This is a genomic window from Gemmata algarum (assembly GCF_034097035.1).
GTDB classification, from domain to species: domain Bacteria; phylum Planctomycetota; class Planctomycetia; order Gemmatales; family Gemmataceae; genus Gemmata; species Gemmata algarum.
On sequence record NZ_JAXBLV010000013.1, the window covers coordinates 57672 to 166605 of the forward strand.

Below are 108934 nucleotides of genomic sequence, written 5' to 3' on the forward strand. Positions count from 1 at the left end.
GGCCGCTCGGGCCGCCCAAGCAGACCGCGTTCGGTACCGGGGCGATTCCCCCGGGCAGCGTCAAGAAGTTCTTTTTCGAGATCGATGCGAAGCTGATTGTGTTCGGCCGCACAGACCCGTCGGCCCACTTGACGCTCAACAACGACCCGATCAAGCTGAACCCGGACGGCACCTTCCGGATGACCTTCAACCTGCCGGACAGCCGGCAGATCATCCCCGCCGTCGCCGCCAGTGCCGACGGCGTTGAGGAACGTACCATTGTGCTCGCGGTCGAACGAAACACCAAGCACCTTGATCCGATGATTCACGACCAGATGAATGAGGTTTGATCGCCGCAAAGCAGAAGAGGCCGAAGGGGAATGGCCGCAGCGCCGCACGAAAGTCACAAACGAGAACCGAGGGCAAGAGCTTGAATCGCTTTCGGCTCTGTCTCGGTTCTCGTTTGTGACTTTCGTGCGGCGCTGCGGTCGATCTGCTGAGTTCTTATGTTCGTTGACTTTTTCCTCCCCGACCAATCCGAGGTCCCGAGCGAGTTCGCTCTGGTGCGGGTGTCGCGGCGCGCGATGGCGACGCGGTTTGAGGTCGCAATTCCCGCCGGGTCGCACCACGACCCCGTTGCAGCGGCCGAAGGCGCGCTCGACCTTATCGATGAACTCGAAACCCAACTCACCGTTTACCGCGACGATTCCGAAGTGGCGCAACTGAACCAGGCTGCTGCCAACGGGTTCGTTGAGATCGAGCCGCGCCTGTTTGATTTGCTGTCGCGTTGTGCCGGCTGGACGAAGGAAACCGGTGGGGCGTTCGATATTGCGACCGGCGCGTTGACCAAAGCGTGGGGGTTTTTCCGTCGCGAGCCCGGTGTGCCAACTCATCATGCGCGCAACGAGGCCATGCGCGCGAGTGGTACGCGGCACGTTCTGCTCGACCCGGTTCGCTGCGCGGCGAAATTTCGTGTGCGCGGGCTGGAACTGAATTTGGGTGCGGTTGGTAAAGGCTACGCGCTCGACCGCGCCGCCGAGCTGCTTCGGGTGAAATGTGGGGTGCGGTCGGCGCTGTTGCACGCCGGCGGCAGCAGCGCCTACGCGATCGGGTTCCCTCCAGGAGACGCCCGCGGCTGGCCGATTGACATCCGGCACCCGAAAGAAGCGAGCGGTTCGCTCGGTACGCTCTACCTTCGCGACGCCGGGCTGGGCACCTCGGCGGCCACCTTCCAGTTTTTTGAGTACAAAGGACAACAACTGGGGCACCTGCTCGACCCGCGCCGCGGGTGGCCCGCTTCGGGCATCGCCAGTGCCAGCGTTGTGGCGCCCACGGCTACCGAGGCCGACGCCATGTCGACCGCCGCGTTCGTGCTCGGGGCTGCGGGTGCGGAGGCGCTAACGCGGCTGCGGCCCGCCCTCGGGGCACTGGTGCTGCCCGACAAGGCGCCTCCGCTTCTTCACGGGAAGCGGGAAAAAGAGCCCTGCCCGCTGCGGCTGCGGTCCGACGATCAGGGCGCTTCCTGTACGTTTGCTCCTTTGCCTGCGGAGGGAGGGGCCGGGGTGGCCGGGATTTTCGCCTTCAACCTTGCCCCGGGCACCTACTCTCCGCCGGATCACGCGGACGACCTTTTATGAGTCACCTGCCGATTCCCCTGGGCGTGATCTACGCCGGCCTCGCTGGGACGCTGCTCGCGCTCTTGGTCGCAGCGGCCACCAACCGGTGGTCGCCGCGGGTATTCTTCCTGCTGGCGCTGCGGTTGGCGATCGGCTGGCACTTCATGTTCGAAGGCTTCCACAAGATCCACTCGCACACAGTCGGTCAGTCTGAGACCAACCGGCCGTTCAGCAGCGAGCCTTACTTCAAAGTTGCTCCCGGTCCGCTAGGCGAGGAGATGCGGAAGGCGTTCTCCGACCCGGCCGCCGAGATCGCTACGAAGGTCAAGGCTCCTAAGGACATTTCCCCCGCCGACTTCGCGAAACTGTCCGGCGACGCCCAAGCCGCCGAGTGCCCGGAAGCCGTTGCGAAGCAACTGGACGCGGTCGAGCAACTCGCGCGCGAGTCCGTAAAAGCCGAAGCGGCAAAGGAACTTAAAAGCGCCAACGACTCGGAAGCCAAGGCGATCAAGGACGCCGGGGACGCTGAGGCCAAAGCGGTCAAGGAAGCGAAAACCGACGCCGCGAAGGCCGCGGCAAAGGCCAAGGCCGACGCAGTGCGGGAGAAGGCCAAGACCGATGCGGACAAAGCGCGTGCGGCTGCACAGAAGAAGGCCGATTCGTTCGAGGCGGTCGGTAAAGAGTTGGTCACTGCTGCCAAGGCCGCTTACGCGCGATGGGTTTATGGCGTAGACACGCGGCCGGCGCAGGTGAAATCCATTAGCGGTGACGTAGTGCTTTCTGCCCCTCAACGGCTCGAACACCTCGAATGGGTGCGTCGAGAAGCTCGAGCGGCTGAGGAGCGGCAGTCGGACGGGCTGGGCATCGGGAGCGGCACGGACTCCAAACGGGTCGCCGAATACCGCACCGCGGCGATCGCGGCGGCCGCGGACCTCGCGCGTGACGCCAACGCCTTCGTCGCGGAACTCAAGAAGGACCTCAATGGCGGCAAAGCCGTTGAGGAAACACCGGAGCGGAGCCTCGGGCAGCGGCTCGACAAGGTTACAATGTGGTTCTTGGTGGTTGTTGGGGCGTGTGTCATGTTCGGCCTGTTCACCCGCGTCGCGTGCCTGTTCGCCGCTGGCTTCCTGGTGATGACGTACCTGTCGCATCCAGCGTTCCCGTGGTACCCGCTGCCGCCGAATACCGAAGGCAACCCGGTCTTCGTGAACAAGAACATTATTGAGGCACTCGCGCTGCTCGCTCTCGCCTGCTACCCAACTGGCCGCTGGCTCGGGCTCGATGCAATCGTTCTCCGGCCGTTTGTGAAGTACAACCCGCCGCGCCACGAGGCGTAGCGCCGCCTCGTTATCGCCCTGGCGCCCCACCCCGCCACATTCACCCCGGCCGTGCGGTCGGGCCTCGTACACGCGAATCGCACCCTATCGGAGCTCCCGAAATGGCTCTCGACCTGACCCCCGAGCAGAAGGCCGCCGGCAAGGCGAACTTCGAGCAAGCGGCCGGCGACTTGGCCCGCGCCGGCAAGATGAACTCGATGGCGACCGGCGGCTCCACGAGCCCGGACCGCCGCGACGTGCTCAAGGCCGGCCTCGCCGCCGGCGCCGTGGTGCCCGTGTCGGCCGCGGTGTACTACGGGTACAACTCGTGGGTGGGCGGCAACCCCGTCCGCACCGCCCTCATCGGTTGCGGCGACGAGGGCGGCGTGCTCGTGGGAGACCACAACCCGGAGTACAACAAGATCGTCGCCGTATGCGACATCCGCCCGACCAACCTAGACCGCATCTTCGACGGCGACACCGGCCCGCGCAAGGGGCTGAAGAAGGTGTATGGCGAGGCCGACGCCGCGAAGATTGAGCGGTTCAGCAGCCTTGACGATCTGCTCGCCGCGAAGGACCGACTCAAACTCGAAGCGGTCATCATCGCGACGCCGTTGAACACGCACGACGCCGTCGCGAAGGCGTGCATGGACAAGGGGCTGCACGTCCTGTGCGAGAAGCTCATGGCCCGCACCGTCGCCCGGTGCAAGGACATGATCCGGTACGCCAAGGACAAGGGGCTGCTGCTCGCCGTCGGTCACCAGCGGCACTACAGCACGCTGTACGCGCAAGCCCTAGAGATGATCGAAGCCGGTATCCTCGGGGACATTAAACACATTCGGGCGCTGTGGCACCGGAACAACTCCTGGCCATACGACCCAAAGGCGTTCAACCACGAGAAGTACGACGCCCAGTACGGGATCCCGGCGTACGTTGACTCTTGGTGGAAGGAAGTGCCGAAAAAGGACGCGGAAAAGCTCCCTCCGGAGCGGCTGAAGGAACTCGCGTTCGGTGACCCGGAGAAGCACGGGTTCAAGGACGTGGCCGAACTCGTTCGGTGGCGGTGCTCCGAAAAGACCGGCGGCGGGCTGATGGCCGAACTCGGTAGCCACCAGCTCGACGCGTCGTCCATCATTCTCGGCCACGTTCACCCTCTGGCTGTGATGGGCGTGGGCGGCAAGTTCTTCTACGGCCCCGGGCGCAACGACCGTGAGAGCGACGACGGCGTGTTCGTGACCTTCGAGTTCCCCGGCCCGAAGCACCCGAAGGCCCACAAGGGCGGGACCGACGAGAACGACGTGGTGGTCGTCACCTTTACGTCCTTTAATACCAACGAGTTCGAAGGGTACGGCGAGTGGGTGATGGGCAGCAAGGGCACGATGTTCCTCGACAAAGAGGGCGAAGTGTACCTGTGGCGCGAGAAGGACAAGACGCGGAAGGGTGACACCGGCGGCCGCGACACGAAGGTGACGGTGAGCGGTGCGGGCGGCGGCAAGCCTGTGATGGAAGCGACGAGCACCTGGGGGGGCGGCGGGGCCAGCGGGGCGCCGACCAAAACGGCCGGCGGCGGGCCGGTATGGGATAGCGCCGTCCGCGGGTATCGCACCGAACTCGAGCACTTCGCGTTCTGCCTCCGGGCCTGGCAGAAGCGCGGCGGGAAGGTGGACTACACAAAGAACGAGAAGGGCGAGTTCGTCCACAAGGACATCATCCCGCGGTGCCACGGCGAAGTCGCAATGGCCGACGCGATCCTCGCGCTCACCGCGAACATGGCGATGGCCAAGCGGGACCGAATCGTATTCGAAGACGCGTGGTTCAACGTGGACAAGGATGACGTGCCCGAAACCAAGCACGCGAAGAAGGCTTGATCGGAAGTCACTCGTAAGTCGTAAGGCCCGAATGTGGTCAAGTCGAAGACACCCGGTATGGATGTCTTCGACTTGACGACTTTCGGGCCTTACGAGTGACTACGGCAGCGGAGCGATGCGAATGTTACGGAACAGGATATCCGTGGTCGGGTCGTGGCCCTGGATCGACAGCGGCCCCTTGGCGGCCCGGAAGCCCTGACGGGGGTTGTCGCTCTCCTTACGATCGTCGAGCCAATCGACCGTTTGGTAACCGTTCACCCACGTCGAGATGCGCCGGCCGTTGGCGGCGACGGTCATCGTGAACCACTCGTTGTCGTTGCTGACCACCTTCCGGGCCGGGACGCGGCGGTAAATGGCCCCGGTGCCGAAGTCGGCCGGCTTGGTCCGGTCGCCGTCCTTGTAGGCGTTCTGAACCTGGGCCTCGTACCCGTTCTGGTACTGACCCGGGATGCAGCGGAAAAAGATACCACTGTTCAGCGCCTTGCCGAGCGTCTTGCACTCGAACTGAAGCACGAAGTTGTCGAACTCCTTTTCGGTGACGAGATCACCGGGGCCATTCTTTACCGACAACTCGCCGTCCTTTGTCACCTCCCACTTCGACGCGGCCCGCTTCGGGTCGGCCGTGTTCACCTTCCAGCCGTCGAGACCTTTGCCGGTAAAGAGAGGGACGGAGTTGCCCGACTTCCGCTTCATTGACTTGACCGTAAGCGTGCCGCCGGCCGGAACGACGAGACGCAACTCGGCCGGCACATTGGTGGTGGCCTTGATGGTCGTTTGGGTGCCCTCCGGGCGGGTCGAGGTTTCGCTCTGAATCGTGGTGCCTGATACACCGCGCGGGCCGGTCACGACGACCTTGAGCGTAACGAGAGACATCTGCTTGTGAAGCTCAACATTGCATCGAGTGGTGGCAGCACCTAGCACGATCGAGCCGGTGCCGCCCGCCTCCATCCGCGCCTCGTAATCGCCGAACGTGCTCGTGAGTGTTGCCGTGGTCGTCTTGTCGCCGCCGAGCACAAGCGCGCCGTTCTTGACCTCGGCGGGGCCGTCGATCTTCCACCCGAAGGTGGTTTCGCCGTCGAACAGCAGGACCCAGCCGTCCGCGATCTCCTTCGCGGTGAGCGTGTTCGGCTTCGGTGGATCGGCGTCGGCTGCGAACGCGGGCGCTGCGCTCACTGCGAGAGCAAGCGCGGCGAGTAAGCGGTACATAAGCTCTCCAAGAAGGTGGCGACTCACTGGGACCGCGGCGTCCCGCCCGCGGTGGAACGCCCCATTGTGCTGGGCGAAGTGTTGTCTCGTGACATCACCCCCGCGTCGCAGCGGGCGGGACGCCGCGGTCCCAGGGGGAGCAAAGGGCTACATCGTCGTTTCTGCAACAGCCGCGGTCAACCCGTCGCGATAGCTGGCGTATTTGGGAGCCCAGCCCAGGTCGCGGAATTTCGAGGCGTTGATGCGGCGGTTCGGGGCGCCCGGTTCCGGTTTGTGCTCGAACTTCGCGGTCGGTGCGTTCAGCAACTCTGCGAGCTGCGTGTAGAAGTCCCGTCGCGTGACCGGGGTGCCGTCCGCGACGTTGTACGTTTCGCCCGGCGGTGCGCCACTATCCGCGAGCAGCACCGCGTCGGCCGCGTCCGACACGTGGACGAGGTTCAGCCACTTGTCGGCGTCGCCGACCAGCGGTTCGCCCTTCAAAATTGGCTGCTGGCGCAGCAGCCGGTGCGGGCCATACAAGCCCGCGCTACGCAGGATGATCGCGTCCGGCCGCTCCGATCGCAGGAGTTGCTCCGCTTCGAGTACGATTTTGCCGGAATCCTCGGTCGGCCGGGTCGTGCTCGCTTCGTCCACCCAACTGCCGTCGCTCTGGCCGTACACGCTCGTGCTGGACACGTAGATGAACCGCGTGTGCGATGGGAGCGCGTTGAGGACGTTTGCCAGGCCCGACACGTACACGTCGCGCATCGGCCGCCCGGCGGCGCGATCAAAGCCGACCGCGTACAGCACGGTGGGCGCGGGCGGTAGGGTGCGAAGGCTCGCAGGGTCGAGCACGTCGCCGCCGACCGGTTCGACGCCGGAAGCTCGCAGTCTTTCGGCGTTGCCGCGCGTGAGGGCCGCAACGCGGTGCCCGCTCGCGAGCCAGCGCGCTGCGACGACGCGGCCCAAATACCCGCACCCGAAGATCAGGCGCGGCTCGGGCGAATGAACCAGGGGTGACATTAGGTGCCTCTTGCACTAACTATTCGGAGTGCCAGCCAGACTTCGGCCTTTGAGACCCGGAATGTCCGAGCCGTCCGCGACCGAGCCCAACGCTCCCCGTCTTCCCGCGATCGAACCGGTCGCTCCGGCCGACCTCGCTCCGGCACCGTCGCGCCGCGAGCGGCTCGCGTGGTACGCCGGCACCGCGCTGCTCGCGCTGGTTCTGGTGTCGGCCGGGCTGCGGATCGCCGAGCAGGACCTTGGGGCACCGTTTTACTACGACCTCGACTCGCTGCTGTACCTGCCGTGGGTGAAGAGCATCATCCTGCACGGCACCCACTGGCACAACGACCGGTTGGGGGCACCCGCGGGGCAGGAATTGTACGATTTCCCGGTCATCGATTACCTGCACTTCGCGTTCCTGTGGGTGCTCGGGCGGCTCACGTTCGACGTGTTTCTGGCGTACAACCTGTATTACTTGCTCACCTACCCGCTCACCGCGCTGACCGGGATGGCGGTGCTGCGGTGGCTCAAACTGTCGCTGCCGGCCGCGGCGGTCGGCGCGCTGCTGTACGCGTTCCTCCCGTATCACCAGGAGCGGTTCCAATACCACTTCTTTCTGTCCGCGTACTGGGTGGTGCCGCTGTCGCTGGTGCCGGCGCTTGCAATCTGTAAGGGCGAGTTGCTCCTGTTCCCCCGCGGACCCGACGGCGCCCGGCGGCTCCGGCCGTTCGCGCCCGGGGCGCTGTGGACGCTGGTCGTCGGCGCGCTGACCGCGTCGGCCGGGGCGTACTACGCGTTCTTCGCGTGCGCGGTGTACGCGTTCGTCGGCTTGTACGCGGCGGCGGTGTTTCGCACCTGGAAGGCCGCCGCCGCCGCCGCGTGGGTGATCGCGCCGGTGGTGGCGGTCGGGGTCGCGTATCACTATCCGACGGCGGCGTACCAAGCCCACAACGGGGTGAACCCGATCACCGATCGCGGTCCCGAAGAGGCCGAACTGTACGCGCTCAAGCTCGCGCATTTGGTGCTGCCGGCGACCGACCACAACGTCGCGAAGCTGTCGCGGCTCCGCGCCTTGTACGCGGCGAACCGGCCCGCCGACGGGGAGAGCGGCGGGTCGCTCGGAGCGGTCGGTGGGGTCGGTCTGGTGGGGCTCCTGGCGCTGGCGCTGTTACCGCGGCGGCGCCGCTGGCCGGAAGCGCCGCTCGCGGCGCTGGTGCTGTTCCTGGTGCTGCTCGGCACCGTCGGCGGGCTCGGGTCGCTGTTCAACCTGCTGGTCACCTCCCAGATCCGCGCGTACGCGCGGATCAGCGTGTACATCGGGTTCTTGTGCATCTTCATGAGCGTGTGGTGGGCGGACCGGTTCCTGCTCACCCGTTCGGGGGCGCGGGCGAGGCGGCTCCGCTACCCGGCGCTCGCGGCGCTGCTGGTTCTGGGCTACTTCGATCAGACGCCGTGGAGCTGGAACTGGTTCAACCCGCACGGGCTGGCGGCGGTGCGGAGCCACGCCGAGCGGTTCCGTGCGGACGAGCGGTTCTTCCGCAAGGTCGAGGAGAAGTGCCCCGGCGCGCGGGTGTTCTGTCTCCCGTACGTGGCGTACCCGGAGAGCCCGCCGGTGCAGCAGGTCGCGGCCTACGAGCACGCCCGCGGGTACCTCCTGACCGACACCCTGAGCTGGAGCTTCGGGGCGGTGAAGCGGCGCGAGACCGACATGTGGTTGAAGGACGTCGCGTTCCAGCCGCCCGAGGAGTTCCTCCGGCGGATCGTGGCGCGCGGGTTCGACGGCCTGTTCATCGACGGCCGCGGGTTCCCGCGCAAGGCGGACCCGGCGCGGAGCGAGCCGGCGTCGGCGTACAACCCGGTCGATCGGGTCCACACGCTGTACGCGGACCTCGTCCGCAAGAAGGGGCTCGCGCTCCCGGAGGTCGTACACGAGGACGGGCGGCAGTACTTCCTCGACCTGCGCCCGTACCGCGACGCGTACCGCGACCTCGTGGGGGCCGCCTCGTTCGAGCGGCAGGCGGCGCAGGAGCGGGAGTGGATCGCCCCCCTGTACCTGAAGGGGTTCACCGTGTACGACCAGGTGGACGACAACGAGCAGGTTCGGTGGGGCAGTTACGACGCGCACCTGATGTTCGTGAACCCGACGGACCGCACCCGGCGGATCGACTTCTCGTTCACCCTCGGGGTGGAGGTGGACGGCGTGTTCCACTTCTCGTTCAGCGGGATGCCCGGGCTCCAGTGGCCGGAGTTCGATGTCGAACGCAAGCCCGGCGGGTACGGGCACGCGTTCCACAACATCGAGCTGCCGCCGGGGCGCTCGACGCTCCGCATCCGCTGCACGCCGCCGGAGTCGTTCGTCCCGTTCGACCACCGAAAGATTTGCTACTCCTTCCGGCACCTCCGGATCGTGGAGAAGTAGCCAAGAAGGGCGGGCGTGACGGCCCGGGCCGTGTCCGCTTTCGCCTGCGACTCAGTTTGTCCGCCCACGCGCGCAAACCCGCTGCTTCACAGACGGTTTGAGGTGGAAACCGGCCGGTCGCGGATGAAAGTCCGACCCGCCCGCGACGTATAATCCCGTAGTGCCCGCTGCGGTCCTCCTCTCCTTCCGTCCGAGGTGCGCTCATGTCCGCCATGCCCCCGGGAAACCCGGCCTCGAATCCGTTCGTCACGTCGCCCACGTACCTGATGGCGTGCCAGCAGTTGCGGAACGTCGCGCGCGCCATCAACCTCGATCCCGGCATCACCGACCGTCTGATGACGCCCAAGCGGTCGCAGGTGGTCGCCATCCCGGTGCGGATGGAGGACGGGCGCACGGAAACGTTCGTCGGCTACCGCGTGCAGCACTCGCTCACCAGCGGGCCGAGCAAGGGCGGGCTCCGGTACGCCAAGAACGTGGACCTGGGCGAGGTGGCCGCGCTGGCGATGTGGATGAGCTGGAAGTGCGGGATCATGAACCTGCCGTTCGGCGGGGCGAAGGGCGGCATCGCGGTGGACCCCGCGGAACTCAAGGGCGGGGAGAAGGAGCGGCTCACCCGGCGGTTCACGGACGAGATTCAGAACATCATCGGGCCGCGGGTGGACGTGATGGCGCCCGACATGGGCACCGACGAGCAGACGATGGCGTGGATCTACGACACCTACTCCATGAAGGTGGGGTACGCGTGCCCTGAGATCGTGACCGGTAAGCCGGTGGAACTCGGCGGCTGCGTCGGACGGAAGGAGGCGACCGGGCGCGGGGTGGTGTACTGCATCACGGAGGCGTTCAACGAACTCGACATCCGTACCGAGACCGCGACGGCCGTCGTGCAAGGGTTCGGCAACGTCGGGTCGGTGACCTGCGAGGAACTGGTCAAGCTCGGGGTGAAGGTGGTCGCGGTCGGCGACCGGTACGGGGCGATCCGCAACGCCCGTGGGATCGACATCCCGCAACTGCTGAATTACGCGGCCCAGAACCCGCGCAAGACCATCGTCGGGTTTCCGGGAGCGGAAGCGATCCCGGACGCCGAGCTGCTCACCACGCCCTGCACGGTCCTGGTTCCGGCCGCGCTCGAGCGGGTCATCACCGCGGAGAACGCCGCCAAGCTCAAGTGCCGGGTGCTCGCCGAGGCCGCCAACGGCCCCACCGACCCCGAAGCTGATGCGATCATCGCGAACAGCGACATCTTCGTCATCCCCGACGTTCTGTGCAACGCCGGCGGCGTGACGGTGTCGTATTTCGAGTGGGTGCAGGACCTCGCGCAGTTCATGTGGGACGAGGAGGAAGTGAACTCGCAGCTCAAGAAGCAGATGCTGCGGGCGTTCCACCGGGTCCGGGCCGAGGCGAAGACGCGGGGCTTCGGGAACCGGCTCGCGGCGCTGAGCCTGGGGGTGCAAAAAGTCGCGACCGAGAAGCAGAAGCGCGGGCTCTATCCGTAAAAGCGGGCAAAAGGCAAAAGGGCGCGGGTCCGGGCGGGGTGCCCGGACCCGCGCCCTTTGACGTTCATTTGCGACTGCCTTTTTCTCCGTGCCGCTCGTATCATCACTTCGCGTTTCGTGTGCAGTTCTTCGCCCGCCCTCGGACCCGATCGATGTTGAGTGACGGCTCGACCCCGCCCGCGCCGGTTGCTGCTGTGGTCGCACGCGCGCCCCGGTGGCCCGACGCAGTTTGGCTCGCGGTGCTGGCCGCGTGGTCCGCGGCGTGGTGCCTCACCGCCGCGCCGAAGCTCGGGGTGACCTACGACGAGCCGTTCTATCTCGATGCCGGGATGGACGCCTGGCGCGGCTGGGTTCGCGAGGACGGCGGCGTTCGTGGGTGGGGCCACGGCAGTTGCGCGGTCAACGGCGTGATGCCGCTTCCGATCGACGCGCTCACGCTCCCGCTGTTCGTGTACGAGTGCCGGACCGGTGAGAAGCTCGGCCCCGGCGAGGCGAAGATCGAGAAGCTGAGGTGGGCGCGGGCCGTCACGTTGGGCTGGTTCTGGCTCCTCATTTTCTCGGGGTGGCGCCTCGGGCGGGCCGTCGGCGGCCCGTGGGCCGGGCGCGTCGCCGCCGGGCTGCTCGCCGCCGATCCCAACTTCCTCGGGCACGCGTCGGTCGCCACCACCGACATCTGCGTGTGCGCCACGCTGATGGCGTACACCCGCGCCGTGTACGCCGGGCGGGCCGGCGGCTGGTGGAAGCGGCTGCTGTTGCCGGGACTGTGGTTCGGTGTTGCGGCGGTGTCGAAGCTGTCCGCGCTGCTCTACGGCGGCATCATCCTCGTGGCGCTGGAGGTGTGCTTCCGGTTCGCGTCGGGGGCGCTGTCCCGCCCGCCGGGCGGTGACGCGAAGGCGTGGGGACGCAAAGTGGCGGGTGCGGTGCTGCGGTCGGTGCTCAACGCCGCCGCCGTGCTCGCCGTGGGAATTGCGTTCGCGTTTGCGTTCCTGGGATTACCGGACGAGGACGACAAGCCCTTCGTGAAAGTGGCCGCGAGCGTTCCCGCGGGCGAACCGCTGAAAGAGCGGTACACGGAGTGGGCCGAGGGGATCGGATCGGGGCCGGTGCCCTACGCCGCGTGCGCGTTCGCGTTCCAGTGGTGGCACAATGCCCAGGGGCGGCCCACGTTCCTCGACGGCGTTTACTACCCCGAGAGCTATCGGTGGTACTTCCCGCATGTGCTGCTCATGAAGGTGCCGCTCCCGATCTTCGCCCTGGCGCTCGTGGCGCTGCCGCGGTTCCGTGCGGCCGCGAACCCGTTGGCGCTCGTGGCGCTGCTGCTGCTCATGGCGCTCCTGACCGCGAAGCTCCAGATCGGGGTCCGGCTCGCGTTGCCGGTGGTGGCGATCGGGTACGTGGCGCTCGCGGTCGCGCTGGCACGCGGTTACCCTCGGTGCGGGCCGCGGCTTGCGGCCCCCGCGGTGCTGGCGCTGGCGGCCACATCGCTGTGGGTGTGGCCGCACGGCCTGGGGTACATCAATCAGGCACACGGCGGGCCGAAGGAAGGGTACCGGCTCGTCGCCGACTCGAACGTGGACTGGGGGCACGGGCTGCCCGAACTGCGGGAGTGGCACGCGGCCAACGGGGAGCCGCCCATGTGTGTCTGGTATTTCGGTACCGATCCGGCGGTGAACCGGCCGCCGTTTCAGAAGTTCTCGCCGGAATTGTTCAAGCCCGCGATTACGAACGAACGAGAACTTCGTGCAGCAGTCGGTCCGCGGGTGCTGGCCGTGGGACACACGGTCGTGTCGCTACACCCGAACGAGACGCCCGCGAAGGCGGTGGCGCTCGAATGCTTGAAGACGCGCCGCCCGCTCGCGCGCACCGCGACGTTCACCCTGTACGACTTCCGTGACGAGGACTGATGCCGCGGCGCGAGCTCGGCCCGGTCGCGGGATCGCGGGTTCAGCCGCGCCGAACGCGACGCGGCTGAACCCGCGTGCCCCCCGCTTCCCAAGGAGACGCCCGCTTGGACGAACTCGAAACCTCGCGCCCGCGGTTCGGTCCGTGGGGTTGGGGCTTGATCGTAGCTGCGTTTGCCGCTGGTTTCTGGAACTTTCCGCTTCAGGTGGTGGGCCGCGAGCTCACGCACGTCCCCGGCGATTTGGTGGACAACCGGCTCAACCTGTGCGTGCTCGAGCACGGGTACCGCTACGTGCGCGGGGAGGGGGAGCGGTTCTGGGACATCGGCACCTTCTATCCGGTGAAGGGGGTGACCGCGTGGTCCGACGCGCACATCGGGATGCTGCCGTTGTACAGCGGCCTCCGCGCGTGCGGGCTGTCGCCGGAGCGAGCGTTCCAGGGGTGGTTCCTGATCCCGTTCGCGCTCAACTTCGCGGCCGCGGTGTGGGGCGCCCGGCGGCTCGGGCTGGGGCCGGTCGGGGCCGCCGCCGCCGCGTTCGTGTTCACCTACGGGATGCCGCTGGCCGCGCAGGGCGGGCACAGCCAGCTCGTGCCGCGGTTCTTGGTGCCGCCGGCCCTCGCGCTGCTGTGGGCGTGGCTCCGCGACCCGCACCGCACCCGGCCGCTGGCCCTCTGTGCCGCCTGCGCCGTGTACCAGACGTACATCTCCGTCTACATCGGGTACCTGCTCGTGCTGACGCTCGCGGGGTGGGTGCTGGCGGCGCTGGCGCTCTCGCGGGGGCGGTGGGAGTGGCGGGCCGTGCTGCGGCCCGGGGGGCGCGTCTGGGCGGCCCGGGGGGGCGCTGCCGCCGCCGCGCTCGTGGCCGTTTGGCCGCTGGTCGATGCGCACCGGCGGAACGGGAGCGAGCTGCCACGGGACCACGTGCATACGCTGGCGCCGCGGCTCCCGGCGTGGATCACGCCGCCGGGCATGACCGAGTACTACTCCGACCTCGCGAAGTACACCGGCATGGGGTCAACGATGACCGGCGCCGGGGAGGAGCAACTGTTTCCCGGCGTGTTGCCGCTCGGTGCGGTCGGCCTCTGCACGCTCCTCGCTGTGGTCGTCCTCTGCCGGCGGTGGACCCCCGGACCGGTGACGGTCGCGGCGGTGGCCGCGCTGTCGTCGGTGGCGCTGGCGCTGCTGGTGACGAAGTTCGGGCCGCAAGGCGAGACGTGGCTCTACGAGCCGCTGCTGAAGATCCCGGGCGCGTCCGGGGTGCGCGCGACCAGTCGCATCGTGCTGGTGTTGTTGTTCCCGGCCGGCGTCGCGCTCGGCGTGCTCCTGGACCGGGCCGTCCGGTGCGTCGAGCGGTGGCGGTTCGCTGCCGCCGCGCTCGCGGCCCTGGCCCTGGCCGTCGTTGCGGCCGATCAGCGGCTGACCGGCGCGACCGGCGAGCGGTCGAACGACTGGTGGTGGGCGCGGTACCCGCTCGCCGAGTGTGTGAGCCGCCGCACACGGGTCGCGGAGGCGGTCCGCGCGCACCCGAACCCGAAACTCGTGTACGCGTTCCCCGCGGCGGCGGACCGGATCGGGGCGGGCGGGCCGGTGGCGATGCAGCCCGACATCATGCTCGGCGTTCAGCAACTCGGGCTGCCCACCGCCAACGGTTGGTCCGGGCGGCACCCCGTGGGTTGGGGCTTCCCCTCGACCTACTCCGAGCTGCTGGCGTTCTTCAAAGCCTACGGCCTGTCGGACGAGGACCTGAGCGGTCTCGTGATCCTCGGCGAGCCGGCCCCGGGGCCGGACCCCGCGTTCGAGCGTGCGGCGCGGGCGCGGCACCAGCCTGTCCCGATTCCCGTTCCGTGACGCTTCGTGTTGACCGGCCCGCGCGGGGCGGCTATTTCGTTACGGCCCGCGCCGCGGCACGAACCGTTAGGTGTGTAGTGATGAGGGCGCGAAAAAAGCGCCGAACACGCCCGGTTTCGCTCGGCGCGCAACTTGTTTTTCATAGACCCCGCGTTACGATTCGTTCTTAAAGCGTTCTCGCTCGGACCCGATCCGAGTGCGGGGCGCACCCGAGGAGCCGGCCGCCGCGTGGCGCCGGCCCGGGACTGGTGGACCCGTGGAGTCACCCGGCGTATGTTCGAGTCCGACGCCCGACACCCGCTCATCGAGCGCGCGGTCGTACCGACCGCGGGCGGGTTCGAGGACGAAGAGCCCCCGAGTCAGCCGCGCCGGCACCCGCTCTGGAAGGACGTGCCCGACGCGCAGTGGGACGACTGGCGCTGGCAGACCCACAACTCCATCCGCTCGGTCCGCCAACTGCGCACCCTCCTGTCGTTCACGCCGGACGAGCTGGAAGCGCTCGGCGAACTGGAGAGCGAGTACAAACTCGCCATCCCTCCCTACTTCTTCTCCCTGATCGACCCCGAAGACCCCAACGACCCGATCCGGTTGCAGTCGGTGCCGTCGCCCCTCGAGGCGGAGAGCGTTTCGGGGCACGAGCTCGACGACCCGCTCGAAGAAGAGAAGGATTCGCCGGTCCCGGGGCTGACGCACCGCTACAGCGACCGCGCGCTGCTGGTCACCACCCCGAACTGCACGATGTACTGCCGGTACTGCACCCGCAAGCGCGCGACGCTCACGCGCGGCGGGTGGGAAGGAGTCAGCGCCGACGACGAGCGCATGATCCAGTACGTGCGGGAGCACCGCGAGATCAAGGACGTGATCGTGAGCGGCGGCGACCCGCTCACGCTGCCGATGGGCAAGCTGCGGTACTACCTCGAAAGTCTGAAGGCGATGAAACATGTCGACGTGGTCCGCGTCGGCACCCGCGTACCCGTCACGCTCCCGCAGCGGCTCTACGACCCGGAACTGATCGACCTTCTCGGCTCGGCCGAGAAGGTGTACGTGCAGACGCACTTCAACCACCCGCGCGAGGTGACCCCCGAGGCGATGCGGGCGTGCAAGTCGCTGCTCCGCGCCGGGGTGCCGATCAACAACCACACCGTGCTGCTGAAGGGCGTGAACGACGACGTGGGCACGATGCGGTCCCTGTTCCGCGCGCTGCTGCGGGCGAAGGTGCGGCCGTACTACCTGTTCCACTGCGACCCGGTGACCGGGGCCGGCCACTTCCGCACGAGCGTGTGGAAGGGGCTCGAAATTATGGAGGGGCTGCGCGGGCACATGTCCGGGATCGGCATTCCGACCTACGTGGTGGACGGCCCGCAGGGCTCCGGCAAGATCCCGATCCTGCCCAACTACCTCATCTCCATGTCCGACGACGTGGTGGTGCTGCGGAACTACGAAGGGATGATCGTTCGGTACAAGGCCGACGACAAGCCGACGTCCGCGGGCCAGCCGACCACGACGAAGGGGGTGAGCGGCCTCCTCCAAGGGGACAAGGGCTCGCTGATCCCCGAGGGCAACGAGCGCATGGCGCGGCGCAAGCCCCGTGTGGTGCGCGACGGCTGCGGCGGCGAAGAGGGGGACGCCAACACCGACGGCGCCGCGATGCGGCCGATCATCCCGCTGCCCCTCTTGAACAACGGGGGCGGCAGCGGGAACATCGCGTCTAACGGCTGACCGCGCCCCGCCTCGGCCGAACCCCGGGCGCCGCCCGGGGTTCGTTGGTTCTCGGCACCGAGTCGCGCAAGGAGGTTGGTGTGTCAGCGACGGCGCCGGACCCGAAAGACGAGGCGAAACAGGATCAGTCGAACGCGGTCGTGTGGGCGCTGGCGGCTGCTGCGGTCGCGGTCGGTCTGTTGATGTACGCCGGCCGGATCGAACCGGGGAAGCAGAAAACGTATTACATCCTGGCGGGGCTGGCGGCGGTGGTCGCCGCGGTCAACGGGTACAGCGCGTGGTCGCTCTACAAGAACGCTCACCCGCCCGCTCCCAAGTAGCGGGCTTCCTGCTGAGGCGAACCGGCCGTGCGAATCGGAATCGCGTGTACTCTGAAGCCGGACGGCCCGCTCCCGCCCGGCGCCCCGGACGACCTGCACGAGGAGTTCGACTCCCCCGCGACCGTCAAGGCCATCGCGGACGTCCTCACGTCGCTCGGCCACACCGTGGCCGTGCTCGGTGACGGCCGCGCCCTGGTCGACTCTCTTCTGAACGCACCCCCGGATCTGGTGTTCAACTTCGCGGAAGGCTCCGGGGTGAGCCGGTCGCGTGAGGCCCGTGTGCCGGCGGTGTGCGAGATGCTGGGCGTGCCGTACACCGGCTCCGACCCGTTCGCGCTGGCGGTCGCGCTCGACAAGGACGCGACCCGGCGGCTCGCCGAATCCTACGGCCTGACCGTTCCCAAAGGCATCACCCTGGCGCCGGTCGCGGGCGAGTACGACGGCGATTTTGCGGAGTTCGCCCCGATCCTCGAAGACGCCGGGCTGACGCTCCCCGTGATCGCGAAGCCGACCTGCGAGGGCTCGAGCAAGGGCATCCGCGGGAAGTGCCTCATCACCTCAGCAGCCGAGTTCGGCCCGGCCGTGGTCGAACTGTGGAGGAACTACCGGCAACCGGTCCTGGTGGAGGAGTACATCGCCGGTGATGAGGTTACCATCGGCCTTTACGGCAGCGACCCGCCGCAATCGCTCGGCGTGATGCAGATCGTACCGAAGCAGTCGCCCGAGAGTTTCGTTTACAGCCTCGAGGTGAAACGTAACTGGGCCGATGCGGTCGATTACATTGCCCCTGCGAAGCTGCCGCGCGAGGTGCTGCACGCGATCGAGGCCGACGCGATGGCCCTGTACGCGGGCCTCGGCTGCCGGGACATGGCGCGCCTCGATTTCCGCGTTCGTGACGGCGTGCCGTACTTCTTGGAGATCAACCCGCTTCCCGGACTAAACCCCGACTCGGGCGATCTGTGCTACCTCGCGTACCGTATGGGGCTCACGTACCCGGAACTCGTCGGGCTGATCCTCGACTCCGCGACCGCGCGCTGTGGGCTGGTATAACTCGGTGAATCCACTGGGGAACCGAGATGCCGACGCACGATTAGACGCGCGTCTCGTCGGAAACGTATCGCAACTTCCACTTCCAGTGGCAAGCGGCTTTGGCGGTAGCGTTGAAGTCCGGGGGCTTGCCGGGTCACCGTGAGGGACGAATCGGGGCGCGTGGTTGCCATCGTCGAAATTGTCTCACCCGGTAACAAAAAAAGCGCTGAATTTGATTCGCTCGTTCAATCGCAATATGGCTGATTTTATTCAGTAGGGCGTGGATTTGGTTGTGTGGATCCGTTCCCACCGGATGCCATCCCCGATCCGACGGCTCCTGGAACCGCTGGCAGAGAATCGCGAGAACGCGCGGTAGGACTTGTTTCGCTTGCTATCGAACCCTGGCGCCGTAGAATCGCTCTTAGCATGGTGGCTGTTCCTCAGAGCGGTTGCTCGCGACACGATTGAGACGATGTCATTTGCGGCGTGGCGGCAACGGTAACAGGTGTCAACGGCCGAAGTAGACGAGACGATTTCGAGATGTAAACTGAAGGTAGATAAGTAATTGCACCCGTAGCTCAACTGGATAGAGCATCGGTCTTCGGAACCGAGGGTTAGAGGTTCAAATCCTCTCGGGTGTACTGGAAAAAAGATGGTTTTCTAGGACTTCAGGTCAGAAGCCCGTTCGTATAAAGTCATAACGTCACAAATTCAGTAGGGGTAAAGTCTTGTGACTTTATGACTTGCTGACCCGATGACATCTGACCGGTAGTCCTCAGCCACACCTCCGAATCACCGAGCCGGGCCGTTCGGTGGTACGTTGTCACTTCTCCCGATCCGGTTCAATCGCACCACAATCAGCCGTCCAGACGGTTAAACACGATCCGAAACCGAGGCTGCCGAGTGGAGCCGCGCACGCCAGGAACCACACCCTTGGTTAATCCGTTGACTACGACCCGCCAACCTTTGGCGCAATTGATCTTCTGCCAAGGCTGCTGCTGCGGGCGGACCGATCGTGGGCGTCCGGAGTTGCCGGTCGTTCGGCTCAAGGAGGTCTGGAAGGGTGAGAAACTGAACCGCTCGGTGCAGCTCACGATTTCCGGATGCTTGGGGCCGTGCGACCTCGCCAACGTTACTTTGCTCATCACTCCAGACGGAAACTTGTGGTTCGGTGGGCTGGCTGGTGACGTGGTGTACGAAGAATTGATTGCGTGGGCACGGGAATGTCACCGTGAGGGGCGCGTTGTTCCATTGCCGATCGGGTTCGAGGAGCGGCGCTTCGAGCGGTTCGGGCCGCAAGAGTAGGCCACCATCGCACTACAGTACAGACCCGGTTATGACGTACTGTAAACCATTGACCGTGGAACTTGCGCGGGAGACCCGCGCCGGCTGGCGCTCGGAGATCTCGACGGTGGCAGCGATGAAACCGGGTACACCAGGGGTGGCGCCGCAAGGTGATGAGGAAACGCCTTCGTTAACGTTGCCCCGCCGGCCGATGACACCCGTGCGCATTCTGCCGCACTGTGACGAGTCGAATCATGACCGCGCCTTCTGTCCTTGTGCTCTACAACGAACCGGTCCTGCCGCTCGACCACCCGGACGCCAACTCCGAACACGACATTTACGACACTGTAACCGACGCGTTTAAGGTTCTGACCGCGGCGGGATTTGTTACGACGAAGCTCGGCATCAATCGCGATCCGCAACCGCTGCTCGACGCTCTCCGCCGCGACCGCCCGGACGCCGTGTTCAATCTCTTTGAGGGCATTGCGACCCAGACGAGTACCGAGGTTTCGGCGGCGGCGCTGCTCGAATGGCTCAACGTGCCGTTCACCGGGTGCCCTGCGGCTGCCCTGGCCCTCGGCCGCGATAAGGTTCGGACCAAATACATTCTTGCGGCCAGCGGGGTTCCCACACCGGCCTACCTCATCGTCGATGCGCTGCCGGTTCCGAGGTGGGACCACGACTGGCCCGCGATCGTGAAGCCCGCTTACCAGGACGCGAGCGTCGGAATCGAGCAGAGCAGCGTGGTCACCTCGCAGGTGCAACTCGAAACTCAGGTCGCGCACACGATCGCGACCTACGGGCCGCCCGTAATCGTTGAACGCTACATCAAAGGGCGCGAGTTCCACGTCAACGTAATCGAGCCGTTCGGTGCGACCGTCGGCGAGCCGGTGGCGCTCGCGCCGACCGAGATCGCGTTTCGGAAAGACGAACCGGGGCGCTGGGCTGTCTACACCTTCACCGCCAAATGGCACGAGCAGAGCGACGAGTACAAGGCCGCGCCGCTCAAGTTCCCGGTTGACCTCCCAGCGGCCAATTTCGCCCGGCTCGCGCAGATCGTGCAACGCTCGTTCCGTGTGGTCGGGTGTCGTGACTACGCTCGCGTCGATGTGCGCATGGACGCCAGCGGCGCGTTCCACGTCCTCGAAGTGAACCCGAACCCGTACCTGAACAGCATCACCCTTGTGGACGGCTTGAAGGCGCGCGGGAGTTCTTATGAGCGGTTCGTGGTGGAACTGACACTGGCCGCGCTGGCCCGCGGTGGGGTTGCTGTGCCCGCAGGCGCGATTACCGTTCCGGTGGGACTGATTTCCGGCTCGTGACCGGGCTCTGGCGGGCGTCAGTCTTGCGGTTTGATCCGCCACTTCAGTAGCGAGAACCGCTTTTTGGTGTCCGCCGTGCTGACCGCGATCCGCATTGCCTTTCGGCTGCCAACGAGGGCCACGAGCTTCCGGCCGCGGGTGATACCGGTGTACAGCAGGTTCCGCTGGAGCATCACGAAGTGCTGGGTGTGAACCGGGATCACCACCGCCGGGTACTCGCTCCCCTGTGACTTGTGAATGGTGCAGGCGAACGAGAGCTGCAACTCGTCCAGGTCGCTGAACTCGTACTCCACGAACCGCCCGTCGTAGTCCACCACCAGCATCTGTTCGTCGGTGTCGATGGCGTCGATGCGGCCGATGTCGCCGTTGAACACCTCGCGGTCGTAGTTGTTCTGAACCTGCATCACCTTGTCGCCGATCCGGTACGTCTCGCCGTTCCGCTGCACCTCGGCTAGACCAGGGCGGGCGGGGTTCAGCGCTTGTTGGAGTTCGCGGTTCATGTTCGCCACGCCCAGCGCGGTTTTAACCTGCGGCGACAGCACCTGAATGTCCCGGAACGGGTTCAGGTTGAACCGGGCGGGGATTCGCTCCTTCACCATCTGAACGACGCGCTGGATCACGGTGTCGGCGTCGTTGGCCTCGACAAAGTAGAAGTCGCCGTCCCCGCCCGCCGGCGCGGACTGCGGTTCCTGTCCGCTGTTGATCGCGTGGGCCGCCCGGACGATCCAGCTACTTTCGGCCTGCCGGTGAACTTCGGTGAGCCGGGCCACCGGCACCACCTTCGAGTCGATGAGGTCCGTCAGAACGGAGCCCGCGCCCACGGACGGGAGTTGATCGACGTCGCCGACCAGCACGACGCACGCATACGGCGGCACCGCTTGCAGGAGCTTGTTCATCAGCACGACATCGACCATCGAGGTCTCGTCGACGACGAGCAGGTCCACGTCGAGCGGGTTCTCCGCGTTGCGGGTGAACTGCCGCTGCTGGGGGTTGAACTCGAGCAGCCGGTGAATGGTCTTCGCTTCGCGCCCGGTGGACTCGTTCAACCGCTTCGCCGCGCGCCCGGTGGGGGCCGTCAGCAGCACCCGGAGGGACTTCGCCAAGAACATCTCAATGATGGCGCGGACGATGGTCGTCTTGCCGGTCCCGGGGCCGCCGGTGACCACCATCATCTTGTTGGTGACGGCGGATTTGATCGCGGCGCGCTGGCTGGCCGCGAACGCGATCCCCATTTTCTGTTCGATCCAGTTGACCGCGGCCTCGACGTTCACCGACGGCAAGGGGTGCGGGCCGGCGGCCAGCGCCCGGATCGACCGCGCGACCCCGACTTCGGCCAGGAACATCGGTTTGAGGAAGAGGAGGTCCTCTTCGGAGATGCGGACCTTGACCGGTTCACCGTCCGGTCCTTCTCCCTGGGACTGGGGTTGAGGTGGCGGGGCGTTGACCTTCCCCCCGGTCGCCTTGCCGACGCTGTCGCGCACGACCTCGTCGGTGATGCGCAACTGTTCGACGGCGTCGATGATCCCGTTTGGTTCGATCCCGGTGAGTTCGGCGGCTTTCTCCCGGAGCAACTCTTCCGGAAAGCCGACGTGCCCGTTCCCCGTTTCCTCCTGGAGCACGTGCCGAACCGCCGCCTGCGCCCGGAACGGCGAGTCCGGCGGGATGCCGAGGCTCACCGCCAGTTGGTCGGCGGTCTTGAACCCGAACCCCCAGATGTCCCCACTCAATCGGTACGGGTTGGCTTTGATCAGCTCGATCGCCTGGTCGCCGTAGGTCTTGTAGATGCGCACCGCTCGCGCGGTGCCGATCCCGTGCGACTGAAGGAACACCAGGATCTTTTGCGATTCCCGCTGCTCCTCCCAGCTCTTGCGGATCTTCTCAACGAGTTTCGGGCCGATGCCCTTCACCTGCGTGAGCATGACGGGCGTGGTGTCGATCACCTCCAGCGTTCGATCGCCGAACACGTCCACGATGCGCCGCGCGTACCCGGGGCCGATGCCCTTCACCAACCCCGACCCGAGGTACTTGACGATGCCCTCCTTGGTGTGCGGCGGGTTCGTCTTGACCTCTGTCGCTTTGAACTGCTTCCCGTAGTTGCGGTCGTTGACCCACACGCCGGTGGCGGTTACGTACTCGCCCGCCACCACCTGCTGGGCGCTGCCGACCACGGTCACGATGTCGCGGTGGCCGCGCGCGAGCACCCGCAGCACACAGTACCCGGTGTCCGGGTTGTGGTGCGTGATGCGTTCGATAACGCCGGTCACTTGCTCGCTCATTCCTCACCAGTCATCGGCGAGCCGAAATCGGGAAGCCGGCCCGCGCGCCGCGGGCCGAAAGGGCGCAACACTCCTATGGGCCTCATCTTCCCCCGATCCCGGTCTCCCGATTGCTGCCTCCTGACCTTGGGCTCCCCGCTCTTGAAGCTACCCGATTGTATTAGAATGTCCAACTGAGTGGTCGCGCCGTAGCACTGTTTCCATGCGCACCCTTGCACTCTTGTCGGCCTACGCCGGGGCTCTGGCTCTGGGCACGTACCAGACGTTTTACCCGACGTTCGACACCGGGTTCGCCAACGTTCAGACCGAGCGCGGCGACGGGATGCTGAACCACCTGATCCTGGAGAACTCGTGGCTCGCGCTGTCGGACCCCGGCTACCGGGGGACGCTCGCGACCGCACCGTTCTTTTTCCCGGAGCGGTACACCATCGCGTACTCCGAGAACCTGTTCGGCTCGGCCCCCATTTACTGGGCGCTGCGGCTGGTGGTGGGGTACGAACTGGCTTACGCGTGGTGGCAGATCGTGTGTACGGTTCTTAACTTCATCGCGTTCGCGGTGGTGTGCCGCTGGCTGCGGATGCCGCACGCGGTCGCGCTCACCGGCGCGTTCGTGGGGGCGTTCGCGGTCGTCTACGCCGACCAGATCAAGCACGCGCAGATGATCCCGCGGTTCTATTCGCCGTTCGTCGTTTACTACGCGATCGTGCTGGTCACCGAGGTCGAAGGGAAGGCGAAGGCCCTCAATCGGATGCTGGGCGCGCTGTTCTTGCAGTGCCTCGCGTGCGTCTACACCGGGTGGTTCCTTGCGACCGGATTGGCGGTGTTTTTCCCGCTCCTGGTCGCCTTGCGCCCGGGCTCGGTGGGCGAGTTGCGGGCGTTCGCTGTCGCGAACAAGCGGCGGGTGGGCGGCATCTTGCTCCTCTGGGCGGGCGCGATGCTCGCGCTGTTCGTACCGTACATCCTGGTGAACTACGGGGTCACGCGCACCTACGAGGAGTGCTACAACCTGTTCCCGACCCCGAGCGCCTGGTTCACCGGGCCGAAGGACTCGCGGTGGTCGGAAACGCTCGCACAGGTCCGCGACCCGGCGCCCTACGAGTGCCTGCTGTTCTCCGGGTTCGCGCTCTACGGCCTGATCCTGGCCGCGTGCGTGCATCTGCCACTCATCGGCCGCGACCGGCGGGGGCCGCTGTGGCCGGCGGCCGTTGCGGCCCTGGCGACGGCCGCCCTCTGGGTGCTGTTCACGATGCCCGCGTCCCAGACCGGCGAATCGCTGTGGCGGGTGGTGCGGCTCATTCCCGGTGGGAACGCGATCCGGGTGGTTTCGCGGGTGTACGTCACCGTGTACCTGTTCGGCACAATGGGGATGCTCTTGTGGCTGTCGTCCGTGTTGGAGCGCCCCGGGCTTGGGTGGGTACGAATCGCGCTCGTTCCGGTGCTCGCACTCCTGGTGTGGGAGCAGACCGGTTACCACCAAGAGAGCTTCTCGCGCAAAGACTTCTACCCGTTCGTGGACCAGCACGCAGAAACCCTGCGGGGCGGCGACGCGGGCTACGTCATCCCTCGGTTCGTGGACGGCGAAGGGCTGGTGAGCACCGGTGCCTACGGTGAGGTGTTCTCGATGTGGGTCGGGCTGCGCGCCAACGTGCCGGTGGTGAACGGGTACAGCGGTCGGTGGCCGAACGACTTCCCACAGCCGGAGGGCGGCGCCCTGTCCGACGGTGAACTCCAGGTGTGGCTGGCGGGCCGCTACAAGGGGAAGGTGCGGCGGGTCGATTCCGAGTTCCCGGGCGTCTCGACCGAAGTCGTCATCGAGTGATTCGCCCGGGCGCTCACCAAAACTTCCACCACGGGCGTTTCGGCTCGTCGGGTTGCGAACCCGGTTCTGGCACGTGCCGCCGGATCATCCCCACGAACACGCGCTCGGGCGGCCGCACGTGATCGAGGTCGCCCGGGAACCGGTCCACCCCGGTCGCCACCGCGACGCACCGGCCCATTTGGGCGTGCGTTCGCGCTTCGGTGAGCGACTGGCTGTAGTACACGTCTTCGCCGCACGACCCGCAGTGCCGCACGTTCGGGTCATCGGTGCCCTGAAGTTGTTCCCACTTTTTGGGACACGGGAACTCGAACACCTTGTCGCAGTTCTCGATCGGCGGGCGGTCGAAAATTGCGACCCAGTTCGGGTCGAGGGTCGGACGGAGCGTTTCGAGCCGGGTGGCGATCCGGTGCCGCTCGGTTTGGCTCGTGCTCCTCGCTACGAACCGGACTTCGAGCCGCAGGAACTCGGACCGATCGCGCTCCTCGTGCTCGTCCAGCCAGTCGGCGTAGGCGAGCCACGCGGTCAGCTCGGCCGGTTCCGCAAGGATCGCGCGGAGGAACTGCTTGTCTTCGTCCGACAGAGGGGGACGTGGCATGTCGGCACCCGGAACGAGGTGAGGACCCGTTCCATAATAACAGAGGTGCGGCGGCCCGAAACGCAAGCGACCGCAACCCACGTGGGTTACGGTCGCTTGTTTCACGTGGCCCGTGCGGAACGACTCTCTTCCTTTTGCCGGCCTCACAACGGCTCGGCGACCGGAAACACCTCGAACGATTCCGGATCAGTCCCGGCCGCCGGACTTGGCGTTCTCGTCCAGCTTCTTCTTCTGCTCCTCGGTCTCCTCGTACCGGAACTCTTTCTTCAAGAGGGCCACGACCGACTGTCGCGCCTCGCGGGCCGCCTCGAACCGGAACTCGTTAATCACGGCGTGTTTCGGAGCGGTCGGCGGGTACACGTCCTTCGCGAAGCTGTCCGCGCTCTGGAGCGCCAGCGGGTCGGTTGACGGGCGCACCAGCACCGTCACGTAGAACGTGTCCTTCGGCGAGTCCGGCAGCACGATCGCATTTTTAAACGGCTTGTCGCGGTTTTCGACCAGTGCGGACGCAAAATCGCGGGTCGGGTACGGGATGTTCTCCGACTCGTTCAGCCCGAACGGTTGGAGCCGCCCGGCCAGGTTCATCCCCTGCGAGAACATCTGTTGGAGCACTTCCGGGCTGAGGCTGCCCAGGTCGATCGGGGTCAGCGGGCTGACGTTGTCGATCTCGAACGCCTTCGCGCGGAAGTACGCTTTGTTCCCCGCCGGAATTTCGCTTTGCAGCTTGTTCGCTTGTTCCGCCACGGCCTGGTGGAGGGTGATCGAGCTGCTCGCCGGGTCCTTCCGGATCGCCTCGGCGATGGCCTCGGCCCGCTGCTGGGCCAGCTCGCGCGCCTTGATCCGCTTCCAGGTCGCCCGCACTTGGTCCTTCATCGTGAGGTAGTTCGTCTTCTTCGGCTGAACGTCCTCGGTGACCCAGTAGACGTATCGCGCGCGGCCCTCGCTCCCGAAGGAGCTGCGGTCGTCGGGCGGGTACGGGGTGGCGACGAAGGTGCCGGTGGTCGGTCGGCGCCCCTGGTTTGGTTGAGCCGTCCAGAAGAAGCTCCGACCGAATGGCAGGTACCGGCCGCCGCCGTGCGCGCCGAACGCCCGGCCCAGGCTCGACTGCTGGGCCAGCACCAGCGGGCGCATCCCGGGGTCTTCCTCGAGCGCCCACTCGTCACGCGGCGCGGTGGTCGAGCCGAACTGCTCGCCCGGCTTTGTCAGCCCGCGGTCGGCCATGAACTTCTTGATGTAGTCGTTAACGGCCGTCTTATCCTTGGCCCGGCCCTTGTCGGACAGCTTTTCGAGCTGTTCTTTGAACCGCTCGACGTCACCCTTCTCGCCCGAGCCGCTCGGGTCGAACCGGTTCGACTGCGACCCGAAGGCCAGCGTTTTCGCGCGCTCGCTGGTGGCGGTTTTCATCAGCTCCGGGCGGACCGTCTCGATCGAGAGCGGCTGCGGTGCGGTCGCTTGGTACACCGCCGCGCCGCCGAGGGCGGTCGGGAGCAGCCCCGGGCTCGGCACAGCGCCGAGCACCAGCGGCAGGCCCGTCTTGACGCGGTCGCGGATCTCGTAGGCGATGGCCGCGCTGACCGCGACCGACGCCCCGGCGGCGGGGTGCCCGAACGGCACCGTCTGCCCGCTGAAGCCGCCGAGCGCGGCCGCCAGCGTCCCGGGCCGCACGGTGCTGGTCGGGAGCAGGTCGCGGGTGAACAGCGTGGAGCGGTCGTACGCGCCGCCGCCGAACATCTGATGCACCTTGTCGGCGAACTCGGTCTTGTACCGCGTGTACGCGGCGTCCACCGCGGGCTCTTTGAGCGCCAGCGGCGCGACCGCGGCCTCCGCCCACGCGGCGCCCACGCCCGGAACAGGTACGGCCGTCAGACCCGACACCTTCGCCATCACCTCACCGACCCTGAGCTGGTCCGCGGCGAGCTTCTGGTAGTACGGCTCCTCCCCGGTGAGCGCGAGCCAACTGACCGACAGCTTCCGCGGTTCCTTGAACCCGAACCCTTCCTTCGCCGGGTTCGGTTCGTCGTTGGCGTATTTGTCGTACAGCGCCTTCAGTTCGCTCTCCGACGGCTCGCCCGGAACCTTCTCGACGAACGCCTCCGCTGGTACCGGGACGATCTCGTACTTCGCCGGGCTGCACTGCCGGCGGTAGTACTCGAACATTTCGTAGGGAGCTGGGTACACCGCCGCGTCCGGCCCGATGCGTCCGGCCGGGCCGAACACCGCGGTCTGCGCTGCCCGCACCTTGAACTCGACCGCCAGTGCGTCCATGCAGGCGTCCAGGTTGAACCCCTCGATCTGCTTTTGGAGCGCCTTACGGACCTCGACATCCGACTTGAAGTAGCTGTAGAATTCACGCGCGATAAGTGTGTGAACGTCGGCCCGGGTGAAGCGGATGCCGAGCTGGTCGGCCTTCTTCTCCCACAGCATGAACTCGATCGTTTCGCGCGTGGTCCGGTTCGGGGCGTTGAGAAAGAACAGCCCGTCGGCACCGACGAACCGCCGCTGGATCAGGTCGAGCTGCGCCAAGTAGGCGCGGGCGGCGTCCTTGTCCTCGCTCTTCGCGGCGGGGTTCTCGGACACCGCGCGGATCGTCATCCGGGCGCGGGGGATAGTCTGTTGCGGGTTGCCGAACTGCTGGCTCATCAGCGAGAATTCGGCCATCTGGACCGCCGACGCCATCTGCTGGCCGTCGTCGCCCAGCTTGCCGCGCTGCTGATCGGTGTACCGGCGTAGACTGTCTAGGGTCTCGCCGGCGGCGAGGGTCATGAACGAGTTCGCCATGACCCGCCCGCGCCGCACGCGGGCGATGTCGCTCTCCTTGATCGTGCTGCCGTCGAGCCGGCAGACGACCTCGCCCTTCCGCCCGCCGCCGAGCCAGCGCGACAATCGGTCGATCGCGTCGCCCGAGCCGAACGACAGCGTGAACATGATCATGATGAAGACGGTCAGAACCGCGAACAACGCCTTCTGGTTCCGGCGGAAAATGTTGAACGGGTTGTAAGCCATTACAATTCCTCGGGATGCGCCGACGCCTTCGTTGCGCCGGAGGGCCGCGGGGGTTGACAGCCTTCGTAGCACTGTACTAAGGGTGGTGGGCGCGTTCGGCCCTTGCCAGCTTCGACCGGTTATCCGATTGTACGGAATGTGCTCCTCGGAACAATTGGAAACGGACCCGCGGCCCGCCCCTCTAATAAGGTAGGCGTGGTAGACCGGGTGAGCCGGAGCCGTCTTTCGCTCGAAGACGACCTGCGGGCCACGAAATCCGCTCCGCGAGTTTCGCGGCGCCGGCCGCCCCAACTAAAAGAGCAGCACGGGCGAACCGAACTCGCATTAGCCCTGTTGACGGAGTGACACCAGAGTGCCGACACCGAAAAAACCAGCGGCGACCGACGCGGCACCGAAGAAGCCCCGCGCCGCCAAGAAAGCCCCCGCCAAGGCCGCGGCCCCCGAGAGCGACGCGCCCGGCGCGGCGCCGGCCGGCCCCAAGGGCGGGTTCGACCTCGTCGTGGTCGAGTCGCCGGCGAAGGCCAAGACCATCAACAAGTACCTCGGTCCGAACTTCCGGGTGCTGGCCAGCTACGGCCACGTCCGCGACCTCGACACCAAGAAGAAGAAGGGCGAGGACATCGCGGGCATCGACATCGCGAACGGGTGGAAGCTGCGCTACACCGTCGACGATGGCAGCAAGTCGGAGGGCGGGCGCAAGCGGTTCCGGACCGCGAAGGAGATCCTCGGCGAGATCGGCCGCGAGGCGAGCCGGGCCAACAAGGTCTACCTCGCGAGCGACCCCGACCGCGAGGGCGAGTCGATCGCGTGGCACATCGCGGACGAACTGAAGCTGCCGGACGCGACCACCTACCGCATACGCTTCAACGAGATCACGAAGAACGCCGTGAACGCGGCGCTCGCCGGTGCGGAGAAGATCAACGACCTGCGCGTGTCCGCCCAGGAGGCGCGCCGGGCGATGGACCGCGTCGTGGGGTTCCCGCTCTCGAACCTGCTCGGCAAAAAGGTCGCGAGCCGCCTGAGCGCGGGCCGCGTGCAGTCGGTCGCGGTCAAACTGATCGTGGACCGCGAGCGCGAGATCGAGGCGTTCAAAACCGAGGAATACTGGAAGATCACCGCGCTGCTGGCGGCGCCCGGGGTGAAGGCGGCGTGGACCCCGGACCCCGCGAAGTCGAAGATCTTCGCCAAGAAGAAGACCGAGGCCGCGAAGCCGGTCGCGTGGCACAAGCCCACGGAAGAGGACACGCAAGGCGACCCGGACGAACCGGTCGTGGACAGCGAAACGGCGGACACGCCCGAAGGCGCCGAAGCGGCCGCGGCGGCGCCCGCGAGTGACGCGGGCGGCATCCCGACGCCGCCGAAGGACACGTTCCTGGCGAACCTCGCGAAGTGGGACAACGCCGAACCCAAACTCGCCAGCGAGGCCGACGCCGACGCGGTGGTCGCCGCGCTCGCGGGCGTGCCGTTCGTGGTGTCGAAGGCGGAAAAGAAGACGCGGCAGGACCGCCCGCTCCCGCCGTTCACCACCAGCACGCTACAGCAGCAGGCGAACGCGCGGATGCGGTTCAGCGCCAGCCGCACGATGCAGACGGCGCAGAAGCTGTACGAGGGCGTCGAGCTGACCGGGATGGGGCAGGTCGCGCTGATTACGTACATGCGTACCGACAGCACCCGCGTGTCGAACGACGCGCTCACCGCGGTGCGGGCCTACATCCAGGGCACCACGTTCCTCGGCCCCCGGTACCTGCCGGCGCAGCCGAACGCGTACAAGTCGGGCAAGAGCGCGCAGGAGGGGCACGAGGCGGTCCGCCCGACGGACGTGAAGATCACCCCCAAGGACGCCGAGAAGGCCGGGCTCGGGGGCGACCAGTTGCGGCTGTACACCCTGATCTGGCAGCGGTTCGTGGCGAGCCAGTGCACCCCCGCCGAGATGGACGTGACCACCTACGAGATCACGGCCGGGCGCGGGCTGTTCCGCGCCAGCGGCCGGGTGATCACGTTCGACGGCTACCGCAAGGTGCTGCCGCCGGTGGGCCGGCAGGAGGAGCCCGAGCTGCCGCCGGTGAAAGAGAAGGACGTGCTGAACCGGCTCGACCTGTTCGAGAGCCAGCACTTCACGCAGCCGCCGCCGCGGTTCAACGAAGGCTCGCTGGTGAAGGCGCTCGAGAAAGAGGGCATCGGCCGCCCGAGCACCTACGCCAGCATCATCAGCACGATCCAGAAGCGCGGGTACGTCACGCAGGACCGCGGGCGGTTCTTCGCGACCGAGATCGGGAAGGTGGTGACGGACCTGCTCGTGAAGCACTTCCCGAACATCATGGACACGCAGTTCACGAGCAAGTTCGAGACGGAGCTGGACGAGATCGAAACCGGCAAGTTCCGGTACCGCGAGGTGCTGGACGAGTTCTGGGACTCGTTCTCGAAAACCCTCAAGAGCGCCGACGCCGAGATGCCGGTGGCGCGCGAGCTGACCGGCGAGAAGTGCCCGAAGTGCGGCCGCGACATGCAGAAGCGGTACAGCACCACGACCGGCGGCTTCTTCGAGGGATGCACCGGCTACAGCGCCGACCCGCCGTGCAAGTACATCAAGCCGCGCCCGGGCGAGGCCGAGCGCGAGGGGCCGACGGTCACCGACATCCCGTGCCCGGCGTGCGGCAAGCACATGGTCCGGAAGGTCGGGCGGTTCGGCGTGTTCTACACGTGCGAGGGGGCGCCCGATTGCCCCACGACGATGAACGAGAACGCCGAGGGCGTTCGCACCGTCACCGCGCTGCCGACCAAGCACAAGTGCCCGAAGTGCGAGAAGCACAACCTGCTCCTGAAGGAGAGCAAGGCGGGCAAGAAGTACGTGCAGTGCCCCGACGCGAAGTGCAAGTTCATCAGCGACGCCGACGCCGACGGCGCGCCGGTGAAGCCGGCCGACACGGGCGTCGCGTGCGAGAAGTGCGGCAGCCCGATGGTGATCAAGGTGGCGTGGCGCGGGCCGTTCCTGTCGTGCAGCGGGTACCCGAAGTGCCGCAACGCGAAGTCGATCAACGCCGAGTTGCGCGAGAAGCTCAAGGACATCCTCCCGCCGCCACAGGAGAAGGTTGAGAAGAAGGAGGACCCGGCGCTGTCGGTGGAAGTGACCGAGACGTGCCCGGAGTGCGGCGCGCCGCTGAAGCTTCGGAAGTCGCGGTTCGGACCCGGCTACTACCTGGGCTGCTCGAAGGGGCCGAAGTGTAAGGGCAAGGGGAAGATCAGCCCCGAGCTTCAGGCCAAGATCGACGCCGCCGTTGCCGCTCCGGCGGCGCAGTGAGCCTGCCGGCGGAGTTCACCGCCCTTGTTGCCCGGGGAACGTTCGGGCAACAAGGGCGCCTGTCTGGGGCTCGCGAATATGGGCAAACCGTTCGACGCGACCCTGAACACCCTGATTGATGCCCACCTCGGCGATTGGGCCGCGTTCCTGGGCGCCCGGGTCGGTGTGCCGCCCGGACCGGCTACGCCTCTCGACACCGATCTGTCAGCGACGCTGCAAGCGGACCGCCTGTTCCGCATCGACGGCGCGTCGCCCGCGGCGTTGCACCTGGAACTGGAATCCAGCGGCCGGCTCGGCATTCCGGGCGAACTGCTGCGGTACAACGTTGCGGCCTGGGCCGTGAACGGTTTGCCCGTCCATTCGGTACTCGTACTGCTACGCCCGAAGGCCACTGCGACCGACCTCACCGGCACGCTGGAACTGACAGGTGCGGGCGGGACGCCGTACCTGACGTTCCGGTACACGGTGGTTCGGGTGTGGCTCGAAACCGTGGACGCGCTGTTGGCTGCGGGGCCGGGTGTGGCGCCGCTGGCGCTGCTCACCAACGAGGCGGACGCGGACCTGCCGGCGGCGTTCGTTCGGTTCCGGCAGGCGTTGCGATCGGCCGACGTTTCCGATAGTGTGGAGCGCGGGCTTCTGGGCTCCACGTTCGTGCTGTGCGGCTTGCGCTACGATCCGGCTCGCGTCGAGACCCTGTATCGGGAGCTGAGTATGACCCTCGAAGACTCCACGACGTACCAGTTGATCCTCAGCAAGGGGCTGGCCCAAGGCGAGGCTCGTGGGGCGGTCGCGGAAGCGCAGCGGCTGTTGCTGTTGCAAGGGCAGGAACGGTTCGGGGCTCCCGACCCTGCGGCCGAAGCGGCGCTACGGGCTGTGACCGATCGTAACCGTTTGGAGCAGTTGGCCCGGCGCGTTCTCACCGCAACCGGTTGGAGCGACCTGCTCGCGACGAACTGAACGACAGGGCGCACCGACAGAGGCCTTCGACAGCTCACCGTGTGGCTCGATACGCTCGCGCTGTCGAGCGAGCGTGGCGGCCCGTTCGGCTGAGCTTCCCGTCATCACGTCGTGTAGAGCGACGGCACCCGGGGCCACACGTACAGGCTCACCATCATGCACGCGGCGGTGACCGCGGCCAGCCCGCCGATCAGCATCGCGAACACGGCCAGGGCGTTACCGGCGTACTTGCCGCCGGCGCGCTCGACCGCGCTCATTGCCGACCCGCCGAGCAGCGCGGCGCCCAGCCCGAGAACGAACGGGAGCACGAACGCCACGATCTGGAGCGTGTAGTTCGCGACCTTCGACCTCTGGGTTTCGCGGACCAGCGCCCCGTCGAGGCTGTCACCGAAGACCGCCTTCTCGCCCTCGGCCAGCTTGCGCGCGGGGAGCGATTCGGGGCGCGGGGCGCCGCCCGACGCGCCCCGTGCCTCGAGCAGCGGGCTGCCGGCGATCTGCTTTTCCGCGTACATCGAGCCGTACAGCCCGAGCACGCCGGCGACCGTGGCGACCACGATCCCGGCCCAGGCCGTCGGGTGAACCGGTGCGCCGCGCGTCGAGCCCGTGACCATTGTTCCGCCCCTTACTGGATTCGCCCCCACGCGTCGGGTATGGTGGGCGCGTTCCCGCCCGGCACCTTCTCCCGAAGCCGCAATGAGCACCGCTCCCGACCTGTCCCCGTGGCGCTGGTGGGTGTGCGCCCTGTTGATGCTCGCGACCGTCATCAACTATATGGACCGCATGGCCCTGAACCAGATGGCCGTGGAGATCAAGACCGCGCTCGACCTGACCGACCTGCGGTACAGTTGGCTCGAGAGCGCCTTCTCCCTGGCGTTCGCGCTCGGGGCGCTCGCCACCGGGTACGTTGTGGACCGCGCCCGTGTGTGGTGGGTGTACCCGCTGGTGGTGGTGGGGTGGTCGCTGGCCGGCATTCTGACCGGGTTCGCCGGCTCGTTCTGGGCGCTCATCGCCTGCCGGTTTCTGCTCGGGCTGTTCGAGGCCGGGAACTGGCCCTGCGGCATCCGCACCACGCGCGCGGTGCTGCCGCCCGCCGAGCGGTCGCTCGGCAACGCCCTGTTCCAGAGCGGTACCGCGCTGGGGGCGGTGGTCACCCCGCTGATGGTGTTAGCGATCCTCCGGCGGGCCGAGACGTTCGAGATCGCGGAGACGTGGCGCGTGCCGTTCCGGGTCATCGGCGCGCTCGGGCTGGTGTGGGTCGCCCTGTGGTTCATCACCATCCCCAAACGGATGCTGGCCGGGGGCGGCGGAACGGGGCCGGCGAACCGGAACGACGCCCGGTTCACGGACGTGTTCCGGGACCGCCGGTTCTGGGCGCTGGTCGCGGTGGTGGTGGCGGTGAACGTGACCTGGCACGGGTACCGCACGTGGCTGCCGCTGTACCTGCGCGAGCAGCGCGGGTACTCGCTCGAGGAGATGAGCGCGTTCACGACCGTGTACTACCTCGTGGCCGATGTCGGTTCGTGGACGGTCGGCTTGCTGACGCTGCTCCTGTGCAAGCGCGGGGTGCCGGTTCACACGAGCCGGCTGCTGGCCTTTACGGGCTGTTCGCTGCTGGCGGTTTGCACCGCTGCGGTGCCGTTCCTGCCAGACGGGTGGGGGCTCAAAGCGGGGCTGTTGGTGGTCGCGTTTGGGGCGCTCGGGCTGTTCCCGACGTACTTCGCGCTGAGCCAGGAGCTGTCCGCGAAGCACCAGGGAAAGGTGACGGGTGTTCTCGGGGCGTGTGCGCACCTGTCGTTGGCGGCCGTGTACCCCGTTGAAGGGCTCATTTGTGTCGTGACCGGCTCGAAAGAGTGGGTCCTGGGTGGGATCGGGCTGTTCCCGCTCCTGGCCCTGGTGGTGATGCTGGTGCTGTGGCCGCCCAGACCTGAGCCTCCTGCCGCGAGTTGAGTGGGTTGCGGTTCGGCGTAAGCCAGCTTGCGAGCCCCAACGCCCGGCGCACTGGGTTGGGCGTTGGGGCTCCTGCCGTGACCGTTCAGTCGCGGAAGATGCGGATCTGCTGTTTGACCGTGTTTTGCTTTTTCTTCGTTTGGTCGAGGGGCGGGATCGGCAGCACCAACTCACTGCCGACCAGCACCAACAAATCCTCACGGAAACCTTTCAGGTAGGCGTCGTCGGGCATACGGTTGTCGCCGGCGACGAGGACCATCCCGCCGCCCGCGAGCCGCTTCAGAGCCTCGTTGCGCGAAACCAGCTTGCCGTTCAGGTCGTAGGCCTCGAATTTCACTTCCGCCAGCGGCTTGGTCGCCACTTTCGCTTCACTCGCGGGGGCGCCCGGGTAATAAATGCCGTCGCCGGCCCATTGGGCCATACGGATGCGGTTCACCCGCCCCTCGAACTGGATGGCGTCGTGGTACGCTTGCCCCGTCGCCTGGGTTGTAACCTGGGCGAGCACCCCGCCCTTGTTTTGTGATGAGAGCATCGCGAGCTGCGGCGGCGGGGTGGTGGGGTACGGCTCGCCGCCCCACTGGATCAGGGCGTGCTTCAACCCGTCCGCGACCATCACCACCGTATCAGGGTGGGCCGACTGGAGCCACGCCTTACTGATCGGCTGCCCGTCGGCGGACGCTAGCACAGTCGCGCCGGCCTTCACCCGGGCGGTGGCCTCGTTCGCGGTCAGTTGCCGCCCGTCGGCGGTGGTGAACTTGCCGTTGAAATCGGTGAGCGTCTTGTTCAAGTACTGGGTGCCAACGGTGTCGTACTCGATCTCCTTCTGGACCTGCTTGTTGCCTTCCACAACGAACTGCGTGGCCGTTACGGTTTGCTTGATGTAGACGGTGGCGACCACGCGAACCGATCCGCTGCCGTCGGCCTTGAGGGCGAGGACGCGCGGGGCCGGGCCGGTGACGTTGGGAACGGTGTCGCGGGGAAGGGGGGCGGCCGGTGCGACGAGGGCCGCCGAAAGGACCAGCGAGGGATACATACGACGCATCTCCTGGGGGCTGATTCGGCAACCCTAGCAGGATAACCCGCCCGGAACGGGCGGTAAAGCGACTGGCTGGTCGTGTTACAGTTTCGGGACACGTCGGCTGTGCCCCAACGCGCGTGTAACGGCGAAGGGGACCGCCGCAGGCCATCGTTAGCCTGCGGCGGTCCCCTTCGCCGTTACACGCGTTTACTTTCCGGGGGCCGGCGGCACCGGGGCCGGGAGCGGTTGAGCCGGCACGGCCGGGGCGATCTGAACCGGCGCAATCTGGATCTGGATGCCGGGCTGGGCCGGTAACACCTGAAGCCCGCCCTGGATCGCGGGCAGCGGGCGGGCGACCGGACGGCCGGCAGCGGGACCGCTCAGTTCCGGCGACACCAGCACGAGCACGTCGTCCTTGAACATCTTCAGGAACGTCGGGCTGACGGGCTTGCCGTCGGTGGAGACGACGACAATGGCACCGCTGCTCAGTTTCTTGAGCGCGTCCTCGGTCGCGATCTTCGTGCCGTCGGCGGTGGTGACGGTCAGATCCTTCACCTCGCTCAGTTCGATCACCTTGGTGCGGGAGATCTCGCGGGCGACGACGGCCGGAGCGACGCCGTTCGGGTTGGCCGCGACCGGGGCGTTTGGCAGCTTCTCGGTTCGGGTCACGGTGACCATGATCTTGCCGTCGGCGCCCGGCTTCAGTTCGAGGATGCGGGGGGCCGGGCCGACCGGGACCGCGGGACCCGGGGCCGGCACGGGGGCAGCGAGAGTCATTGACAGAACGAACGAGGTCAGCATCGGTCTTCGCGCTCCGATAAGAGGGATGGCAGTTCCCACGGGGCTTACTCTCCGACGGAATACCCGATGCCGGAGATTCAAGGAATCCTGAATTGCGGGGCGAAATGTTGTTGCACGGGTGGAGAGCGAATTGGCGCCGCGGTCGCGTTCGTCGTGGCCTCACCTGTTGGTGCGGAACCGCTCGCCGTCGCCGTCGGGGCCGCCCTGCCACGGGTCGCCGCGCATGTGGTAGCCGCCGTGCTCACCGCTTTCCCAAAAACCCGGCCGGTCCTCCTCCATGAACTCGATCCCGCGGACCCACTTGGCGCTCTTCCAGGCGTACAGCTTCGGCACCACGAGCCGCAACGGGTAGCCGTGGTCGGGGGAGAGAAGCTGCCCGTTGTGGTGCGTCGCGAATAAGCAGTCGTCCCCGAAAAAGTGGTCGACCGGCAGGTTGGTGGTGAACCCGTATTCGCAGTGAACCATGACGAACTTCGCCCGCGGCGAGACGGTCACGTGGTTCTGCAACGCGCGCGTGCTGACCCCTTCCCAGAGGTTGTCGAGTTTGGTCCACCGGGTGACGCAGTGCATGTCGGCGTACACCCGCACCCGCGGGAGCGCCGAGAACTCGGCCCACGTGAACTGTTTGACCGCGCTGACGAGCGGGATCGGAAAGACGGTCAACGTCCACCGGGCCGGATCGAACGGCGGGACGCTGCCGGCGTGGAGGATCGGCCACTTCTGGGTTTGCACCTGGCGGGGCGGGAGCCGGTTGGGGCGCTGCGTGTCCGAGCTGATGATGGGTTCGTCCATGTCGGTGTTCCCGTCAGTAGCGCAGGCCGTTCTTGCGGGTGTGAACCGTGGGCTTTGCGTCCTGAAGTATGCCGCCCGCGGTCACTTCACCGATGACGAGTGTATGATCCCCGACCGCGACGCGGTTCGCCACCCGGCACACCAGATACGCGTGCGCGGCGAGCAGCACCGGCGGGGCGAGGGCGTCGCGCCGCGCGTCGAGCCCCGTGAACGCCGGCTCGTCGGGCTCGAAGCCCTTGCCGAAGTGGGCCACCAGCGTCTTGCCGCCCTCCGGGATCACGTTGACGACGAACGTCGCCCCCACGTTCAGCCATTCAAGGGCGTACCGCTGGTTGTTGAGCGCGGCAGAGATTTGCGGCGGGTTGAAGCTGCACTGTTGCACCCAGGACGCGAGCATCCCGGTTTCGCGGTCGCCGCTCCTGACAGTGAGGACGAACAGCCCGCTGGGGATGCGGCCCAGTGCAGCGGCAAGTGATTCGGACGGGTCGCTCGGCGCGGTGCTCATGTGCTCATGATACCGCGGAAAGGCTGAGGTGCCATACGCCTGTGGGTGAGAGGGGCGCGCACGAGGAACCGCTGGCGGTCGAGGCTTCGCGAAAGAAGGAAATTGCCTGCTCGTCCGGCAAATCTGGTACCCGTCGGGCGTTCGAGGCAGCAGTCGCAGGTGGTTCATCGCAGTGAGTGCATCGACCGCCCCAGATGCGATCGGTTCCCTGAAGATCGTATCACGTTCGATCGAAGTGTGTCGATGGTTCGGATCCGACCCGCCGCTGACACCGGCGGGTGCAACCGATTCCCTGGGTAGAGCCGGTTCCCGACTCAGAATCGGGAACCTGAAACGACTGGGGGCGTGTTCAGGAGCCATGCACGCGATCGGAGCCGGCGACCTTCACGATCTTGTTGTACACGCCGAGGAGCATGAACGGGGCCACCCACTGACCTACAAATTGTGCGTCTTCTTTGCGGTTGAGCGCATGCAGAGTGAGTGACCCCACGATCGAGGCCCCGGCAGCCCACAGGAACCAGTCCGACGGCACCTGCGCGGTGTAGTTCTCGATGTTGCGGGCCACCGAACCCTCGGAGTGACGTTCGGCTTCCCCGGTCTGTGTGCGACCTACCGGGTTATTAAGGGTTGCTGTCGCCATGATGACTCTCCTTTGTGTTTAGGGGCGACGCACTGACGTGCGGTGCAGCCGTCTGTTGCAATCGGGGTGCCGGATAATCGTCGGTAACGCCGACACGTTCGTGATTGGTGGAATCGACGGCCGCTGGCTGCACCTTGAAGAAGGGTGCGGTCTCCGCTCAGGGCGGTCGAGCGGGTGCAGCCGGGCTTAAACGCGGCGATGGCTGCCGACCGAGAGTTCGGCGGGTGCGGCCAAGCCGGCACGCAGTCTGCTCCAAATGTGCTGGTTCGAAGCGACTGACTCATTTCGGAGACGACCCGTGATCTTTCAAGTGCGCACCGACAACCACATTCGCAATAGCGCCGAGTTCGCCGAGTCCATCCGTGCCGACGTGGAGGCCGCCATCGGCGACCGCTTCGGCGACCGCCTGCGGCGCGTCGAGGTATACCTAGAGGACGTGAACTCGGACAAGGGCGGCATCGACACCCGGTGCTCGGTCGAGGTGCATTTGGCTGGGCGCCCGGCGGTCGCGGCACACGACATTGCGGCGGATGTCGAGACGGCGGTAGACGGCGCGGTGGAGCGGGTGCTGCGGGTGATTGAGAAGCAGCTCGGTCGGCAGGACGACCGGGCCGGGCACACGTCCGCGGCGGGCGACCAGGGGATGTGATCGGGCACTAACCGGGAGGCGGCCGTGCAACTCGCGACTTACCTGAACGACCACCTGTCCGGGTCCACCGCAGCGCTCGAACTGCTCGAGCACTTGGAGAAGGCACACGCGGACTTGGCCCCGTTCCTGAAGGCCCTCCGCCGCGACATCGAGTTTGACCGCAAGGAGCTGGAATCGCTGATCGCCCGGCTCGGCGTGACCCAAAGCGCGTCCCGGCAGGCGGTCGCGTGGGTGGCCGAGAAGTTCGCCCGGCTGAAGATGACGGTGGATGATCTGTCGGGCGGTCGGCTCAAGCTGCTCGAATCCCTGGAAGCCGTGGCCATCGGGATTCACGGTAAAGGATCGTTGTGGCGGGCGCTGAAGGTCGTTCCTGCCGCCAGCGGCCCGGACTACGACCTGCTCGCCCGGCGGGCGGACGAGCAGCGGGAGCGGATTGAGCCGGTACGATTGAACGCCGCCCGGCTGGCGTTCGAGGGGTGACTCAGAACGGGGCCTTGCCGCCTGTGTTCCCGAACACCTCACCGGTTACGTAGCTGGCGTCGGCGGAAGCAAGGTACACGAACGTCGGCGCCAACTCGGCCGGTTGGGCGGGACGGGCCAGAGGCACGTCACCTCCGAATGACATCACCTTCTCCGGCGACATGGTGGTTACGATCAGCGGCGTCCACACCGGTCCGGGCGCGACCGCGTTCACCCGGACCCCCTTCTCGGCGAGCGACTTGGCCACCGACTTGGTGAACGACACAATGGCCGCTTTGGTCTGCGCGTAATCGATCAGTTCCTTTGAAGGCTCGTAGGCCTGGATCGACGCTGTGTTAATGACCGCGGCCCCGGCCGGCAAGTGAGCGAGCGCCTCCTTGGTGATCCAGAACATCGCGTACACGTTGGTCTTGAACACCCGGTCGAACTGCTCGGTGGTGACCCCCTCCAGCCCCTTCGCCTGCGCCATCTGGTACGCCGCGTTGTTCACCAGAATGTCGAGCCCGCCGAGCCCCTTCACAGCGGCGGCTACGAGCTGCTTGCAGAACGTCTCGTCCCGAATGTCGCCGGGCAGCGGGACCGCCTTGCGGCCTTCCGCGCGGATCAACTCGACCACCTCTTTCGCGTCGGGCTCTTCCTGCGGCAAGTACCCGAACGCCACGTCCGCCCCTTCGCGGGCGAACGCGATGGCGGCAGCGCGGCCGATGCCGGAGTCGCCGCCGGTGATGAGGGCCCTGCGGCCGGCGAGCTTGCCGGAGCCCTTATAGCTCTTCTCCCCGTGGTCGGGCTTGGGCTCCATCTTCGAGGTGAGCCCGGGCCACTCCTGCTTCTGCTTTTGGAACGGCGGCTTCGGGTGCAGGCCGAGTGGGCTTTTCAGCGTGGGAGGGGCCGCCTTTGGCCGCGCGGACGCGGCACCGGTGAGCAGCACCGGGGCGACCAAGCCGGCCTGGATGGCCCGGCGGCGGGACGGGTTTTCTGACGTGTTCTTCGGGTCCACGAGGCGTCTCCTGTTACGGGCGACGGGGGCTGCGGTCAGCGGACGGTAACCGTGTGCTCCTCGCGCACCTGGCTCCCGTCGTCGCCGGGCCGGGTGGCGGTGATGTTGACCGTGGTGCCTTCGGCGAGGGCGGGGACATCGGCGACCCGCACGCCCAGAAAGGTCGGTGCTTCCGCGAGCACCTGCTCCGCCCCGCGGCCGACCCGCCACCGCACCTCGACCCCTTCGACGGCCTCGATCCGCACGACCGTGCCCGCGGGCACGGACCGCACCGGGTGCTCCACCCGCCACAGCGCGCGAGCGCCCTTGCGCCGCCCGCCCGCGTACCGCGCCTCGGGTTGGGGCGGGCGGTCGAACACCCGCCCGTCCTTGAGCGACCGGAGTACCTTAAGGTACTCCGCATGCGCCCACAGCAGTGGGGCTGCCGAGCCGGTGGGCCGCCCCTTGAAGAGCCACTTCTCGGGCAGGTCGTCCGCATCCCAAACCTGTTCGGAGATCAGTCCCGCGTCGCCGGCGTAGTTCGCCATCGCGGCCACGAGTTCGGTCGCCCGCGTTCGTTCGCCCCGGGCCAGTTCGTGGTGCGCGCGCTCGCCGATCAGGAGCGGCCACGCCCGCCCCTTGCCCTTGTTGCCGGGCTCGAATGCGGACCCGTCGTCGTGCTCGCCGAACCGGTCGGCCGTGTACCGGTGCCAGATCGGCCCCCGCTCGGTTTCCATCTTCAGTTCCGCGTCGATCACCTTGAGCGTGTTGAGGATCTTCGGGTCGTCTGCGGCCCGCAGCCCGTACCGGACGAGCGCGAGGGCGTCCACGCTCGCCACCTCGTGTCCGGGCACGTCCTGCTCCCCGGCGTCGGCGTCCTTCAGCCGCGCGCACTCCTGGCCGGGGTACGCGGGCTCGATCGAGCCGGGCGGGAGGATGCGGGCGTAGTACCCGTCCACGCCGACCTTCTTGGCCAACTCCGTGCCCCGGACGTACACCCAGCCTTCGATCCCGGCGTCCCAAACGTCGGCGGTCTCCCGTAGGTAAGTGGCGAGTTCGGGTTCGCTCGCCGCGTCGGCCCAGTCGGCCGCGGCCAGCAGCGCGGCGATCATGGTGGCCAGGGTGTACGGGTTGTACCCCTTTTCCTCCTCCCACCGGTCCAGTTCGGTCGAGGCCCCGTTGCGGACGATGTACCCGACAGCCGCCCGCAGCATCGGCCAGAACCGGGCGCGGTGCCCCTCGTCGATCGCGCCCGCCCGCAGGGCGTGGTCGGTGAGCAAGATCGGCTGGGCGGCCTGATCGACCTGCACCCCGTCCCAAAACGGTTCTCCGCTCACCCACATGTTCTGCGGCCAGTGGCCGTCCGGCTCCTGCGTCGCTTGCAGATACTCAAGCAGACGACGGGCGTCCTGTAGGGCACCGATGGCGAGCAGCCCGCTGCCGTGCTGGCCCAGGTCGCGGGACCAGACCAGGTGGTAGGCGCCTTGCAGCAGGTCGTCGTCCCCGCGGGCGTCGCCCCACGGGATCGCCAGACTGGCCACCGCGCCGGGGATCGACTTGTTCGTGTGCGACTCGAGGACGGCGGTGCTCACTCGGTACAGGTCCCGGCCGGGCCCTGCGAGCGGCAGGAGCTTGTCCTGCCACGCCCGCCAGCCGTCGGCGTATCGCTCGACGGCCTCGGGGAAGTCTCGCTTCAGCCCGCCGCTGGCGTGGTACGCGGCCTCCCCGGGTCCGAGTCCGAACCCCAGCGCGAGGGTGAACTCCGGACCGTGTGACAAATCGATCTCGCCGACGAGGCCGACGTTGCCCTGGGCGGCGCGGGTGAAGCGCTCGGTCAGCCGCCCGTGCTTCTTCAGGTCGTCGGGGCCGTCGGACTTGCCCGCGAACCCGACCGACGCCGTGGAGTACCCGGCCGAGCACAGGAGCGCCAGGGCCACGTCCCCGCGTTCGGCGAACAGAGCCGTCTGGCCCTTGTACCGCCCCACCCAGGCGGTGTTGCCCGACCCGTGCGCGGCCAGGTGCGGGTTCGCGTACACGAAGACCCGGTGGCCGGCCGGGAAGCGGGTGAACCGGACCCGCTGGAGCACGACGTTGAGCCGGTCATCGGTGATGACCGTCTTCTCGATCCGGTACCGGCCCTTTTTGCACGCGGTGGCGACGGTGAACCCGGGCACTCCTTCTCCGATCCACTCGACCGTGTGCTCCGCGTCCTCGCGCTCGTCGGAGCAGAACCCCTCCGGGCCGGTGACGATGAGGTACAGGTCGCGGGTGCAGGGGGAGTCGATGCGCGGGTAGTACACCTCGTTGAGCACGCCGCGGTGGATGGTGAACCACACCAGGCTGGCGTCCGATCGGGACGTGCCGCCGGCCGTCTTGCCGCCGGTGCACCACCGGGGCGGGGACCCGGGGCGGCCCGGGGCCTCGCGGATGTGTTCGGGGGCGTCCGCCACGTCAGCTCCTCCTCGCGAGGGCCGGGAGCACGTGCTCGCCGAACGCGTCGATGAACCGCTCCTGGTCCCGGCCCACCTGGTGGATGTAAACCGCCTCGAACCCGAGTGAAAAGTATTCCGCGACCCAGGCGGCGTGCCGCTTCAGGTCGGCCGAGATCCGCACCTTGGTGTCGAGGTCTTCCGGCTTCAGCCCGGCCGCCTGACGGTCAAAGTCGGCCGGGGTCGCGAGTTCGGTGAGTACGTCGCCGTCGAGGCCGCTCTGACGCCACTGGTCGAACGCCGCCTGCTGGGCCTCGTCCTCGGTTCGGGCGTAACTCGTCTGCGCCTGTAGGTACATCGGCTTGCCCGCGCCCCCGCCCCGGCGGAACGCCTCGACCACCTGCTTCAGCTCCTCCGCGGGCTTGAACACGGTAATCAGGGCGTCGGCCCAGGAGCCGACCCACTCGGCCGTCTCGGCCGAGACCGCCGCCCCGACGACCTGCGGCGGTTGTGCCGGGCGGGTGTAAAGCTTCGCGTCCGTGACGGTCACCAGCCCGTCGTGGGTAACGGTCTCGCCGGCCCACAGCGCCCGCATGACCGTCACGCACTCCTTCAGCCGTTCCTGCCGCGTGCCCTTCCGCGGCCACTTGCCGCCGGTCACGTGCTCGCTGAGCAACTGCCCGGTCCCCAGGGCCAGCCAGAACCGGCCGGGGAACATCTCGGCGAGCGTGGCGGCGGCCTGAGCGATCACGGCCGGGTGGTACCGCTGGCCGGGAGCGTTCACCGTGCCGAACGGGAGCGCCGTGGCCTGGAGCGCGGCCCCGAGCCACGACCACGCGAACCCGCTCTGGCCCTGGCGCTCGCTCCACGGGTGGAAGTGGTCCGAGCACATCGCCGCCCGGAACCCCGCCTGCTCCGCCCGGCGGACGTAACGGAGCAGCTCGGACGGGGCGAACTGCTCGTGCGAGCAGTGATAGCCGATCGTCGCCATGTCGTGCCCCGGGTCAGATGAGCGGCTTGCCGCCGGTCACCGCGACCGTGGCGCCGGCCATGTAGCTCGACTCGTCGGAGGCGAGCAGGACGAACACGGGTGCCAGCTCGGCCGGCTGTCCGGGCCGTCCCAGGGCCATGTCCTTGCCGAAGTTCTTCACCTTCTCGGACGGCATGGTGGCCGGGATGAGCGGGGTCCAGATCGGTCCTGGGGCGACACAGTTGGCCCGGATGCCCTTCTTACCGAGCATCTGGGCCAGCCCGCCGGTGAAGTTCTGGATCGCCGCCTTGGTGGCCGCGTAGGGCAGGAGCTGGGGGCTCGGGCTGTCCGCCTGGATGGACGACGTGTTGATCACGGTCGCCCCCGCGGACATGTACGGCAGGGCCTCCCGGCACAGCCAGAACATGGCGTACAGGTTGGTCTTCATGGTCCGGTCGAACTCGGCCGTCGAGATCTCGTCGATCGACTCGCGGGTCATCTGGTAGGCCGCGTTGTTGACCAGTACGTCGATCTTCCCGAACTCTTTGACCGCCCGCTCCACCAGCGCCTTGCAGTGCGCCTCGTCGGTGATGTCGCCGGCGACCGTGACGCACTTCCGGCCGGCCGCCTCCACGACGCGGGCGGTCTCCTTGGCGTCGGACTCCTCGCTCAAATACGAGACGAGCACGTCCGCGCCCTCGCGGGCGAAGGCGAGCGCCACGGCCCGCCCGATCCCGCTGTCCCCGCCGGTGATGAGCGCGGCGCGCCCTTTGAGCTTCCCGGAACCCTTGTAGGTCTTTTCGCCGTAGTCCGGCTTCGGGTCCATTTCGGACTCCAGGCCGGGCGGGTCTTGCTGCTGCGACGGTTGCGGGGCTTTCGGGCCGCGCTCGCGGGGGTCTTGGGGCATGGTCGGTGTTCCGGTTGGAGGCTCGAACGTTCGGTCGTTCTGGGTTCAATGGGTCGCGGCCCGTCGTGGCGACACGCGCCGCAGGTGGTTACGGAGGTGAAGCGCCCGGCGGCCGAAGGACGCGGCTGGGGTTGCAAAGTGGGTGCCGGGCTAGATGGGTAGGGCCGGTGGTGACAGCTTTGCCGGAAGTCCGGACAGCGGGCCGAGCTGACCGATCAGCCCAAAAATTCGAACGGATTGAATGCAGGCAAACCGCACGGCACTGAAAGGGGATGCGGGCGTTGCGTGTTCCGAGTGTGCTAGGGGCACGCGCCCGGTTCGTTACTTGTCCTTCTTTGGTTCGACTCCTGGGATCTTCTTTGCGGCCTCGACAATCACGTCCATCTTCTTGTTGACTTCATCCACCTTCTTGTTCGCTTCGGCCAGCCGTCCGTCCATGACCTCGATCCGCTTGCCGGTCGCGTCGAGCGTGCCGGACATGGACCTCACCGTTTTGTTCAGCTCGGTCGCGGTGGCGTCGACGTGGCTGACGGTCGCGGTCGCGGTCTTCACATCGCCCTGCATGTCCTGAATACGGGCATCGGTCTGGGCCAGTTGCTTCTCAATCCGCGCGACCTTCTGGTTGGTCTCGGTCAGCTTCGCGTCGAGTGCGTCGATCTTGGCGTTGCCGAGCTCCACCTGACGCACGCCCGCGGCGAGTTGGGCGTTGGCGAGGTCGAGGCGCGAGGTGACGGGGGAGAAAACACCCTCCTTCACGCTCTGACAGCCGACCGGCCCGAGCAGGAGCGTGGCGAGAATCAGACGGCGCATCACGGCCTCCGGGTGGGTGACGGTAGTTGATCGGAACGCGCCGGACGCGGGCTGGAGCGATTCCGCAAGTGGCGCGGAACTTGAGGGCACGTTGAGGCACTTTCCCGACAACGGTTCGCGAAGAGTAGGGCTAGAATGCCACCCGCGTTGGCCGCCTCAATTGAGACGTTGAGAGCGTCCGCCCATCCGGTCCTGTAGCCGAGACGACCGTGCCCACCCCGTTGCCGGAGAACCGGCTCCTGTCCACATTACCGCCCGCTGAACTGGGCCGCCTGCTCCCCCACATGGCCGACGTGACGCTCGGCCCCAGGGATGTCGTGTACGAACCGGGCGGGCTTTTGGAGTACGTGTACTTTCCGCGTGCGGGGGTGATTTCGGCGGTCGTACTGATGGGCGACGGGAGAAGCGCGGAGGCGGCCGGGATCGGCCCCGAGGGGATGGCCGGGGTGTCGAGCGCGCTCGGCGCCGACCGCAGCCGCGAGCGGGTGTTCTGCCAGGTGGCCCCGTGCCGGTGTCGCCGGATGCCGGCCGCCGCATTCGCCGCCGCGGTGCGCGAGAGCGGGACGGTGCGGGACGTGGTGTACCGGTATGTGCGGGCGGTGATGACCGTCGCCGCGCGACAGGCCGCGTGCAACTGCCTGCACTCGGCCGACGAGCGGTGTGCGCGGTGGCTGCTCCAGTGCCACGACCGGGCTGGGACCGACGAGTTCCCGCTCACCCACGAGTTCCTGGCACAGATGCTCGGCGTCCGCCGGGCGACCGTCACGGTGACGGCCGGAACCCTCCAGGCCGCCGGCCTCATTACCTATAAGAGCGGGCTGGTCCGCATCTGCGACCGGGCGGGGTTGGAAGCTGCCGCGTGCGAGTGCTACGCCGCCATCCGCGACACGATCACATAAGCGGTCGAGAGGTGGTCACGGTTGCTTCGCTTGCCCCGCGAGGCGCTCCAGGGGCCGGCTTACCGACTGGACTCGATCGGCTACAGGAATTAGTTGCTCTTCAATCGGATTCCGGTCGTTTCAAGTTCGCACCTCGGAACGGTGCACTGGTTCTAAGTGTGGTCCGCTCACTCCGTGAACGGTCGCTCGGCGCCTCGGACGCGCGTTGCGCACAACGACAGGGCCGGCAAGCCCGCGAGGCGAGTCGGGGGCGCGGAGCGACCGCTCACGGAGTGAGCGGACCACACCCCAAGCCCGAACCGCGGTACGGCTCAAACCTGAAACGACGGGATTCGGTATCAGAGGGGCGCGACTAAAAACGTGAGCCCCGGCGGGCCGGGGCTTTGGGCAACACGCTCATGCGTCAGCGGTCACTTCTTTCCGCCCGCTTTGGGTTTGGCCCTGCGGGGGCTCGGCGCGGGCTCTTCGGCTTCCTCGTCCTCTTCACCCGCTTCGCCTTCGGCACTCTCCGCTTCGACGTTGATGACGGTCTCGGCCAGTTCGGTGAGCTTCTTGTCCGCCTCGCCTTCCTCGTCGAGCGTCTCTTGGAGCAGGGCCTCGGCGTCTCCGTACCCGAGCAGGTTGGCAAAGGTCCGCACGCACCCGTACCCGGCCATCTCGTAGTGCTCGACCCGCTGGGCCGCCGCGATCAGTGCCGCGTCAATGACGGACGGGTCGCCGTCCTCCTGCATAATCTCCTTGCCCTCCTCGATGAGCCCCTCCATTGCTTTACACTTCTTTCCCTTCGGGCTAACGCCGAGCCCTTCAAAGATCTGTTCGAGCCGCTCGACCTGCTTCTGGGTGACCGCCAGGTGCTCCGTGAACGCTGCTTTCAGCTCATCGGACGAGGCTGCCTTGGCCATCCGCGGTAGCGCCTTGAGCAACTGGTTCTCGGCGTTATACAGGTCCTTGAGTTCTTCCACGTATAAGTCGTGCAGGGAGTCGAGTGCCATATCGGTGTTCCGGTGTGAGACGATGGAAACGGGCGGGGGCGCCCCGGTGGGAGTTAGCAATTGGTGAGCCGCCCGAACCGTCACCCGCTCACCAGCGCCCGGAAATCGATGTCGGCGGTACCGGGCGTGTCGCCCTTGAGGACTCGTCGCACCAGTGCGAGGGCCGCGTCCCGGTCCTCCGCCTTGTTCGACGCCACCCCGTCGGACGGGACCACGACCCGCAGGTCGCGCATGTACGCGTCGTTAGCCGTGAACAGCACACAGATGTCGGCGGCGAACCCACCGATGACGAGCGTTTCGGTTCCCAGGTATCCGAGCAGCGTGTCGAGCGTGGTGGAGAAGAACGCCGAGTGCTTCGGCTTGAGGACGAAGTAATCGTCCTCGCTCGGGTGGAGCAGCTCGACCAGTTCCCGCCCTTTGCAGTCCCACTTTCGGCACCGTTCGACGACCGCGCTCAGGTCCGACCGCCAGCGGCCGAAGTTGTCGTTGGCGTAGATCACCGGGACACCCGCCCCGTGTGCCCGCTCCTTCAGCTCCGCGAGCTTCTTCGCCGCCGGGGCCGCGTGCCGCAGCAGTTGGTCGGCCTCGGGAAAGTCGAGGGGGTTAATCACGTCCACGAGCAGGAGGGCGACCGGGCACTTGTCCGGCGCGCTGCCGTGAAGGCTGTCACTGGTTCCGGGCATGAAACACTCCTCGTTTACGCGAGCGGACCGGCGGAACGCCCGGACAGTGAGTTCGGCGCGTTCGGGTGGGCGCCCGGATCGACGCCGACGCCCAACCGCTCGATCAACTCCCCCCCGAGCCACGCTGTCACGCCGCCGAGCAGGAACCCGATGAGCGACAGCAGCAGCGCCAGGTCCGGCGGGTTCGGAACATCCGGGCGGCGGAAGTACCAGCTCGCCCCGAACAGCCCGAGCACCCCGATGCCGTTGCCCAGGCCATGCACGAGGCCGATTCTCTTCGCCCGGGTGCCCGACGGGATGGCGAACCAGTCGATCCACCCGGGCACGGCCGCAACCACCCCGCCGATCAAACCGGTCACGATCATCCAGTACGCCACCACCGCCCACTGGGGCTCGCGCCCGCCGAAGTAGAACACGCCGTCGAAGACGACCGCCCCGACGAACATGCCGAGCGGCACGACGATCAGCATCGGGTGCATCGCGTGCCCGAGCACCTTCGCCCGGCTCTCGACCGTTGCCATTAGTGTCTCCTTGATCGCCGCCGGAGCGACGGTTCGGTTAAAGTGCGGCCGGCACGAAGGCATCGCGCCGGCTGGAGCGGAGAACTCACGGCTTGAGGACGACTTTGATGCACCCGTCCTGTTTATCGCGGAACGTCTGGTACGCCGCCGGCCCGTCCTCGAGCTTCAACTGGTGGGTGATTACGAAGGACGGGTCGATCTCGCGGGCCTGGATCTTGTCCAGCAGCAGCTTCATGTACTTCTGGGTGTGGGTCTGGCCGGTCTTCATGGTCAGCCCCTTGTTCATGAACGCCCCGAACGGGAGCTTGTCCGGGAACCCGACGTACACCCCGGGCACCGAGACCGTCCCCGCCTTGCGGCAGCACATGATCGCTTCGCGCAGCGCGTGCGCCCGGTCCGTGGCCGCCCCGACCAGGGTCTTGGCCTTATCGAGGAAGGCGTCGGTGTACCCGGCGTAGTGGGCCTCGCACCCGACCGCCTCGATGCACCGGTCCGGCCCGCGTCCCTTTGTCAGCTCCTGGAGCCGGTCGTACACGGTCACCTCGTCGAAGTTGATTACTTCGGCCTTGCCGTCCCGGGCCATCTGGAGCCGCTCGGGCACCCGGTCGATGGCGATCACCCGGCCGGCCCCGAGCATCCACGCGCTGCGGATGCAGAACTGCCCGACCGGCCCGCACCCCCACACCGCGACCGTGTCCCCCGGCTCGATCTGGGCGTTCTCGGCCGCCATGTACCCGGTCGGGAAGATGTCGGACAGGAACACCACCTGCTCGTCCGGCATCCCGTCGGGCACCTTCAGCGCGTTGGCCTCGGCCTTGACCACCCGCAGGTACTCGGCCTGCCCGCCCGGGTACCCGCCGGTCAGGTGCGAGTACCCGTACAGCCCGGCCGGGGCGTGCCCCATCATCTCGGCCGCGAGCTTGGCGTTCGGGTTGGTGGTGTCGCAGCACGAGTAGAACTGCTTCTGGCAGAACCAGCACTCGCCGCACGCGATGTCGAACGGGACCACGATCCGGTCCCCCTTTTTGAACTTGGTCACCGCGCCGCCCACTTCGACGACCTCGCCCATCGGCTCGTGGCCGAGGATGTCGCCCGACTGCATGGTCGGCATGTAGTGGTCGTACAGGTGCAGGTCCGAGCCACAGATGCACGTTGACGTGACCTTGATGATCACGTCGGTCGGCTCCTGGATCTTCGGGTCGGCGACCATGTCGCACCGGACATCACCCTTACCGTGCCAGACGATCGCCTTCATAAATCGCGGTCCAAAAAGGAAGGAGGGGCTGGGCCGTGCCGCACGCACGACCGGGAGGGCGCCAGTACGGGTGGCACTCACGAGCTGTTACTGCATCCTCGTGAGCAGGTCTTTAATCGTGCCCGGGACGACCGGGGACTGGCACCGGGGGCCGAAGTCCTTGGGCCGGTCCTCGACATGACTTTCTGGCGATCCTCCGGGTGCGGTCGGTTGCAACCCGTAAGCCGGATTCCAGGCTCACACGCTGATAGCGATTTGTCCCGACGTGGGGTCAACTGCACGATGTGACTGTCACAACGGTAGGCAGAACCGGAGCCGACGACCGCCCCGTGCGGGACGGCCGCCGCACCCCGGGACCGCTCACTTCGAGTGCTTCTTGGCGTGTTCCTGGTGCTCCTTGATGACCGGCAGGGTCTTTACGGCGAAGGCCTTCAGCCCGGGGTCCTTGACCCCTTTGGTCGCCCCGGAGAACAGGGCAACGGCCTCGTCATGGGCGGTGACCTGAGCGGCCATGTAGGCCTTGTCGAAGTCCGCCCCCTTTGCTGCCTTGACTTGGTCGAGCAGCTTTTGGTGCTCGGCCGACATCTTGGTCGGCACCTCGAGGCCGGCCTTCTTTGCGGCCCCCATCAGCTCCTTGTTCGCCTTCTCGTGGTCGGCGATCATGCGCTCGGCGAACTTCTTCGCCTCGGGGGACGTGGCCGACTCCTTGGCCAGTTTGCTCGACTCGACCTCGAACAGGCCCCCGCTGGCCGCCTTGGTCACGAACTCGGCGTCGGTGATCGGCTTCGCGTCGTCGCCAAGTGCCGTGCCCCCGGCGAACAGTACGAGAACCGCCGCCAATCGTCTCATGGTCTTCATCGGTGTACCTCGAGTAGTTTCTGGGACCCGGAACGGCCGGGCGAACCGGTCCGAGCATTTCGGGTGCCGGTGCCGTCGGTCGCCCCGATGTGGGAATGTGTTGAGATGCAGATGATGGCTTGAAAAAACAATAAACCCGCCCCTCGGATGGGGCGGGTCGTCGCACATCACATTTCGCCGGCCCGTCAGCGCCGACTGTTGCCGCGGCCACGGCTCTCGGTCTCCTCTTCGTCACCTTCTTCGTCGCCCTCGTCGTCGTTGTCGCGGTTCTGCTTCAGTCGTCCGTCGGTCTCCGGATGTTTCACCTGCCCGCGGCCCGACCCGCTCCCCTCGCCACCCGACCCGCCGCCCTGTTCTTCCAGTTCCTCGCGGAGCTCGTGGATGCGGGCCTCGATCTCGTTCAGCACCCGTGCCGCCCGGCTAAGAACCCGCTTCTGCGCCGCCCCGTTCTGACCGGACTGCGCTCCCCGCCCGCTCCTTGAGGACTGTCCGTTGCTGCCCGAGCGCCCGTTCTGTCCGCCGCGTTCGGTATCTTCGTCGTCCTGCGAGCGCTTGCTTGTCGTCGCCATTGTCGCCTCCAGGTGTGACATCCGTTTCTGGGGGGGACCGGTGCCCCCGGCCGAGACAATGCAAGCCCCGCGCCGCACCCGCAACGGTCGAGTTGTGGGCCTTTTCCGCCCTCCAACTGCCGGCGCGAGAAATCCGCTTCCGGAACCGCGCACGCCACTTCCGTACGGTACCGTACCGGCACTTGCTCGGACTGTTTTGCAGCACGTGTGATCGGGCGAACGAGCGACTGCGGCGGCGAAACTCCTGACCGCGGCTGAGCCGCGATTGGTCCGTGCGTTGCTGCGTACCCAGCCGTGGACGGGACTTATGGAGTGGGCAGCATGAAGGTGGTCGGCTGGCACGCGTCGCACGAGTTGTATCCCCCGAGCGAACTGCTCCGACTCGCGCGCCGGGCCGAGGGGGCGGGGTTCACCGCCGGAATGTGCTCCGACCACTTCCACCCGTGGACCCCGCAGCAGGGCGAGAGCGGGTTCGCGTTCTCCTGGCTCGGCGCCGCCCTGCAAGCCACACGGCTCTCGTTCGGGAACGTGTGCTGTCCGTTCATGCGGTATCACCCGGCGGTCGTCGCGCAGGCCGCGGCCACGCTCGCCGAGATGTTCCCCGGCCGGTACTGGCTGGCGGTCGGCACCGGCCAGGCCTTGAACGAGTCAATTACGGGATGGGCGTGGCCCACAAAGGCCGAGCGGCGGGCGCGCCTGCGCGAGGCGGTGGACGTGATCCGCGCGCTGTGGGCCGGGGAGACGGTTACCCACACCGAGCTGGTGACCGTCACGGACGCGAAGCTCTACACGCGCCCGGCCGCGCCCCCGCTCCTGTTCGGCGCGGCCCTCACCGCCGAGACGGCCGAGTGGGTCGGGTCGTGGGCGGACGGGCTGCTCACCGTGGGCCACGAGCCGGACGGGCGCCGCGCGGTGGTCGAGGCGTTCCGCCGGGGCGGGGGCGCGGGGAAGCCGATGGTGGTTCAGGCTGCGGTCGGGTACGCGCCCGACGAGGACGAGGCGTGGCGGGACGCCCACGCCCGGTGGCCGGTGGCCGGGCTTGGCCAGGACCTGCTCCAGGACGCCCCGACTCCTGACCAGATCGCCGGTCCGGCCGGCAAGGTGCGGGCCGAAGACCTGAGAGGGAAGTTGCGCGTGTCGGCCGACCTTGCCCGACACGCCGAGTGGCTCCGGGGCGACTTCGCGGCCGGGTTCGGTGCCGTCTACCTGCACTTTGTCGGCCGTGGCCCCGAACGCTTCATCGATGCCTTCGCCGATCACGTGCTCCCCGCGTGCTGACCGGGCTCACACACATTTGCCCCGCAGGGCACGACTGCTTTTGAATGGGAAATGACAATGCCGAGCTTTTGGAAGCCCCGGTTGGGGGCGGTGTACCTGGGCGATCGCACGTGCCGGTTCCGGGTCTGGGCCTCCAAGCACGAGCGGGTGGACCTGCACATCACCGCGCCGGCCGACCGCGTGGTCCCGATGCGGCCGATGGGGGCCGGGTACTTCGAGGTCACGCTCGACGACATCGGGCCGGGCGCGCGGTACCTGTACCGCCTCGACGGCGCGGTCGAACGGCCGGACCCGGCCAGCCGCTTCCAGCCGACCACCGTTCACGAGCCGTCCGCGGTCGTGGACCCGTCCTTCCCGTGGACCGATGCCCACTGGCACGGCGTGCCGCTGGACAAGTACGTGATCTACGAGCTGCACGTCGGCACGTTCACGCCCGAGGGGACGTTCGACGCAGCGGTCGCGCACCTCGACGAGCTGGTGGACCTGGGCGTGACCGCGGTCGAACTGATGCCGGTGGCCCAGTTCGCGGGCGCCCGGGGGTGGGGGTACGACGGGGTGTACCCGTTCGCCCCGCAGAACTCGTATGGTGGCCCGGCCGGGCTCAGGCGGCTGGTGGACGCGTGCCACGCGCGCGGGCTCGCGGTGGTCCTGGACGTGGTGTACAACCACTTCGGCCCGGAGGGCGGGTACCTGCACGAGTTCGCGCACTACTTCACCGACCGTTACAAGACGCCGTGGGGCGATGCGGTCAACGTGGACGGCCCCAAGAGCGACGAGGTGCGCCGGTACCTGATCGAGAACGCGCTGTACTGGGTACACGAGTTCCACATCGACGCGCTGCGGCTGGACGCGATCCACGCGATCTACGACGCGACCGCGACCCCGTTCCTGATGGAGCTGGTGAACGTGGCCGGGCGGTACGCGACCGACCTGAACCGGCAGGTTCATCTGATCGCCGAGAGCGACCTGAACGACCCGCGGGTGCTCCGCCCGCCCGAGCTGGGCGGGCTCGGGCTGCACGCCCAGTGGGCCGACGACCTGCACCACTGCGTGTTCACCATCCTGGCCGGCGAGGAGTGCCCGTACTACCGGGACTACAACGAGTTCGACCTGCTGGTGAACGCGTACCAGCACGGGTACGCGTACACCGGGCAGTTCAGCGCCACCCGCGAGCGGCGGCACGGGAACCAGCCGGTCAACCTGCCGGGCCGGCAGTTCGTGGTGTGCATCCAGAACCACGACCAGATCGGCAACCGGAAGCTGGGCGAGCGGTTCGGCGCGCTGGTCGGGTTCGAGGCCCAGAAGCTGGCGGCCGGGGCGGTGCTCCTGGCCCCGTACACGCCGATGCTGTTCATGGGCGAGGAGTACGGCGAGACCGCCCCGTTCCTGTACTTCGTGGACTTCTCCGACGCCGATCTGGTGGAGGCGGTGCGGCGCGGGCGGAAGGAGGAGTTCCAGATGTCCGGCAGCGACGACCCGCCGGACCCGCAGGCCGAGGCGACGTTCCGCCGGTCGGTGCTGAACCGCGACCTGCGGCACTCGGGCAACCACAAGACCCTGTGGGAGTTCTACCGGGAGGTGCTGCGGCTCCGGCGCGAGTCGCCGGCGCTGCGGTTCCCGGACAAGGAGCGGATGCGTCTAACAGCGTTCCCCGAGTACCGCACCTTGGCCGTCGAGCGGTGGGACGGGGACGCCGAGACGCTGGTCGTGATGAACCTCTCGGACCGCGACGCGGACATCCGGCTGACGCTGCGGGAAGGCACGTGGCAGCGGGTGTTCGACTCGGCCGCCGAAGAGTGGCGCGGCCCCGGGTCGGTGACACCGGGGGCGGTGGTCGCCCACAGCGAGGTGCGGTTGACCGTGGCGCCGACCTCGGTTGTTGTATACTCCCTCCGCGTCGAGCCCCTCACGCACCGTTGACTTCCGCAGAAGCGTACTCGGTCTAGTGGTTTTAACGGCTGCTGGTCGGCAATTGGCAGGTCGGCACGTCATAAAGTCACGCGGCTTTGCCCCTGCTGAATTTGTGGCTTTATGGCTTTCGATGAGCGGCCCCGGGAGTTCTCGACTCCCGGGGCCGCGTTCCACTGCTGGCACCGGTCGTTTTCGGGCGCCTCGTCACGCCGACACAAGAGTGGCCTTCAGTTCCCGCAGCAACCGCTCGGTTCGGCCGCCATCGATCTCGTTTGTTCCGTCGGCACAAAATGTCACAACGGACCGAAATTGCCATGTCGGCCCGGGGGGCTCGTTGCTCTAGTTAGGTGAGCGTTCGCCCCGAACTGAGAGCCCTGATGTCCCGCCGCACCCTCCGGAGACTGTTCCACGGACTGCGCCGTGCGGACGACGACCGGTCCGACGTGGAACTCCTCGACCGCTTCTGCCGGAGCCGCGACCCGGCCGCGTTCGAGGCGATCGTGCGCAAGCATGGGCCGCGGGTCTTGTCCGCCGCGCGACACGTCCTCGGTGCGTCGCCCGACGCCGAGGACGTGTTCCAGGCCGCTTTCTTGGCACTCGTCCGGGAGGTCGATCGAATCCGTCGGCAACCGGCCCTGGGCGGGTGGCTGTACAGTGTCGCCCACCGCCTGGCCCTGCGGACCCGCGCGGACGCCGCGCGGCGCGACCGGATCGAGGGGCGGTGGACCGGCCCCGCTGCGGCCGAACCGCCCGACCTGGCCGTGCGGGAGGTCGCCGACGTTCTGCACGAGGAGCTGAACCGGCTGCCGGACGCCCTCCGGCTCCCCCTCTTGCTGTGCTACTTCGACGGCATGACCCGGGACGAGGCCGCACGGGAACTCGGCGTCGGCGTCGATGTGCTCCGCGGCCGTCTGGAGCGCGGCCGCAGCCGGCTCCACGCCAAGCTCCTGCGGCGGGGCGTCTCGCTCCCGACCGGCCTCCTGGCGGCGGCGGTGGGCTCGACGGCGGCCGCCGTCCCCGAATCCCTCGTCCGTGCCGTCGTCGCGACCGCCGTTACCGCGAGCGACCGGGCCGTTCACACCCTCCGTCTCAAGGCCGTATCCATGATCCTGACCAAGACGCGACTGGCCGTCGCGGCCGTTGCGGCCGTCTGCCTCGTCTCTGCCGGCGTGATCGTAATGGCCGCGTGGAGGCCCGACATGAACCCGTCGGTCACGGCGAACGCTCCTGAGGGGGCACAAGAATCAGCCCGGGAGGCCGAGCCGCCCGCGCCGGTTGCGGCGGACGGCCCGCTCGCGATCACCGGCCGGGTGGTGGACGAGGCCGGTGTCGGCGCGGAAAGGGCGGAGGTCCGGTTCATCTCCTCCGGGCCGAGCGACCCGGTTGTCGTCACCGACCGCAACGGCGCCTTCCGTCTGCCGCTGCCGCCCGATCCGGACTCCACACGCTGGAGCAGGCCGACCGTGGTCGCTGCAACGCCGGACGGCCGACGGTTGGGGCTCACACGCGTCAACGCCCTCAAAGACGCCCGGGACGTGCGCGTGACCCTGCTGCCCGCCCGGGCTTCAACGGTCCGGGTGACGAACGCGGCCAAGCAACCCGTCGCCGGCGCCCGGATCGTCCTGGTGTCCGCTGGGTTAGGACCACTGGCAACGGCGACAACGATCGGCGACGGCTCGGCAACCGTTCGCTACCCCGCGGGTACCGAAATCGGGTTCGTGTTCGCGCTCAAAGACGGTGCCGGCTTCGACTACGTCACCACGCTGAAGACGAAGCGCGGGCAGGACCGCGAGCCACTGCCGGACGAGGTCGCTCTAACGCTGTCTGGGGCGCGAACGGTCCGCGTGAAGGCCGTCGACGGGGCCGGCAAACCGGTGGCGGGGCTGACGATTTTCCCGTGGTACATCCAACTGCCCGGCAAGACGGAGCACGCCAACATCGGGGGTAACGAAGTCGTGAAGAGCGTCACGGATTCGGCCGGGGTGGCCACGTTCGACTGGATCCCGGCGGGCGATACGGACCAGGGGATACCCTTCATGTCCCACTCGCCCGATTACAGCTACTTCGAGCCGTTCAGCCTGAAACCGGGTGCGGGGGCCGCAGACGGGACGATGCGAATGATCCGCAAGGCACGACTGACGGGTCGGGTGATCGGGGCCGACGGTAAGCCGGCGGTCGGGATCGCGATAAAAGCGAGCGGAGCCGGGTCCGCGTTCCACAACGGGCACGAGTCTACGACCACCCGACCCGACGGCACGTATGAGATGACCGTCAACGGGGAAGAGGCGTATGTGGTGGGCGTTGTCAACGACACGTGGGCCGCGGCGTGCCGCCCGTGCGTGGTGGCACGGGCAGGCGCCACGGTCGGCGGGCTCGACTTCCAACTCGCGCAGGGCACGGTCCTCCGCGGCCGGATGACCGTCGGTGACGGGAAGAAGCCCGCGCTCGGAGAGCATCTGTCGCTCCAGGAGTTGGGCGGGGAGTTCCCCGAGGAACTGCGGGCACCGGGCGACACAAGATACCATTCTCTTTACCTCCACCGGTCGGCAACAACGGACGCCGACGGCAACTACCGGTTCTGCGTCGGGCCGGGCAATTACAACCTCATGCAGTCGGATGTCGTGAAGACGACCGAGATCACCGTGGGCCGCGAGCGTGAGGTGGTGACCGACCTTCACCTCACCCGTCCGAACCTGGCCCGCATCACCGGAGTAGTGGTAGACGCCGGGGGGCGGCCGGTTGCGGGTGCGGTGGTTCAGTCCACCGACATGGGACACACCAATCGCATTCCGTTCGAGGCGACAACGGCTGCCGACGGATCGTTCTCGGGTGAGCGGGTGGCAGTCCCGGCGGCCGTGTACGCCCGGTCGGCCGACAAGTCCCAGGCCGGCCTGGTGCGGATCACGGCCGACCAGCAAAAGGTCACGGTCCGCGTCGGACCGCTCGCGACCGCCCGCGGGCGGCTACTCGACCACGAGGGCAAGCCCGTGGCCGGTGGGCGGGTGAAGTACGGCGTCCATATCCCAGCCAGCGAGCAACCGAACGCCCCGTACTACATCGCCTACGGCGGGGTCGCCATTGCGGACGGTGACGGGTGGTACACCTGCACCGGAATGCTAGTCGGAGAGAAGTACCACCTCAGCCACGAGGAGACCCCGGACCGCGGCCCCTGGATGGGGCTGACGACTCTGACGCCGACGAAGGCGGAAACGATCTCGGTCGGCGACACGAAGCTCGGCAAGCCGTACCGCCCGCCGACTCCGGAAGAAAAGGTCGCCCGGTTCTTCGCCCCGCGGGGCGACCTGACCAAGCGCGTGGCTTCCGCCCGGACCGAAGCCGGCCGCTATCACCAGCGGGTGCTGCTCGTCGCCGGCGATCCCCGCGAGACCGCGACGCGGGCGCTGGTCGAACTGATCGAGAAGCAGCGGACCGTTTTGGCGGCGCTGGGCGATTTCGAGCGGGTGGTCGTATCGGCGGACGACAACACGGGGATCGCTGCGTTCCGGGATGGGTACGACCGCGACCGGAAGCTCGACCGGTGGCCGGCGCTCGTCGTGCTGGGTGACGACGGAAAGGCGCTCGCCGCGAAGTGCCCGCTGCTCGACGACCCGAAGGCCGCGGCGGCGGACATTCAGGCGTTCCTGGCGGCACACGCCCGGATGCGCCCGGACGCGAAGGCGCTGCTCACCGCGGCCCAAGCCCAGGCCCGAACGGAGGGGAAACGGGTGTTCCTGAAAGAGGGGGCGTCGTGGTGCGGCCCCTGCCGGCTGCTGTCCCGCTTCCTGGAGCAACACCGGGCCGTTCTGGAACCGCACTTCGTGTTCGTGGACATCGACAGCGGGCGGTACGCCCACGGCAGCGAAGTGATGGAGCGTTACCGCGGCAAGGAGGGCGGCGGCATCCCGTGGTGCGCCGTCCTCGACGCGGACGGCAAGATGCTCGCGAACTGGAACGGGCCGGACGGCAACATCGGCTTCCCGACCGAACCGAAGTCGGTCGAGCATTTCCTCCGGGTGCTGGCCGACACGGCCCCCAAACTGACGGCCGACGAGCGGGAGAAACTCGCGCGTGCGCTCCAGAAAGTGCCGTAAGCGACACCTCCGAGGATCATCGTCGAAGCCATCCCGCCGGGCGGAAAACGGTTCTGGTGCCTTAACGGACACCAGAACCGTTCTGCTGTTTTGAACGGTTTGACCTCGACGCACTCGGCGCGCGTGCGTTGATTCGACCAATTGCTTGTGGCAACGGCGCGAGGCGATGGGCCGCGTCCAACGGCTCGTGACCGGGGGGGCACCGGTCACGCGGGTGACAAGTTCACGTGATTTACCGCGCTGAAACAGCACACTCCTCAAAAAAGCCGGGCCGAAAAGCCCACACGCGCAACTCACATCGTGTAGCATCGAGTGGGACATCTACTCCGATCCGAGGTATCTGAAATGGGCAAAGGCAACAACTCTCAGAAGAAAGAGACTAAAAAGCCGAAGAAGAGCGCGAAGGCCGCGCCGGCCAAACCTGCCGCGCCGAAGAAGTGACGCGGGGGGGATGTCGGAGGTGGACGACATTCTCTGATCGTTTGCCCACTCCGACGCCAGCAACAACAGCCGTGCGGCCGACGCCGTCAAAAATTCGAGGGCGCCGGCCGGCTTCAGTTCCGGCCCTGCCTGGGATCACACCGCCGCAAGAGCGGCCTTCAGTTCCCGCAGCAGCCGCTCGATGTCGTCGTGTGTGTTGTACCCGTGGACCGCGACGCGGAGCCGGCCGGTCGGGTTCATGACGTGAACGTTGCCCGCGTGCAACCGGGCGTTGATCTCGGCCGCCTTCGGGTGCTTGAACGCCAGAATCCCCGCGATGTGTTCCGGCTCGTCCGGGGTGAGCACCTCGACGGGGAGTTTCCGTAGCTCGGCCAGGCAGTGGCGCACGAGCGGCCGCGCGTGCGCATCGATGTTCGCCACGCCCACCCCGCGCAGGTACTCCAGACCCGCCCGGACGGCGTAGAGGGCCGGGTAATTCGGCATCCCGACCATGAAACTCGCCGCGCCCGGCTTGCTCTTCACGGCCTCGAAACTGCCCGGCCCGAACGCGTCCTCGAGGTTGAACCACCCGCCGGCCGGGGCGGTCCACTCCTTCGCGCGGTCCTTCGGCACGCCGACCAGTCCGCCGCCGTGCGACGCCAGAATCCACTTGTGCGTGCTGCTGACGATGAGGTCGGCGCCGCGCAGGTCGAGCGGGATTCGCCCGAGCGCCTGCGTCACGTCCACCCCGAGCAGCGCGGGCGAGTGCTTCCGGACCGCTTCCACGATCGGCGGCAGCGCCACCGTGAACCCGTTGTAGAAGCTCACCAGCGACACGTTCACCAACCGCGTGCGGGGGTTCAGCAGCGGAATTAAGTCTTCGACCCGCAGGGCGCCGGCGCGGTGCTTCCAGAGGCGGAGCGTGGCCGGGCACGCGGGCTGGAGCCACGGCGTCGAACTGGCCGGGAAGTCGAGGTCGGTGCAAACCACCTCGTCGCCCGGCTGGAGTTGCAGCGCGAGCGCGGCCAGGTTGTACGCCTCGGACGAGCACGAACAGATGCCGATCTCCGCGGCGGTCAGTCCGAAGAACTCGGCGGTGAGCGCCCGCGCCGCCTCCCACTGCGCGGCGTGCGGCACGCGGCCGTCCATGCCGAGCTGCTTGTCCCGGAAGTATTGCGCGAGCGCCTCACCGACCGCCGGCGGAGGAACACCTTCCGCCGCGGTGTTGAGGTAGGCGCGGCCTTCGAGGGTGGAGAAGTCGCGGCGCCGGGATTCGGGGGTGAGCATGGTCGTACTTGGAAGAGGGGGACGGGTCGTTCACCTCACTGTATTGGTGCGGTCCGGGTTCCACCGGTGGCACTTCCCGGCAGCATGATGGCGGAAGCGGAATGAGTTGGCGGGTCGTGGCTTTCGGCCCACGCGGACTTCGTGTTCATAAAGACAGGTTTTGACAGGATCGACAGGATAAACAGGATTTCGAATTAATCGGTCTTTATCCGGTTCATCCTGTCGATCCTGTCAAACTGCTTTTGGCCTCTCCGTCGCGGGTTCGCGCCACATTGCCCTCGCCTCAAGTTGGCAACGCCCCCGAGCGAGGCTCATACCGCCACGTGTTCTCAAGAAGACGTGATTGAAATCACGCCCGCCGTGCTCCACCCGGCACGCGCTTACATACCGTCGCCCATGCCCACGTCGGCGATGTAGTTCTCGTAGCGGTTGTATTCCTTCCGCCACGTCAGCGTGACCTCGCCCGTCGGGCCGTTACGCTGCTTGGCGATGATGATTTCGAGAACGTTGTCGTCCGTCTGTCCGTCGAACTTCCCGGGGCGGTGCAGCATCCAGGCCGTGTCGGCGTCCTGCTCGATCGAGCCCGACTCGCGGAGGTCGGAGAGGCGCGGCTTGTGGTCCTGGCGGTCTTCGGACGCCCGGTTCACCTGGGCCAGCGCGATCACCGGGATGTGCAGCTCGCGCGCGAGGAACTTGAGCCGGCGACTGATCTGGGCGACCTGCTCCTGCCGCGGGTCGCGGCGGTTCTCCGGCTCGATGAGCTGGAGGTAGTCGATGACGATCAGCTTCAGTCCCCCCTCCTTCTCGTGCTTCTTCATGAGCCGCCGGGCGCTCGCGGCGATCTGAATCATGGTCCGGCTGGGGGTGTCGTCGATGTACAGCCGGCACTTGCGGAGGGTGTCGCCGGCGGCCATCAGCTTCTGGATGTCGTCGGAGTTCAGGAGCCCCTTGCGCACCTTGTGGCTGTCCACGCGGGACTCGCAGCAGAGGAGCCGCTCGGCCAGTTCGATGCGGGCCATTTCCAGGCTGAAGAACAGCGCCACCGGCGGTTCCCCGGTTTCGTGCCCTTGCGTGATGACGTTCCGCACGAGGTTGAGCGCGAAGGCCGTTTTCCCGACGGAGGGCCGGGCGGCGATGATGACGAGTTCCGTTTTGTGCAGCCCCGCGGTCATGTTGTCGATGTCGACGTACCCGGTGGGCAACCCGCTGATCGCGAGGTTGTCCTGGCCGATGCGCGAGTCGAGCCGGTCGAACGCCTCCTTCACGACGGTCGAGAGCGCGGCGGTTTCGCCCACCATGCCCTGCTTCGCCACCTCCATGATCTTCCGCTCGGCCTGCGCCACCAGTTCGTCGCCGGACTGGGTGCGGTCGTAGGCGTCGCGGAGGATCTCGTTGCTCGCGTGGATGAGCCCGCGCACCATCGCGGTGTCCTTCACGAGCTTCGCGTGGTACTCGGCGTTGGCCCCGGTGGGCACCGCCTCCCACAACTCGACGAGATACTCCTTCCCGCCGATGTCCTCGAGCTGCTTGTTCTTGCGCAGTTTGTCGTACAGGATGACGAGGTCGATGGGCTGGTTCTCGGTCGCGAGGTCGCACAGCGCCTGGTAAATCTTCTGGTGGGCGTCGAAGTAAAAGTTGTCCGAGACGATGTGCTGCTGCACGCTGGAGAGCGTGTCGGGGTCGCGCAGGATGCCCCCGAGCACGCCGCGCTCGGCGTCGCGGTTCTGGGGCGGCAGGCGATCGGTCAGGGGGTCGCTCGACATGGCTGATACGCTCACGACTTACGGCGCGCCGGGCCGAACTGAAAGCGCGCACACTACGGGGCCGGCGCTGTTTGATAGCCGGTCCCCCCGAGTCGTGGAAGGGCATTTTGGGCGGAGGTGCGGGCCGGGTAATTTGGGCAGCGCGACAGATGCGCCGCGATCCGTCTAACCTTGCGCCAGCGCTTCGACCCGTTCCCACAGTGCATCCGGAACGGGCATCACCGACAGCCGAGCTTGCTTCACCAACTCCCACGACGCGAAAGCCGGGTCTGCCTTCACGGTTGCGAGCGTCACCGGTTTGGCGAGCGCCCGGAGCGGCTTGACGGTCACCGCCACGCACTTTCCTGAGTCGTCGGTTGGGTCCGGTGACGGGTCGCCAATCACCTCCGCCACGCCGACGACGGCTTTGATCTTTCCTGTCGCGTAGAAGAAAACGAGATCGCCCTTCTTGACCGCGCGCAAGTGCTTCTGGGCGAGTGCGTTGGTGACGCCGGTCCAGGTGGTCTGACCGTCGCGCTGGAGGTCGGCGAAGCTGTACGTCTCGGGTTCTTCCTTGAACAGCCAGCGCGCCATGTCGCTTCCTCCAATGGATTTCGGGTCGGGTGCGTAGAATGGTGCGGCGTGGCCCCGGCGGTTCGCTTCCGTGTTTCGCACCTTTGAGTGCCGGGGTCACGTCAACCTCAGTACGTAGCGATTCCGGGTTTCGTAACCAGGGGCTTTCGCCCCTGGGTCTATTTCGTCGGTCGGCGTAACAAGTTCGTGCGCGTGACCGTCTCGCCGAACAGCACCTTGCGGGCGTTGGTCACTTCCTCATCGGACCAGCGGGCGAGCTTTCCCGTGGCGAGCGCGTGAATGGTCTTGGTGCTCTCGGCCTCGTCCATCGCTTCCGTGTGGCTCACGGCTGCGAGCACTGCCGGAACGCCGAGCTTCTGAAGCTCTTCGGGCCACTGGCTGCGGAGGTTCACCACGCCGTCCGATTCGAGCCGCTTGACCTTGCACACGACGCACGCGAACTCGATCTCTTTGTTGAAGGCGCTGGCGCCGGCCGCCGCCTTACGGGCCTCGGGGGTCAGCGACTTCACGAACGGCGCTTGCGCCTTCGGGTAGCCCACGTTCAGCGTCGCGAGTTCGGCCCCGGCGAACGGGGAGGCCACCGCGATTACCTTCGTGACGCCGGCATCGGGGTTCAGTTCCGCGAACTGCCGGCCGATGATTCCGCCCGCGGAGTGCCCGACGAGGATGATCTCGGTGTAACCCGCCTTGCGGAGGTCCGCTACGAAGGTGCGCAGCCCCGGTGACTGTGCGATGTCGTCGAGGCTCACCGTTTGCGAGTAGGCGAACGCGAACACGTCGAAGTCCTTGGCGAGTGTCTTGACCAGTTCACTCTTGGGCTGTTGCCAGTGACGCAGTTCGGGTTTCACGGCCTTGACCGGCCGCAACGGGTGGAAGTGCAGGCCCGGAATCAGCACGACGGCCCGCGTGTTGGCAACCGGCTGCGCAGGCGCGGCCCATCGCTTCGCCGCCGCGCCCGGCGTGACCTGCCACAACTCCGTTTGTAACTCGGTGGCGGGGGCCGCGGTCGCGAGAGCCAGGAACAGGATGGTGGGCGCCATTGTGGGTGCTCGCGTCTGGTAAGCTGATTGGCATTTGTTGTATCGGCCCGGGCCGCGGCCCCGCTACCGCAGTTCTTGTTGATCGCCTCGGCCCGCCCTTCTTGCGCGTTTCGTGCAGTCGTGCGGCCTCGGGCGCCGATATGGAGACGGTGAATTAGTGCAGGAGGCCGGGTGATGGGCGTACTTCCCGACTGGATGATTGAACGCGACGTGAAGATCGTGCCGTTCGCCCCGCAGCAGCACCGGCCCGGAATCATCTCCTACGGCGTGACCAGCTACGGCTACGATGTGCGCGTGGACCGGCACTTCAAGGTGTTCACGAACGTCTGGGGCAGTACGGTCGATCCGAAGAACTTCGACCCGAAGTCGTTCGTGGACGTGGACGCGGATTACTGCATCATCCCGCCGAACAGCTTCGCCCTGGCGGAAACGGTCGAATACCTGGAAATCCCGCGCGACATCCTGTGCGTGTGCGTCGGGAAGAGCACTTATGCGCGGTGCGGGATCATCGTGAACGTGACGCCGCTGGAGCCGGAATGGCGCGGCCGTGTCACGATCGAGATCAGCAACACAACCCCACTGCCCGCGAAGATTTACGCGGGCGAAGGGATCGCGCAGATTCTCTTCTACAAGGCCGAAGCGGTCTGCAAGACGAGCTACGCGGACAAGCAGGGCAAGTACCAGGACCAACCCGGGCTGACGCTGCCGTTCGTGCCCGGCGCGGGTGGGTGACGGATACGGCACACAGGGTTCCCGTCGGTGTGCGACGCTGGCCGGCCTTTCCAAGATGGAGAGGCCGGCCCGCGTCGCATAACGGTATGCGCGGTTCATGTCCGGCGCAGATCGCGGGCGCAACTCACGGCTTGACAGAGACATAGATTTTCTGGAAACTTGTTCACTAGAGCGAGCCGATAGATTGCGCTGTCTGTGACGATTGTCGGGGGAGCGCATCGGGCGCCTGGGCAAGGCTGGTAAATCTTGCCCGCGACTCGCCGTCCCCGTCTGCCGATCACTGACAGGCTGAGGCATCATGAAGACGCGGTTCATGGAAGTCCGCTCTTCTTCGCCTCTTTAACTGCCGGACTACGCCATGCTGATCACGCGCCGTTTCACGCGCGAGGGGCAAGACCCCTTCGCCGGCATCGAGTTCGCCCCGCGCAGCTCCACGATCCGCAACCCGAACGGGTCGGTCGTGTTCGAGATGACGGACGTGATGGTGCCGGCGAAGTGGTCGCAGGTGGCGGTCGACATCCTCGCTCAGAAGTACTTCCGTCGCGCGGGCGTTCCGGCACGCCTCAACCGCGTTCACGAAGAAAACGTCCCGGCCTGGATTCAGCGCAGCGCGCCGGTGTCGGCGGACACGCCCGCCGGTGGCGAAACGGACTCGCGCCAGGTGTTCCACCGGCTCGCGGGCTGCTGGACCTACTGGGGCTGGAAGGGCGGCTACTTCACCAGCGAGCGCGACGCCCGCGCGTTCTACGACGAAGTATGCTTCATGCTCGCCATGCAGATGGCGGCGCCCAACAGCCCGCAGTGGTTCAACACCGGGCTGCACTGGGCGTATGGGATTGAGGGGCCGCCCCAGGGGCACTTCTTCGTCAACCCGCTCTCGGGCGAGCTGGAGCGCTCCACGTCCGCTTACGAGCGGCCCGCTCCGCACGCGTGCTTCATTCAGGAGGTCGCGGACGACCTCGTGAACGAAGGCGGCATCATGGACCTGTGGGTGCGCGAGGCGCGCATCTTCAAGTACGGCAGCGGCACGGGCTCGAACTTCTCCTCGCTCCGCGGCGAGGGCGAGCCGCTGTCCGGCGGCGGCAAGTCGTCGGGGCTGATGAGCTTCCTCAAGATCGGCGACCGCGCCGCGGGGGCCATCAAGAGCGGCGGCACCACCCGCCGCGCCGCCAAGATGGTCGTGCTCGACCTCGACCACCCCGACATCGAAGAGTTCGTGAACTGGAAGGTGACGGAGGAGCAGAAGGTCGCGGACCTCGTCACCGGTTCGCGCCTTCTGAACAAGCACCTCAACGCGATCATGCGGGCGCTGCACGGGCACGCTGTCGCCGAGGAACGCTACGACCCGACCAAGAACGCCGCCCTGCGCAAGGCGGTTCTTGAAGCCCGCGCGGCGCTGCTCCCCGAGAACTACATCGCCCGCGTGCTGCAACTGGCCCGCCAGGGCTGGAAGAGCATCGAGATCGACGAGTACGACACCGACTGGAACTCGAAGGCGTACTACACGGTCTCCGGCCAGAACAGCAACAACTCGGTGCGCATCCCGAACGAGTTCATGCGCGCCGTCGAGAACAACGGCCCGTGGCAGCTCTTCTGGCGCACAGAACTGGAGAAGGCCAAGAAGGAGGGCCGCGCGCCCAAGGCCAAGAAGACGCTGCCGGCCCGCGAGCTGTGGGACCAGATCAGCTACGCCGCGTGGAGCTGCGCCGACCCCGGCGTGCAGTTCCACACCACCATCAACGAGTGGCACACGTGTCCGTTAGATGGTGACATTCGTGCAAGTAACCCATGTTCGGAGTACCTCTTCCTCGACGACACGGCGTGCAACCTCGCGTCGCTGAACCTGACCACGTTCTTCGACACGAAGGCCGGCAAGTTCGACATCGAGGCGTACCGGCACGCGGTCCGCATCTGGACCATGATCCTCGAGGTCAGCGTGTACATGGCGCAGTTCCCGAGCCAGTCGGTTGCGCAGAAGTCGTTCGACTTCCGCACGCTCGGCCTCGGGTACGCGAACCTCGGCGCGCTGCTGATGGTGCAGGGCATCTCTTACGACTCGGCCGAGGGCCGGGCGCAGTGCGGCGCGCTGACCGCGATCATGCACGCCGGGGCCTACGCCGCCAGCGCCGAGATGGCCGCGGAGGTGGGGCCGTTCGCCCGCTACGCCGCCAACCGCGACCACATGCTGCGGGTGGTCCGCAACCACCGCCGCGCAGCCTACAACGCCGCCCCCGCCGAGTACGAGGGGCTGTCGGTGTACCCGGTCGGCATCGACGCCCGGTACTGCCCGCCCGACCTGCTCGCCGCCGCCCGCCGCGAGTCCGACCGGATGCTCGAACTCGGCGAGCGGCACGGGTACCGCAACGCCCAGGTCACGGTTGTCGCTCCAACCGGCACTATCGGGTTGGTGATGGATTGTGACACCACCGGCATCGAGCCGGACTTCGCGCTGGTGAAGTTCAAGAAGCTGGCCGGCGGCGGGTACTTCAAGATCATCAACCAGTCGGTGCCGCCGGCGCTCGCCAAGCTGGGCTACGCCAACTGGCAGATCGAGGACATCGTGCGGTACAGCCGCGGCGCCGCGACGCTGCACGGGTGCCCGCACATCAACCCGGCCGTGCTGAAGGCCAAGGGGTTCACGGACGAGCTGCTGAAGAAGATCGAGGCGCAACTGCCCGGCACCTTCGAGCTGCCGTTCGTGTTCAACACCTGGACCCTCGGCGAGGACTTCGTCAAGAACGTGCTGAAGGTGCCGGCGGAGGCGCTCGCCGCGCCGACGTTCGACCTGCTCACGCACCTCGGGTTCTCGAAGGCCCAGGTCGCGGAGGCCAACGGCTACGTGTGCGGCACGATGACCATCGAGGGCGCCCCGCACCTGAAGCCCGAGCACTACGCGGTGTTCGACTGCGCCAACAAGTGCGGCAAGACCGGCAAGCGGTACCTGTCGTGGGAGTCGCACATCCGCATGATGGCCGCGGCCCAGCCGTACATCAGCGGGGCGATCTCGAAGACCATCAACATGCCCTACGACGCCACCGTCGAGGACGTGAAGAAGGCGTACCTGCTGTCGTGGCAGTTGATGACGAAGGCCAACGCGCTCTACCGCGACGGCTCGAAGCTGTCCCAGCCGCTGAACTCCGTCGCGGACTCGCCGGAGGCGGCGCTGCTCGCGTCGGTCGCGCCGGAGGCCGAGAAGGCCGAGGCGAAGGCGCCGCAGGTGCAGGTGGCCGAGAAGATCACCGAGCGGATCGTTCACCGGTACATCGCGAAGCGGCGGCGGCTGCCGGACCGCCGCGCGGGCTACACCCAGAAGGCCCGCATCGGCAACCACAAGATGTACATCCGCACCGGCGAGTACGAGGACGGCACGCTCGGCGAGATCTTCATCGATATGCACAAAGAGGGCGCCGCGTTCCGGAGCATGACCAACTGCTTCGCCATCGCGGTGTCGCTCGGGTTGCAGCACGGGGTGCCACTGGAGGAGTACATCGACGCGTTCCTGTTCACCCGCTTCGAGCCGAACGGGGTGGTGCAGGGGAACCCGTACATCAAGATGTCCACGTCGATCATCGACTACATCTTCCGCGAGCTGGCGATCACGTACCTGGACCGCAAGGACCTGGCCCATGTGCTTCCCGAGGACCTGCGCGGGGACACGATGCACGACGACGACGACGACCCCGACTTCGACGACGAGGTGGTGGTGAGCACCCGCACCGTTGACACGAAGGCGCCGCCGAAGCCCGCGATCGAGCACCCGCGCTCGGCGCATGCGAAGCCGGGGACTACGGGAACGGCCCCGAAGCCGGGCAGCGACGTGATCCAGACGCCCCCGCCGCGGGTGACCAACGGCAACGGTAACGGGCACGCGAACGGCAACGGCAACGGCAACGGGCACGCGAAGTCAAACGGGAACGGCACCGCCGTTCTCCCGCCGCGGAACAGTTACACCCCGGTGGCGGGTACGCAGGCCGAGAAGATCCGGGCCGCCCGTCTGAAGGGCTACGAAGGCGACCCGTGCTCGAACTGTCAGCAGCTCACGCTGGTGCGCAGCGGGGCGTGCATGAAGTGCGACACCTGCGGTGAAACCACCGGCTGCGGGTAAGACGAGCGCAAGTGAGAAGGCGAAGGTGTGAAGGCAAAAGGGTAGCAACCCCTTTTGCCTTCACACCTTCGCCTTCTCACTTGCGCTCCGCCGGGTTAATGCCGGATCGGGTTGAAGGGTAACCTTCTTTTGTAGCCGGCCTCTGTCAGGCCGGTGCGACACCACCCGTCTACCACCGGCCTCACAGAGGCCGGCTACAAATACCGCGCGGATACAGATCAAGTTGGTGGCACAGGGCTCCCGCCCTGTGCTACGTCCGGCGACCCCTCCGGGGTGCGAAACCAAGGCAAAAGAGGAACGTGCAAAGGCAAAAGAGGTGCAATCCTTTTGCCTTTGCACGTTCGCCTTTTAACTTGTTCTCCGCCCCGGAGGGGCCGGCTCGCGTAGCACAGGGCGGAAGCCCTGTGCTCCCGCCCTGTGCGGCCGACACAGTACGGTTTTTACTTCACCATCCGCTGCAACTCGGCGGCGTGCGCGCGGAACTCGGCCGTTTCGGTGAGCGTACCGAGCAACTCGCGGAGTGCGGCGGCCTTATCGCTGCTGCGAGCAAGTTGGGCCGCGAGGGTTCGAGCCTCCACGTCCGTGGGGAACCGCCCAAGTGCGGCGAGGAACAGCACCTCAACACGGCGGGCATCGGTCACCGCCGTGGCGGACAGCTCACGAAACAGCGCCTGGAACCGATCCGGTGCGGGGGGCAAGCCCTTTGCCGCCGGCTTGGCGGGCGCGGCGGGTTCCACTGTTGGCTCCGGTGCTGGCAACCGCCCCCAGACCATCACGTGATCCGCCCAACCCGAACCTGAGCGAGTTTGGGCCGCGAGAAACGAGCCGTCGGGACCAAATGCGAGTGCCGAGTAGTCCCGAATGCTCTCCTTATCAACCAGACGAGCGACCTCCTTCCCGGTGGCGGTGTTCCAGATGACGACCTCGGACGGTGCGGCAATTTCGTTTCCGCGCACGTCCAGCCCCGTTGCCGCCGCTACCAGCTTTCCGTCTGGAGAAAATGCCACTGCCTTCACTGGCCTGCGGAAGGCCGGGATACGAAACTGATCTTGTCCCGTATCGGACGATAGGAAGTGGAGTTCATTTCCGTCGGAGTTCGACATGACGAGTGTCTTGCCGTCTGGTGATACGGGACACGATCGGGCGGGCACGAGTACGGGGTTGGTCAGGGTGAGCGGTTTGCTCTCGGTTCCGGTCGCCGTATTGGTGATGCTGAATCGGAGGGCTTGGAATTTCTGTCGTTCGGCGCCGTCTTCGAACACCTCTTGGGTTCGGATGGCGAACCGGCCGCCCGCGGCCAGTACCAGCGGTGACCCCAATCCGATAAAGTAAGTGTCGCTCTGCTCAGGGTACGAGACTTCTTTCCACGTGCCGACATCCCAGACTGATATACGGCTAACCGAAGTGTACAGTGGTAGTAGTCTAGGTCCACCGGCCGCCCCTTTCCGCCGAGTATCCGTACTCGTCCGTCCGCACAACGCGATCAGCTTCGCCCCGTCGGGCGTGAACGCGACCTGTTGCGCGGGAAGGTTGCCACTCGGCCAGAGTGCCTCAACGACTCGGCCGCTCATGCGGTCTCGAATCTTCACCCCGTTAATACCCTCGGCAATTGCGACGAACTTTCCATCAGCAGACAATGCAGCTCCTGACACATTATTTACTGATGAAAATGTGCGCGCATTGTTTCCTGTAAGTGGTATCAAGTTCACTCCGCGGTCGTGGCGCATGAGGAGCGACCCCCCGTCGGGGGTAACGCCGATGAGATGTCCGTAGCCGTCCAGCGTTCTGCGCCACGCGAGCGGCCAAGTATCTTTTGGTTTGGGTTCCACCGGCTTGGGCGGCGGAGCGCTGTCCAACTGCACCGGAGTGTCTGGCGGTGCGCTTACCGGGTGCGCCGTCACCACTTTCGGGGCCTCGGGCGGCTCGGCGGTCGGGTGTGCCCACCCGATGCCAATGGCCAGCCCGAACAGGGCCAGACTCAGTGTGCCCGCGGCCCACTTTTGCAGCTTCGTCATGATCATTGCCCTTTCCGCCAGCCGCACGACTGGCTCGCGTGCAATTCCGATCGCGGCCCGGAGCCCGCGGGCTGCGGCGACCGCCGCGGCGCGCTTCACTTCGGCGACCGCAGTCGCCGACAGGGTTGGGAGGAACCCGAGTGCGGCCAGCACCCCAGCGGGCAACGGAAGCCGCCGCGCGAGGCGGGTTCGGAGGGTTCGGCGTGCGGCTGTCAGCCGGGATTCGATGGTGCCCACCGGGCAGCCGAGTTCCCGGGCCGCGTCGGCGTTCGATAGCCCCTCCAGGTAGCACAGCACGAACGCTCGCCGGTACGGTTCGGAGAGCCGGTCGATCTCGGCGTCGAGCATGCCACGCAGTTCGTGCAACTCGGCGGCGTCGGGTGTGGCGCGGGCCGCGGGCTCTGTGGCGAGGGTGGTAGTCGGCCGACGACCGGCCGCGAGCCGGTGCGTGATCCGCATGGCGACCCGGTGGAGCCAAGCCGGGACCGCGGTACCCCGTCGGACCGCGTGGGCCTTGCGTGCCAGCACGAGGAACGTGGCCTGGAACGCGTCTTCGGCGTCCTCGGTGTGTCCCAACGCGCGTCGGCACGCGGCCAGCACCATTGCGCCGTGCCGCCACACGAGCAACTCGAACGCCAGTTCGTCACGCGCCGATGCGAAGCGCGCGAGCAGTTCCGCGTCGGAGTCACCGCCCGAGTCGAAAACGGCGTCGCGCCGCAGCTTCCGCACCAGCGCGGCCAGTCGAACCCCAGCCATGTCGGTTCCTCCGGTTCGCCGCCAGTATAAGAGCCCGGCTCGCCGACGTACCCGCGCGCAATTTTGCCGATTTTTGAAACGGTCCGAGTGGACCGGCTGATACCGAAGCGTGAGTAGTGCTGGCGCCGGAGCGCGGGCCTCTGGCCCGCTGGTATGCGCCGGGAGTCCGTTTTGAGTTCTCCCGTAGCCGAATCGAACCGCTGATCTCAAGCGGGCCAGAGGCCCGCGCTCCGGCGCCGGCACCAACGCCTATCAAGCTGCCGGTGTCGGTGTGGGCACATGTGAATGCGCCAAATCCAGACGAACACGAACAATCTCATAAGCACTCAGCAAATCGCGCTTGCATGAGACCGGGGTGTTATCGGGCCATGTCCGGAAAGCTGCACCGCCGCGCGTGCGGCGCCGGGGCGGTGCCATCAGAGGGATAGGGGCACTGCGCGCGTGCCTCAACTGGTCAGCGAGGTGCGTCATTCGCACGGGTGTAAAAGGGGGTTACAGTCCCGCTCACGGTTGGCGAGCGGCACCCGTCATTTCCAGTTCGGGCCACGTCCCCCTTTACGGAGTGCTCAAGGTGGTCCGCTCACTCCGTGAGCGGTCGCTCCGGGCTCGGATTCGTGTTGGAGACCACGACGGCGACTGCGTCACGAGGAGCGGACCTGATGTGCGGAGCGACCGCTCACGGAGTGAGCGGACCACACTCAGGGGCAGAACCGCGGTGTGATACTTGAAGTGACTGGTATCCGGCTGGGGGCAAGATGGAACGTTCGCGGGCTTGGAGCTACCGATTCGCTACCCACCCGCGGGCATGCTGCTACCACCGAATCCGGCCCGCAAAACCCGAACAACGCTTTCAAACGAACGGAGGGCGGCTCCAATGCAGATCGATGGACGTGCCGCAACACATTATTGCGAAGCCAGTTGCGGCAAAAATGGCCCGATACAGCGTTTCGACTGTTCGGACCCGAACGGGTGCTGGCCGCTCACACCAATGGCGTGTGAGTGGCCAGAAATGCCGCGATTACTCCTCGAACAGTTGCACTTTGTTATCGTCGTACCGGCCGCTGTTCGGGTCGTCCGGGTCCATCGACGCGCCCACGACGCCGGCCTTTCGCTGTGCCACCGCGAACACCGCCGGCAGCAACAGCAGGGTGGCGAGGGTCGACGCGGTGAGGCCGCCGACCACCGCACGACCCAGCGGCGCGGTCTGGTCGCCGCCGGCGGCCGCGCCGATCGCCATCGGCAGCATCCCCGCGATCATCGCGCAGCTCGTCATCAGGATCGGCCGCAGCCGCGCCCGCCCGCCCTCCACGGCGGCGCGGACGGCGCCGCCGTGGCCCGTGCGTGCCCGCTCGGCGAACGTGACCAGCAGGATCGCGTTGGCCACGGACACGCCCAGCGCCATGATCGCGCCCATAAAGGACTGGAGGTTCAGCGTCGTGTTCGTGACCCACAGCGTGAGCCCCACCCCGCACAGCGTCGCGGGGACCGCGGCCACCGAGACCAGCGCCAGCTTCACCGACTGGAAGTACGCGGTAAGCAGGAGCGCGATCGTCAGCACCGCCAGCAGCAGCCCGCGGCCGAGGCTGGTTTGCACCACGGTGAGCGTGTTCAACTGCCCGCGGATGTCCACCTGCACCCCGCGCGGCGGGGCGCCGACTTCCGCAATGGCCCGCTGAACCGCCTTGCGGACCTTGCCCAGGTCTTGCGTGGACACGTTGGCGGTGATGCTCGCGGCGCGGCGCATGTTGTACCGGTACACCTCCTCGGCGCTGGTAACGTGCGTGAGCCCGCCGCTCGGCGCCAGCACGTCGTGGAGGTAGATCGTGCCGTTCGTGCCGGTGTGATCGCTGGCGTTGTCGGCGGTGTGGCGCCGGCCGACGGGGGTGCTGCCCAGCGCGTCGTCGGTGCCGATCTGCGGCGGCGGGATCTGGACCTGGACGATGTACGCCTGCCCGTTCACCGGGTCGCGCCAGTAGATCGGCTGGATGTACCGGCTCGACGCGGTCGCCGGGATCAGCGACATGCCGATGTCGCGGGCGGTGAGCATCATCGTGCCGGCCCGGGCGCGGTCGATGTTCAGGTTGATGGTGGGGTAGTCCTGGGCGGGGTTCAGTTGCACGTCGCGCAACTCGGGGATCGCCGCCAGCTTCTCGCGCAACCGGCCCGCGAAGGTCAGGTTGGTCGCCATGTTGCTGCCGCTCACCTGCACCTCCACGGGTGTGGGCGAGCCGAAGCTCATCACGTCGCTCACGAGGTCGCCGGGCTCGAACGACAGCCGCACACCGGGCAGTCGGGTGTCGATGTCCGCTTGCGCGAGGCCGTCCTCTTTCCACCGCGTTGTGAGCCACGCCTTCAGCCCGGCGTCGAGCTTCGTTCGGAGCCGCTCTTTCTGCCCTTCCAACTGCCCGGACGCACCCTCCTTCAGTGCGACCTTCAGCAGGCACTCGCCGGGGCCGCTGGTCCACTGGTGAACCGCCTGGATCGGGTAGTTGGTCGGGAACATCCCGACGTAGCCGACGGTGGCCTCCACGTTCTCGGGGCCGACCTCTTCCTTGATGAGCCGGGTGGCTTCCTGGGCCAGCTCTTCCGTGCGCTCGATGCGCGTGCCGGTCGGGGCCTTCAGCCGGAGCAGGAACTGGCCCTTATCGGTGGGCGGGAAGATCGCGGTTCCGAGGTTGAAGTAGAGCAGGGCGACCAGCGCCAGTGCCGCGAGCAGGTAGAGCGGCACGGTGGCGTATCGGAAGTGAACGAGACGGGCCACGACCGTTTCGTAGCCGTCGAGCACCCGGGCGAACAGCCCGCCCTTGGCTTCCGTGTGCGCCGGCGTGTGCCTCAGCAGCCACACCGACATCACCGGCACGAACGTACTCGACAGCAGGTACGACGCGATCATGGCGTACCCGACCGCCAGCGACAGCGGAACGAACAGTTCCCGGGCCGCGCCTTCCATGAAGAACGACGGGATGAACACAGCGAGGATGCACAGCATGGCCAGCAGCCGGGGCACGGCCGTTTCGAGGTTCCCCTGGCGCACCGCGCGGGCCACGCTGTCGAACCGGAGCAGTTGCGTGTGGATGTTCTCCACCTCTACCGTCGCCTCGTCGACGAGGATGCCGACCGCCAGCGCCAGCCCGCCGAGCGTCATGAGGTTCAGCGATTGCCCGCTGGCCCACAGGGCGAACCCGGCGGCGCACAGCGCGATGGGGATGTTGAGCACTACCACCACCACCGAGCGCCAGTCGCGGAGGAAGAGGAGCACCATGAGGCCCGTCAGGGCGGCGCCGATCAGCCCCTCCGTACCGACCCCCCACATCGACTCAACGACGATCGGCGACTGGTCGAAAGCGAACTCGATGCCCACGTCCTCGGGCACGGACTCGCGCATCCGCGGGAGGGCCGCTTTCAGCTCGTCCACGACCGCGACGGTCGAGGCGTCGGCGCGCTTGGTGATGAGCATGTACACCGACCGCCGGCCGTTCACGAGCGCGTACCCCGACGTGAGGTCGGAGGAGTCTTCGAGCGTGGCCACGTCCCGCAGCAGCACCGGGTGCGCGCCGAGCTTGACCGGGACCGCGCCGAGTTCCTGAACGGGGTTCGCGCCGGCCATCACGTTGGACGTGACGAGTACCTGGCGGTCGCCGACCTTGAGCGTGCCCGACGGGGTGACCGGGTTGCCGGCGGCGATGGCGTCGGTCACCTGCCACAGCGTGAGCCCCTGCTTCGCGACCGCGTCGGGGTTCACGTTCACGACGACGGCCCGCTGGTTCCCGCCGAACGCGGGCGGGCTCGACACCCCCGGCACGCTCGCGAACTGGGGGCGCACGCGGAGCGTGGCGATGTCCTGGATGTCCTTGATCGATTTCGTGTCGCTCGAGACGACGAGGTACCCGACGGGCGCGGTCCCGGTGTCGGTGCGGGTGACGAACGGGGGCACGGTGCCGGGCGGCATCATGAACCGCGCCCGGTTGACCGCGGCCACCACCTCGGCCGTCGCCTGGGCCATGTCGGTGCCCGGGTGGAAGTGGACCTTGATGAGGGCCATGCCGAAGATGTTGCGGCTCTCGAGGTGCTTCACCCCGTTCACGTAGAGGAAGTGGAACTCGTAGTAGTTGGTCAGCAGCCCTTCCATCTGGGCCGGCGACATGCCGCCGTAGGGCTGGCAGATGTAGATGACCGGCTGGTTGAGCGGCGGGAACACGTCCGCGTTCATGCGCACGGCCGCGAGCGCGCTGCCGATGAGAACCGCGACCACCCCGACCATGATGGTGACGGGGTTCCGCAGAGCGAAGACGATGGGGTTCATGCGGCCCATTATGCGGGAAGTGAGAGCGGGCCGCCACAGCCGCCGCCGGACGGCCCGCGGCGGCGAACCGGCCGGGGCCGCTGGTCGCGATCGGTGACCGCCCCGGCCACCGTATCGGATTTCGAGGGCTGACTACTTCGCGCGCTCGTCGAACAGCGCGAACACGTCCGGGAGCGCCGTGCGCACAATCACCATGTGCTCGACACCCGCGTACTCCTTGTATGTCACGTGTTTCGCCCCGCCGTCCGTGAGCGCCTTGCGCAGCCCGCGCGCGGCCGCGAGCGCGAAATCTTTGTTACCGACGCCGACGAACGTGGGCTGCTCGGCGAACGGTTTGGCGTCCTTCACGGAGCCGCCCCCGCCAAGGGCCGCGACCGCTGCGAACCGCCCCGGGTGCTTCTGAACCAGTTCTACCGTCTGGGCAGCGCCCATCGAATGACCGACAACGAAGGTGCGTTTCGTGTCCAGCGGGTACCGCGTTGCGAGCTGGTCCAAAATCTTCGCAACGGGCGGCGCGCCGGTGAAGGCCGTGCCGCTGTGCGGGGCGACCAGCACCCAGCCCCGGTCGCGGCACTCGGTGACGATGTGCCCGGCGCCGTACCCCTCGAAGAACAGGTTCTCGGACCCGCCCGCCCCGTGCAGCGCGAACACGACCGGCACCGGCTTATGCGGTGCCAGCCCGCGCGGCACGAACACACGGCAGGGGGCCGATTTCTTTTCCCCCAGTGGAACCGACAGCCAGAACTCGCCGGCCTTCGCGGGGGTGAAGAACGGTTCCCCGTTCAACATGCTTTCGGCGTTCTTGAGCAGGTCGGCGATCGGGAGGTCCGTCTCCGGCAACGCTCCGCTGGCGACGCTCGTGAGCTGCTCGGTGCGGTCACGAACGGTCACTTGCTCGATGGTATCGAGCGACTTCCATGCGCCGGCGGCGTTCTTGAGCGCCGCGAGGCGTGGGGCCGCGCTCGCCACCTGTGAAACGCCGACCGCGGAGCGGCGCAGCTCTTTACCGCTTTCGACCATGAAGTAGAGCTTGCGGTCCAGCCCCTCGAACTCGCCCAAGGCGGGGAGCGGAACCTTGACCGTGTGCGGGAACTTGTCGGGCCTGGCGGTCACGAGCTGCTTGTCCGTGAACCAGAGCTGCACTTCCAGGTTCTTGGGCCGCTCGCCCTTCAGTGCGTACAGCGGGGCGATCGTTACGGTCAGCTCTTTCGCCGTTCCGTCGAGTACGCGCGATTCCGGAACGGCGTACAGGCTCCACGCCCACAGTTGCGCGTTGGACGGCTCGTCGTCGGTCGTCAGGGCAAACGTCGCGAGGTCGAGCGAGCGCCCGGCTTCGCCGAACTGGAACGCGAAGAACTGCTGGGTGAGCTTCGACAGGTGCCCGAGCGCCCGCGCGCGGGCGGCGGTGCCGTCCTGCTTCTCCCATTCCCGCTCGAACCGTTTCACCCGCTGCCCGAGTTCGTATCGCTGGGCGAGTAACGCGTTCGGCTCGGGTTGAGCCGCGACCGGTGTCGCGAGAGCAATGGCCGCCGTGAGCGTCGTGACAACCCGCACCATTTTGGCCCCTTCAAGAAGTCGGGTTGAATCGCGGTTAGTGAAAAAGTTACAACTTGTGGTACGCGAGGATCGCCACCGGAAAGGATTCCACCATGAAGCGTCAACTGTGCGTGACCGTCTTCTTTGCGCTGGTGCTGGTGCCCGATTGGGTATCAGCGTGCTGGCCGCCCGCCGGTGGCTCCTATTATGCGCCCGCCTACGTCTATTACCAGCCGGCGCCGGTCTACTACGCGCCGCCCGTTTATTGCCAGCCGGTGTACGTGCAGCCGTGCGCGCCTGTTACCGTGGCCCCTGCCTCGTCCCCAACCCTTCAGCCGCCCAAAGTGGAGCGCTCGAAGCCGGTCACACCCGCCGATGCGCCGAAGGCGGCGGCGCCCACTCGGCCGCCGCTGATCGAGCCGGTGCGCCCGGCCGCGAACACCGAACCCACGAAGCCGACGGGCGCCGAACCCGCCGCGCTGCCGCTGGTCCCGCGACCCGACGGGCGGTCGGACCTCGACAAGAAGACCGAATGGGGGGCGCCGAAGTCGCCCGCCCCTGAACCGAAGGGCGCGAAGATCGAGTTCCCACCGCTGCCGGACACGAAGGCGCCGGCGTCGGAGCCGAAACTACCGCCGCTGGTTCTCCCAGGGGAGAAGACGGAACCGAAGTTGCCCGTTCTGGAGCTTCCGAAGGAAGGCGGCACGAAACCGCCGGCGATCGAACTCCCGAAAGAGTCTGAGCCGAAGTTCCCGGCTCTGGAACTGCCGAAGGAGGGCGGAGCGAAGCTTCCGGCCCTGGAACTTCCGAAGGGCGGAGAGTCGAAGCTCCCGACTCTGGAACTGCCGAAGGGAGACTCGCCCATAAAGTTGCCGGAAGTGCCGGGGGCGGCGGCGGTTCCGGTGCCCGCTCCGGCCCCGGACGCGCTGATCCCGCCGCCCGGCGTGAGCGTGCCGCGCAACCCCGACGCGCTGCCCCCGCTGACGCTCCCGCCGGACACGCCGATCTCGCCCGACACCAAGCCCACCCAGGTGAAATCGAGCCCGCTGAGCGGCGCATTGAAGGTGAGCGTGTTCCCCGCGACCGGGACCGCTGGAGCGAACGGGTTGCGCAAGGTCGGGTTCTTCAACCACACCGATCGCGACCTCGCGCTGACCATTGAAGGGCAGGCGGTGAAACTCCCGGCGAAGACGTACCTGCACGCCCAACTGCCGCGAACGTTCACCTGGAAGCACAGCGACCAGCCGATCACCAAGGAAACGGTCCCGACCGATGCGAGCGGGCTTGACGTGGTGTTCCGCCCGTAATCGCGAACGACGCGAGCACGGGCGTGGAACTGCGCTCGTGTCGTTTGGTTGACGGCGGTGACGCCGTTTCAGGATTCCCCTCGCTCCGTGCCGGCTCACAGCGGTTCGTCTTCGCCGGTACTTTTGTCGTCGCCGGCCGGGCCTTCCGCCGGGGCGATGTTTTTGTAGCTCTCCACTTTCGGGTGCTCGTCGGAGCGCGCGAACAGGTCGCCGCATATCTGGTATTTGAAGTTGCCGATTTGTAACTCGTCGCCGGGCTTGAGTTTCCCTTCGGCCACTCGCTCGCCGTTGATCCGCACGCCGTTGGTGCTCCCCAGGTCGCGGATCACGAGGTAGTCGTTGACCTGGGCCAGCACGCAGTGCCGCCGCGACACCTTCTTGGAGTTCAACTGCACGTCGCACTCCTCGTGCCGTCCGAACAGCAGGATCGGTTTGTCCAAGAGGATGCTCGGGCCGTCGGCGAGTGAGAGCAGGTGCGCGGGCATGGCTCGCTCCGGGTAAGGGGATACCACTTATACCACGCGGCCGGCACGCGCGAAGCTCTGGAAAACCGCGCGACGAATTCCGTGAGGGGGTGTGGACCTGCTAAAACAACTCGCATGGCAGATCTCCTCTTCCAGCGCTGCATCAACCCGGCGTGCGGCGGCACCGCCGACTGGGCCGACACCGCGTTCCGCTGCCCGCGCTGCGGCGGCCTCCTCGATGTCGCGTACGACTGGAACCGCCTCCCGGTTCCGTCGAGTCTGAAGCACTTCGAGAGTAAATGGGCCAACCGCTCCAACCCGCTCGACTTTTCGGGCGTGTGGCGGTTCCGGGAACTGCTCCCGTTCGCCCCGGACGACAAAATTGTCACCATCGGCGAAGGTCAAACGCTGTGCCAGCGCGCCGACGCGGTGGCTGCGTATTGTGGGATGAGCCCCGGCCGGCTGTTCCTCCAGTACGAGGGCATGAACCCGTCCGGCAGTTTCAAAGACAACGGGATGAGCGCCGCGTTCACCCACGCCCGCATGACCGGTGCCACCCGCGCCGCGTGCGCCAGTACCGGGAACACGTCGGCGAGCTTGGCCGCCTACTGCGCCGCCACGCAACTGATGCGCGGCATCATTTTCATCGGCAGCGGGAAAATCAGTTACGGGAAACTGTCGCAGGCGCTCGAGCACGGGGCGCTCACGGTCCAGATCCGGGGCGACTTCGACGACGCGCTGCGCCGGGTACAAGAAGTGAGCCGGCAGCTCGGCATTTACCTTGTAAACAGCGTGAACCCCTTCCGGTTGGAGGGGCAAAAAACGATCATGTTCCGGGTGCTGGAGGCGCTCCGGTGGGACGTTCCGGACTGGGTGGTGGTGCCCGGCGGGAACCTCGGGAACGTGTCGGCCTTCGCGAAAGCGTTCTTCGAGCTGCGCGAACTGGGGCTGATCGCGCGTCTGCCACGGCTCGCGGTTATTAACGCCGAGGGCGCCCACACCGCCTACCAACTCCACGAGCGACTCGGGCTGCGCTGGAACGGCGGGGCGTTCGACGCGGCCGGCGTTAGCGGGTATTACGGCGAACTCGATGCGACGAACCGGAAGCCCGACACGCTCGCCAGCGCGATCGAGATCAACCGTCCGGTGAACCTGCCGAAGGCGCTCCGGGCTCTGGATTGCTGCAACGGCGTCGTGCGGGCGGTCCCCGACGCGGAGATCTTGGACGCGAAGGCGAAGGTCGGGGCCGGCGGTCTCGGGTGCGAGCCCGCGAGCGGTGCGAGCGTCGCCGGGCTCAAGCGACTGGTGGCCGAGGGCGTGATCGACAAGGACGCCACGGCGGTGTGCATCTTGACGGGGCACGTGCTGAAGGATTCCGACGAAACGGTGGCGTACCACTCCGCGGACCCGGCGACGTTTGAGGCCAAACTCGGGAAGCGTGGCGTGAAGGCGGTGTCGTTCGCGAACCGTGCGGTACAGGTGCCCAACGACCTCGATGCCATTGTGGCGGCGATCCAGTCCCAGCGCTGACTGGCCCCTTCGGGCGACCGGGGCCGGTCGAGCGGCGTTCCGGAGGCGTCATGCGGCCCGGGTTATCGCTCCTCGAAAGCCTTGTTGTGCTCACGATCCTCGGAGTGCTGTTGGCTCTCCTGTTGCCCGCCGTGCAACGGGGCCGGGCCGCCGCCAACGGCGCCGCCTGCCGGAACAACTTGCGACAGATCGGCCTCGGCCTCCACATGTACCACGACGCCCAAAAGACGCTGCCGTTCGCACGCGCCTGCCCCGCCCCGTGGCAGGGCGGCAAAGACCCGCTGTGCCGCGCGTGCAACCCAGCTAACACCTTTACCGGGCCGAACGAAACTTGGTGGTGCCCCTACGACAACCGCCCCGGGGCCACGGTCACCACCGCGCTGCCGGGGTACGCGCCGGCCGGGGCCGTGACGCCGTTCGCGGAGAACTCGGTGCGCGTGTTCCGCTGCCCCGACGCGATCGACTCCGGCGCGGGTTGCCCGACGCAGGGCGGTACGTTCCAGATCGGCTACGCGATCAACCCCGAGGTGGGGGGGAAGAAATTGAGCGAGGTCGGCGGGAGCCTCCTCGTCTTCGAGCACGACGATCTTCCGGCCTGCCGCGGTGTCGCCGACCACTTCACCGGATGGGCCGCGGACGGTGCTCAGCGGGCCGCCCGGCACGCCCCAGTGCGCCACCTCGGCCGGGCGAACAGCGTGTCCTACGACGGCAGCGTGCCCCACGGCCCGTGAGCCGATATGTTGGAAAGCGAACCGATACGTAACGACGACAGCTCGCCGAGACACACATGAAAGTTCATATCGCGGTCAACGGGGCGTGCGGGCGGATGGGGCAGCGGCTGGTGGCGCTGGCCAAAGAGGATCCGGATCTGGTGCTGGTCGCGGCCATCGACGCCGCCACAAATCCGGCGCAAGGGAAAGACTCCGGCGAAGTAGCCGGGATCGGTCCGAACGGCGTGCCGATCCGCTACGACCTGCCCCTCGGCACCCGCATCGATACGCTGATCGACTTCTCCGCGCCTTCGGGCACGATGGCCGTGCTGCCGGTGTGCGTGGACCGGCAGATCCCGATCGTGGTCGCCACCACCGGCCACACCGACGCCCAAAAGGCGGAGATCGAGGCCGCGGCGCACATGACCGCCGTCCTGTACGCGCCCAACATGAGCCTAGTTGTGAACCTGCTGTTCAAGTTGGTCCGGCTCACCGCCGAGGCGCTCAAGGGTAAGGGGTTCGACGCGGAGATCATCGAACGGCACCACCGGTTCAAAAAGGACTCGCCGAGCGGCACGGCGGTGCGGTTCGGCGAGATCATCCGGGAGGTGCAGGGGGGGCAGTTCGTCCACGGGCGCGAGGGCATTGTGGGCGAGCGCAAGGCCGAGGAGATCGGCATTCACGCGGTGCGCGGCGGCGACAACGTGGGGGAGCATACGATCGTCTTCACCACCATCGGCGAGACACTGGAACTGGTCCACAAGGGGCACAACCGCGACAGCTACGCGCGCGGCGCGCTGCTGGCCGCGAAGCACATGGCGAACCGTCCGGCCGGGCGGTACACCATGAACGACGTGCTCGGGCTGTGATCGGCCGGCGCGGCCGGCCGCGTTGAGCTACACTCGGGTTCGACGCCGTGTCTTCTGACGGAGACTCATCTGTGCTGTACCGCGCTTTGTTCGGCCTCGGCTTGTGTTGCACTCTGGTCGTCGGCTTGTCCGATCCGCGCCCGGCGGACGCGCAGGACAAGGACGCGCTTGTGAAAGGGGCGAAAGCCGCCGCCGTCGCCAACCTGAAGAAGGCCAACATCGACAAGCCGACGGTGGTCGAAACCGCCAACTATCTGGTTGCCGGTGCGCTCCCGCCGGAGAAGGCAAAGGCCCTTGGAGAGGCGCTGGAGAAGACGACCGCCGTGGCTCGTAAGGCGCTGAAGTTCGACGACAAGGAAGCGCCCTGGAAAGGGAAACTGACGGTTTACTTCGTGCCCGACAGTGCAGACTTCAAGGCGCTCATGCGGCGGGTGTTTCAGGTGGCGCCCGAGGGCATCCATTCGGACTTGCGGGCCGATCCGCCGTTCCTCGTGGACCCCGCCGAAGCGCCCGCAAAGACCGCGGACGCCGAACTGTACTTCAACACCGCGGCCCGGATCGCCGGCGAACACCTGAAGGGGAAGGGGACCGGCACCCAGAACGTGCCGGACTGGCTCCGCGACGGGTTCGGTCGGGTCACGGCGATGCGCGCCGAGGGGACCACCGCGCGGCGGTACACTGCCTACCGGACACAGGCCCGCGCCGCAATCGCCAAAGGCGCGAAGCTGGAGGACGTGTGGGGTGAATCGAAATCCGCCGCCGGCGAGGTGCTGGCGCAGTCGTTGGCCGAGTACCTCACCTACGGGCCGGGAGCGGCCAAGTTCCCGATGATCCTCGGGGGACTGAGGCCGGGAGAGAACAACGACGCCCCGACCTTCCAGCAGGCTCTGGAAGCTGCCGGATTGCGGGAGAAAGACAAGGGGTTCGCGACGCTTGAGGCGACGTGGCGTAAGTGGGCTGCCGGGAAGTAGCGGAGTAGCGCCGGTGCGGATAAGAGCTGCCGCTTTCGGGGCGGCTCCGATCCCCGCGTCGGGTATCTTAGGTTGTGTGGACAGGTAAATCGCAAGCTGTTGATTGGAAAGCAGTTACGGCATTTTTCCTGGCGATCGTTGCGGCGCTGCACCAAGCTGATTAAGAGCTTGCGCCGAAAGTTAATTGCAAATTCCCGTGCCGGTTTTCTGCCGTCGAGATTCAGCCAAGATCGCTTGGAGCCCGCAACACTCAGTGCGGGTGGCTCGGTCAGTTGTCGGAGGGGCGCTGGGAGCGGAGTTTCCACGGAAGGGGTTCCCCGTCCGGGACGATGAGGATTTCGGCTTCGATCCAGCCGAGCTCGGTGCGGCGGTTGAGCACATGGTTGACCTCTTTGACCCGATACCGGACGTGGGGGTTGCGGGTGGTGTCGGAGAGGAACTCCCCGACACGCGGGAGGGCCGGGAACGTGCGCAGTTCGCCGTCATAGCTCGGGTCACCGAGTAGCGATTCGTCCAAGATCAGGACCAGCACCGTGCCGCTCCGGGCGCTGCCGCTGCGCCCGCCTTTGCTCAGGTGGTCCAACTCGACTCGAGCCGGACCGGCTACCAGCTCCCGAGCCGAATCGCCGGACGTTAAAGGGAACTCGACTCGAGCAACGACCCAGGACTCTTTGCCGAAGGTGACCACTTGGCCGATGCGGGGCAGGACCTCGAACCGGACCACGTACTCCGTGAACCCCTCGACCGGGCGTATCCCCGGTTCCGTCGATGGTTTATATTGTGGGACCCGAATGATTCCTGTCGCGACGTGCATGGGGGCGACCTCCGGAACGGAAACCGCCCCGCCGGTGGTGCCGGCGGGGCGGTGGGGTAGTCGCTGGACTTTAGTCCCGCGCGTTCAGGTAATCAATCTGAACGCGCGGGATTTAGAAACTTAACTGCTCAGCTTCGATTCCGAGCAGATCAGTCCACTGCCGATTTCCCGCCGGCGTAAGATCCGGAAGGAGTATCAAAGCAGTCGGGCCGGCGGGATTTGAACCCACGACCTCTTGCACCCCAAGCACGCGCGCAAAAACCGCCACTTCTTCGCGCGCCTACATACGTCAGCGACCTTGCGCCACGAAACCACGTGGCGCATCCCTCACCCTCTACCTAATCGCGCACTTCTCGCATCGACAATGAAAATAACTGCGCCCTTTGAATCTGACAACGCCGGTGCTGTGGGGAAGGATGTTGGTCTCTCTAAGGAGGCTGACGACGTGTTTCGCGTGACGAACTTGATCGACAGCTTCACTGACGCCCTGAAGGTGCGGGTGAAGCTCGGACAGGCTGAGCAATCGACGTTGGTGTGGTACACCGGCCAGTTGAAGAAGCTGCGGACGGCGGCGGGGGATTTCCCCGCGGCTGATCTACGGGCGCACCATTTGGTCGCCGTGGAATTTACATACCACTTCGTTCGGGCTCTGAAGGCACTGTACAAGTGGGCGGCCGATGAAGATGCGGCGCTCGTCCCGCGCGACCCCTTCCGAAAGCTCAAACCCCCACCGTGCGGCGAGCGGCAACGCATCCTTAGCCGAGCCGAGATGCGCGAACTGTACTTGGCGAGTGAGGCCAGTCACCAGCGGTTTCTGTTCGTCTTGAGCCGCACCATTGCCCGTCCCGGCGAGATCCGGGGGCTGAAGTGGGGAGACATTCAGTGGGACCGGCGGCTCATCACCCTGCGGAAATTCAAGGGGAAGAAGCGGCGCACGGACGGGGTGAAGGTGCGCACGATCCCTCTCGATAAGGCCGCGCTCCGGATGCTCCGCAACTTGCACCGCCGGGCGGGTAGTCCCACGCCAGACGCGCCGGTTTGGAAGGACCGGTTCGGGAAGCAGCTCACTTCAAACGGCTTGCGGTGCCGCATGCGGCGCGCACGCCTCAAAGCCGGCCTGGATCCCGAAGGGGTGGAGGAGCGGGTGGTGTGCTACACCATGCGGCACACGGGCGCCACGAACGCGACCCGGAAAGGCGTGACGGACACCACACTTGCGAAGGTCATGGGCCATTCGCGGAGCTCGACCACGAACCGGTATCAGCACCTCGCCGGCGACGACCTGGTGAACGCGATCGACCGGGCTTCAGCCCGATCCCGGTCCGGGCTGAGCCGCTCGGCGAGCAGCTCGTGAGAGCGCCTGCCGGCAGCTATCCGAGCAGGTGCGGGCAAGCTCCCGAGCAGAATGGAACTGGTTACCGCAGCGCTCGCAGAGGTTCGTATAGCGTAGTTCGTGCTGTGTTTTTCTGTGGTTTCCGCGTTTGGGCACGATGCCTCCTGCTGGGGAAGTGTCACGGAATTATCGAAACGCACGGCGCGCCACGTGCACCATTTTTCGGCGCATAACCGGGCTCAGCCCGCGTCGGGAGCACCCGCCCCGAATACACGACGGCCCGCCGGAGACATCCGGCGGGCCGTCGCTTTGTCGTTGCGCGGAGTCTGGCCGACGTGTAGATTCGATGGCGTTGGGGGGCGCTCACAAGGGTCTCAAAGCTTTAGGAACGCTCCTTCACCTGAACGCGGCCCGCCGGAGACATCCGGCGGGCCGTTCGCTTTCAACCGACCTTCCGCCGGCGCTTGTGGCTGGTACAGTAATCGCGCGAGGGTAATGGCGTGGGCCGCCGGAACGACCGGCGGCCCTTTTTCGTTGGTGCGGCTCGCTACATAGCCGCATGGCATCCATTCAAGAAACCCTCCGCGCCGCGCTCGCGGCTGATCCCGACCTGATCACCCTGGTCGGTGACCGCATCTTCTGCGGGCAGATCCCGGACGACGAAGACGCGCCGCCGTGGCTCTTCTACACGGTCCCCAGCTCGGACCCCGTTGCGGAGGACCTCGACGGGGAGGAAACGAACGTGAGCTCCCAAGTGGAGTTCCACAGCTTGGCAGACACTTACGCGGTCGCGAAAGCGATCGTGGACCGCGTGTTCGTGGTGCTCAACTCCATGCGCGGTGGCACCGTCCGGCTCGCGGTGTGGGCCGGGGACAGTGAGGAGAGCACCGAGGAGGGCTACCACAACGCCTGTCGGTTTCAGGTCCTCTGGGTGCGAGCGGGTACATAGCGGCATCCGAACCCGCGAGTGAACCCGATGGCTGACCGCGCCGCGAACATCGCCTCCTCTCCGACGGGACTGGTCCGCCAGTCCCTGCCGCTCGACGTTTCGGGCGGTGATCACACCCCGGCGGATTTGCCCAACGGGTTCCACGCCAACAGTGACGGCAACATCGTCGGCCGCCTCCAGGACGACACCGCCGACCGCACGTTCGCGGTCCTTGCGGGGCTGCCGTACCCGTACCGGTTCAGCGTTGTGCGTCAGACGGGGACGACCGCGTCCGGGCAGTTTCTGTACACGATTTGAGGCCCGACCCGTGAGCGGACTCGGCGGTTTGTCCCTGGTAAACACGCGACGGTGGGGCGGGTCCGCGGGCGCGGGCCTTGTCACGTCCGACCTCTTGGCCGAGTACCGTTTCGGGGAGGGGAGCGGGGACACCCTCACGGACTGGAGTCCCAACGGCAACCACGGCACGCTGGGGGTGGGGGGCGGCTACAAACCGGAGTGGGTGCCGGCCGGGCTGCGGTTCGGGCCGAGCGGGCAGACGAAACTGGTCACACTGCCGAGCGCGATGGCTCAGCACGTGCGGACCATGCAACTGTTCCTCAGCGTCGCGAGCGAAGGCGGGTCCGTCGTTCAGTGCCCGGTTTCTTCAGATGCCGGATTGGGGATCTTCCTGCGAGAGCGGGACATGCTGTTCGGCGCGTGGGGCGATGCGGCTACTCCTTACGCGGTCGGTTCCCGGTCGATGCGGGGCAACCTCTGCCTGACTCTCACGTTCGGTAACCCGAACCGCGTGTACCTCAACGGCGTTGAAGCGCCCGGGTATTTGGCGCAGCGGACCGATACCGGTTGGTCGGGTGCCGCGAGCCAGTTCCGTCTCGGGAACGGCGTCCGCAACTACTACGGGGACTTCTACCACGCGCTGTTTTATTCCTCGGCGCTGAGCGCTGGTCAGGTGGCGAACAACGTGGAGGTGGTGGCCGCGCGCCTCGCACTGCGGGGGGTGACCCTCGGGAACACCACCCCGACGACCCGCGATCAGGTCCTGTTCGATGGCGACTCCCTGACGGCCGGACAGGGGGCCACGCACGTCTACCCAAGTCAGTGCATGGCGTCGCGCTCCGGGCTGTATGCCTGGACGAACCTCGGTATCGGCGGCCAACTGGCCGCCTCCATTCGCAGCGCGGGACCCGGCCGCGCGGACGTGCTGTGGGGCGACTACACGGGCGCGCGAAAGGTCTACGTGCTGTGGGCCGGCACGAACGACCTGGTGTTCAGGAGCGGGGCGGACATCTACGCGGACATCGTGGCGCGGTGCATCGCGGCGAAGGCCGCCGGCGCCACACACGTGATTGTGCTGACGGTGAAGGACTGCGGGACGTGGAACGCAAGTCAGGTCACTCAGCAGGGCACCCTGAACGGGCTGTTGCGTGCCGACTCGCCGACGCTTCAGACGGGCGTCGTATACAGCGGCGCAACCTACTGCGATTACTTGGTGGATGTCCAGAGTCGGACCCAACTCCAGAACACCAACGACTCCACCTACTTCAGCGATAGTCCCGGGGTCCACCTGACGGACGCGGGCTATGCGATCCCGGCGGCGGACGTGGGTGATGCGCTGACCCTGATTGGCATCACATGAGCCGCGTCCTATTTCGATGCGTGGCGTGTCGTCGCCAGCTCTGCCGCGACCTGTCCCGGATCCCTGAGCGTCCCGTGTGTTCCTCCTGTGGTGTGCCGATGGTAGGCCGTCGGCGTCGCACCGGGGGCGGCAGGCCCGGGGCGCTCAGGGCTCGAATCTACCGCCTGCTCGCCCGCAGCTCCTGCCCCCTCACCACCGCTGACATCGGCCGCCGGCTCTGCCCCGATCGGCGGTCGCCGCGGCTCACCGTTTACGTTCTGTTGCTCAGGATGAAAGCCAGAGGGGACGTGCGGCAGGTCGGCACGGTGCCGGGCCGCGGTACGTTCTGGACCGTGTGAGATTTCCGTCAGGGCTTTTGGCATTCTCCTGGCAAATCGCGGTCCTGCTCCCGACGAGCATGTAGTAGTGAGTGTTCGGTACCACTGCGCGAGAGCTCGAATGCTGATGACCGAAGACCTGATCAGGTGGGCAGAGCAAGTTCGGGCCGAGGCTCGGCGTTTACGTGATCAGCTTAGTCTTGAGCGGCAGCAGACGGCGCGTCTCCTTGCGAAGCATCGGCAGCTTCGCAAGTCTTTTCCGGCGACCAGAAAAACCTGAGTTCGGCGAAGCACTGAAACCGGACAGAGGGTAAGGGGTGTTGGACTTCGGCCGACACTCCCTCCTGACCTCACTGCCCCTCGCGCTCGCGCCGCGCGACCTTTTAATTGATTTTGCGCGGTACATAGAGGCACACACGGGGGACGTTATGGGGTGGTTCCTGCTCTTCGCCTGGCTCGCAATTTCCGAGGTTTTCTTGGTGGGATGCCTGCGCGAGATTGGGCTGATGCGTCCGTTACGATGCCTGCTCGGTTTCCATCGGCCGTCCCAGTGCGTGAGTGAACTCGAGTACCGGTGGCAGGTTCGGCATTGCACGCGGTGCTTTCGCAACTACTTCACCGACTGACCGGCTACATACGGGCATGGAAAAGCCCCTCACGCTCGGCCGCCTCATCACCCTCGGCATCCTGACCGGGGCCGTGGTCTACGTCGCGGTCACCCTCACACTTTGGTTCCGCCCGCACTGGCTGCCGGGTACATAAGCCCGTGAACCCGACGCCTGAACCCCCGGTCCCGCTCACCCAGCACGCGCGAGCGTACTGGGATCGGCACTACGCTCGGCTCGAAGAGGCCGGGGTGATCACCGCCGCGGACGCCGAGTCATTCGCGCTGCTGTGCGTGGTGTGGGGGAAGATTCAGGAGCTCCAGGCGCTCCCGGCGTCGGCCGGGGACTTCCGGACGCCGATTTCCCTGGATCGACTGCTGAAGCAGTACCACGCCTACGCGAAGCAGTTCGGCCTGCTCCCGCAGGCGCGAAAGCAGTCGAAGATGACCGTCACACCGCCCAAGAAGAAAGACGAGTGGGACCTATGAGCGTCACCGTTCCGGCGTTCGTCGTCGTCATCGCGATCGTGGCCGCGTCGGCCCTGACCTGGCGGGCGCTCGACGTGTTCCGATCCATCAAGCGGGGCTACTGATGCCCAACGCCCCGGGCCTCCCTCCCATCCGGCCGCGGTGCCAACCTCGGCCGCGGCTCACCACCACTGAGCGCGGCTACGGGTGGGAGCACCAGCAGCAGCGCGAACGCCTGATCCGCCAGTTTCCCATCTGTCAGCGGTGCGAAAACGACTGGAGCGCGCACCTCCACCACCGCGACCGCAACCCCCACAACCGCGCCGACAGCAACGTCGAACTCCTCTGCCACGGGTGCCACGCGAAAGAGCACGCGCCCGCTACATAGCGGCATGAGAACCGACCTGCCGACCGAAACCGAACCCGTCCGCGTGATCGAAGGCGAGTCCCTGGGCGCGCTCCTCGAGCTGCCCGACGGCGTGTTCGATTTGATCCTCAACGACCCCCCGTATTCGTCGGGCGGGTTCACCCGCGCTGACAGACAGGGTGATGTGTCCGCGAAGTACCAGCAGGGCGGCACCAAGCGAAAGTACCCGACCTTCAAGGGCGACTCCCGCGACCAGCGGGCGTACCGGTACTGGTCGGCGCTCTGGCTGATTCAGTGCCTGCGCGTCTCCAAGCCCGGCGCCATTTGCGGCGTGTTCACCGACTGGCGGCAGCTCCCGGTCACGGTGGACGCGCTCCAGGCCGGCGGCTGGGTGTATCGCGGGATCGTGGTCTGGCACAAGCCCGGCGCCCGGCCCGCTCAGGGGCGGTTCGCGAACGCTTGCGAGTTCCTGGTGTGGGGCACGAACGGCGGCCGTGCGCTCGCCGGAAGCCCGTTCCCGGGGCACTTCTCCCACGCGGTCAAGCAACCCGATAAGCACCATCTCACCGGAAAGCCGACCGCGCTCATGCAGGACCTGGTGCGCGTCGTGCCGCCGGGCGGTCTGGTGCTCGATTGCTTCGCGGGCAGCGGAACGACCGGCGTGGCCGCGGCCCTGGAAGGCCGGCGGGCGGTCCTCATTGAGGAATCAGCCGAGTACGCCGCGATCGCGCGCCAGCGGGTTGCGGGGGTGCTAGTGTGAGTGCCCCTCCGGATTGGGCCGTCCGCACCGCCGCGGACCGTGCCGCGATCGCCGCCGGCTATTACTGGGACCAAGAGGCCGCCGAGCGGGTCGTGCGGTTCGCCGCGGCGTTTGTGGCCGTGAAGTACGCGGCCGGGGCGGGTGACCAGTTCCGCCTGTTCGACTGGCAGGCCCGGTTCCTGATGAGCCTGTACGGGTGGCGTCGGCCCGACGGCGGGCGCCGGTTCCGGAAGGTTCTGCTCCACGTCCCGAAGAAGAACGGCAAGACGCTCATCGTCTCCGTGATCGCGCTGTACGAGCTGATCGGGGCGCGGGTCCGGGCGCCCCTGGTCGCGTCCGCGAGCACCACGAAGGAGAACGCCAAGCAGGTTTACGAGCAGCTCATCTCGTGCATCAACCGCGACGGGCCAGAGGGGAAGCTCGCGCAGGTCTGTAAGCCGGTGGATTCGCGGAAGGTGATCAAGATTCCGTCCCGGGACGGGGAGTATCGGGCGCTCAGCGCCGACGCGCCCAACGCCGAGGGCCTCAACTGCTCGGCGGTGATCGTGGACGAGGCGCACGCGCACCGATCGCCGAAGCTCTACCGCACCCTCGAATACGCCATGATCGGCCGCCCGGACGGCTTCATGGTGATCATCTCGACCGCCGGCGACGACCTGACGCACTGGTATTACGCGCTGGTGGAACGTGGCCGGCGGATCCTCGCGGGCACCGACACGGACCCCACGACCTACGCCGAGATCTACGAAGCGAACCCGGACACGGACGACCTCGACGACCCGGCGACGTGGCGGAAGGTGAACCCGTCGATCGACCAGTACGAGGGGTTCACGTCCGAGGCGTTCCGGCTCGAATGGGAGGCCGCGAAGAAGACCACCACGGACCGCCTGACCTTCGAGCGGTATCGGTTCAACATCTTCCGGCGGGCCGAGGAAGCGACCTGGATTGACCTGGTGCGCTGGGACGCCTGCAAGGGGCACGTGCCGACGCCGGCGGAGCTGCGACACCTGCCAGTCTGGCTTGGGTTCGACGCCTCCCAGCGGATCGACCCGACCAGCATTTCGGCCGTGTGGGGGCGGCCGGGCCGGCAGTTCTACGCGCGCTCGTGGGCGTTCGTGGCCGAGGCCGGGGTGCGTAGCCGTGAGAAAACGAACCTGCCCCGATATCAGCAGTTCATCGCCGAAGGGTCGATGATCATGACCCCGGGGGAGGTGATCAGCAAAACCGCGGTGATGTCGCAGCTGTTCGAGCTGATCGCGTTCGGGAACGTGCAGGGGCTGGTGATGGACCCGAACGGCGCGTGGGTGATCGGCCAGGACCTCGACAGCGTGTTGGGTATCGAGAAGATCCACCGGCAACCGCAGTCCCACCGGTGGTTCAACGGCCCCACCCGCGAGCTGGAAACGTGCGTCATCCAAAAGCGGCTGACGCACGACGGGAGCGCGTGGGCTCGCTGGTGCGTGAACTCGGTGCGCCTCGACCAGGATCAGTACAAGAACGTGCGGCCGGTCAAGAAGAAGTCGGTGGACCACATCGACGGGGCCGTCGCGCTGCTGATGCCGTTCGCACTGGCCGACGCCGCCGCGGCCGCGCCCCCGCCGAAGCCGTCCGTGTACGAGGGGCGCGGGTTCCGGACCTTGTGAGCAGTCTACTTCTGTTCGTAGGTGGCTTGGCCCATGAAAGCGTAGTTGGGGACCATGTCGAGAAATTTGGTTTGCAGATCGGGCTTGGAGTCGAGATCCGCTTGGTAGCGCTCAATGGACGACTCGAAGGACTGTAGCAGCACCCCTAGAGACACCCCCCAGAATTCGCGTGCTTGCGGATGCCGAACGATGAGGGCGCCTGACCAGTCGTTGTTCAAAACGAATTTGTAGGTCTGGCCTTTGGCTTTGGAGTAAAGGCCAAAGGAGTGCAGAAGTGCATTCCGCAATTGATAAATCGCCTCGCACTCTTCTTCGGTCCGCTCATCTAGGTAAGCCTTGAGGAAACCCGTAAAGCGAGCGCCAACACCTCCCGCGCCCTGATCAGTACCGGCATGGAACTTCGCCAAGAGGTCGATACCAGCCATGATTGTCATGGCACCAGGAAACAAAACTGGTGCATGCTGCCCGTGGGTCCGGGTGTCTGGATCGACACCTAAACACTGGAGCGCATCACGGCGCACCAAGTACAGCACGCTGAGGTCGCCCGCAGAGGGCCGGCAGTTTGGAGCCAAAAAGAAGCGATCGGCCTCGGGCGAGAACATCGGATAACTCACGTCGAATTTTTGGGATGCGTGGGATTAGCGTAACAACTCAAAATCCCCCTCCGCAAGTTCGGTAGTTCGCGGGTGGAGGCGGCGGCTACATAGCCGCATGAAGTGGCTCAACCCCCGAAACTGGTTCCGTGGATCCGCCGAGGTCAAGCGGGACATCACGTATGACCAGCTCGCCGCGCTCGGTATGGTGCCGGCTCGCCTCGGGGGGGAGGCCCGGCCCGTCAGCGCCGCCGAGGCGATGGGCATCAGCGCCGTCTTCTGCGCCGATCGGGTGATCAGTGAGGACCTCGCGTCGTCGCCGATGTGCGTCTACAGCGGGCACCGCCTCGAAGAAGGCGCCAAGCCGCTTTACGACGACCCGGTAACGCAACTGCTCCAACGGCCCAACCCGGAGATGACGGGGCCGGTGTTCTGGGCGCAGCTCCAGCACAACGCCAACATGTGGGGTTTCGGGGTCGCGGAGATCGCCCGGGACAGAGCCGGGCGGCCGCGCGAGCTGTGGCCGCTCGAATCCCACCAGGTGCGGATCGACCGGGACGCCTACGGGCGGCTCACGTTCGAGGCGCCCGAGTATTCCGCCCCGGTGCCGTCGGGCCGTTACGTGAAGCTCGACGCCTCCGACGTGCTCTTTCTTCCCGGCTTCACTCCCAACGGGTCCGTCGGCTACCAGCTCCTCCAAACGGCTCGCATGACGTTCGGGATGGCCGTAGCTGCCCAGCGGTTCGGGGCGGCGCGGTTCCGCCGCGGGTTGAGCCCGACCGGAGCGATCGAGGTACAGGGCGAGCTGACGCCGCAGGCGCTGGAGAACATGCGCCAGAGCTGGGACGCGCTGCACGCCGGAGAGGACAACGCCGGGCGCCCCTTGCTGCTGGAAAGCGGCACGAAGTGGACCCCGTTCCAGCTCGCGCACAACGACCAGTTGCAGCTCGCGGAGTTGTCCGAGTTCCTGGTGGATGAGGTGGCCCGGTTCTTCAACATCTCCCCCGTGAAGCTCCACAAGCTCGGCCGCGCCACCTGGTCGAACCTGGAGCAGCTCAACCGCGACCACGTCTCCGGTTGCCTCGGCCCCTGGATCACGAAGCGGGACGCCGAGGTTGACCTGAAGCTGCTCGGCCCCGGGCGGCACTGCCGGCACATCACCGACCGGCTGTTGATCGCCGACACCCAGACCCGCTTCACGGCTTGGCAATCCGCACTCACCGCGGGCTGGATGACGGTGAACGAGGTTCGGGGCCGTGAGGACCTCTCGCCGAAGCCCGGGGGCGACGTGCTCCGGCTGCCGCTCAACCAGGCCCCGGCGACAGCGTCGCCGGCGAACCCCACCGACACGACCCCCGAGGCCCCGACCGATGGAACCGGAACCGATTCGCCGGGCGCTGCTGAGTGAGATCAGCGCCGCCGGCGGGAAGAAGCTGCGCGGGCTGATCGCGTACAACGCGCCGACCCAGATATTCGAGCGCGGGAAGCGGTTCACGGAAGTGATCCGGCCCGGGGCGTTCCGCCGCTCGCTCGCGTCCGGGCGGGACGTGCTGTCCACCTTCAACCACGACGTGAACCGCCTGCTCGGCCGCACGTCGTCGGGCACGCTCGCGCTCACCGACACCCCCGAAGGCCTCCGGTTCGAGGTGGCGCTCCCGGAGAGCGCCGCGGACGTGCGGGAGCTGCTCTTACGGGGCGACCTGCGCGGCAGCTCCTTCTTCGCGTTCCCCCACCGCGACGGCGGGGAGAAGTGGACCGGGGACCTGCGCGAACTCACGTCGCTCGAACTGGTCGAACTGGGGCCGGTGGTGAACCCGGCTTACGTCACCTCGACCGCCGAATACCGGTCCGCCGAACCGGCGCCGCCGGCGAGCGGAACGGCTCTCAGCGCCGCCCTGGTGGCGCTCATGCAGCGATCCTGACGGGCTGCAGGGTACATACCCCCACACACTCGACCTCCGAACCCGCGACCCCGCGAGACCACCGTGAACGAACTGCTCCAGCTCAAAGAGAAGCGCGCGACCCTACTGGCCGCGGCGAAGGAAATCATCGCCCGGGCGCAGGCGCGGCCGGAAGCCGAACGGGACCTGACGGCGGAAGAGAACACCAAGGTCGATCAGATCTACGCCGAGTTCGACAAGCACGGCCGGCGGATCGAAACGCTGGAGCGGATGAGCACCCTGGAACGGGCCGAAGCGCAGCTCAACGAGGTCACCCGCCGGACCGCCCCGTCCCGCCCGGCGTCGGTGCTCGACCACGCCACCCCGCCGAACAGCGCCGAGGCCGTTCGCACCTGGATGCTCCGCGGGCACGGCACCATCACGCAGGAGCAGATCCTCAACGCCTCGCTGTGCGGCGTTGACGTGAACTCCGCGGCCCTCACCATCCGCTTCAACGCTAACGGCGTGGTGGGGGTCTACAGCGGGGACCCGACCAGCGGCGGGCCGGTGCGTCGTGACATCGCCACCACGTCCGGCTCCTCGGCAATGGTGCAGTGGAAGGAGTTCACCAGCAGCTTCGATAAGGCGCTCCAGTTCCGCGGGCGCGTGCTGGACCGCGTGACCCGGATCCGGACCGCGACCGGTGTAGACCTGCCGGTCCCGAAGATCGACGACACCGCGAACCGCGGCCGGTGGCTGGCGGAAGGCTCCCCGGTCACGAACACCGACCCGACCCTGGGCAGCGCCCCGCTGAAGGCGTATAAGGCCAGCTCGGACAAGGTGCCCGTCTCGATCGAGGCGCTCCAGGACGACCAGGTGTCGATGAACATGATCGTGCCCATGCTGCTCGGCGAGCGCATCGGCGGCTTGTTCAACCTGGCCGCCACCCGCGGCGCGGGCACGACCGAACCGACGGGCATCTTCACCGACGCCACCGCGTCCGGTGTGGTGCTCGCCGGCACCAACGCCAGCCCGACCTACACGTGGGACTCGTTCCTCGACCTGAAGTACAGCGTGGATCCGGCCTACCGTGAGGCCCCGGCCGAGAAGCGCGGCTTCATGCTCTCCGACACCGTGTTCGGAAAGCTCCGGAAGCTCAAGGACTCGCAGAACCGGTACTACGCGGACCCGTTCCAGCCCGGCCCGGGCACGTTCGACGGGGACCCGATCTTCCTGAACAACGACGTGCTCGCCACGGGGGTGAACGCGAAGGTCGCCGCCTACGGCGACTACTCCCGGTACTGGTGGCGGGACGTGCAGGAGGTGACGTTCTACCGCCTCAACGAGGTCGGCATGTTGAACGGCCAGGTCGTGTTCCTGGCGTTCGCCCGCGCGGACGGCCGGTTGATCAACACGAGCGCCGTGAAGACCCTGGCGAACCCGGCGTCGTAACCCCCGGAGCGCGATGTACGGCCTCACCATCGTCACCCCGGCCGCGGCGCCCGTCACCGCGGCCGAGCTCCGGGACCGGCTCCGGATCAACGGCACGGCCGAGGACGGGGACCTGACGGAGTTCCTCGCGAGCGCGGTGGAGCGATTCGAGGACGACACCGGCCGCCCGGTGCTCACCACCGGCTACCGCCAGGACCTCGCCCAATGGCCGGCGGGCGGGCTGATCGTGCTCGGCCGCGGCGGGGTGACCGCGGTCACCGCGGTGAAACGGTACCTGGCGGACGGCTCGACCGAGACACTCGCGGCCGACCAGTGGCGGGCGGACCTGCTCACCCCGCCGGCCCGGGTGCAGCTCGCCGCGGTCCCGGCCCGGGTGACCACCGCGGCCGGGATCGCCGTCAGCCCGGTCGGGTGCGTCGAGTTCACCGCCGGGTGGGCCAACGCCGCGGCCGTCCCGAAACAGGTGCTGACCGCGCTGAAGCTGCTCGCGGGCCACTGGTACGAGAACCGGGAGGCCCACACGGAGAAGAAGCTCGCCGAGCTGCCGGACGGGTGGGCGCGGGTGGTGTCGCGGTACAAGCTCGGGTTGTCCGGCAGTTGGGGGCAGTGATGGCACGGGCCGGGGACTACCGCGACCGGGTGCAGTGGCTGCAACGGGTGAAGGGCAAGGACGGTTTCGGCGACCGCCGGGCCGGGGACACCTGGACCGACGCGGGCGCCTTGTGGGCCGCGATCGAGGACGTGATTGCGAACCGTGAGGGGGTGAAGGAGAGCGAGAAGCAGAAGACCAGCGCCACCGTCCGCCTGCGCAACTACCCCGGTGTCGTCGCCGGCGACAAGCTCCAGGACCTCGACGGGAACGTCTGGCTCGTGAAGACCGCGGTGAACGGGGACAACGAGCTGACCTGCGACGTGGAGCGGTGACGTGTTCAAGGTGCAGTACGACCTGAACCTGACCCCGGCCGAGCAGTTGAAGGCCTACGGGATCCGCAAAGCGATCCGCATCGCCGCGAACCGGGCCAGCGCGCCGGTGAAGGCCTCGGTGGTGAACAACGCCGAACGCATCAAGCTGCTCGGCGTCACCGCGAAGAGCATCCGCATCAAGGTGAAGGTGTACCCGGGGGACAAGTACGTCTCGATCGTGGGCACCGCGAGCAAGTTCAAACGCAAGGGGCGGAAGAAGATCACCCGCGGACCGCTGAAGGGCCAGAAGCGCACGATCCAGCCGTCCAAGTACGCCCACCTCGTCGAGTGGGGTACGAAGCGCTCCAAAGCCAAGCCGTGGTTGAAGCCGGCGAAGGAGGAGAGCGCGGGGCGGTACATCGAAGACGTCCGCCGGGAAGTGGAAAAGGAGATCGCCGCCGAGCTCGCGCGGAACAAGGTCTCAGGTACATAACCGCACACGCGAGGGGCAGAGATGATCACCGGTTTTCAGGCGGTCTTGACGGCAGACGACGGCGGCAACGGCGGCGCGACGGGAGGCACCTCGACCAAGTTCGACGGGGTGACCACGTTCAGCCTGCCGTCGCTCGAAGCGGGCACCTTCGACGCCACCGAGCTCGCGCAGGACGACGGCGGCGGCACCCCGGCCCCGGACCCGTTCGAGCGCGAGCACCCGACCGGCCTCATCAAGATCGGGAAGACCCCGTGTGAGATGAAATACACCAAGGCGAACTACCAGCGCCTGGTGGGGCTGTTGAAGAAGGGCGCGGCCGGGGCGGAGTACACGTTCCTGCTGACCTCGCCCGACGACCAGACGGCCGGCACCGCGACCAAGCTCACCGTGACCGCAAAGGGGTTCGTGAGCAAGGTCGATGCGGTCAAGTTCGAGAAGGGCAACCCGGTGTCGATTCCGTTCGAGATGACCACCCGAAAGCAACCCACCTACGCATGAGCACCACACTCCGCGACCGCCTGAAAAGCCGTCTCCGCTCCGCCCGCCCGGTCACGGTAGCCGGCGTCCAGTACCACGTTCGGGACCTCACCGTCGCCGAACTGCGGGAGACGGACCGGCTGGCCGAGCTGCTCCCCGAAGGCCCCCAGCGGGAGGTGCGTCGGGTCGAATCGCACGCGATGTTCGCTCTGGCCGATGCGGACGGGGCGCCGCTGTTCCCCAACGGCAACACCGAGGACCTGGACACGGTCGCGCTCTTCACCCTGGACGAGCTGCGGCAGATCTGTGAGGCCTCCATCCCGTCGAAGGACGCCGCAAAAAACGCCTGACGGCGGACCCCCTTCGGTTGTGGGTGCTCCGCCTGTCGATCGCCCTCGGGCGCCTCCCCGACGAGCTGGAGCGCGTGCTCACCGCCGCGCAACTCGCCGAGTACCAGGCCCTGGTCGAACTGGACGGCCCGTGGTGGGGGGAGCGCGAGGCCTCTTACCTCCGGCAGCTCTGCTCCGTCACGGCCGCGGCGGCCGGCGCACAGATCCCTGCCGATCAGTTTCAAATCGAGTGGACCATCGGCGCCACGCCCGTGAACCTGCTCCCGTCGGCGGACGGGTTGGCGCTGTTCGCCGATTGCTTCGGCCTCGGCATTGAGGAGACCCCGGCGTGAGCCAAACCAGCATCGGCCGCGCCGCCCTGGTGCTCACCACCAACGGCAGCGGGCTCCGCTCGGGCCTCGACAAAGAGGGGCAGGGCATCAAGAAGTGGGCCGACGACACCGGCAAGACGGTCGGCGCGAAGCTCAAGGACGTGGGCGCGCCGAAGGGGGCAACGGGCGGGTTGGGGTTGGCCGCGTCGTTGGGTGCGGTTGCGGCCCCGGCCGCGGCTGCTGCCGCGGCGATCGCCACCGTGAAGAGCGCCGCGGACACGCTCCAGGACCTCGGCCGTCAGGGCGACCTGGCGACCGCCCTCGGCGTCAGCGCCCAGCAGTTCACTGGGTTGGCCGGCGTGTTCAACCGGTTCGGGATCGACGCGCAGGGCACCTCCGACGTGCTCACCGACGTGGCCGACTGGATCCAGGACGCCGCGGTCAACGGTGGCGAGTTGGCCGAGACGTTCGGGTTCCTCGGTGTGAACGCGAAGGAGCTGAACGGGCTCCGGCCGGATCAACAGTTCCTCGCGCTGGCGGACGCGTTCCAGAAGATCGACCCCACGTTGGCCGCGGGGTTGGCCGCGCGCCTCGGTGGCGACTTCCAGAAGCTGCTACCCGTGCTCCGTCAGGGCAGCGGGGCCATTCAATCGATGGGCGCGGACTTCGCCGTGTCGGCCCGCGACATGGAATCCGCCCGTGTGGCGAACCAGGCCCTCACGCAAGCCGGTACCGCGCTCGGCCAGGCGTGGCGGGCCATCTCGGTCGCGCTCGCCCCGGTCATCACCCTCATCGGTAAGGGCATCTCCGCGGCGGTCGGGCTCGCACGTCCGGCGCTCCAGGCGTATGCGTCCTACTCGCAGTGGGTGTTCGGCATCGCAAGCCGGGTCTGGAACGGCATCACCGACATCATCAGCCGGGTGTGGGACCGGATCATGGCCCGCGCGCAGCCGGTGTTCGACTGGCTCACCAGCGCGTGGGAATCGGTGCAGGAAGTCGCGGGCTGGGTGTGGGAGGGCATCCTCTCGATCGTGGTGCCCGTGGTCGAGCAGGTGGTGAGCGCCGTCGAGCAGGCGATTGACGCGGTGGCGAGCTGGACGGCCGAGCTGCTCGCCTTCACCGGCAACTGGCCCACGGCGCGCGAGGTGGTGATTGCCGCGTTCCGCGGGATCGGCACCGCCGCGGCCTACGCCTGGGACGTGATCCGCGCCGGTAACGGGATCATGGCGACCGTCGCTGGCGGGATCGTGGAGGCCCTCGGTTCCGTCGTGGTCGCGTTCCGGGACGTGATCGCGGACATGATCCGGATGGCGAAGTCGCTGCCCAAAGCGCTCGCCTTCACCTCCCCCGTGCTGGCCGGGTTGCGGCAGCTCGACGAGAACGCGGTGGGCGATTACGGCGCCAAGATCCAGGAGGCCGGGAAGCAACTGAAGGAGTGGGGCGCCGCCGCGGTGGCCGACTTCGGCGGGAGCGCCCAGCAGTTCAACACCTGGCTGGACCGGATGGTTGCGCGGCAGAAGACCGCGACGGCCGAGGTGAAGAAGGAGCAAGCGAAGGTAGTGGCGGCGGCAACCAATCAGCTCGCCGGCCCGGCGCTGATCAAAGGCACGTCGGCCGAGGTGAGCGCCCGGTTGAAGTACGAGTTCGGAGGGAAGGGGACGCCGGAGAAGCAGCTCGCCGAGACCCAGAAGCAAACCGGGGTGCTCGGTCAGATCCTCGGCGCCGCGCAGTCGATCGCCGGGAAGCCCGCCGGCGTCGAGCTCGTCCCGATGTGACCGCGGGTACATACCCGCATGGCAGTCACCAAGATCATCCCGCGCTGGCAGGACCGCGGCGCGGAGACCGACGAGAAGGGCGTCCAGACCCTCACGCGCGGGTGGATCGTCGAGACGAACGACGACCTCACCAGCGAGCAGGTGGTAATCGATTCGGTCGTGCTCGTGTACCCGACCGCGGCGCTGTACGCCCCGCACCCGCACTGGCCGCCGGCCGTCTGCCGCAAGCTCCGGGCCAAGCCCCACGAAGGCCCGCGCAACTGGCTGGTCACCGCGGATTACAGCTCCGCCCCGTTCGCCGCGAACGGCGACGGGACCGGCGGCAGCAACCCCACGTCACCGAGCGCCGGGCAATCCAACTCGGCACCGGCGAACGAGCGCGCACCGACGATCACCGTCGGCCGCAAAGAGGTGTCCAAGCCGCTCGAAAAGGACGCCGTCACCGGCGCCCGCGTGCTGAACACGCTGGGGGACCCGTTCGACCCGCCCGCGGAAGTGTTCCGCAGTAACCACGTCATCACGGCGAAGTTCTTCCGCTCCCCGGAACAGCTCGACTGGGCGAACCGGTCGAAGTGGATGGACTCGGTGAACCAGGCCACCGTCACCATCCTCGGCCGACCGTACACCGCGGCCACGCTCCGCTGCACGGAATACTCGCTCGACACGGTGTGGGAGACCGGGCCGAGCGGGATGACGTTCCTGTTCGCCATCACGGTGCAGGCCGAGTTCAACCCGGACGGGTGGCAACCCAAGATCCTCAACACCGGGCGCCGGCGGAAGGGTGCGACCAGCGGGGACCCGCCCGTTGCGATTGTGGACGCGAACGGTCAGCCCGTGACGGACCCGGTGCCGCTCGACGCGGCCGGAGTGCCGGTCGCGCCCGGGGGCGCGTACCACTACGTCGAGCCGAAGGGCTACGTGGAGAAGCAGTGGAACGGGACCGGGGGCACGTGGACCGGGGCCGGCGGGATCCTGGCGTGAGGTGCGACCGTGGCTGAGCGTCTGTACGGCCTCACCGCTCGCACCGCGGGCGACGTGAAGCAGCTCCTGGTGGACGGCGGCGCGGTGGGCGGGCGCGCGTCCAGCGGGTCCGTAGCCCGGGGCGTGGCGTGGGTGAAGGTGACCGGGGCCGCATCGTCCGGGTGGTACCCGGGCGTCGTCTCGCTCGACGAGGGCGGCACGTTCATGGACCTCACCACCGCCGTGAAGGTGAGCGCCGCGAACGCCGTCGCGCTGACCACCGGGAACCGGTACCTCTGCACCCGGACCGGCGACGACTCGGCCGGCGCCCGGTTCCGCGCGGTCGCGTTCAACTCGAGTAGCGGCGGCGGTGGGGGCGGTGGGGGCTCGGACTGCTCCTGGCTCACGGCCGTGGTGTCCGCCGACTGCTGGGAAGCGGTGTTCCCCGAAGTGGGCACGGACCCCATTCCGCTCCCGCTGGAGCTGGAGGTGGGCGGGGAAGACGAGAGCATCACCTTCGATCCCGTCACACCCTCGCTCACCTGGAAGGGTGTCGTCGGGGTGCTGAGCGGGTGCGACTGCCCCTGCGCGACGTTCGCCTTCAAGCGGGTGGAGGTGTTCCCGTGGGAGGCCCTGGCGCCCGACGTGTGCAGCCGGCTCTACTACGTGAAGGTGTGTCAGACGTGCTGTTCGATTCCCGGGTGGGGCGGGCCGGGGTGGTACTGCATCCGCGAGGCGGGTACCGACGATGCGTGTGAGCCGCAAGAGCTCACCAAAGAGGACCGGTGCGACGACACCATCGAGATTTGCGCCGGGCCGTTCGCGACACAGGCCGAGGCCGAGGCCGAGTGCGGCACGGTGTCCACCGCGTGCTGTGCTGCCGACGGGGTGCCTTCGACTCTCACGCTCACGGTGGGCGGGTCGGTCGGCGCTGGCAGCTACCCCATGACCTACGACGCCGACGGCCCCAACGGGCCGGGCTGGTACACGGGGAGCATCACCGTGGGCGAAGCCGTGGGCTACTACCGCTGGTGGTGTAACGGGGACAGTTGGACGTTGAGCCAGCTCGGGGCCGGCGGCGGGTCGGGCGGCGGCGGCACCAAGACCTGCGCGCCGTTCAGCTACACCGGCGGGTTCGGCGCGTTCAGTGGGAGCATGAGTGAGCTCGGCCCACCGTTCAGCGTGAGTGCCTGACCAGCTCGGCGCCGAGGATCAACCGCCCGCCGTCGAAGGTGACCGACCAGCGGCGGTCCGCTTCGGTGGGCGGATCCCCGACCGTGTGTGAGGCGCCGTCGAGCACCACGTTGTAGGGGCGCAGCTCCAGGACCTCGGCGTTGGGCGGCACGGTGCGGGACACCGCGACCGGCGCCCCGAAGTCGATCGGCGGGAGCGGGGCCGGTGCCGGGCGTGAGCGCGTGCGTAGGGTGCCGATCGCCAGACCGAGGACGAACACCAGCAGCAGGGGCAACACGCGGCGCATGGGTGAATCTCCAGGGGAGAATGATGAGCATTAACCAGATCCGGGAGCGCACTGTCAAGCGCCGTAGCGAAGGGGCGGACCAGACCTACCCCGAGCACCGCGGCCGGACACCGGCCCGCATTGCACTTCCCGTCTCGCGCGGGAAGTGCGACCACGAAGGGGCGATTCTGGAACACTGCCATACCTGCCAGGGGAGCGCCCGGAGCGTGAGGGAGTGCGACCTTCACGAGCGCGCGACCCGGGTGTTTGTGAGTGACCGCGTTCAAAGCTGCGAGCGGTGCCCGGACTACAAACGCACCGAGCAGGAAAACCGGACAGGCGGCGCTACGTCTGAGGGCACCGGCGGGTAGATACCCGCACTGCCAGACGCACACCAGGACGGGCGCCCGCGATGTCTCGGAATTACCTCGACCGTCAGGAACTGGCCGAGCTGGTGCGCGAGTGCCACCTCACCGGGGCGCCGAGTGACCGGCTCGGCCTCTCGCTGGCGAAGATCGCCGGTGGGGTTTGGGACCGGTTCCAGCACACCGCCGATCGCGACGACTTCGTTCAAGAGACCGTCCTTCACCTGCTCAAGACCCCGCTTCGGAAGGCCGACCCCACCGGGAACCTGTTCAGCTACTTCACCACGTGCGCGGTGAACTTCGGCTCCAAGTTGCGCGACAAGGAGCAGGGCGAGCTGCGGCGGTTCCGGGCCTACGCCAAGGACCGCCTGGATTCGGGTGAGGAGATCCCCGAGCGGGAGTAGCGGGCGGTTACATATCCGGCCCGCTCTTTCACACCGAGGCCCTCAGATGACACGATTCCGGTTCGGCGCCGCGCTGGCCCTCGCGCTGGCGTGCGGATCCGCGCACGCGCTCGAGCCCACCACTCAGCCCGTGTCCCCGCGCGGCACCCCCGCCACGATCGACGTGCCCGCGTCGCTCCACATCCGGAACACCGGGGGCCTCGGCCCCCGCGGCCCCGGTACCGGCGCCGGTCTGTGCGTGCCCACCTCGGTCCAGGTCGCGGCGCGGTGGCACGGGCTCAACGAGATGGAAGGGTTCCAGGCCTGGTGCATGCAACGGCCGGGCGGGAGCTGGCCCCAGAAGCTCGCCGCGGACATCAAGGAGTTTGCCCGATCGAAGGGCATCACCGCGCCGCGGTTCGTTCAGCACACCGGCGGGGACCCGGCGTTTCTGGAACTGGTGTACCGCACGCGGCGCATGCCCGCCCAGACCTGGACCGCGGCGCACATGGTGAACGGCGCGCACCTCGACGGCACCACGGCCGCGGTGATCGACAACAACCGCCCCGGGAACTGGCTCTGGCAGACGCGCGCCGAGTACCTCCGCGCGTGGGAGGCCTCCGGCCCGGGGTGGGTGTTCTGCTGGCTCGCGCCGCCGCCCCCGCCCGGCCGCCCGGGTGTGGTGCCGGTGGCCCCGCTGCCGTTCACCCCGGCACCCGCGCCCACGTCGCCGAGCTGCCCCGGCCCGAACTGCCCGGCCCCGACCCGGCCGCGGCCGAGCTGCCCCGGGCCGAGCTGCCCGCGGTGGCAGCACGTCGAGCTCGCCGGCGGGGAGCTGATCCACAAGCTGTTCGACGCCGACGGCACGTTACTCGGTGTCCTCGCGGCGGACGGGTGGCACATCGGGCACGGGGACGGCTGGTTGCGGGAAGCGGGCGGTGAGATCCCCGCCGAGGCCCCGCCGCTCAACCAGGCGGACGGGATCGACGTGACCAAGCTCGACGGGACGCGCTCGCGCTACTGGATCGACGGCGTGGAGGTGACCCGGGCCGAGGCCTTCACCGAGGTGCTGACCGGCGCGCCCGACGTGCTCACCGACGACAGCGGCAACCACCACCTGTCGTTCGTGCTCGACGACCCGACCGGCCTGCCCGCGGTGCTCGCCGGCGACAAGCTCCGGGACCTGGTGGCGAAGTGTCACGTGCAGGTGTACCGGCCCGATTCATGGGTCGCCCAGACGCGGCTGTCCGCGAAGGTCACGTTGCACGCGCCGGCCCCGAAGGGCGGGCAGATCCTCGGCACCGCAACCGGCACCACCGCCGAGGACCTGGTGCAACTGCTCCGGCCGCAGCTCGACCCGACCTGGAAGCCGGAACCGCCCCCGGCCCCGAAGCCCGCGCCGGCACCGCCGGCGTGCCCGAACTGCCCGAGCTGTCCGGACTGCCCCCGCTGCACACCTAAGCCTGAACCCAAGCCGGACCCGAAGGCGGAACCGCAACCGGACGTGAAGCAAGATCCCGCGGCCCCGCCGGCCGCCCCGCAGTCGGCCCCGTGGCTCGCGATCGCCGCCGCGATCGCCGCCGGACTCGCGTTCCGATCCCAAACCAAGCCGGAGTAACAACCGTGGAACTGGCCGCTCTGATCGCGTTCCTGAACTCGCCGCTCGGCGCCGCCGCCATCGTGCTGGCGGGCCTGTTCTTCCCGAAGCTGGGCGCGGTGGTGAACCCGCTGCTGAACCTGCTCAAGAAGGCCGCGCCGACCGCCACGCCGGCGGCACCCGTAACCCCCGCCCCGGCGGCCCCCGCTCCGGGGGCGCCGGCCCCCGCGCCCGTGGCCGTTCCGGAAGTGATCCCGGGGCGCCCGCTGATCAACGCCGGGCTGGCGCTGCTCGCCAAAGCGCTGGCGAAGCGGACCGGCGCGTCGGAGGCCGACGCGCTGGAGAAGTTCATCGTCACCGAGGCCTCCCGGGCGCACATCATCGCCGAGGCGAACGCCCCGCTCGACGCCACTACGGTGAAGTGATGACGCCGCGGATCCGCGTGAGCGCCCGGCGCCACGCGACGTTCACCGTCTCGCGCCGCACGCCGAGCAGCTCGGCCACCTCGGTGTGGGTGCGGTTCTCGACCAGGTGGTGAAACACCACCTCCTGCTCACGCCGTGTGAGAACGCCCCACAGGCGCTCCCACACGGCCGCCGGCCACTCGACCCCGCCTTGCCCGCGCGTGCCGTCCACGCCCGCCCGTAGCTGATTCACCGTCACCATAATGGCCCCAATAAAGCACGAGCGCCCGACCGGTCCCTCAACCGGTCGGGCGCTCGTGCTCGCCATTGTAGCCCGCCCGTCACACTTCCCAGAACACGTAGCCGTGGGCGGTGCTGTCCGCCAGCACCGGCCGCGTGCTGAGCAGCAGCTCGGCCAGCGCGCCGCCGTGGAGCTCGTCGGCCAGCAGCTCCCGGTACAAGCGGCCGGCGTCTCCGCTCAGGACCCGCCGGCCGGCGCTCATGAGCGCCAGCACCGACCCGCAGACGTCAATTTCACTGGTGGGGCCGTCGCTGAGCAGGTGGTGGGTGTGCTTCACCGCTTGCATACCCGGCCCCTCCTCTTCAGCTCCCGTTCCCAGCGCTTCTTCAGCTTCCACGCGAGCACCGCGTAGTGCTGGACCCGCTCTTCGATGCCGAGCCGCATCCAGTCCCGCATCCGCCGCTTTGTGTCCCCGATGTGCTTCGCGTAGGCGACCACTGACGCGCTCCAGTTGGTGTGAGGAAGGGGGCCGGTCACCGCGACCGGCCCCGGGTTGTGTCACTCTTCCGGTTCGCCGGTCAGGTCGATCAGCAGTTTGGTGCTCATCCCGGTCTCGCTCTCCGGGTCTTCGATCATTTCGCCGTGGAGCATGAAACCCCACTCGCCTTCCCCGTCCACCACCTTCACCTGCTTGTCCCCACCAATCTGACCCTTGAACCACTCCAGGCGGGCAATCAGCTTGTCGATCGTCATCGGTGTCTCCTGTGTGCGTCGCGTCGTTGCGACACGGGTATATTAGCTCGGTGCTAGCACCTGTCAACTCCAATAAAGCAAAAGTGCGGAGTGGCCGCGTGCGGCTTGGTGGTGTATGGTGCTAGCTGGGTGCTTGCTAACAGGAGGTGCTATCGTGCCGAGCGATCGTCAGCAGTTGAACGTCAGGCTCGACCCCGTTGCGTCCGAGCTGTGGGGCCGGCTGTTCCCGGCGGTTAAGGAGGCGCTCCGCCTCGACCTCAGTCAGTCGCAGGTGGTGGCCCTGGCCCTTCAGGCCCTTGCAAAGGAACACGGGCTGCCGTTGCAGGCACCCGTTGAGGAGGCACCCGCCCCCGCGCCAAAGGCCACCCGGAAGGCCCCGGCGCGGAAGCGGAGCTGATCACCCTCCGAACTCCTCCATCCCCGGGAGCGCTACCCGCTCCCGACCCAACGCGGCGCGGGCCATCGCCTCGGCCCGGTCCTCACACCGCCGGGCGTGCTGGTAGGCGCCGCGGTGGTCCGTGTGAGGCGTCTTGCGCTTCGCCTCGAAGTACGCCAGTTGAACCCGGCGCATTTCGAGCATGGCACGCGCGAGGTCGGTCAGCTCGCGCAGGGGCACCGTCGGGGCCGGGTCCGGCACCGGGCCGGTACCCAGCGCCTCCCGTGCAGCGGCCACCACCTTGAGCAGGTCCGACCGCTCGATGTCCTCCGGCGACATCACCACGTCGTTCACACTCCCGACCAGCTCACACAGGAGCGCGAGGACCTCCGAGAAGAGCGCCGCCCGGCCCGACGCCGTGGCCGGTCCGTGCCCGCCGGTAACCGCGGTCCGGTACCGCTGAGCCCATGAGCGGTGATCGGTGATTCGGTGGGGGATCATGCCGCACCCCCTTTCACCGCCCGGCCCCGGTTGTTCCACGCCTCGCGTGCGGCTTCCGCGGTGCTGATCATGGGCTTCGGCCCGGTGGCCTGGCACCACGGGCAGAGTACCCAGTGCGGCGGGGTGGCGACGATTTGCACGTCCCGGGACCCGCAGAAGGGGCACGGGGCCAGTCCGGTCACGGCGCTTTTGGGCGCCGGTTGCGGAGCGCTCGCCGGCGAAGTCGGCCGGGCGGTGGTGACCCGCTTGGCTTCCGGGATCGTGAGCGTCCCGGCCTTGACCTGCGCGAACACCTCCGGCGCGGCCGCCTTGATGGCCTTCGCCTCGGACACGTACCGGGGCTTTGCTCCCGCGATCGCCGCCGCCTGGTCGCGTGCCCGGGTCGGGGCCGGTGAAGGTTGTGGCACGATTGCCACAACCTTCGGGGCGTCCTTCCCGGCCGCCTGCCCGCCCTTCCGGCCCCCCTCGCGCTGGCGCTCCTTTGCCCGCTTTGCGAGCTGCGATTCCAGCTCCACCGCCAGCGCCGCCCGCTGGCCCGTGGTGAGCTGACGCCGGAGCAACGCGGCCCGGATCATGTACACGTTCGGCGCGTCGCCGCGCAGGTCCGCGTCCACGACCGGCACCGCCGGCAACCCGGCCTCGGTCGCCGCCTTCAACCGGGTGCGGCCCTCGATCACCGTTCGCGTGCCCGGTAGCACCTCGATCGGGGTGAGGATCCCGCGGGCCTTCACGTCCTCCAGGAAGGGGCCGTACTGGTCGGCGGGCATCTCCGGCACCAGCGCCGCTTCCGGGTGGAGCGACAGGGCCGCGGTCGGCAGAGTTTTCGGGGTGCTCACTCGCCACCCCCTTCCACCACCAGGGGCGCATCGGCCGCGCCGTCGCCCTCGCGCTGCCACTGCTCGACCCACCCCCGGACTTCGCCGGCGGTGGTGAGCCAGCTTGCCCCCCACTGCGAGACCGCGGCCCACATGTACCACTGGTGACAGTCCAAGGCCAACTGTGGGTCGGCGGTCGCGTCGAGCACCAGGGCGAGCGCGAGCTGGAGCGGCCCGGCGCCCGAATACCCCCACTCGAACCCGGCCGCGTAGTCGCACACGTGGCGGGACTCGTGCGGCTCCAGCACGCCGCCGCGGGTGGTGACCGCACAGTCGATCAGCCGCCCGCCGTAGGTGATCCGCACGCCCTGGTAGGTCACCCCGGCCGCCGGCGCTCCGGGTGGCGGGGGCGGGGCGCAAACGGTTGCCGTGGCGCGGGCCTCGACCGCTTCGAGCTCGATCCCCTCGACCTCACCGCGCTGGTAGGCCGATCGGGCACGCGCGACGAGCGCGCGGTGCGCGTGCGGGACCTGCGACCAGTGCCGACGACACATCAGGATCGAGGCGGGGACGTAGACCCCGCACCCGGCGACGCTGCACTTGCGAGAGGTGCTCATGCCGCACCCCCTTTGACGCTCTGAGCCAGAAGCGCGTCCGCGATCCGGTATGCGGCTTCGGCCATCTCCTCGGGACGCAGGCGCGTCGGTGCGTCGGCGAACTGAACCAGCCCGGTAATGGCCCGCCCGGCGAACCAGTCCCGCAGGCTCATGCCGGTCTGTGGGGACGTGTCGAAGTTGCCGCGCTCTTCGCGGTCCACCTCGAACCCGGACCGCGGGAACGCCGGCCCGCCGTTGTTGGGGGTGCTCAAGCGACACCCCCTTCCGCTTGCTCGGCCTCGACCTGCTGTGCGGCGGCCAGCAACTGCACCCGCAGCAGCTCGGCGTCGTTGTCCAGGTCCAGCTCGAGCGCGGGGAGCTGGTGCCGCAAGCGCGCGTCCTGGGTGCGGCGGTACTCGACCTGCAAGGACCGCACGCGGCGGACCCGCGACAGGAACTGATCGATCCGTTGGGGGGTGATCACCGGGCACCACCTTTCCCGTTCGCCAGCGACGTGACCACCGCGTCGAACGCGCCGCCCGCGTGGACCACCCGAGCGGCGCCGAGGTCTTCACCAGCCGCGGCACGTCGTAGGAGCTCCTCCCGGCGCTCCTCCGCCTGCGTGGTTCCCTGCGCGTTCCTTTCACGTACCCATGCTTGGCGAGCGGCGCCGATCGCCAAGCCCGCGTCTGGCACCATGCCGGTGGACGGCTTCCGCGGGAACTTCACCTCCAGCTCGG

The 108934-nt window shown here is 67.4% G+C and carries 97 protein-coding genes and 1 tRNA gene (1 of these 98 running past the window's edge); 55 read left to right on the forward strand and 43 right to left on the reverse strand.

What is annotated here, in order from left to right:
- The 4 genes from R5W23_RS02895 to R5W23_RS02910 form a co-directional block, all read left to right on the forward strand.
- Window positions 1–329 carry the 3' portion of a DUF4912 domain-containing protein gene (locus tag R5W23_RS02895; protein ID WP_320685019.1) on the forward strand. It extends 985 nt beyond the left edge of the window, so 329 of the gene's 1314 nt are visible here — the last part of the coding sequence; its start codon lies beyond the left edge, outside the window; the stop codon is at window positions 327–329.
- Between the two features lie 156 nt (window positions 330–485).
- The gene (locus R5W23_RS02900; RefSeq protein WP_320685020.1) at window positions 486–1616 is read left to right on the forward strand and encodes an FAD:protein FMN transferase; all 1131 of its coding nucleotides are present in this window, start codon (window positions 486–488) and stop codon (window positions 1614–1616) included.
- Complete coding sequence (locus R5W23_RS02905) at window positions 1613–2932, forward strand: DoxX family protein (protein ID WP_320685021.1); 1320 nt, start codon at window positions 1613–1615, stop codon at window positions 2930–2932. Before R5W23_RS02900 ends, R5W23_RS02905 begins: the two co-directional genes overlap by 4 nt.
- Window positions 2933–3033: 101 nt before the next feature.
- Entirely contained in the window at window positions 3034–4779 is a 1746-nt protein-coding gene (locus R5W23_RS02910) for a Gfo/Idh/MocA family protein (RefSeq protein ID WP_320685022.1), read from the forward strand.
- A gap of 99 nt (window positions 4780–4878) precedes the next feature.
- On the opposite strand, the gene R5W23_RS02915 is transcribed toward R5W23_RS02910, so the two are convergent.
- Window positions 4879–5985: a 3-keto-disaccharide hydrolase gene (locus R5W23_RS02915; protein ID WP_320685023.1), complete on the reverse strand. Its 1107-nt coding sequence runs from the start codon at window positions 5983–5985 to the stop codon at window positions 4879–4881.
- Between the two features lie 147 nt (window positions 5986–6132).
- Window positions 6133–6987: an SDR family oxidoreductase gene (locus R5W23_RS02920; protein ID WP_320685024.1), complete on the reverse strand. Its 855-nt coding sequence runs from the start codon at window positions 6985–6987 to the stop codon at window positions 6133–6135.
- Between the two features lie 61 nt (window positions 6988–7048).
- Here R5W23_RS02920 and R5W23_RS02925 point away from each other — a divergent pair, with 61 nt between their 5' ends.
- From R5W23_RS02925 to R5W23_RS02970, 10 genes are all read left to right on the forward strand, one after another.
- Entirely contained in the window at window positions 7049–9388 is a 2340-nt protein-coding gene (locus tag R5W23_RS02925) for a hypothetical protein (protein WP_320685025.1), read from the forward strand.
- A gap of 212 nt (window positions 9389–9600) precedes the next feature.
- A complete protein-coding gene (locus R5W23_RS02930) occupies window positions 9601–10884 on the forward strand; it encodes a Glu/Leu/Phe/Val family dehydrogenase (RefSeq protein WP_407936101.1) in 1284 nt (427 codons plus the stop codon).
- A gap of 152 nt (window positions 10885–11036) precedes the next feature.
- Window positions 11037–12788, forward strand: a complete 1752-nt coding sequence (locus tag R5W23_RS02935) for an ArnT family glycosyltransferase (protein ID WP_320685027.1) — start codon at window positions 11037–11039, stop codon at window positions 12786–12788.
- Window positions 12789–12892: 104 nt separating this feature from the next.
- Window positions 12893–14635: a hypothetical protein gene (locus R5W23_RS02940; RefSeq protein WP_320685028.1), complete on the forward strand. Its 1743-nt coding sequence runs from the start codon at window positions 12893–12895 to the stop codon at window positions 14633–14635.
- Window positions 14636–14908: 273 nt separating this feature from the next.
- Window positions 14909–16354 (forward strand): KamA family radical SAM protein, encoded by a 1446-nt coding sequence (locus R5W23_RS02945; protein WP_320685029.1) that lies wholly within the window; start codon window positions 14909–14911, stop codon window positions 16352–16354.
- An 80-nt stretch (window positions 16355–16434) separates the two neighbouring features.
- A complete protein-coding gene (locus R5W23_RS02950) occupies window positions 16435–16674 on the forward strand; it encodes a hypothetical protein (protein ID WP_261189887.1) in 240 nt (79 codons plus the stop codon).
- 27 nt (window positions 16675–16701) lie between these two features.
- A complete protein-coding gene (locus R5W23_RS02955; protein ID WP_320685030.1) occupies window positions 16702–17724 on the forward strand; it encodes a D-alanine--D-alanine ligase family protein in 1023 nt (340 codons plus the stop codon).
- Between the two features lie 546 nt (window positions 17725–18270).
- Window positions 18271–18344 (forward strand) — tRNA-Arg (locus tag R5W23_RS02960).
- Window positions 18345–18606: 262 nt separating this feature from the next.
- On the forward strand, window positions 18607–19008 hold the full coding sequence (locus R5W23_RS02965) for a (2Fe-2S) ferredoxin domain-containing protein (protein ID WP_320685031.1): 402 nt from the start codon (window positions 18607–18609) through the stop codon (window positions 19006–19008).
- A 233-nt stretch (window positions 19009–19241) separates the two neighbouring features.
- Entirely contained in the window at window positions 19242–20309 is a 1068-nt protein-coding gene (locus tag R5W23_RS02970; RefSeq protein WP_320685032.1) for a D-alanine--D-alanine ligase family protein, read from the forward strand.
- A gap of 17 nt (window positions 20310–20326) precedes the next feature.
- On the opposite strand, the gene recD2 is transcribed toward R5W23_RS02970, so the two are convergent.
- Entirely contained in the window at window positions 20327–22585 is a 2259-nt protein-coding gene (recD2, locus tag R5W23_RS02975; protein ID WP_320685033.1) for an SF1B family DNA helicase RecD2, read from the reverse strand.
- Window positions 22586–22787: 202 nt separating this feature from the next.
- Between recD2 and R5W23_RS02980 the strand changes: the two genes are divergently transcribed.
- Window positions 22788–24404, forward strand: coding sequence for a hypothetical protein (locus tag R5W23_RS02980; RefSeq protein ID WP_320685034.1), 1617 nt, complete (start codon window positions 22788–22790; stop codon window positions 24402–24404).
- A gap of 13 nt (window positions 24405–24417) precedes the next feature.
- Here the strand turns inward: R5W23_RS02980 and R5W23_RS02985 are convergent, their stop codons facing one another.
- Together R5W23_RS02985 and R5W23_RS02990 are read right to left on the reverse strand one after the other, a co-directional pair.
- A complete protein-coding gene (locus R5W23_RS02985) occupies window positions 24418–24999 on the reverse strand; it encodes a TIGR02996 domain-containing protein (protein ID WP_320685035.1) in 582 nt (193 codons plus the stop codon).
- A 186-nt stretch (window positions 25000–25185) separates the two neighbouring features.
- Window positions 25186–28002 (reverse strand): hypothetical protein, encoded by a 2817-nt coding sequence (locus tag R5W23_RS02990; RefSeq protein WP_320685036.1) that lies wholly within the window; start codon window positions 28000–28002, stop codon window positions 25186–25188.
- Window positions 28003–28354: 352 nt separating this feature from the next.
- On the opposite strand from R5W23_RS02990, the gene topA reads away from it, so the two are divergent.
- Complete coding sequence (gene topA / locus R5W23_RS02995; RefSeq protein ID WP_320685037.1) at window positions 28355–31300, forward strand: type I DNA topoisomerase; 2946 nt, start codon at window positions 28355–28357, stop codon at window positions 31298–31300.
- A gap of 78 nt (window positions 31301–31378) precedes the next feature.
- Complete coding sequence (locus R5W23_RS03000; RefSeq protein WP_320685038.1) at window positions 31379–32257, forward strand: RpnC/YadD family protein; 879 nt, start codon at window positions 31379–31381, stop codon at window positions 32255–32257.
- Window positions 32258–32361: 104 nt separating this feature from the next.
- On the opposite strand, the gene R5W23_RS03005 is transcribed toward R5W23_RS03000, so the two are convergent.
- On the reverse strand, window positions 32362–32868 hold the full coding sequence (locus R5W23_RS03005) for a hypothetical protein (protein WP_320685039.1): 507 nt from the start codon (window positions 32866–32868) through the stop codon (window positions 32362–32364).
- A gap of 82 nt (window positions 32869–32950) precedes the next feature.
- Here R5W23_RS03005 and R5W23_RS03010 point away from each other — a divergent pair, with 82 nt between their 5' ends.
- Window positions 32951–34204 (forward strand): MFS transporter, encoded by a 1254-nt coding sequence (locus tag R5W23_RS03010; RefSeq protein WP_320685040.1) that lies wholly within the window; start codon window positions 32951–32953, stop codon window positions 34202–34204.
- A gap of 85 nt (window positions 34205–34289) precedes the next feature.
- Here R5W23_RS03010 and R5W23_RS03015 read toward each other — a convergent pair whose 3' ends face one another.
- The 5 genes from R5W23_RS03015 to R5W23_RS03035 all read right to left on the reverse strand — a co-directional run bounded on the left by R5W23_RS03015 (window position 34290) and on the right by R5W23_RS03035 (window position 37960).
- The gene (locus R5W23_RS03015; protein ID WP_320685041.1) at window positions 34290–35237 is read right to left on the reverse strand and encodes a hypothetical protein; all 948 of its coding nucleotides are present in this window, start codon (window positions 35235–35237) and stop codon (window positions 34290–34292) included.
- 192 nt (window positions 35238–35429) lie between these two features.
- On the reverse strand, window positions 35430–36023 hold the full coding sequence (locus R5W23_RS03020; RefSeq protein WP_320685042.1) for a hypothetical protein: 594 nt from the start codon (window positions 36021–36023) through the stop codon (window positions 35430–35432).
- Window positions 36024–36182: 159 nt separating this feature from the next.
- Entirely contained in the window at window positions 36183–36815 is a 633-nt protein-coding gene (locus R5W23_RS03025; protein ID WP_320685043.1) for a sulfite oxidase-like oxidoreductase, read from the reverse strand.
- 13 nt (window positions 36816–36828) lie between these two features.
- Complete coding sequence (locus R5W23_RS03030; protein ID WP_320685044.1) at window positions 36829–37320, reverse strand: flavin reductase family protein; 492 nt, start codon at window positions 37318–37320, stop codon at window positions 36829–36831.
- A gap of 349 nt (window positions 37321–37669) precedes the next feature.
- Window positions 37670–37960: a hypothetical protein gene (locus R5W23_RS03035; protein ID WP_320685045.1), complete on the reverse strand. Its 291-nt coding sequence runs from the start codon at window positions 37958–37960 to the stop codon at window positions 37670–37672.
- Between the two features lie 298 nt (window positions 37961–38258).
- On the opposite strand from R5W23_RS03035, the gene R5W23_RS03040 reads away from it, so the two are divergent.
- On the forward strand, window positions 38259–38609 hold the full coding sequence (locus tag R5W23_RS03040) for an HPF/RaiA family ribosome-associated protein (protein WP_320685046.1): 351 nt from the start codon (window positions 38259–38261) through the stop codon (window positions 38607–38609).
- 24 nt (window positions 38610–38633) lie between these two features.
- Entirely contained in the window at window positions 38634–39089 is a 456-nt protein-coding gene (locus R5W23_RS03045) for a hypothetical protein (protein WP_320685047.1), read from the forward strand.
- A gap of 1 nt (window position 39090) precedes the next feature.
- Here the strand turns inward: R5W23_RS03045 and R5W23_RS03050 are convergent, their stop codons facing one another.
- From R5W23_RS03050 to R5W23_RS03070, 5 genes are all read right to left on the reverse strand, one after another.
- Complete coding sequence (locus tag R5W23_RS03050) at window positions 39091–40086, reverse strand: SDR family oxidoreductase (RefSeq protein ID WP_320685048.1); 996 nt, start codon at window positions 40084–40086, stop codon at window positions 39091–39093.
- Window positions 40087–40121: 35 nt separating this feature from the next.
- Window positions 40122–42515, reverse strand: coding sequence for a glycoside hydrolase family 15 protein (locus tag R5W23_RS03055; protein ID WP_320685049.1), 2394 nt, complete (start codon window positions 42513–42515; stop codon window positions 40122–40124).
- Between the two features lies 1 nt (window position 42516).
- Window positions 42517–43485, reverse strand: a complete 969-nt coding sequence (locus R5W23_RS03060) for a TIGR03885 family FMN-dependent LLM class oxidoreductase (RefSeq protein ID WP_320685050.1) — start codon at window positions 43483–43485, stop codon at window positions 42517–42519.
- Between the two features lie 13 nt (window positions 43486–43498).
- Complete coding sequence (locus R5W23_RS03065) at window positions 43499–44371, reverse strand: SDR family oxidoreductase (protein WP_320685051.1); 873 nt, start codon at window positions 44369–44371, stop codon at window positions 43499–43501.
- Between the two features lie 321 nt (window positions 44372–44692).
- Window positions 44693–45181 carry a coiled-coil domain-containing protein gene (locus tag R5W23_RS03070; protein ID WP_320685052.1) on the reverse strand — a complete coding sequence of 163 codons (489 nt, stop codon included), beginning with the start codon at window positions 45179–45181 and terminating at the stop codon, window positions 44693–44695.
- Window positions 45182–45390: 209 nt separating this feature from the next.
- Here R5W23_RS03070 and R5W23_RS03075 point away from each other — a divergent pair, with 209 nt between their 5' ends.
- On the forward strand, window positions 45391–46080 hold the full coding sequence (locus tag R5W23_RS03075; protein ID WP_261190727.1) for a Crp/Fnr family transcriptional regulator: 690 nt from the start codon (window positions 45391–45393) through the stop codon (window positions 46078–46080).
- Window positions 46081–46490: 410 nt separating this feature from the next.
- Here the strand turns inward: R5W23_RS03075 and R5W23_RS03080 are convergent, their stop codons facing one another.
- The 6 genes from R5W23_RS03080 to R5W23_RS03105 form a co-directional block, all read right to left on the reverse strand.
- The gene (locus R5W23_RS03080; protein ID WP_320685053.1) at window positions 46491–47072 is read right to left on the reverse strand and encodes a ferritin-like domain-containing protein; all 582 of its coding nucleotides are present in this window, start codon (window positions 47070–47072) and stop codon (window positions 46491–46493) included.
- Between the two features lie 80 nt (window positions 47073–47152).
- Window positions 47153–47755: a cysteine hydrolase family protein gene (locus tag R5W23_RS03085; RefSeq protein ID WP_320685054.1), complete on the reverse strand. Its 603-nt coding sequence runs from the start codon at window positions 47753–47755 to the stop codon at window positions 47153–47155.
- 14 nt (window positions 47756–47769) lie between these two features.
- Window positions 47770–48276, reverse strand: a complete 507-nt coding sequence (locus tag R5W23_RS03090) for a DUF2231 domain-containing protein (protein WP_320685055.1) — start codon at window positions 48274–48276, stop codon at window positions 47770–47772.
- Window positions 48277–48361: 85 nt separating this feature from the next.
- Window positions 48362–49531: a zinc-dependent alcohol dehydrogenase gene (locus R5W23_RS03095; protein WP_320685056.1), complete on the reverse strand. Its 1170-nt coding sequence runs from the start codon at window positions 49529–49531 to the stop codon at window positions 48362–48364.
- 360 nt (window positions 49532–49891) lie between these two features.
- Window positions 49892–50389, reverse strand: coding sequence for a DUF4142 domain-containing protein (locus R5W23_RS03100; RefSeq protein ID WP_320685057.1), 498 nt, complete (start codon window positions 50387–50389; stop codon window positions 49892–49894).
- A gap of 185 nt (window positions 50390–50574) precedes the next feature.
- Window positions 50575–50958 carry a hypothetical protein gene (locus R5W23_RS03105; protein ID WP_320685058.1) on the reverse strand — a complete coding sequence of 128 codons (384 nt, stop codon included), beginning with the start codon at window positions 50956–50958 and terminating at the stop codon, window positions 50575–50577.
- A 321-nt stretch (window positions 50959–51279) separates the two neighbouring features.
- Here R5W23_RS03105 and R5W23_RS03110 point away from each other — a divergent pair, with 321 nt between their 5' ends.
- From R5W23_RS03110 to R5W23_RS03120, 3 genes are all read left to right on the forward strand, one after another.
- Window positions 51280–52236: a TIGR03885 family FMN-dependent LLM class oxidoreductase gene (locus R5W23_RS03110; protein WP_320685059.1), complete on the forward strand. Its 957-nt coding sequence runs from the start codon at window positions 51280–51282 to the stop codon at window positions 52234–52236.
- A gap of 57 nt (window positions 52237–52293) precedes the next feature.
- Window positions 52294–54156 (forward strand): malto-oligosyltrehalose trehalohydrolase, encoded by a 1863-nt coding sequence (treZ, locus tag R5W23_RS03115; protein WP_320685060.1) that lies wholly within the window; start codon window positions 52294–52296, stop codon window positions 54154–54156.
- A 368-nt stretch (window positions 54157–54524) separates the two neighbouring features.
- Window positions 54525–58238 (forward strand): sigma-70 family RNA polymerase sigma factor, encoded by a 3714-nt coding sequence (locus R5W23_RS03120; protein ID WP_320685061.1) that lies wholly within the window; start codon window positions 54525–54527, stop codon window positions 58236–58238.
- Between the two features lie 576 nt (window positions 58239–58814).
- Here R5W23_RS03120 and R5W23_RS03125 read toward each other — a convergent pair.
- From R5W23_RS03125 to R5W23_RS03140, 4 genes are all read right to left on the reverse strand, one after another.
- Entirely contained in the window at window positions 58815–59945 is a 1131-nt protein-coding gene (locus R5W23_RS03125; RefSeq protein WP_320685062.1) for an aminotransferase class V-fold PLP-dependent enzyme, read from the reverse strand.
- 380 nt (window positions 59946–60325) lie between these two features.
- A complete protein-coding gene (gene dnaB, locus R5W23_RS03130) occupies window positions 60326–61708 on the reverse strand; it encodes a replicative DNA helicase (RefSeq protein ID WP_320685063.1) in 1383 nt (460 codons plus the stop codon).
- 165 nt (window positions 61709–61873) lie between these two features.
- Window positions 61874–62281 carry an EVE domain-containing protein gene (locus R5W23_RS03135; protein ID WP_320685064.1) on the reverse strand — a complete coding sequence of 136 codons (408 nt, stop codon included), beginning with the start codon at window positions 62279–62281 and terminating at the stop codon, window positions 61874–61876.
- A gap of 158 nt (window positions 62282–62439) precedes the next feature.
- Window positions 62440–63321: an esterase/lipase family protein gene (locus R5W23_RS03140; RefSeq protein WP_320685065.1), complete on the reverse strand. Its 882-nt coding sequence runs from the start codon at window positions 63319–63321 to the stop codon at window positions 62440–62442.
- A gap of 174 nt (window positions 63322–63495) precedes the next feature.
- On the opposite strand from R5W23_RS03140, the gene dcd reads away from it, so the two are divergent.
- Both dcd and R5W23_RS03150 read left to right on the forward strand, forming a co-directional pair.
- On the forward strand, window positions 63496–64053 hold the full coding sequence (gene dcd, locus R5W23_RS03145) for a dCTP deaminase (protein ID WP_261190272.1): 558 nt from the start codon (window positions 63496–63498) through the stop codon (window positions 64051–64053).
- 358 nt (window positions 64054–64411) lie between these two features.
- Window positions 64412–68158, forward strand: a complete 3747-nt coding sequence (locus tag R5W23_RS03150; protein WP_320685066.1) for a vitamin B12-dependent ribonucleotide reductase — start codon at window positions 64412–64414, stop codon at window positions 68156–68158.
- A gap of 440 nt (window positions 68159–68598) precedes the next feature.
- On the opposite strand, the gene R5W23_RS03155 is transcribed toward R5W23_RS03150, so the two are convergent.
- The 3 genes from R5W23_RS03155 to R5W23_RS03165 form a co-directional block, all read right to left on the reverse strand.
- Window positions 68599–70929 carry a sigma-70 family RNA polymerase sigma factor gene (locus R5W23_RS03155; RefSeq protein ID WP_320685067.1) on the reverse strand — a complete coding sequence of 777 codons (2331 nt, stop codon included), beginning with the start codon at window positions 70927–70929 and terminating at the stop codon, window positions 68599–68601.
- Between the two features lie 1018 nt (window positions 70930–71947).
- On the reverse strand, window positions 71948–75232 hold the full coding sequence (locus R5W23_RS03160) for an efflux RND transporter permease subunit (RefSeq protein WP_320685068.1): 3285 nt from the start codon (window positions 75230–75232) through the stop codon (window positions 71948–71950).
- A 132-nt stretch (window positions 75233–75364) separates the two neighbouring features.
- Entirely contained in the window at window positions 75365–76789 is a 1425-nt protein-coding gene (locus tag R5W23_RS03165; RefSeq protein WP_320685069.1) for a hypothetical protein, read from the reverse strand.
- 92 nt (window positions 76790–76881) lie between these two features.
- Here R5W23_RS03165 and R5W23_RS03170 point away from each other — a divergent pair, with 92 nt between their 5' ends.
- Window positions 76882–78075 carry a hypothetical protein gene (locus R5W23_RS03170; RefSeq protein WP_320685070.1) on the forward strand — a complete coding sequence of 398 codons (1194 nt, stop codon included), beginning with the start codon at window positions 76882–76884 and terminating at the stop codon, window positions 78073–78075.
- A gap of 95 nt (window positions 78076–78170) precedes the next feature.
- Here the strand turns inward: R5W23_RS03170 and R5W23_RS03175 are convergent, their stop codons facing one another.
- Window positions 78171–78560 carry an FHA domain-containing protein gene (locus R5W23_RS03175; RefSeq protein WP_261187953.1) on the reverse strand — a complete coding sequence of 130 codons (390 nt, stop codon included), beginning with the start codon at window positions 78558–78560 and terminating at the stop codon, window positions 78171–78173.
- Between the two features lie 114 nt (window positions 78561–78674).
- Here R5W23_RS03175 and thrC point away from each other — a divergent pair, with 114 nt between their 5' ends.
- The 4 genes from thrC (at window position 78675) to R5W23_RS03195 (ending at window position 82619) form a co-directional block, all read left to right on the forward strand.
- Complete coding sequence (thrC, locus tag R5W23_RS03180; protein WP_320685071.1) at window positions 78675–80069, forward strand: threonine synthase; 1395 nt, start codon at window positions 78675–78677, stop codon at window positions 80067–80069.
- A 50-nt stretch (window positions 80070–80119) separates the two neighbouring features.
- On the forward strand, window positions 80120–80800 hold the full coding sequence (locus R5W23_RS03185) for a DUF1559 family PulG-like putative transporter (RefSeq protein WP_320685072.1): 681 nt from the start codon (window positions 80120–80122) through the stop codon (window positions 80798–80800).
- Between the two features lie 56 nt (window positions 80801–80856).
- Window positions 80857–81648, forward strand: a complete 792-nt coding sequence (gene dapB, locus R5W23_RS03190) for a 4-hydroxy-tetrahydrodipicolinate reductase (RefSeq protein ID WP_320685073.1) — start codon at window positions 80857–80859, stop codon at window positions 81646–81648.
- 71 nt (window positions 81649–81719) lie between these two features.
- Complete coding sequence (locus R5W23_RS03195; RefSeq protein ID WP_320685074.1) at window positions 81720–82619, forward strand: hypothetical protein; 900 nt, start codon at window positions 81720–81722, stop codon at window positions 82617–82619.
- Between the two features lie 268 nt (window positions 82620–82887).
- Here R5W23_RS03195 and R5W23_RS03200 read toward each other — a convergent pair whose 3' ends face one another.
- A complete protein-coding gene (locus tag R5W23_RS03200; protein ID WP_320685075.1) occupies window positions 82888–83433 on the reverse strand; it encodes a hypothetical protein in 546 nt (181 codons plus the stop codon).
- 445 nt (window positions 83434–83878) lie between these two features.
- Here R5W23_RS03200 and R5W23_RS03205 point away from each other — a divergent pair, with 445 nt between their 5' ends.
- The 8 genes from R5W23_RS03205 to R5W23_RS03240 all read left to right on the forward strand — a co-directional run bounded on the left by R5W23_RS03205 (window position 83879) and on the right by R5W23_RS03240 (window position 91510).
- Window positions 83879–84787, forward strand: a complete 909-nt coding sequence (locus R5W23_RS03205) for a tyrosine-type recombinase/integrase (RefSeq protein ID WP_320685076.1) — start codon at window positions 83879–83881, stop codon at window positions 84785–84787.
- A gap of 538 nt (window positions 84788–85325) precedes the next feature.
- A complete protein-coding gene (gp17, locus tag R5W23_RS03210) occupies window positions 85326–85715 on the forward strand; it encodes a tail completion protein gp17 (protein WP_320685077.1) in 390 nt (129 codons plus the stop codon).
- Window positions 85716–85742: 27 nt separating this feature from the next.
- Entirely contained in the window at window positions 85743–86012 is a 270-nt protein-coding gene (locus R5W23_RS03215) for a spike base protein, RCAP_Rcc01079 family (protein ID WP_320685078.1), read from the forward strand.
- Window positions 86013–86040: 28 nt separating this feature from the next.
- Complete coding sequence (locus tag R5W23_RS03220; RefSeq protein WP_320685079.1) at window positions 86041–87351, forward strand: SGNH/GDSL hydrolase family protein; 1311 nt, start codon at window positions 86041–86043, stop codon at window positions 87349–87351.
- Between the two features lie 1083 nt (window positions 87352–88434).
- Window positions 88435–88761, forward strand: a complete 327-nt coding sequence (locus R5W23_RS03225) for a P27 family phage terminase small subunit (RefSeq protein WP_320685080.1) — start codon at window positions 88435–88437, stop codon at window positions 88759–88761.
- Window positions 88762–88864: 103 nt separating this feature from the next.
- Window positions 88865–89128, forward strand: a complete 264-nt coding sequence (locus R5W23_RS03230; RefSeq protein WP_320685081.1) for an HNH endonuclease family protein — start codon at window positions 88865–88867, stop codon at window positions 89126–89128.
- Window positions 89129–89132: 4 nt separating this feature from the next.
- The gene (locus R5W23_RS03235) at window positions 89133–89867 is read left to right on the forward strand and encodes a DNA-methyltransferase (protein ID WP_320685082.1); all 735 of its coding nucleotides are present in this window, start codon (window positions 89133–89135) and stop codon (window positions 89865–89867) included.
- Window positions 89864–91510: a terminase large subunit gene (locus tag R5W23_RS03240; RefSeq protein ID WP_320685083.1), complete on the forward strand. Its 1647-nt coding sequence runs from the start codon at window positions 89864–89866 to the stop codon at window positions 91508–91510. Before R5W23_RS03235 ends, R5W23_RS03240 begins: the two co-directional genes overlap by 4 nt.
- 5 nt (window positions 91511–91515) lie before the next feature.
- Here R5W23_RS03240 and R5W23_RS03245 read toward each other — a convergent pair whose 3' ends face one another.
- Window positions 91516–92124, reverse strand: a complete 609-nt coding sequence (locus tag R5W23_RS03245) for a hypothetical protein (protein ID WP_320685084.1) — start codon at window positions 92122–92124, stop codon at window positions 91516–91518.
- A gap of 97 nt (window positions 92125–92221) precedes the next feature.
- Here R5W23_RS03245 and R5W23_RS03250 point away from each other — a divergent pair, with 97 nt between their 5' ends.
- The 12 genes from R5W23_RS03250 to R5W23_RS03305 all read left to right on the forward strand — a co-directional run bounded on the left by R5W23_RS03250 (window position 92222) and on the right by R5W23_RS03305 (window position 101898).
- Window positions 92222–93511 (forward strand): phage portal protein, encoded by a 1290-nt coding sequence (locus tag R5W23_RS03250; protein WP_320685085.1) that lies wholly within the window; start codon window positions 92222–92224, stop codon window positions 93509–93511.
- A complete protein-coding gene (locus R5W23_RS03255) occupies window positions 93474–94025 on the forward strand; it encodes an HK97 family phage prohead protease (protein ID WP_320685086.1) in 552 nt (183 codons plus the stop codon). Before R5W23_RS03250 ends, R5W23_RS03255 begins: the two co-directional genes overlap by 38 nt.
- 63 nt (window positions 94026–94088) lie before the next feature.
- A complete protein-coding gene (locus R5W23_RS03260; protein ID WP_320685087.1) occupies window positions 94089–95435 on the forward strand; it encodes a phage major capsid protein in 1347 nt (448 codons plus the stop codon).
- Window positions 95436–95448: 13 nt separating this feature from the next.
- Window positions 95449–96045 carry a head-tail connector protein gene (locus R5W23_RS03265; protein WP_320685088.1) on the forward strand — a complete coding sequence of 199 codons (597 nt, stop codon included), beginning with the start codon at window positions 95449–95451 and terminating at the stop codon, window positions 96043–96045.
- Entirely contained in the window at window positions 96045–96359 is a 315-nt protein-coding gene (locus R5W23_RS03270) for a phage head completion protein (RefSeq protein ID WP_320685089.1), read from the forward strand. Before R5W23_RS03265 ends, R5W23_RS03270 begins: the two co-directional genes overlap by 1 nt.
- Before the next feature lies 1 nt (window position 96360).
- Entirely contained in the window at window positions 96361–96831 is a 471-nt protein-coding gene (locus tag R5W23_RS03275) for an HK97-gp10 family putative phage morphogenesis protein (protein WP_320685090.1), read from the forward strand.
- Between the two features lie 21 nt (window positions 96832–96852).
- Window positions 96853–97329, forward strand: a complete 477-nt coding sequence (locus R5W23_RS03280; protein ID WP_320685091.1) for a hypothetical protein — start codon at window positions 96853–96855, stop codon at window positions 97327–97329.
- Complete coding sequence (locus R5W23_RS03285) at window positions 97326–97658, forward strand: hypothetical protein (RefSeq protein WP_320685092.1); 333 nt, start codon at window positions 97326–97328, stop codon at window positions 97656–97658. Before R5W23_RS03280 ends, R5W23_RS03285 begins: the two co-directional genes overlap by 4 nt.
- Window positions 97659–97675: 17 nt before the next feature.
- Window positions 97676–97990, forward strand: a complete 315-nt coding sequence (locus tag R5W23_RS03290) for a hypothetical protein (RefSeq protein ID WP_320685093.1) — start codon at window positions 97676–97678, stop codon at window positions 97988–97990.
- Window positions 97987–99744 carry a hypothetical protein gene (locus tag R5W23_RS03295; RefSeq protein WP_320685094.1) on the forward strand — a complete coding sequence of 586 codons (1758 nt, stop codon included), beginning with the start codon at window positions 97987–97989 and terminating at the stop codon, window positions 99742–99744. Before R5W23_RS03290 ends, R5W23_RS03295 begins: the two co-directional genes overlap by 4 nt.
- Window positions 99745–99762: 18 nt before the next feature.
- Window positions 99763–100725, forward strand: coding sequence for a hypothetical protein (locus tag R5W23_RS03300; protein WP_320685095.1), 963 nt, complete (start codon window positions 99763–99765; stop codon window positions 100723–100725).
- 9 nt (window positions 100726–100734) lie between these two features.
- The gene (locus tag R5W23_RS03305) at window positions 100735–101898 is read left to right on the forward strand and encodes a hypothetical protein (RefSeq protein ID WP_320685096.1); all 1164 of its coding nucleotides are present in this window, start codon (window positions 100735–100737) and stop codon (window positions 101896–101898) included.
- On the opposite strand, the gene R5W23_RS03310 is transcribed toward R5W23_RS03305, so the two are convergent.
- Window positions 101882–102184 (reverse strand): hypothetical protein, encoded by a 303-nt coding sequence (locus R5W23_RS03310; protein ID WP_320685097.1) that lies wholly within the window; start codon window positions 102182–102184, stop codon window positions 101882–101884. The genes R5W23_RS03305 and R5W23_RS03310 overlap by 17 nt on opposite strands.
- Window positions 102185–102575: 391 nt before the next feature.
- Here R5W23_RS03310 and R5W23_RS03315 point away from each other — a divergent pair, with 391 nt between their 5' ends.
- The 3 genes from R5W23_RS03315 to R5W23_RS03325 are packed head-to-tail and all read left to right on the forward strand — an operon-like array spanning window position 102576 to window position 104933.
- Window positions 102576–102932: a hypothetical protein gene (locus R5W23_RS03315; protein ID WP_320685098.1), complete on the forward strand. Its 357-nt coding sequence runs from the start codon at window positions 102576–102578 to the stop codon at window positions 102930–102932.
- A 46-nt stretch (window positions 102933–102978) separates the two neighbouring features.
- Window positions 102979–104529, forward strand: a complete 1551-nt coding sequence (locus tag R5W23_RS03320) for a hypothetical protein (RefSeq protein ID WP_320685099.1) — start codon at window positions 102979–102981, stop codon at window positions 104527–104529.
- A 5-nt stretch (window positions 104530–104534) separates the two neighbouring features.
- The gene (locus R5W23_RS03325) at window positions 104535–104933 is read left to right on the forward strand and encodes a hypothetical protein (protein WP_320685100.1); all 399 of its coding nucleotides are present in this window, start codon (window positions 104535–104537) and stop codon (window positions 104931–104933) included.
- On the opposite strand, the gene R5W23_RS03330 is transcribed toward R5W23_RS03325, so the two are convergent.
- The 4 genes from R5W23_RS03330 to R5W23_RS03345 are packed head-to-tail and all read right to left on the reverse strand — an operon-like array spanning window position 104920 to window position 105906.
- Complete coding sequence (locus R5W23_RS03330) at window positions 104920–105240, reverse strand: sigma factor-like helix-turn-helix DNA-binding protein (protein ID WP_320685101.1); 321 nt, start codon at window positions 105238–105240, stop codon at window positions 104920–104922. The genes R5W23_RS03325 and R5W23_RS03330 overlap by 14 nt on opposite strands.
- A gap of 13 nt (window positions 105241–105253) precedes the next feature.
- Window positions 105254–105499 (reverse strand): hypothetical protein, encoded by a 246-nt coding sequence (locus R5W23_RS03335; RefSeq protein ID WP_320685102.1) that lies wholly within the window; start codon window positions 105497–105499, stop codon window positions 105254–105256.
- Window positions 105487–105690 carry a hypothetical protein gene (locus R5W23_RS03340; RefSeq protein WP_320685103.1) on the reverse strand — a complete coding sequence of 68 codons (204 nt, stop codon included), beginning with the start codon at window positions 105688–105690 and terminating at the stop codon, window positions 105487–105489. Before R5W23_RS03340 ends, R5W23_RS03335 begins: the two co-directional genes overlap by 13 nt.
- Before the next feature lie 21 nt (window positions 105691–105711).
- Window positions 105712–105906 carry a hypothetical protein gene (locus tag R5W23_RS03345; protein WP_320685104.1) on the reverse strand — a complete coding sequence of 65 codons (195 nt, stop codon included), beginning with the start codon at window positions 105904–105906 and terminating at the stop codon, window positions 105712–105714.
- A gap of 154 nt (window positions 105907–106060) precedes the next feature.
- Here R5W23_RS03345 and R5W23_RS03350 point away from each other — a divergent pair, with 154 nt between their 5' ends.
- Window positions 106061–106303: a hypothetical protein gene (locus tag R5W23_RS03350; RefSeq protein ID WP_320685105.1), complete on the forward strand. Its 243-nt coding sequence runs from the start codon at window positions 106061–106063 to the stop codon at window positions 106301–106303.
- Here R5W23_RS03350 and R5W23_RS03355 read toward each other — a convergent pair whose 3' ends face one another.
- From R5W23_RS03355 to R5W23_RS03380, 6 genes are all read right to left on the reverse strand, one after another.
- Window positions 106304–106783: a hypothetical protein gene (locus tag R5W23_RS03355; protein ID WP_320685106.1), complete on the reverse strand. Its 480-nt coding sequence runs from the start codon at window positions 106781–106783 to the stop codon at window positions 106304–106306.
- On the reverse strand, window positions 106780–107619 hold the full coding sequence (locus R5W23_RS03360) for a Lar family restriction alleviation protein (protein ID WP_320685107.1): 840 nt from the start codon (window positions 107617–107619) through the stop codon (window positions 106780–106782). The genes R5W23_RS03355 and R5W23_RS03360 overlap by 4 nt, the downstream gene beginning before the upstream one ends.
- Window positions 107616–108215, reverse strand: coding sequence for a DUF6166 domain-containing protein (locus R5W23_RS03365; RefSeq protein WP_320685108.1), 600 nt, complete (start codon window positions 108213–108215; stop codon window positions 107616–107618). Before R5W23_RS03365 ends, R5W23_RS03360 begins: the two co-directional genes overlap by 4 nt.
- Complete coding sequence (locus tag R5W23_RS03370) at window positions 108212–108466, reverse strand: hypothetical protein (protein ID WP_320685109.1); 255 nt, start codon at window positions 108464–108466, stop codon at window positions 108212–108214. The genes R5W23_RS03365 and R5W23_RS03370 overlap by 4 nt, the downstream gene beginning before the upstream one ends.
- Window positions 108463–108678 carry a hypothetical protein gene (locus R5W23_RS03375; protein ID WP_320685110.1) on the reverse strand — a complete coding sequence of 72 codons (216 nt, stop codon included), beginning with the start codon at window positions 108676–108678 and terminating at the stop codon, window positions 108463–108465. The genes R5W23_RS03370 and R5W23_RS03375 overlap by 4 nt, the downstream gene beginning before the upstream one ends.
- The coding region (locus R5W23_RS03380; RefSeq protein WP_320685111.1) for a hypothetical protein at window positions 108675–108934 on the reverse strand (260 nt) is incomplete at its 5' end. The genes R5W23_RS03380 and R5W23_RS03375, both read right to left, overlap by 4 nt.

Bases quoted from the DNA above. Each gene is read 5' to 3' on its own strand.
- R5W23_RS03285 (WP_320685092.1), top strand. From the start codon at position 97,326: ATGAGCACCACACTCCGCGACCGCCTGAAAAGCCGTCTCCGCTCCGCC.
- R5W23_RS03270 (WP_320685089.1), top strand. From the start codon at position 96,045: ATGGCACGGGCCGGGGACTACCGCGACCGGGTGCAGTGGCTGCAACGG.
- R5W23_RS03335 (WP_320685102.1), bottom strand. From the start codon at position 105,499: ATGCAAGCGGTGAAGCACACCCACCACCTGCTCAGCGACGGCCCCACC.
- R5W23_RS03320 (WP_320685099.1), top strand. From the start codon at position 102,979: ATGACACGATTCCGGTTCGGCGCCGCGCTGGCCCTCGCGCTGGCGTGC.
- R5W23_RS03170 (WP_320685070.1), top strand. From the start codon at position 76,882: ATGAAGCGTCAACTGTGCGTGACCGTCTTCTTTGCGCTGGTGCTGGTG.
- R5W23_RS03215 (WP_320685078.1), top strand. From the start codon at position 85,743: ATGGCTGACCGCGCCGCGAACATCGCCTCCTCTCCGACGGGACTGGTC.
- R5W23_RS03035 (WP_320685045.1), bottom strand. From the start codon at position 37,960: ATGGCGACAGCAACCCTTAATAACCCGGTAGGTCGCACACAGACCGGG.
- R5W23_RS02920 (WP_320685024.1), bottom strand. From the start codon at position 6,987: ATGTCACCCCTGGTTCATTCGCCCGAGCCGCGCCTGATCTTCGGGTGC.
- R5W23_RS03235 (WP_320685082.1), top strand. From the start codon at position 89,133: ATGAGAACCGACCTGCCGACCGAAACCGAACCCGTCCGCGTGATCGAA.
- R5W23_RS03345 (WP_320685104.1), bottom strand. From the start codon at position 105,906: ATGACGATCGACAAGCTGATTGCCCGCCTGGAGTGGTTCAAGGGTCAG.
- R5W23_RS03355 (WP_320685106.1), bottom strand. From the start codon at position 106,783: ATGATCCCCCACCGAATCACCGATCACCGCTCATGGGCTCAGCGGTAC.
- R5W23_RS02935 (WP_320685027.1), top strand. From the start codon at position 11,037: ATGTTGAGTGACGGCTCGACCCCGCCCGCGCCGGTTGCTGCTGTGGTC.
- gp17 (WP_320685077.1), top strand. From the start codon at position 85,326: ATGGCATCCATTCAAGAAACCCTCCGCGCCGCGCTCGCGGCTGATCCC.
- R5W23_RS02990 (WP_320685036.1), bottom strand. From the start codon at position 28,002: ATGGCTTACAACCCGTTCAACATTTTCCGCCGGAACCAGAAGGCGTTG.
- R5W23_RS03025 (WP_320685043.1), bottom strand. From the start codon at position 36,815: ATGGACGAACCCATCATCAGCTCGGACACGCAGCGCCCCAACCGGCTC.
- R5W23_RS02910 (WP_320685022.1), top strand. From the start codon at position 3,034: ATGGCTCTCGACCTGACCCCCGAGCAGAAGGCCGCCGGCAAGGCGAAC.
- R5W23_RS03095 (WP_320685056.1), bottom strand. From the start codon at position 49,531: ATGAAGGCGATCGTCTGGCACGGTAAGGGTGATGTCCGGTGCGACATG.
- R5W23_RS03010 (WP_320685040.1), top strand. From the start codon at position 32,951: ATGAGCACCGCTCCCGACCTGTCCCCGTGGCGCTGGTGGGTGTGCGCC.
- R5W23_RS03060 (WP_320685050.1), bottom strand. From the start codon at position 43,485: ATGGCGACGATCGGCTATCACTGCTCGCACGAGCAGTTCGCCCCGTCC.
- R5W23_RS03020 (WP_320685042.1), bottom strand. From the start codon at position 36,023: ATGCTGACCTCGTTCGTTCTGTCAATGACTCTCGCTGCCCCCGTGCCG.
- R5W23_RS03030 (WP_320685044.1), bottom strand. From the start codon at position 37,320: ATGAGCACCGCGCCGAGCGACCCGTCCGAATCACTTGCCGCTGCACTG.
- R5W23_RS02930 (WP_407936101.1), top strand. From the start codon at position 9,601: ATGCCCCCGGGAAACCCGGCCTCGAATCCGTTCGTCACGTCGCCCACG.
- dapB (WP_320685073.1), top strand. From the start codon at position 80,857: ATGAAAGTTCATATCGCGGTCAACGGGGCGTGCGGGCGGATGGGGCAG.
- dnaB (WP_320685063.1), bottom strand. From the start codon at position 61,708: ATGTCGAGCGACCCCCTGACCGATCGCCTGCCGCCCCAGAACCGCGAC.
- R5W23_RS03100 (WP_320685057.1), bottom strand. From the start codon at position 50,389: ATGAAGACCATGAGACGATTGGCGGCGGTTCTCGTACTGTTCGCCGGG.
- R5W23_RS03310 (WP_320685097.1), bottom strand. From the start codon at position 102,184: ATGCGCCGCGTGTTGCCCCTGCTGCTGGTGTTCGTCCTCGGTCTGGCG.
- R5W23_RS03365 (WP_320685108.1), bottom strand. From the start codon at position 108,215: ATGAGCACCTCTCGCAAGTGCAGCGTCGCCGGGTGCGGGGTCTACGTC.
- thrC (WP_320685071.1), top strand. From the start codon at position 78,675: ATGGCAGATCTCCTCTTCCAGCGCTGCATCAACCCGGCGTGCGGCGGC.
- recD2 (WP_320685033.1), bottom strand. From the start codon at position 22,585: ATGAGCGAGCAAGTGACCGGCGTTATCGAACGCATCACGCACCACAAC.
- R5W23_RS03165 (WP_320685069.1), bottom strand. From the start codon at position 76,789: ATGGTGCGGGTTGTCACGACGCTCACGGCGGCCATTGCTCTCGCGACA.
- R5W23_RS03000 (WP_320685038.1), top strand. From the start codon at position 31,379: ATGGGCAAACCGTTCGACGCGACCCTGAACACCCTGATTGATGCCCAC.
- R5W23_RS03330 (WP_320685101.1), bottom strand. From the start codon at position 105,240: ATGGCGAGCACGAGCGCCCGACCGGTTGAGGGACCGGTCGGGCGCTCG.
- R5W23_RS02945 (WP_320685029.1), top strand. From the start codon at position 14,909: ATGTTCGAGTCCGACGCCCGACACCCGCTCATCGAGCGCGCGGTCGTA.
- dcd (WP_261190272.1), top strand. From the start codon at position 63,496: ATGGGCGTACTTCCCGACTGGATGATTGAACGCGACGTGAAGATCGTG.
- R5W23_RS03175 (WP_261187953.1), bottom strand. From the start codon at position 78,560: ATGCCCGCGCACCTGCTCTCACTCGCCGACGGCCCGAGCATCCTCTTG.
- R5W23_RS02900 (WP_320685020.1), top strand. From the start codon at position 486: ATGTTCGTTGACTTTTTCCTCCCCGACCAATCCGAGGTCCCGAGCGAG.
- R5W23_RS03140 (WP_320685065.1), bottom strand. From the start codon at position 63,321: ATGGCGCCCACCATCCTGTTCCTGGCTCTCGCGACCGCGGCCCCCGCC.
- R5W23_RS03250 (WP_320685085.1), top strand. From the start codon at position 92,222: ATGAAGTGGCTCAACCCCCGAAACTGGTTCCGTGGATCCGCCGAGGTC.
- R5W23_RS03070 (WP_320685052.1), bottom strand. From the start codon at position 45,181: ATGCGCCGTCTGATTCTCGCCACGCTCCTGCTCGGGCCGGTCGGCTGT.
- R5W23_RS03230 (WP_320685081.1), top strand. From the start codon at position 88,865: ATGCCCAACGCCCCGGGCCTCCCTCCCATCCGGCCGCGGTGCCAACCT.
- R5W23_RS03120 (WP_320685061.1), top strand. From the start codon at position 54,525: ATGTCCCGCCGCACCCTCCGGAGACTGTTCCACGGACTGCGCCGTGCG.
- R5W23_RS03015 (WP_320685041.1), bottom strand. From the start codon at position 35,237: ATGTATCCCTCGCTGGTCCTTTCGGCGGCCCTCGTCGCACCGGCCGCC.
- R5W23_RS02915 (WP_320685023.1), bottom strand. From the start codon at position 5,985: ATGTACCGCTTACTCGCCGCGCTTGCTCTCGCAGTGAGCGCAGCGCCC.
- R5W23_RS03185 (WP_320685072.1), top strand. From the start codon at position 80,120: ATGCGGCCCGGGTTATCGCTCCTCGAAAGCCTTGTTGTGCTCACGATC.
- R5W23_RS03200 (WP_320685075.1), bottom strand. From the start codon at position 83,433: ATGCACGTCGCGACAGGAATCATTCGGGTCCCACAATATAAACCATCG.
- R5W23_RS03125 (WP_320685062.1), bottom strand. From the start codon at position 59,945: ATGCTCACCCCCGAATCCCGGCGCCGCGACTTCTCCACCCTCGAAGGC.
- treZ (WP_320685060.1), top strand. From the start codon at position 52,294: ATGCCGAGCTTTTGGAAGCCCCGGTTGGGGGCGGTGTACCTGGGCGAT.
- R5W23_RS02905 (WP_320685021.1), top strand. From the start codon at position 1,613: ATGAGTCACCTGCCGATTCCCCTGGGCGTGATCTACGCCGGCCTCGCT.
- R5W23_RS03135 (WP_320685064.1), bottom strand. From the start codon at position 62,281: ATGGCGCGCTGGCTGTTCAAGGAAGAACCCGAGACGTACAGCTTCGCC.
- R5W23_RS03110 (WP_320685059.1), top strand. From the start codon at position 51,280: ATGAAGGTGGTCGGCTGGCACGCGTCGCACGAGTTGTATCCCCCGAGC.
- R5W23_RS03085 (WP_320685054.1), bottom strand. From the start codon at position 47,755: ATGCCCGGAACCAGTGACAGCCTTCACGGCAGCGCGCCGGACAAGTGC.
- R5W23_RS03105 (WP_320685058.1), bottom strand. From the start codon at position 50,958: ATGGCGACGACAAGCAAGCGCTCGCAGGACGACGAAGATACCGAACGC.
- R5W23_RS03080 (WP_320685053.1), bottom strand. From the start codon at position 47,072: ATGGCACTCGACTCCCTGCACGACTTATACGTGGAAGAACTCAAGGAC.
- R5W23_RS03005 (WP_320685039.1), bottom strand. From the start codon at position 32,868: ATGGTCACGGGCTCGACGCGCGGCGCACCGGTTCACCCGACGGCCTGG.
- R5W23_RS03090 (WP_320685055.1), bottom strand. From the start codon at position 48,276: ATGGCAACGGTCGAGAGCCGGGCGAAGGTGCTCGGGCACGCGATGCAC.
- R5W23_RS03280 (WP_320685091.1), top strand. From the start codon at position 96,853: ATGATCACCGGTTTTCAGGCGGTCTTGACGGCAGACGACGGCGGCAAC.
- R5W23_RS03300 (WP_320685095.1), top strand. From the start codon at position 99,763: ATGGCAGTCACCAAGATCATCCCGCGCTGGCAGGACCGCGGCGCGGAG.
- R5W23_RS02970 (WP_320685032.1), top strand. From the start codon at position 19,242: ATGACCGCGCCTTCTGTCCTTGTGCTCTACAACGAACCGGTCCTGCCG.
- R5W23_RS03065 (WP_320685051.1), bottom strand. From the start codon at position 44,371: ATGCCCCAAGACCCCCGCGAGCGCGGCCCGAAAGCCCCGCAACCGTCG.
- R5W23_RS03315 (WP_320685098.1), top strand. From the start codon at position 102,576: ATGTCTCGGAATTACCTCGACCGTCAGGAACTGGCCGAGCTGGTGCGC.
- R5W23_RS03265 (WP_320685088.1), top strand. From the start codon at position 95,449: ATGTACGGCCTCACCATCGTCACCCCGGCCGCGGCGCCCGTCACCGCG.
- R5W23_RS03160 (WP_320685068.1), bottom strand. From the start codon at position 75,232: ATGAACCCCATCGTCTTCGCTCTGCGGAACCCCGTCACCATCATGGTC.
- R5W23_RS02925 (WP_320685025.1), top strand. From the start codon at position 7,049: ATGTCCGAGCCGTCCGCGACCGAGCCCAACGCTCCCCGTCTTCCCGCG.
- R5W23_RS03155 (WP_320685067.1), bottom strand. From the start codon at position 70,929: ATGGCTGGGGTTCGACTGGCCGCGCTGGTGCGGAAGCTGCGGCGCGAC.
- R5W23_RS03255 (WP_320685086.1), top strand. From the start codon at position 93,474: ATGGAACCGGAACCGATTCGCCGGGCGCTGCTGAGTGAGATCAGCGCC.
- R5W23_RS02985 (WP_320685035.1), bottom strand. From the start codon at position 24,999: ATGCCACGTCCCCCTCTGTCGGACGAAGACAAGCAGTTCCTCCGCGCG.
- R5W23_RS02980 (WP_320685034.1), top strand. From the start codon at position 22,788: ATGCGCACCCTTGCACTCTTGTCGGCCTACGCCGGGGCTCTGGCTCTG.
- R5W23_RS03150 (WP_320685066.1), top strand. From the start codon at position 64,412: ATGCTGATCACGCGCCGTTTCACGCGCGAGGGGCAAGACCCCTTCGCC.